Genomic DNA, 110,938 nt, shown 5'->3' with positions numbered 1-110,938 from the left:
CTGGTCGAAGGTGTCCTCGACCTTCTGCCCGTCGCGCTCGGTTCGCCAGTCCTGGCAGAACAGGCAGCCGTTGATCTGCGCGATCCGGAGCCGGGCCGCCTCGAACTCGCGCAGCCCGAGGGTGCTGTGCTCGTACACGCTCATGGCCAGTGCGGACGCCGCGGGCCCGATGCCGGGCACCAGCTCGCCCCACACGTGCATGATCGGGTCCTTGCCGTCGGGTACGTCGATGAACATCAGGCCTCCGTCATGGTGCTGGTGTCGGTGGTGCGCAGGTAGGTGGACGGGACGAGGGGCACGTCGAGCCCGTCGTAGAGGCCGGGGGCGGCGACGCGGAGCCACGGGATGGCGTTGACGAGCCGGTTCGCGGCCGTCGCGTTGCCGCCCGCGGCCCGGTTGCCGCCCTCGTCGGTGGCCTCGACGTTGATCTCGATGCGGGGACGGCCCTCGATGATCACCCGGTGCGCGCCGTCGCCCCCGTCGGGTGGCATCGGCCAGTCGCCGGCGCACGAGGCGCTGATCCGGGTGACGTGCTCGATGACGATCCGTGGCTCGCCGCCGACGATGCCCTGCACCTCGAACCGGAGCGCCCCCTGGGTGCCGGCCGCGAAGTCGCCGAGCGCGGTCGTCACGTCGGCGTCGAGCGCGCGCCGGTCGACGGTCTCGCGCAGCTCGTCGACCTCCACGCCGAGAGCGCGCGCGACGATCCGGACCTGGCCACCCCAGACCATCGACGGGATGCCGGCGGCGACCATCGGCGGCTCGTAGTCCATCGGCTGCCCCATGCCGACGATGTAGCGCACCGAGTCCTCGGCGTCGTACGTCGAGTAGTCGAAGATCTCCTGGCACCGGACCTGGTCGACCTCGCTGGCGAGGCCGCTCACCAGAGCGGGCAGCAGGTCGTTGCCCCAGCCCGGGTCGATGCCGCTGACGAACAGCGCGCTGCCGCCGTCGGCGCACGCCTTCTCGAGCGGCTCCCGCAGCTCGGGCGGCGCGCTCCGGTGGTCGTAGAGCGCGTAGACCGACGGGGTCACCACGACCGCACCGCCGGCGAGCGCGCGCCTGATGTCGGCCACGGCGTCGTCGGGGCGCAGCTCCCCCGACGCCGCGTAGGCCACGGCTCCCCCGCCGTCGAGGGTGGCGAGCGCGGCGTCGACGTCGTCGGTCGCGCTCACGCCGAGGTCGCGACCCAGGCCCGCCAGGTCGCCCGCGTCGCGACCGACCTTGCCCGGGTCGTTGACCACCACGGCCGCCAGCCGCAGCCCGGGGTGCGCGGCGACCGCGCGGATCGACGCCCGGCCCATGTTGCCGGTGCCCCACACCACGACCGGGACCGCGGAGTAGAACGTGTTCTCGTTCGCCATGGCGCGAGCGTAGGCGGTGGCGCGTCTCCGCGGTAGTGGGCGGTAGTGGCACGACCGGCGGTGAAATCTGGCGGGCCCGGCCGGAGGCACGCGCTGGCCTTAACCTTTGCGCATGAGCGAGAGCGTGATCGACGCGATCCTGCGCGCCGTGGCGGCGGCGCCCGGCGATGCGGCGCTGAGGATCCACCTGGCCGACCTGTTGATCAGGGCCGGTCGCGCCGACGAGGCCGTGCCCCACCTCGCGGCAGCGCTGGCGTCCGCTCCGGACTCCGCCGAAGCGCGTGCGCTGATGGCACGCGCTCTGGACCCAGGAGGATCAGCCGCGCCGATGTCGGGCGCAGGCGGGGACGCCTCGTCGCGGTCGGCCGAGACCCCGCCGGTCGATCGCGGTTTCGACTGGACGCTGGCCGAGGAGGAGGTCGGCGACATCGCCCCGCCGATGTTCGCCGACTCCGACGGTGCCAGCTCGGAGGTCAGCGCCTACGACGTCGAGGAGGGCGGTGTCACGCTCGCCGATGTGGGAGGCATGCAGGAGGTCAAGAAGCGGCTCCATGCCGCCTTCCTCGCCCCCATGCGCAACGAAGCGCTCCGCAAGATGTACAGCAAGTCGCTGCGCGGCGGACTGCTGCTCTACGGGCCGCCCGGTTGTGGCAAGACCTTTCTCGCCCGCGCGCTCGCGGGCGAGATGGGCGTGCGGTTCATGACCGTCTCGATCGCCGACGTGCTGGACATGTACGTCGGCAACAGCGAGAAGAACGTGCACGAGATCTTCCAGACCGCGCGAGCGTCGGCTCCGTGCGTTCTCTTCCTCGACGAGGTCGACGCGATCGGTCACAAGCGCAGCCGGCTGAGCTCCGATGCGATGCGCGGCGCCGTCAATCAGCTCCTGCTGGAGCTCGACGGCGTTGAAGGAGACAACGAGGGGGTCTTCGTCCTCGCTGCGACGAACGCGCCGTGGGACGTCGACGCCGCGCTGCGGCGTCCGGGCCGCTTCGATCGCACGCTTCTCGTGCTGCCCCCGGACCAGGAGGCGCGCGAGGCGATCTGGCGGCTGCAGCTGTCGGATCGTCCGGTCGCCAAGATCGACGTGAAGCGACTCGCCAAGATGACCGACGGATACACGGGGGCGGACATCGCCCATGCCTGTGAGGCCGCCGCCGAGGTGGCGTTGTTGGCCGCGGCGGAGTCGGGCGAGCTGCGGCTCATCGGACAGACGGACGTCGAAGCCGCGCTGAGCGAGGTCCGGCCCTCGGTCGGGCCGTGGTTCGACACGGCCCGCAATGTCGTCCAGTTCGCCAACGGGGACGGTAGCTACGACGAGCTCGCGAAGTACATGCGCAAGGCCCGCAAGCTGTGAGCCAGGACCACCGCGCGCGTCAGCAGCTTCCGCACCTGATCGACATCGGTCGCTGGCACGACGCCAGGGCCCGCGCGAGCCAGATCCTGGCCACGTCGCCCGATGACGCCGACACCCACGGCTACCTCGCCCAGGCCTGCCTCGGTCAGGGCGACTTCCGGGCCGCGTTCGACGCTGCCAACCGCCTGGTGGCACTGCGGCCCGAAAGCGATTGGGGGCACCGGCTGGTCGCGATCGCGCTGGACCGCCTCGGCGACCACCGTGCTGCCCTCCGCGCCATCCAGGAGGCGGTTCGTCTCGCTCCGCACAACCCGAACGCGCACATCCAGTGCGCCCTGATCGCAGCGGACGTGCCGGGCGAGCTGATCCTCGCTCACGAAGCCGCGCGGACCGGCGTCCGGCTCGCGCCGAACGAGCCGGACGCTCACTTCGCGCTGGGCGTCGTCGAGCATCGGCGCAACGCCGTCGCCGAGGCGGAGGCGGCGTACGAGCGGGTGCTCGAGCTCGAGCCCGATCACGCGGCGGCGCTGAACAACCTCACCACGCTCCGCGGGCAGTGGAACGTCTCCAAGGCGATCCGCGGCTACGCCGGTGCACTCAATGCGGATCCGCAGATCGGTGTGGCGCAGGAGAACCTCGACAGCATCGCCACTTCGTTCCCCTTGCGGTTGTGGCTCGCGTCCGTCGTCGCACTCATCGCGGCGGCCGGTTTCAACTTCGCCGACGACGGCGTCTCGGCTACGACCCGCAGCATCGGGGCGATGCTCATCGTCGGGGTCTGCGCGTACACGCTCCGTGTCGTGCGGCAGGTTCCCCGCAGCGTCCGCCGCTATGTCGTGCGCAGGTCCTTCCGCGGGTTGGCGCTGTGGAACTGGTTCGTGTTCGGGGTCGTCTTCGCCGCGACGATGGCCGTCGCGTTCACTTCGTTCGGCGAGGACGTCGGCTTGAAGATCCTCCGACCCGTGCTCACGGGTGTCGTCATCTCAGGTGTCGTCGCAGTCGTGCAGCGGAGCCAGTCCCAGTGATCAGGCACGCCGCGCGGTGACGTAGCAGGCGACGGCCGTCGCGGCCGCCACGTTGAGGGAGTCGATGCCGTGCTCCCTCCCCCGCGCCATCGGGATGATCGCGCGCCGGTCGGCGGTCTCCTCCCAGCGTGCGGAGAGCCCGTGGCCCTCGCCGCCGAGGACCAGGGCGACCTTGTCCACGCCCGCCACCGCCTCCTCGACCGGTACGGCGTCCACGGCCAGCGTGAGCGCGACCGTGGTGAACCCGCGCTCGCTGAGGGACGGCAGCGCGCCGTGCCAGTCGTCGAGGCGGGTCCAGGGCACGCCGAACACGGCACCCATCGCGACCTTCACCGACCGGCGGTAGAGCGGGTCGGCGCAGCGCGGGGCGAGCAGCACGGCGTCGAACCCGAGCGCGGCGCCGGAGCGGAAGATCGCGCCGACGTTGGTGTGGTCGACGACGTCCTCGAGCACCAGCACCGAGCGCGCATCCGCCAGCACTGAGTCGACGGTCGGCAGTGGGCGCCGTACGAGCGAGGCCAGGGCGCCGCGGTGCACGTGGAAGCCGGTGACCTGCTCGGCGAGCGCCTCCGACAGCACGTAGCAGGGCGCGTCCGAGCGCTCCAGCACGTCGCCCAGCCCGTCGAGCCAGCGCGGGGCCATGAGGAACGACCGGGGCGCGTAGCCGGCCTCGACCGCACGGCGCACCACCTTCTCGCCCTCGGCGAGGAACAGCCCGTGCTCGGCCTCGAGGCTGCGGCGCAGCTGGACGTCGCGCAGGTCGCGGTAGTCGGCGAGCCGGGGGTCGTCGGCCGTGGTGATCTGGACCAGCTCGGCCATCAGCCGTCGAACGCCTCGGGATGGGCGATGCGGACGACCTCGCCGACCACGATGATGGCGGGGGGCCTGACCCGCTCCTCGGCGAGCCGCTCGGCCAGGGTGCCGAGCCGCGCGAGCACGGTCCGCTGGGTCGGCATCGTGCCGTCGCACACGACGGCCACCGGGGTGTCGGCGGGACGCCCGCCGTCGACGAGCGCGGCGGCGATCGCCGGGGCGTTCTCGACGCCCATCATCAGCACGATCGTCCCGCGCATCCGGGCGAGCGCGCCGTAGTCGACCAGCGACTCCGGGTGCCCGGGCGGAAGGTGGCCGGAGACCACGGCGAACTCGTGGGTGACGCCGCGATGGGTCACCGGGATGCCAGCGATCGCAGGGACGGCGACCGGCGAGGTGAGGCCGGGCACCACGGTGACCGGCACGCCCGCGTCGCGACAGGCGAGCACCTCCTCGTAGCCGCGACCGAAGACGAAGTTGTCGCCGCCCTTGAACCGCACCACACGCTTGCCGGCGAGGGCGCGGTCGACGATGACCCGGTTGATCTCCTCCTGCTGCGCCGAACGGCCGCGTGGCAGCTTCGCCACGTCCACCAGCTCCACGTCCGCGGGCAGCTCGCCGAGCAGCTCGCGGGGGGCGAGTCGGTCGGCGACGACGACGTCGGCCTCCATCAGCGCCTTGCGGCCGGCCACGGTCATCAGCTCGGGGTCGCCCGGGCCGCCGCCGACCAGGGTGACGCCGGGCGTGCGGTCGCGGTGGTGCGGCGCGGCGATCACGCCCTCGCGCAGCCCCTCGAGGATCTCGTCGCGGACCTGGACGGAGCGGCGCGGGTCGCGGTCGCCGAGCACGGCCACGGTGACCCCGGCGTGCCGGCCGACGGCCGGCGTCCAGGCACTCCCCTGCGTCGCGTCGTCGGAGCGCACGCAGAAGATGCGGAGGTCCTCGCAGAGCGTGCTCACGCGGTCGTTGACGGCACGCTCATCGGTCGCCGCGACGACGTACCAGGCGCCGTCGAGGTCGGCGTCCTCGAACCCGCGGGCGTGCCAGGTGATCTCCCCCGAGCCGACGAGCCCCTCGATCGCCGGCGTCACCCCGGGCGACACCACGTGGACGTCGGCGCCGGACGCGATCAGCTGCGGGACGCGGCGCTGAGCGACGCTCCCGCCGCCCACGACGACCACGCGGCGTCCGGCCAGCTGGAGACCGGAGGGGTACGGCGGGAAGTCCATGCCCTCATCTTCCTGGGTGCGCGTTTCCCCCTACCCCGCGACTCACGGGTCGGACTACGTTTGCAGGCATGTCGATCGAACGCCCCGTCGCTCCTGACCCCTACGAGCTGATGCCCGCGCTCCCGGCCATCTCGGTGACCAGCGCCGACGTGACGGACGGGCAGCCCCTGAAGTCCGACCAGGTCTACGCCGAGGGCAACACCTCGCCGCAGCTTTCCTGGGAGCCCGGACCGGAGGGCACCAAGAGCTACGTCGTCACCTGCTTCGACCCCGACGCCCCCATCCCGAGCGGCTTCTGGCACTGGGTCGCCGTCGACATCCCGGCCGACGTGACCAGCCTCGACACCGGCGCGGGCGCGAGCGACGACGCCCTCCCCGGCGGTGCGTTCCACGTCCGCAGCGACTTCGGCGAGCACGCGTTCGGCGGTGCGGCGCCGCCGGAGGGCGACCACGTGCACCGCTACTACTTCGTGGTCCACGCGGTGAAGGAGGAGCAGCTGGGCGTCGACGGCAGCGCGTCCCCCGCCGTCGTCGGCTTCAACCTGGCGTTCAAGGCGATCGCCCGCGGCCAGATCGTCGGCACCTACCAGCACTGAGGCGGACCGATCCGCACTGAGCCCTTGTGATCCCGGCCCGACGGGAGTTTCGTAGGCCCATGGCGGACAAGCTCAGCAGGAAGGGCGCCGACTCCGACCTGGCGGCGCCCGGGCCCGACCGGATCCGCAACGTGGTCCTGGTCGGGCCCTCACAAGCCGGCAAGACCTCGCTCGTCGAGGCCCTCCTCGCCCATGGCACCGGTGTCCGTGCGGCGACGGTGCCCGACGGGCGGTCCGTGGCCCTGACCGTGCAGCCGCTGCTGCACCAGGGCATCAAGATCAACCTGCTCGACACCCCGGGCTACGCCGACTTCGTCGGCGAGGTGCGCGCCGGGCTGCGGGCGGCCGACTGCGCCCTCTTCGTCGTCGGCGCCAACGAGGGCGTCGACGAGTCGACGCGCCAGCTGTGGCGGGAGTGCGCCGCCGTCGGCATGCCCCGCGCGGTCGTGGTCACCAAGCTCGACCACGCCCGCGCCGACGTCGCCGCGGTGCTCGCGGCCGCGCGTGCCTCGTTCGGCGAGAAGGTGCTGCCGGTCTACGTCACCGACGGCTCCGGCGTGGTGAGCCTGCTCGAGGCGGCCACCGACGACCCCCGCCGTGGCGAGCTCATCGAGGCGGTGATCGAGGAGTCCGAGGACGAGACCCTGATGGACCGCTACATCGGCGGGGAGCAGATCGACGAGAAGCTCCTGATCGACGACCTCGAGCAGGCGATCGCCCGCGCCACGCTGTTCCCGCTGATCCCCGTCTGCGCCACGACCGGCACCGGCCTCGGCGAGCTGCTGGACCTGTGCGTGCGCGCGTTCCCGCCGCCCAGCGAGCACCCGTCGCCGGAGGTCTTCACCCCGGTCGGCAAGGCTGCGGCGCCGGTGGCCTGCGACCCCGACGGGCCCTTGGTCGCCGAGGTGGTGCGCACGACCAGCGACCCCTACCTCGGCCGCGTCAGCGTGGTCCGGGTCTTCTCCGGCACCCTGCTGCCCGACGTGCCCGTGCACGTCTCCGGCCACTTCGACAGCTTCGGCGCGGCCGGGCACGAGAGCCACGACGAGGACGAGCGCATCGGCGCGCTCGCCTTCCCGAGCGCGGGCCAGCAGGTGCCGGCGCCGTACGTCGTGGCCGGCGACATCGCGATCGTCGGCCGGCTGTCGCGCGCCGAGACCGGCGACACGCTGTCCTCCCCGGAGGAGCCGCGGCTGCTCAAGCCGTGGGAGCTGCCCGACCCGCTGCTGCCGGTCGCGATCGAGGCGGCGAGCCGCTCCGACGAGGACAAGCTCTCGCCTGCACTGGCGCGACTGGCCGCCGAGGACCCGAGCCTGCGCGTCGAGCACAACTCCGAGACCGGGCAGCTGGTCGTGTGGGTGATGGGCGAGGCCCACGCCGAGGTCGCGCTCGACCGCCTCCAGCACCGCTACGGCGTCGCGGTCGAGCAGGTCGACCTGGTGATCCCGCTGCGCGAGTGCCTCACCGGCAAGGCCGAGGGCCTCGGGCGCAACGTCAAGCAGTCGGGCGGCCACGGCCAGTACGCCGTCTGCCGGCTCACGTTCGAGCCGCTGCCCGAGGGCAGCGGCTTCGAGTTCGTCGACAAGGTGGTCGGTGGCGCGGTCCCCCGCTCGTTCATCCCGAGCGTCGAGAAGGGCGTGCGCACCCAGATGGCGCGCGGCGTGCGGGCCGGCTACCCGGTGGTCGACCTCCGGGCGACGCTCACCGACGGCAAGGCCCACAGCGTGGACTCCTCCGACATGGCGTTCCAGACCGCCGGCGCGCTGGCACTGCGCGACGCCGCCGAGCAGACGTCGGTGTCGTTCCTCGAGCCCTACGACGAGGTGTCGGTGCTCGTGAGCGACGACCTCGTCGGCAACGTCATGAGCGACCTCGCCGCCCGCCGCGGCCGGCCGCTCGGCACCGAGCAGGTCGCCGACCGCACGCTCGTGCGAGCCCACGTGCCTCAGCGGGAGCTGGTGCGCTACGCGATCGACCTGCGCGCGATGAGCCACGGCGCGGGCACGTTCTCACGCACGTTCGCGCACTACGAGCCGATGCCCGAGGAGCTCGCGCGCGAGGTGCCGCCGCGGGGGTGAGCAGGTCTGGTCAGCGGACGGAGTCGCCCCCGGCCTCGCGCAGCAGCTGCTCGAACGGGGTGACGTCGGCGAACTCGTCCTCCACGAGACGGCGTCGGGCGGGCCGGGACGCGGTCTGCCCGCTGCAACCGAGGAGCGCCGCCAGCTCGATGGCCGCGCGCTCGGCACGCTTCCGCAAGCCCCCCTCGAGCGCCGTGCCGCCGAAGTCCTCGCTGGCGGCGAAGACGCCGGTCGGGACGACCAGCGCGCGCAGGTAGGCGAACAGGGGCCGCAGCGCGTGGTCGAGGACCAGGCTGTGCCGGGCGGTGCCGGCGGTGGCGCCGATCAGGACCGGCTTGCCCTCCAGGGCGCCGATCTCGAGCACGTCGAAGAACGTCTTGAACAAGCCGGAGTAGGAGCCGGCGAAGACCGGGGTGACCACGACGAGCGCGTCGGCGCGGGTCACCTTGTCGATGGCGTCGGCCAGGTCGCCCGTCGGGAACCCGGTCAGCATGTGGTCGGCGAGGGCGTGGGCCAGCGGCCGGAGCTCGACGTACTCGACCTCCACCTCCTCGCCCCGTGCCGCCACCGCGCCCTCGACGGCACCGCCGAGGGTGTCGGCCAGCAGCCGCGTCGACGACGGGACCGAGAGCCCCGCGGCGACGACGACGATCTTCCTGGTCATCAGAGCTCCCCTTCCAGCACCTTGGCGACCTCCGGGTCGCCCAGGTCGCGGTCGCTGCTGCCGGTGGCGGAGTCGCCCTCGGCGTAGACGGTCGAGTCCTTCGGTCCGCCGGCCGCGGCCACCAGCGACGCATGCGTGGGCGCCTCCGGGATGTGCGCCGGGCGTCCTTCCGCGAAGCCCTTCCGCATCTCCGGGAGGATCTCGCCCAGCAGGTCGAGCTGCTCGAGCACCGTCTTGAGCGGCAGTCCGGCGTGGTCCATCAGGAACAGCTGGCGCTGGTAGTGGCCGACGTTGTCGCGGAAGCTCAGCGTGCGCTCCAGCACCTGCTGCGGCGACCCGACGGTCAGCGGCGTGCCCGCCATGAAGTCCTCCAGCGACGGGCCGTGACCGTAAACGGGGGCGTTGTCGAAGTAGGGACGGAACTCGTTGATCGCGTCCTGGCTGTTCTTCCGCATGAAGATCTGGCCGCCGAGGCCGACGATGGCGGTGTCAGCGGGGCCGTGGCCGTAGTGCTCCCACCGACGGCGGTAGAGGTCGATCATCTGCGCCGCGTGGGACGGCGGCCAGAAGATGTGGTTGTGGAAGTAGCCGTCGCCGTAGTAGGCGGCCTGCTCCGCGATCTCGGGGCTGCGGATCGACCCGTGCCACACGAACGGCGGCGCTCCGTCGAGCGGCCGCGGGGTCGAGGTGTAGCCCTGGAGCGGCGTGCGGAAGCGACCCTCCCAGTCGACGACGTCCTCGCGCCAGAGGCGGTGGAGCAGGGCGTAGTTCTCGACGGCGAGGTTGATGCCCTGGCGGATGTCCTTGCCGAACCACGGGTAGACCGGGCCGGTGTTGCCGCGGCCCATCATCAGGTCGACCCGGCCGTCGGTGAGGTGCTGGAGCTTCGCGTAGTTCTCGGCGATCAGCACCGGGTCGGTGGTCGTGATCAGCGTGGTCGCGGTGGACAGGATGATGTTCTCGGTCTGGGCGCCGATGTAGGCGAGCGTCGTGGTCGGCGCGGACGCGATGAACGGCGGGTTGTGGTGCTCGCCGGTCGCGAAGACGTCGAGGCCTATCTCCTCGGCCTTCTTGGCGATCTCGACGGTCGCCTTGATGCGCTCGTGCTCGGTGGGGGTCCGACCGGTCGTAGGGTCCGTCGTCACGTCGCCGACGGTGAAGATGCCGATCTGCATGACTGCATTCTCCCTGAGCTAGATAGTTGAATCTCGAACTACCCTGCCAACGCGGCGCCCGGCGACGCTATTCCGCGCCGCCCGAGGATGAGCACGGCGCGGTCGTCGTCGCCCTGCTCCACCTGCTCGAGGATCGCGGCGGGCGCCCGGTCGAGCCCTTCGAGGGTGGCGGCCTTCGCCGTACGGCACAGCCAGGAGATGCCCACCTCGATGTCCTGGGAGCGCGACTCCACGACACCGTCGGTGTAGAACAGCAGGCCCTCGCCCGGCAGCAGCGTGCCCTCGCTGATGTCGAACTCCGGCTCCGCGACCGCGCCGAGGGCCGTGCCGCGGGCGTTGTCGACGAGGCAGTCGCCGACCGTCGTGTCGTAGCGCAGGACGGGTGGATGGCCCGCGCTGCGGATCAGGTAGCGCCCCGAGCCGAAGTCGAGCACCACCTGGACGGCCGTCGCCATGGCCTCGGGGTCGGGCTGGCGCAGCAGGTAGTCGTTGGCCGCCTGGAGCATGTCGTCGGCCGGGATCACGCCCAGGAGGGCCTGGAGCGCGCCGGCGAACTGCACGGCGTCGGGCAGCGCGGTGTCCCCCTTGCCACAGACGTCGACCAGCACCATCTGCAGACCGGGGCCGGTCGGCAGGTCGAGGAGCCCGGCGACGAAGAAGTCGCCGCCGTAGCGGAAGCCGTGCGCCGCGAGCATGGCGGAGGCGCACGTCCAGTCGTCGGGTAGCGGCGGGACCCGGCACAGCTCCTGGAGCCGGTCACGCAGACCGCTCAGCAGCTCGTCCACCTGGCAAGCGTACTCAGCGCAGGGGCGCTCGGAGGGAAAGTCGCACAGCCGCGTCGCCGCCTCCGACGTCGACCGAGAAGCCACCCGCGTCGAGCAGCGCCGCGTCGACCTGGCCGCGCACCCAGGCGAGCCCGACCGCGGCGCCGACGGTCGCTCCCCAGGCCGCGCTGGTGACCTGGCCGACCGGCTCGCCCCGGCGGAGCAACAGCTCCCCGCCCCAGAGCATGGCCTCCGGATCCGCGCAGACCAGCGACACCAGCCGGCGCGCCGGACCGGGCGCGGCCACGAGCGCCGCCCGCCCCAGGAAGTCCTTGTCGCCGCGCAGCGCGGTCGCGAAGACCAGGCCGGCCTCGCGGGGCGTGACGTCGGGCAGGAGCTCCCTCCCGAACGCGCGGTAGCCCTTCTCCAGCCGCAACGACTCGATGGCCGAGTAGCCCGCGTCGACGGCGCTGTCCCCGGTCAGCGCCGCGTGCACCGCCACCGCCCCGTCGACCGGCACGTAGAGCTCCCAGCCCAGCTCGCCGACGTAGGTCATCCGGGTGGCCCGCAGCCGCACTCCCGCCACCTCGATCTCCTGTGACGTCCCGAACGGGAACGCCTCGTCGGCGAGGTCGGCCGTCGTGTGCCGGGACAGCAGGTCGCGTGCGCCCGGCCCCATCGTCCCGAGCACGGCGAGGTCGCCGGTGACGTCGGCGAACCGGACGTCCTGCCCGGGCGATCGGTGGCGCGCCAGCCAGTCCAGGTCGCGGTAGGTCGTCGCCGCCGACGACACGACGAGGAACGCATCGTCAGCGGTGCGGGTCACCGTCACGTCGGCCTCGTAGCCGCCACGCTCGTTGAGCCAGGGCGTGTAGACGCAGCCTCCGACCTGGACGTCGACGTCGGCAGCGCACAGCCACTGGAGCAGCGCCAGGGCGTCCGGACCGCTCACGGCGTACTTGCTGAACGAGGTCTGGTCGAAGACGGCGACGCCCGTCCGGCAGGCGCGGTGCTCGGCCGCCGACGCCGCCAGCCAGGCCGGCTTGCCCCAGGTGTAGTCGAGCTCGGCCGGCCCGTAGACGAGCGGGCGCTCCCAGCCGTTGCGGGTGCCGAAGAGCGCGCCGCGGCCCCTGAGCACGTCGTGGAGCGGCGAGGTCCGCTGCGGACGGCCGGAGACCGGCTCCCGGTTGGGCCACGGGATCGCGTAGTGCAGCCCCAGGGTCTCGACCACCCGCTCCCGCAGGAAGCCGACGTCGTTCTGCGGTGGCCCGAACCGGCGTACGTCGACACCGGTCAGGTCGTCCTGCGGCCCGTCGCCGACGATCCACTCCGCGAGCGCGCGCCCGGCGCCTCCGGCGGACGCGATGCCGACGGAGTTGAAGCCGCAGCCGACGTAGAGCCCGCGGACTTCGGGGGTCTCGCCGAGCAGGAACTGGTTGTCGGGCGTGAAGGACTCGGGCCCGTTGTAGAACTTGCGGATGCCGGTGGTCGCCAGCGACGGGATCCGGTGGACCGCCTCGTCCATCAGCAGCGAGAAGTGCTCCCAGTCCTCCTCCAGCAGCGCGAACTCGAACGGGTACGGGATCTGGTCCGGCGCGACCCAGGCCTTCGCGTTCGGCTCGAACCCGCCGACGACGAGGCCGCCGACCTCCTCCTTGAAGTAGGTCCACCCGTCCTGGTCGCGCATGATCGGCAGGTCCGGGCGCGTGCCCTCGACGGCCTCGGTGACGACGTAGAAGTGCTCGGCGCTGTGCAGCGGCACGACCACACCCGCGGCGTCGCCGAGCGCCTTGGACCACTGGCCGGCGCAGAGGACGACCCGGTCGGCCTCGACATCCCCGGCGTCCGTTCGGACGCCGGTCACCGCGCGGCCGGCGGCCGTCTCGGAGACCAGCAGCTCGAGCACCCGGGTCCGCTCGCGGATGGTCGCGCCCCCCTGACGCGCGCCACGGGCGAGGGACTGGGTGAGGTCGGCCGGGTTGACCTTCCCGTCCCCCGGCAGCCACAGGGCACCGAGGAGGTCGTCCACCTGCATCGGCGGCCACATCTCGCGTGCCCGCTCGGCGGAGACCACCTCCGCCTCCAGGCCGTACGCCGCGCCGTACGCCGCCGTCCGGCGCAGCTGCGTCATCCGGTCGGGCGTCCGGGCGAGGACCAGGCCGCCGGTGTTGAGGTAGCCGGTGGCCAGCCCGGTCTCCTCCTCGAGGCGCGCATACAGCTCGGCCGAGTAGCGGACCAGCCGGGTGCCGGACTCCGACGCGCGGAGCGGGCCGACCAGTCCGGCCGCGTGCCAGGTGGTGCCGCCCGAGAGGTGCCCCTGCTCCAGCAGCAGGACGTCGCTGCGGCCCAGCCGCGCCAGGTGGTAGGCCACCGAGCAGCCGACGACGCCGCCTCCGACGACGACGATCTCCGCCCGGGCAGGCAGGTCTCCGGGTTTCGAGGCTCGCTGCGCTCGCACATCAACCACCGGACGCGGCCTCCTCGAGCAGTCGCTCGAAGTCACCCGAGCCGAAGGTCGCCCGGGCCTTGTCGTAGCGCTCCATCCCCCACTCCCAGAAGTCGAAGTCGATCGGCGATGCCGCCGCCTGGATGAAGCCCCAGAGCGACCAGCCGTAGCAGCTGCACAGCGCCTGGAGCCGCACCCGCGCCAGGTCGGCCGCCGTCGGCGCGCCGAAGTAGGCCTCGACCCACGCCTCGGTCTGCTCGGGCGAGAAGCCGCACTCGGTGACGGTGTTGCCGAGCTCGAAGCAGGCGTCGTTGTTGCCGGAATACTCGTAGTCGATGAGCCAGGTCCGCTCGCCGTCGTCGAGGTAGTTGGCGGCCAGCAGGTCGTTGTTGCACGGGACGGTCGGTCGCGGGTCCGCCGCCAGTGCCCGGCGGACCCTCGACCACGCGTCGCCGTACGACTCGTAGCCGTCCGGCAGGGCGAACCCGCGCTCCCGGATGGTCGAGAGGTACGACGCCTGCCGCGCGAACATGTCGAAGTCCCCGGTGAAGCGTGGCCCCGCGTGCAGCCGCCGTACGGCGTGCGCGGCGCGGGTGAGCACGCCAGCGTCGGCGAACGAGTCGTCGGTCAGCGGGGACGCATCGAGGTACTCGATCACCAGCATCCCGAGGTCCGGGCGGTACTCGACGACGGCGGCTCCCACGCCGGCCTCCGCGGCGGCCGCCGTGTTGGCGCACTCGGCGTCGCGGTCGATCCCCAGCAGCTCGGCGCCGGCCTGGGAGCAGCGGACCACCAGGTCGAGCCGCGGCGGGACCTCGTCGTCGGAGGTGACCCGGAGGTTGGTGTTGGTCAGCCCGCCGGGCAGGGGCGTGACCCGCCAGGAGCGCCCGGCCAGGACGGCCAGGCGCTCCAGGTCGGGAGCGGCTCCGGTCACTCGGTGGCGGCGACCGGCTCGTCAGGCTCGTCGATCGTGTGGACCGGTCCCTTGAACCACTTCTTGACCGAGACCTCCCACCAGATGGTCAGGAGGATCAGGGCGCCCAGGGTGACGATCGGCGCGTAGTTGACGAACTTCCAGGCGAACCCGTCGTTCCACGGCACCGCGAAGGTGTTGGCGGGCAGCATCAGGTAGAGCGACACCAGCACGATCTCGATGACGGCGACCAGGTTCATCCACTTGTACTTCGACCCGTTGTTCCACGCGCCGACCTCGAACGAGTCGCCGGCCTTCCACCGCAGGTAGATCGGGATCGCGAACGACAGGTAGAGGCCCTGCACGGCGATCGACGTGACCGCGAAGAACGCGACCGGGACGATGAGCGGCGCCTCCTCGGTGCCGAGGTTCACCTCGATCAGCGCCGGCAGCGTGAGCAGCGCCGCGAGCACGGCCACGGTGATCACCGCGTTGGCCGGGACCTTCGCCGCCGTCAGCTTCCGCAGGAAGTCGGAGCCCGGGAGCGCGCGGTCGCGGCTGAACGCGAACGTCATCCGCGAGGCCGAGGTCAGGCACGCGGTGGCGCAGAAGAACTGCGCGCTCGCCGAGATGAACAGCACGACGCCGGCCCAGTTGCTGCCCAGTGCCTCGTTGAACAGGTAGCCCACGCCACCGCCGCCGACACCGGCGTAGTCGGGGTTGCCGAGCGCGTCCTCCGGGATCGCGAAGGTGACGGCGAGCAGCAGGATGTAGCCGCCGACCGCGGAGTAGAAGATCGACTGCCAGATCCCCTTCGCCGCGCCCATCGCCGCGCCCGACGTCTCCTCGGAGAGGTGGGCGGAGGCGTCGAAGCCGGTGATCGTGTACTGCGTGAGCAGGAACGCCAGCGGCAGCACCAGGAACCAGAAGGTGCCGCCGTTGGTGGCGCCCTCGGCGAAGCCCGAGTTGTTGAACCGATCGCCGAACACCTGGCCGAAGCTGAGGTGGTTGTCGGGGACGACGACGAGCACGATGACGATCGCGGCGGCGCCGACGACGTGCCACCACACCGAGATGTTGTTCATGATCGCCATCAGGTGGCCGCTGAAGATGTTCAGCACGGCGGCCAGGGCGAGCACGATCACGAACGTGATGAAGACGCGCGTGAGCGAGTAGTTGCCGGCGTAGTCCTCGGAGAAGGTGCTGATGGTGAGGTCGATGAACGTCGCGCACCCGTATGCGACGCCGGCGGTCACGGCGACCAGGCCGATCCAGTTCAGCCAGCCGGTGTAGAAGCCGGCCTTGGGGCCGCCCATCTTGGCGGCCCACCAGTAGATGCCACCCGAGGTCGGCATCGCGGACACGAGCTCGGACATCGTGAAGCCGATGATGAGGATGAAGACGCTCAGGATCGGCCAGGTCCAGGCGACGGCCATCGGGCCGCCGTTGTTGATGGCGACGGCGTAGTTGGTGAGGCAGCCGGCCAGGATCGAGATGATCGAGAACGAGATCGCGAAGTTCGAGAACCCGGACCAGGTCCGGGCGAGCTCCTGCTTGTAGCCGAGCTTGGCGAGATGCGCTTCGTCGCCCAGTGACGAGGACGCGACCGGCTCATGTGCGTCGGACATGGGAAACCTCCGATTCGGGATTGTCCGGGACGCTAGACCCGCCGCGAGACGGTTGTAAACAGATCCTGTGAAATTGGTATGAACCCAGACCTTTACCCAGTGGGAAGCCGTGGCAGGATGACCCCCATGCCAGCCCTCCCCGCCCGGAGCGACGCGGTTCTCGGCGCGTCCGTGCTGCGGCCGGTGCGCACCCACCATGCGTTCGAGGGATGCGTCGAGCAGCTCGCGACGGCCATCCGGCTGGGCGTCTACCCGCTGGGCAGCACCCTGCCGGGCGAGCGCGAGCTCGCCGAGCGGCTGGGGGTCTCGCGGGCCACGCTGCGCGAGGCGATCGCAGCGCTCCGGCAGGCCGGCCTCGTCGAGACCCGGCGCGGGCGCGGCGGAGGCACGATCGTGACGCTGAAGCCGAAGACCCCGTCGGCGCGCAAGGCAGCCCGGGTGAGCGCCGAGGTGCGGGCCGACTGGCTCGACGTGCTGGAGTACCGCCGGATCACCGAGCCCGGTGCCGCCTACCTCGCCGCGGTCCGCCGCAAGGAGGGCGGCCTCGACGACGCGCAGCGCGACCAGCTGCACGCGGCGCTCGACGAGGTCGCGGCGGCCGACCGGCCCGCGCCGCACCGGCAGGCCGACTCCCGGTTCCACCTGACCGTCGCCGCGCTCTCGGGGTCCACCCGACTGGTCGCCGCGGTGACCGACGTGCAGAAGGTGCTGCACGAGATGCTGCTCGCGATCCCGGTGCTCGACGCCAACATCGCGCACTCCGACCGCCAGCACGCGGCCGTCGTACGCGCGATCCTCGACGGCCGGCCCGACAAGGCGCGCCGCGCCATGGAACAACACTGCGACGACACGGCGGCGCTGCTGCGCGGCCTGGTCGGCTAGCCCGATGGAAAGGACTCCGGCCATGCGCAACGATCGCCACCTCAGCGTCGCCGGCCTCACGGCCGCGATCGACAACGGGGAGATCGACACCGTCGTCGTCGCCTTCACCGACATGCAGGGGCGGCTCCAGGGCAAGCGGCTGCACGGCGCCTACTTCCGCGACTTCGTGCTCGACCACGGCACCGAGGGCTGCAACTACCTGCTCGGCGTCGACGTCGACATGAACACCGTCGACGGCTACGCGATCACGTCGTGGGAGCGCGGCTACGGCGACATGGAGTTCGTGCTCGACCTCGACACGATCCGGCTGCTCCCCCACCACCCGGCCACCGCGATGATCCAGTGCGACCTGGTCTGGCCGGGCCCGGCGCTCGAGCCGGTCGTGCAGTCGCCACGGGCGATCCTCACCGCGCAGCGCGAGCGCGCCGCCGGCCTCGGCTACACCGCCGTCGCGGGCACCGAGCTGGAGTTCATCGTGTTCGAGGACAGCTACGAGGCCGCCCACGACCTCGGCTACCGCGACCTCACTCCCGCCAACCAGTACAACGTCGACTACTCCATCGTCGGCACCTCGCGGATCGAGCCGCTGCTGCGCGAGATCCGCAACGCGACCTACGCCGCGGGGCTCGACACCGAGGGCGCGAAGGGCGAGTGCAACCTCGGCCAGCACGAGATCGGCTTCCTCTACAACGACGTGCTGGTCACGGCCGACAACCACAGCGTCTACAAGACGATGGCCAAGGAGATCGCCGCCCAGCGCGGGCAGTCGATCACGTTCATGGCCAAGTACGACGCCCGCGAGGGCAACTCGTGCCACATCCACCTGTCGCTGCGGGGTCCGTCGGGCGAGACCGTGTTCTGGGACGACGACACGCACGGCCGGACGGCGGTCTACGACCACTTCATCGCGGGCGTGCTGGCGACGATGGCCGACCTCACGCTCCTCTACGCGCCCAACATCAACTCCTACAAGCGCTTCGCCGCGGGCTCCTTCGCGCCGACCACGATCGCGTGGGGCGAGGACAACCGCACCTGTGCCGTGCGCCTGGTCGGTCACGGCGCGGGCGCGCGCCTCGAGAACCGGGTGCCCGGCGGCGACGTGAATCCCTACCTCGCGCTCGCCGCGATGCTCGCGGGCGGCCTGCACGGCGTCGAGCAGGAGCTGCCCCTCGAGCCGGCGTTCGAGGGCAACGCCTACACCTCGACCGACCGGCCCGAGGTGCCGAAGACGCTTCGCGACGCCCGCGACCGGTTCGCCCGGTCCGCGATCGCGCGGTCGTGCTTCGGCGACGAGGTCGTCGACCACTACGTCAACATGGCCGACGTCGAGCTCGCTGCGTACGACGCCGCGGTCACCGACTGGGAGCTGAAGCGGGGGTTCGAGCGCCTGTGACCACCTACACCGTCGTCAACCCGGCCACCGAGCAGGCGGTGACCGACGTCCAGCTCGCCGACCTGGCGCAGGCGGACGCGGCGATCGAGGCCGCCCACGAGGCGTTCCTGACCTGGCGCCACCTGCCGCCCGGCGAGCGGGCCGCGCTGCTGCGGCGCTTCGCCGCCGTGGTCGACGCGCACGTCGACGAGCTCGCCGAGCTCGAGGTGCGCAACGCCGGCCACACCTGGGGCAACGCCCGCTGGGAGGCCGGCAACGTCCGCGACGTCCTGAACTACTACTCCGCCGCCCCGGAGCGCCTGTTCGGCAAGCAGATCCCGGTCGCCGGCGGGGTGAACGTGACGTTCCACGAGCCGCTCGGGGTCGTCGGCGTGATCGTGCCGTGGAACTTCCCGATGCCGATCGCCGGCTGGGGCTTCGCCCCCGCGCTCGCGGCGGGCAACACCGTGGTGCTCAAGCCGGCCGAGCTCACGCCGCTCACGGCGATCCGGATCGGCGAGCTCGCGCTCGACGCGGGACTGCCCGAGCACGTCCTGACCGTGATCCCCGGCAAGGGGTCCGTCGTCGGCGAGCGCTTCGTGACCCACCCGCTGGTGCGCAAGGTCTGCTTCACGGGCTCCACCGAGGTCGGCAAGCGCATCATGGCGGGCTGCGCCGAGCAGGTGAAGCGGGTGACGCTCGAGCTCGGCGGCAAGAGCAGCAACATCGTGTTCGCCGACGCCGACATCGCCGCCGCAGCGGCGGCGGCGCCGTACGGCGTCTTCGACAACGCCGGCCAGGACTGCTGTGCCCGGTCGCGGATCCTCGTCGAGCGCAGCGCCTACGACGAGTTCGTCGAGCGGATGGCGCCGGTGGTCACCGGCCTGCGGGTGCTCGACCCGTCCGACGAGAGCAGCGAGATGGGGCCGCTGATCTCCGCGGGCCAGCGCGACTCGGTGCTCGGCTACCTCGACGGCGTCGAGACCCTGGTGACCGGCTCCGCCCCGGAGGGCGCCGGGTTCTGGGTGCCGCCGACCGTCGTCGCGAGCAGCGACCCGGGCGAGCGGATCTGGCGCGAGGAGGTCTTCGGGCCGGTCGTCGCGGTGATGCCGTTCGACGACGAGGCGCACGCCGTGGAGCTCGCCAACGACACCGAGTACGGCCTGTCCGGCTCGATCTTCACCAGCGACCTCGGCAAGGGCCTGCGGGTCTCCCGGGCCGTCGAGTCGGGCAACCTCAGCGTGAACTCGCACTCGTCGGTCCGCTACTGGACGCCGTTCGGCGGCTACAAGCAGTCCGGCCTCGGCCGGGAGCTCGGACCGGATGCGCCGTACGCGTTCACCGAGGAGAAGAACGTGTTCATCAACCAGGTCTCGTGACGGTCGCGGGGCGACCTCCTCGACCACCGAAGGGAGCAGCATGGGCAGGATCCAGGACCGCGTGGCCGTCGTGACCGGCGGGTGCTCGGGCATCGGGCTGGCGACCGTGCAGCGGTTCGTCGCCGAGGGCGCGCGGGTCGTGATCGGCGACATCGACGACGAGGGCGGCGCCAAGCTGGTCGCCGAGCTCGGAGGGTCGGACGTCGCGACCTACGTCCACGTCGACGTCACCGACAAGGAGCAGGTCGACGCGCTCTTCAGGACCGCGAAGGACACCTACGGCTCGGTCGACATCGCGTTCAACAACGCCGGCATCTCCCCGCCCGACGACGACTCGATCCTCGACACCGAGCTCGACGCGTGGCGACGGGTCCAGGAGGTCAACCTGACCTCGGTCTACCTGTGCTGCAAGGCCGCGCTCCCCTACATGATCGAGCAGGGCAAGGGGTCGATCATCAACACCGCGTCGTTCGTCGCGGTGATGGGCGCGGCGACCTCGCAGATCTCCTACTCCGCCTCCAAGGGCGGCGTGCTCTCGATGAGCCGCGAGCTCGGCGTGCAGTTCGCCCGGCAGGGGGTGCGGGTCAACGCGCTCTGCCCCGGCCCGGTCAACACGCCGCTGCTGCAGGAGCTCTTCGCCAAGGATCCCGAGCGGGCCGCACGCCGGCTGGTGCACGTGCCCCTCGGCCGGTTCGCCGAGCCCGAGGAGATCGCCTCCGCCGTGCTCTTCCTCGCCAGCGACGACTCGTCGTTCATGACCGCCAACACCTTCCTGGTCGACGGCGGCATCAGCGGCGCCTACGTGACTCCCCTGTGAGCGCGCCGATGAGCGACCTGCCGGTCATCGGCCTCTCCACCTACCGCGAGGTGTCGCGGCACGGCGTGTGGACCGAGCTCTCGGACCTGCTGCCGAGCGAGTACGCCGACGCGGTCCGCATCGCCGGCGGCGTGCCCCTGCTGCTGCCGGTGCCTCCCGACTCCGCCGACGCGGCCGCTGTGGGGTCGGCCGCGTCGGCGCTGGTGGCGCGGCTCGACGGTCTGGTCATCAGCGGCGGGGGCGACGTCTCGCCGAGCGCGTACGGCGCGGAGCCACACCCCCGCACCGGCGGCGTGCTCGCGGCGCGCGACGCGTGGGAGCTCGCCCTGCTCGACGCCGCGGCCGAGCGGTCGCTGCCGACGCTCGGCATCTGCCGCGGGATGCAGGTGATGGCCGTGCACGCGGGCGGCAGCCTGCACCAGCACGTGCCCGACCTGGTCGGCAACGAGGCCCACAACCCCGGCGCCGACGCCTACGGGTCGATCGACGTCGCGACCACGCCCGGCAGCCGGCTCGCGTCGCTGGTCGGCGACAAGGTGACGGTCAACTGCCACCACCACCAGGCCGTGCGCGACCACCCAGGCTTCGATGCCGTCGCGGTCTCCCCGGCCGACGGCTCGCTCGAGGCGATGGAGGCACCGGGCGACCGCTTCTGCCTCGCGGTCCAGTGGCACCCGGAGACGCTCGCCGACCTCGGGCTGTTCGCGGGGTTCGTCGAGGCCGCGCGCGGGCGCTAGGCCGACTCCTCGCCCTCCGGCGCCACGAGCAACGGACGGGTGAGCGCGTCGATCGACGCCATCATCGCGCCGAGCAGCTCGCGCATCGTCCGCTCCGCCGCCAGCGTCCCGGGATAGCGCGCCGCGACGTTGAGGCCGTCGGCCGTGCGGCCGAACCGCAGGCGCACCTCGCCGTCGCCGTACGCCGGGCTCCGGAGTGCGCGCGCCCGCCACCCGTCCCACTGGTCGACGCCCGGGATCAGCCGGCCGTCGACGTACGAGACGACCAGCCGGGGACGGTCCTCGATCTCCAGCAGCTCGGCCACCCGCGCGAACGGCACGAGCGAGAGGTCGCGCGACTCCGCGATGGCGGCGTGCACCCGGCCGGCGACCTCCGGGAGCCCGGTCGCGCCCGCGACGTCGACATCGACCGGCGCCAGGCCGGCGAAGCGCCCGACGGCGCAGGCGTGCCGCAGCGACTGCCGCGTGGGGATCGGCATCACGAACCGGACCCGCTCCTCGCCGGACAGCTGCCGGATGCCGAGCGCCATCGCCCCCAGCACGCACGACTGGAGCGAGAGCCCGGCCGCCTTGCCGAGACCGTTGAGGACGTGGGTCTGCTGCCGGTCGGCGACCCAGGTGTTCAGGCTCGTCTGGCGCAGCCGGGCGCCCTCGCCGGGACCGAACGCCGGCGCGACCGGGAAGCGCGGGCGGCCGTCGGGGTCATCGCGGTCCAGGAACGACCGCCACCGCCGCACGGCCTCCGCGTCGACGTCGATCGTCGCGGCCAGCCGGGTCTCCTCCTCTGCGTGGTCGACCAGGCTGCCGACCCCCGTCGGGGCGGCGAGCTCGTCGTCCCCCTCCCCCGCCAGCGCCCGGCGGTAGAGGTCGACGATCTCGTCGAACCAGAGCAGCTGGGAGTAGGCGTCCAGCACGGAGTGGTCGGCGCCGAGGGCCAGCGTGAAGCCGTCTGCGGTCGGGTCCACGGAGGTCCAGAACAGGCAGTGCGGCCAGCTGTAGGGCCCGACCGTCGCGAGGAACTCGGCCAGGTGGCGCTCGGCGCCGTCCGCGTCGAGGCGGCCGACCTCGTCGGCCACGATCGAGACCTCGTCCGCGGCGATGGTACGGCGCCGCCAGTCGGGTCCAGGTCCGCTCACCGTCGCGACCGCAGTGGTGCGCAGCCCCTCGTGGCGGGCGATCCACGCGACCAGGGCGCGGCGGAGCGCGAGGGCGTCGAAGCGCTCCGGCACCCTCAGCACGGCGCCGATCCACGAGCCCGTCTCGTGGGTCTCCAGGTGCGCCTCGTGGTCGGGCGACAGCGGTCGCGGGTCGTCGGCCCACGCGGACGGTCGGGTCATCGGCGTCCAGGTCGTCACGACGCCGGCCGGCACGTCGTAGGCGGACAGCTCGGTGTACTCCATGGGGGTGGGGCCTCTCGGGCTGAGAGAAGGGTCGACCCCGGGGCCGCGTCAGCCCCGAGACAAGCCTTCGCGCGGTGTTCCCCCCAGCCCGCCATTCCTACCGGGTCCGGCGCGGCCGGTGCGAGAGGCCTGCGGAGTGGCGTGGGTCACATTTCGGCGGCGCCCGGCCGTCGGTGGCACACTGCCGTCGTGACCGAGGAACTGATGCGCAAGGCGGTCGTCGACGTGCTCGGGGAGCCGTGGGTCGCCGAGACCATCGAGCTCACGCCGGACGACGAGGGCGAGGTCGTCGCCACGCTGGTGCACCACGAGGCCGCCGAGCCCACCACCCGCGCGATGCTGCACGTCCACGGGTTCTCCGATTACTTCTTCCACACCGAGTACGCCGCCTGGTGGATCACGCGGGGGCACACGCCGTACGGGCTGGACCTCCGCAAGTACGGCCGGTCGATCCGGCCGCACCAGACGCCGACCTGGGTTACCGATCTCGAGCACTACTTCGAGGACCTCGACGCCGCTTGGGAGCGGATCACCGAGCGCGACGGCCACAGCGAGGTGGTGCTCTCCGCGCACTCGACCGGCGGCCTCATCACGTCGTTGTGGGCCGACGCGCGCAAGCCCGCCGAGCTGGCCGGGCTGGTGCTGAACTCGCCGTGGCTCGACCTCCAGGGCCGGGCCGCGCTGCGCACCCCGCTCGCCAACGCCGCGATCGACCGGATCGGCCGGCTCCAGCCGCGGCGCGAGATCGGCCGCGACGTCAACGGCTTCTACCCGCGCAGCCTGCACCGCGACCACGAGGGCGAGTGGGAGTTCTCGCTGGACTGGAAGCCGCTCGGCTCGTACCCGGTGCGGTTCGGCTGGCTGCGCGCGATCCGCGCCGGCCACGCACGGGTGCACAAGGGGCTCGACGTGCAGGCGCCGGTGCTCGTGCTGTCGTCGGACAAGTCCGGCTTCGCGCGGGAGATGGACGAGCGGGTCCACACCCGCGACATCGTGCTCGACGTCCGGCAGATCAAGCAGTGGGCGTCGTCGATCGGCCGCCACGTGACCTACGTGCAGATCCCCGGCGCGATCCACGACGTCGTGCTGTCGCGCAAGCCCGCGCGCGACACGGCCTACGACGAGATCGAGCGGTGGTTCAACACCTACGTCGAGGTCGCCCACTAGTCTCACGGCCATGGACCCCGTGACTGGCCTCTCCCTCGGCCGCATCGCCATCGGCATCGGCTCCCTCTTCGCTCCCGCGCAGTCCGCACGGCTGCACGGGCTGAAGAGCACCGACGAGCAGCTGACCTACTTCCAGCGGATGTTCGCGGCGCGCGAGATCGCGCTGGGCGCCGTGACCCTCGCGGCCTCCGGCACGACCCGCCGCAACCTGGTGCTGGCCGGCATCGCCGTCGACGGCGCCGACGCGCTCACCGGCGCGGCCGGGCTGAGGTCGAGGTCGTTCCCGGTCCTGGCCGGCGCCCTGCTCGTCGGCGGAGCGCTCGGCGCGGTCGGCTCGGGCGTCGCGGCGCTCGTCGGCAGCCGCGCAGGCTAGAGAGTCAGGGCGTCGAGCAGAACGGGTAATCCGGGTCGCTGCTCGGGCAGCTGGTGTCCCACTCGTTGGCGATGATGATGCCGAGCGCGATCCAGCCGATGATCGCGAGCGCGAACACGATCCAGCCGACGATGACGCCGGTCAGCGCCATCCCCCGGCCGCCCGCGCTGGTGCGCTTGATCTGCCGCAGCGACACGTGGCCGAGGATCGCGCCGACGAGCCCGATGATGCCGCCGAGCCCGTAGCAGAAGCACCCGACGAGCCCGACCAGGCTGGTCACCATCGCGCCGATGGCCATGCCGTTGGTGGGGTTGGGCGCCTGGTAGGGCACGCCCACACCGACGCCGTACGCGTTGGGCTGGCCGGCGGAGGCGCCGTACGGCTGGTAGACCGGGTACTGCTCGGTCGGCGGCGGTGACGGCTGCTGCGGCGCGGGACCGGGCGGCGGGGGCACGTCTGCCGGCGGACCGGGCGGCTGCAGGTCGTCGCCCGTGGGCCGATAGGGCTGCGTGTCGTCGGGGTCGGAGCCCCACGGTGGCGGCGGGTTGGTCATGACACGTGCCTCCTCCGGCGTCGGGCCGCCCAGCGACCGTCGTCGTGCTCGAGCTGGAGCGGCATGCCGAACGTCGCCGACAGCGACTCCGGGGTGAGCGTCTCCATGATCGGTCCGGCGTCGACGACGGCGCCGTCGCGCAGCATCAGCACGTGGGTGAACCCCGGTGGGATCTCCTCGACGTGATGGGTCACCAGCACGGTCGCCGGCGAGTCGGGGTCGTAGGCGAGCACCGAGAGCGTCGACACCAGGTCCTCGCGCCCGCCGAGGTCCAGGCCGGCGGCCGGCTCGTCGAGGAGCAGCAGCTCAGGGTCGGTCATCAGGGAGCGGGCGATCTGCACGCGCTTGCGCTCGCCCTCGCTGAGCGTGCCGAACACACGGTCGGCCAGGTGGGTGACGCCGAGCTCACGCAGGAGCGACTCGGCACGCTGGTGGTCGACGTCGTCGTACTCCTCCCGCCAGCGGCCGAGCACGGCGTACGACGCCGAGACCACGAGGTCGCGCACCTTCTCGTCGCGCGGGATCCGCTCCGCGACCGCCGCGCTGCTGACGCCGATGCGCGGCCGCAGCTCGAACACGTCGACGGTGCCGAGCAGCTCGCCGAGGATGCCGACGGCGCCGGAGGTCGGGTACAGCTGGGCGGCGGCGACCTGGAGCAGGGTGGTCTTGCCCGCGCCGTTGGCGCCGAGGACGACCCAGCGCTCGCCGTCCTTGACGACCCAGGTGATGCGGTCGATCAGGGTGGCCTGTCCTCGTCGCACGGTGGCTTCGGCGAGCTCCAGGACGGCTGACATGGAGGTAACCCTATCCAGCGTTAGGGTCGGCACACATGACGACCTCGGCCTCCCTGCTGCCCGTGTCCGGGCGCCTCGCCTGGTGGGCGACTGCCTGGCTGCGCGGGCTGGTCGGGCCGGACGACCTGCTGGACGCCGTCCTGGCCGGCGACGTGACCCACGTGGTCGCCGGGGCAGAGGGTCCGACCGGGCTGGTGCCCGCCCTGGCCGCGGCCCGGGCGGGCGGCGCGGACGCGGTCGGCGCGGCGTTCCCCGTCTCCGGGGACCCGGTGGCGCTGCGCGGGCCCCGGGAGTTCACGGGCGCCGCGATCGACGCGGGCGAGGCCGTCGTGCTGCTCGGCGCCGGCGCGGGGTGGGTGCCGCGCGCCGTCGGCCGAGCCGTCGAGTGGGACACCTACACCGTCGACCGCCGGCCGCCTCCCGATCTCGGCGAGGCCGACCGCGGGCTGCGCGCCGCCGTGCTCGCGACAGCCAACGACCTCGCGCGCCTCGACGTCGCGCGGTGGCGACCCGAGGTCGCCGACGCGCTCCACGACCTCCGTGCCGGCGAGCCGGTCTCGGCGCCGCCGGGTGTGCCGACACGGTGCCTCGACCTCGCCGGGCGTGCGCTGCACCTCGGCTGGGTCGTCGACCTGGCGCTCGACGACGAGGGCGCGGCCGTCAGCGCGTCGGAGATGTCCGCCCGGCGCGACGCGCTGCTCCCCCTCGAGCGGGCGGTGCGACACGCGCTGACCGCGGCGTGCTCGCCCGACGGCTGGCCACCGGCCTGACCGGGTCGCTCAGGACCGATAGCCTCACCCGCGATGAACCAGGCGACCGACGACGACACCCTCCTCATCACGCTCACCGGCAAGGACCGGCCCGGCGTGACCTCGGCCGTCTTCGGCGCGCTGGCGCACGCGGGTGTCGCCGTCGTCGACATCGAGCAGATCGTGGTCCGCCGGCGGCTGGTGCTCGGCGTGCTCATCACCCCGCCCCGCGACGTGAAGAGGCTGCGCCGCGCGGTGGAGCAGGTCGCCGAGGACCTGGGCATGTCGGTCGACTTCGACAAGGGCAGCGGTGACAACCGGTCGCGCCGTGCGGGCCGCGCGCACGTCACGGTGATCGGCGCGCCGTTGAAGGCGTCGGCGATGGCGGCGGTCGCGGGGCGCATCGCCGACTGCGGCGGCAACATCGACCGGATCGAGCGGATGGCGCGCTACCCCGTCACCGCGATCGAGCTCCACGTCTCCGGCGCGCCCTCCGACCGGATGCGCGCACTGCTCGCCACCGAGGCGGCGCACCACGGCATCGACGTCGCGGTGCAGGCGGGCAACATGCTGCGCCACGGCATCCGGCTGATCGTGATGGACGTCGACTCCACGCTGATCCAGGGCGAGGTCATCGAGATGCTCGCGGCCCACGCCGGCTTCGAAGCCGAGGTCGCGACCGTGACCGAGGCGGCGATGCGCGGGGAGCTCGACTTCGAGGAGTCGCTGCGCGCCCGGGTCAAGCTGCTTGCCGGGCTCGACGCGAGCGTCCTCGACCAGGTCTACGACGCGATCGTCGTCAACCCGGGAGCGCGGACCCTGGTCCGCACCCTTCGACGGCTGGGCTACCGGTTCGCCATCGTCTCCGGCGGCTTCAGCCACATCACCGACCGGCTGGCCGCCGACCTGGGCATCCACTACTCACGCGCCAACGAGCTCGAGATCGTCGACGGCAAGCTCACGGGCGAGGTCGTCGGCGAGGTCGTCGACCGCGAGGGCAAGGCGCGCGCCCTGCGCGAGATCGCGGCCGAGATGGGCATCTCGGAGGCGCAGACCGTCGCGATCGGCGACGGCGCCAACGACCTCGACATGCTCGAGGCCGCGGGGCTGGGCGTCGCCTACAACGCGAAGGCCGTGGTCCGCGACGCGGCCGACACCGCGGTGAACGTGCCCTACCTCGACACGATCCTCTACCTGCTGGGGATCACCCGCGAGGAGATCGAGGCGGCCGACGCCGAGGCCGGCATCGTCACGCCCGCTCCCCCGGTCTGACGCGGCACGGCTCAGTCGGCGCGGGCGACCTCGAACGCCCGGAGGGTGGCGCTTCCCGGGCCGACGCGCGCCCACGGCACGGCGATGTCGAAGACGGTCACCGCCGAGGTGGGATAGCCCAGCACCAGGCTGTCGACCGCCTCGGCAGGCCCGTCACCGTCGTCGAGCAGCTGGGCCAGCATCCCCACGGTCGGGTTGTGGCCGATGACGAGCAGGGTGGCCACCGACTCGTCGGTCGCGGCGATCAGGTCGAGGATCGTGTCCTCGTCGGCGCCGTACAACGCCTCGTCGAACTCCGGAGTCGTGCTCCACCCCGCCGCCTCGGCGATCAGCTGCCAGGTCTCGCGGGTGCGCGCGGCCGTTGACACCAGGGCGACGTCGGGCGTGATGCCGAGCTCGGCGAGCCGCGTGCCGGCCACCTTCGCGTCCTCCCTGCCGCGGGGCGCAAGCACCCGCTCGGCGTCGCTGGCCGCGTAACCCTCGGCCTTGGCGTGCCGGATGATCACCAGGCGATGGAGGCTGTCCACGCGTCGATCGTAGGGGGAAGGGGTGGCCCCGCGTCACACTGACCTCGTGGAGCACTACGGGGTGACGCACTGGGTGCCGCTCGCGATCTTCGTCGCCGGGCTGTGGCCGGTCGTGCGGCTGGGCCGGGCGCACCGGGCGACGGAAGGGCCCACCCGGTTCTCCCGAGCCTGGGCGCTGCTGATCCCGGCCGTCACCGTGCCGTTCCAGCTGGTCGACCTGACGACGAACTTCGACCTCGGCGTCTCGCTGCCGCTGCACCTGTGCGACCTGACCTGGGTGGTCGCCGCCTGGGCGCTGTGGACCCACCACCGGTTCCCGGTCGCGCTCACCTGCTTCTGGGGACTGACCCTGACCACCCAGGCCATCGTGACGCCCTCGCTCGGGGAGGACTTCCCGGAGCCGCGCTACGTCGCGTTCTGGTGCCTGCACCTGCTGATCGTGTGGGCCGCCATCTACCTGGTCGTCGGCCTCGGGCTCGTGCCGTCGTGGCGCGACTACGCGGCCGCGGTGGGCGCCACCGTCGCTTGGGCCGCGGCGACGTACGTCTTCAACGTGGTCGCCGACACCAACTACGGCTACCTCGTCGAGAAGCCGTCGACGGGCTCGATCCTCGACCTGCTCGGGCCGTGGCCGTGGTACGTCGCCGCCGAGATCGCGCTGGTGGCGGGCGTGTGGGCGCTGCTGACCCTCGCGCTGGGCCGGCTCAGGCGCCCATCGCGTGGAAGCCGCCGTCCACGTGCAGGATCTCTCCCGTCGTAGCCGGGAAGAGGTCCGACAGCAGCGCGCACACCGCGCGGGCCGTCGGCTCCTGGTCGGCGTTGTCCCAGCCCAGCGGAGCGCGCGTCTTCCACATCGTCTCGAGGTCCTCGAAGCCCGGGATCGCCTTCGCCGCGAGCGTGCGCAGCGGGCCCGCGGACACCAGGTTGACGCGGATGCCCTCCGGGCCGAGGTCGCGCGCGAGGTAGCGGGAGCACGACTCCAGGCCCGCCTTGGCGACGCCCATCCAGTCGTAGACCGGCCACGCGACGCTGGCGTCGAAGGTGAGGCCGACGACCGAGCTGCCGTCGCCGAGGAGCGGCCGGCACGCCATGGTGAGCGACTTCAGGGAGTACGCCGACACCTGCACGGCCTGCGCCACGTCGTCCCAGGGACCGTCGAGGAACTTGCCGCCGAGGAGGGTCTCGGGGTTGCCGTAGGCGATGGAGTGGACGACGCCGTCGAGGCGGGCGTCCTCCCCCAGGTGCTCGCGGACCTGCGCCGGCAGACCGGCGAGGTGCTCGGGGTCGGTGACGTCGAGCTCGAGCACCGGCGCCTCCGCCGGCAGCCGCTTGGCGATCCGCCGGGTGATGCGCAGCGCCTGGCCGAAGTTGCTGATCAGCACGGTCGCGCCCTGCTCCTGGGCGAACTTCGCGACCGCGAATCCGATCGAGGTGTCGAGCGTGACACCGGCGACGAGGACGAACTTTCCGTCGAGGATGCCCATCTCAGTGCCCCATCCCGAGGCCGCCGTCGACCGGGATGACGGCCCCGGTCACGTACGCCGCTGCGTCGCTGGCGAGCCAGGTGACGGTGCCCGCGACCTCGTCGGGGTGTGCGTAACGCCCCAGCGGCACCTGGTCGCGGATGCCTGCCTTCTGCTCGTCGGTCAGGACCGCCGTCATGTCGGTGTCGACGTAGCCGGGCGCCACCACGTTGGTCGTGATTCCGCGCGGTCCGAGCTCGCGGGCGAGCGATCGTGCCATCCCGACCAGGCCGGCCTTGGACGCGGCGTAGTTGACCTGGCCGGGCGAGCCGAGCAGCCCGACCACGCTCGAGATCAGGATGATCCGGCCGCGCTTGAGGCGCAGCATGCCCTTCGCCGCGCGGCGGGTGACGTTGTAGGTGCCGGTGAGGTTGGTGGCGAGGACGTCGTCCCAGTCGTCGTCGCCCATCCGCAGCAGCAGGGTGTCGCGGGTGATGCCCGCGTTGGCGACGAGCACCTCGACGGGGCCGTGCGCCTCCTCCGCGGCGGTGAACGCCGCGTCGATCGCCGCCCGGTCGGTGACGTCGGCCTTGAGCTCCAGCGCCCCGTCCGGCGCGCCGCCCGCCCGGGTCGTGACGGCGACCCTGTCGCCCTGGGCGATGAAGGCCTCCGCGATCGCGCGGCCGATGCCGCGGTTGCCGCCGGTGATGAGGACACTCCGGCCGGAGGCCGGTCGTTCAGGGCTGCGAGGTTCGGTCACGTCTCCCGACGCTAATGGCGTCGCGGGTCGGTTCTCGCTCCCGGCACCCCGCAACTTCGGCGGCCGGGTTTGTAGGGGTCCTACAAAGCGCGGGTCAGTCGTCTTCCAGGCGGAAGCCGACCTTGAGGCCGACCTGGAAGTGCTCCACCTGGCCGTCCTTGATCTGGCCCCGGACCTGGGTCATCTCGAACCAGTCGATGTGGCGCAGGGTCTTGCCGGCCCGTTCGACGGCGTTGCGGATCGCCTGGTCGATGCCGTCGGGCGAGGTGCCGACGATCTCGGTCACACGGTAGGTGCGGTTCGTCATACCCGCAGCGTAGTCCTGCCCGGGTGCTCGGCCGCCGTGGCGTCGGCACGGGAGCGTAGGCTGGCCGCATGGCCGACGTACCGATCCGCATCACCACGGCGGGGTCCAACCCGCAGGCGGACCTGGCGCGTCGCCAGAAGCGCTACATCATCTCGATGGCGGTCCGCGCCCTGTGCTTCGTCGGCGCCGTGATCGCGGGCATGGCCGGCGTCAACTGGCTGTGGCCGATCCTCATCGCGGGGGCGCTGATCCTCCCCTACGTCGCCGTCGTGATGGCCAACGCCAACGACAGCCGCGCCTCCTCGCTCCCGCTCATGGACGCCGGCGACGCGCAGCGCCAGCTGGGGCAGCGGCGTGACTGAGGCCACCGCGACCGAGCCGGACATCTGCTCGTCGAAGGGCTGCCGCGCGCCCGCGGCCTGGCAGCTGTTGTGGAACAACCCGAAGCTCCACACCCCCGACCGGCGCAAGGTGTGGCTCGCCTGCGACGACCACCGGGAGTCGCTCGAGAAGTTCCTCGGGGCACGGGGGTTCCTCAAGGACACGGTCGCGCACGAGGGCTGACCCCGTGGGAGAGATCGACGGCGTCTGGTGGTCGTCGGAGGGCGCCGGGCGAGCGGTCGTCGTCCCGCTGCTCAACGTGGACTGGCGGGAGATCGACCTGTCGGCCCTGACCGGGCGGTTCCGCGTGGTGATCGTCGCGCCGCCGGGCTTCGGCCCCAGCCCTCGACCTGGGTCGTACGACGGGTCGCAGCTCGTCTCGGACGTCGCTCGGGTGCTGGATCGGCTCGAGGTCACGTCGTACGCGACCTTCGGGTACTCGATGAGCGGCGTCATGGCCGCTCGGCTCGCCTACGGCGACCCGCGGGTCGCCGCGGTCGCCTGTGGCGGCTTTCCGCTCACGGCCGACCTGTCGGGTATGGGGCAGCGGGCGCGCCGCCGCAACGCCGAGGCGCGACAGTCCGCGCCGGACTGGGCAGAGCTGGTCGAGGCCTACGACCCCGAGGCCGCGGTCGCCTTCTGGGACGACGTCGCGGCGTTGCCGCCCGCGGCGCTGGCCGACATCGCCTGCCCGATGCGGGCCTGGTGGGGCGAGGAGGACGGCCTCCTGGCCTCGATGCTGGCGCCCGACCGGCTTGCCGCCGACCTGGAGCGCCGCGGCATCCCGTACGACGTGGTGCCCGGGCTCGACCACGACGGCATGCTCGACCGGCTCGATCTCGTCCTGCCCTCGATCGCGGACTGGCTCGACGACCAGTTGTCGTAGGCCCGCCGGTGCCGGCGCCGCTCAGCCGGCGAGCATGTAGTCGTCGATGGTGACGCGCAGTGTGCGTTCGATCTCGGAGATCCAGTCGGGCCGGGCGGGTTCGGGCAGGGGTGGCGCGTGGGACCGATAGCGGTGTCCGGTGGGTGTAATGGTCTCGACGCCGCCGGGGCCGGTGTCGATGGGTGTCTGATGCCAGCCGGGTGCTTGCTTGGCGTGGTTGCAGGCCTCGCAGGTGCCCTGCCCGTTGTCGGCGGTGGTCGCACCGCCCTGTTCGACCGGGGTGATGTGGTCGATGTGCCTCACGGGTGCGTCGCACCGGGGGTTGGCGCAGGTGCTGTGGGTCTTGAGCTTGAGGAGCTCGGCCAGGCCCTGGGGGAAGGTGCGCTGCTTGCTGGTCATGGCGACCAGGCGGCCGGTGGTGTCGGCGTAGAGGCGCCGGATCCAGTTGTCGAGATCCGAGCTCTGCGCGAGGGCATGGGCGGCGAGGAGTCGGGCGATCTCGGCCGGGATGGTCTCGGTCTCCAGGAGTGCGGGTTCGTTGCCGCCGACCAGGGTGGTGTCGGCCATGACCAGATTGATCCCGACCGGCACCGCCGGCGGGGTCTCGCCGTCGTTCATCGGGACGCCGGTGATCCGGGACACGAGCAGGTCGGACATCAGCTGGCCCTTGGACCGCGGGTCACCGGCCGCTTGCAGGCTGGCTGCGTCACGGGTCAGGGCGGCGTAGACGGAGACGCCCTGGGCGACTGGCAGCAGGGTGGTCAGGTAGGTCATCGTGTCCGGTGCCGGCCGCAGCGACACGTGCCGGTCGGAAACCGCGTTGGCTCGGCGCCGCACGACGGCGGCGGGATCGAGCTCGCAGACCAGACGCCGGACCTTGCCGACCAGCTTGCGAGTTCCCAGACCCTCCAACGCCTCGGGGCCGGCGAACAGCGCCTCGTCTGCGACTGCCCTGTCGTCACGATCGAGACAGGCCAGCTCGCGGGCGGCGAGCATCGCGCGGAACTCGTTGAGCGTGCCGTCCTTGAGCCGGGCCAGCAGGTGCGGGGTGTCCGCGCGCATCGACTTGGCAAACCCCAACAGTGCCTGGCCGCGGTGCGGGGATTCCTTGCGCGCCAGCGCTATCTCGGCGGCGACACCCCGCCCCTGGCGGCGGGCCGGCACGCCTTGTGCTGCCTCCGCGGACCGGCGCGCGGCGTCGTACGAAACGGTGGCCTCGGCCTGGATCGCGCAGATCGAGGACTTCAGCTCCTCCAGCTCGGCGATCAGCGAGACCTTCTCGGCCGGGTCGCCCGGGAGCCCGCCAGCGACCAGTGCGGCCCGCAGATCGGAGATCTGCTGCGCTGAGAGCGTGGTCCTGGAAGCCATGCTCCATTCTATCGAACATTTGTTCGATCTGGCACGAGCGGCCTGCCGCCTTGTGGAACCGAACCCCGCCAGGTCGACCGATCGGCAGACGTACCTACGCCGGGCCTTTACCTTTCGCACATGCGTCTCGTCACCCTCGCCCTCGCGGTCCTGCCCGCAGTCATGTCCGCATCCCTGCTTGCGCCCGCCAGTGCCGAGACCGTCTCCGACAGCGATCCGCGGCACGACGTCGTTCGCTACGACGCGGACACCCTGGACGACGAGGGCACCCCGGTGTCCGGAAAGGCCAGGGTCGACATGGTCCGCCACCGGTTCTCGTACGGCGGGAAGCGGATCCGCGTGGTACTCCGGCTGAACGACCTCCGGCGCACCAAGCGGGTCACCTGGCTCGGCGTACCGCTCCAGTGGAACACGAACGGCGAGTTCGGCTACGCCGAGATGGGCGTCGTCTTCCGACGCAACGGACCGGCGAAGGGGCGAGGATGGTTCGAGAGCGGGGACGCCGACGACTGCACCGTCGACCATGACGTCGACTTCCGGGCCGACCGCGTCAGAGTCGCTATCCCGGCGACCTGCCTGGGCTCCCCGCCCGCGATCCGCGCCTACGCCATCGCCTACACGGTGACGAACGACTCGATCTTCGTCGACACGTCGCCGGACAACCCGCTCGGCGGTACCGGGGTGCGCATCAAGCAGGGGTAGGAACGGCTATCCCACGTCGAGCAGGTCCCCGGGCGCGCACTCCAGGACGTCGCAGATCGCGGTCAACGTGGAGAACCTGATGGCTCGCGCTCGGTTGTTCTTGAGCACGCTGAGGTTGACCACGGTGACCCCGATCGCCTCGGCCAGCGCGGTCAGGGTCATGCCCCGCTCCTCGAGCAGCTCGTCCAGCCGACAGACGATCCGGTGCTCTTCCTCGACGGGCACTACACCAGCCCCTCGGTGTCGTGCGCAAGGCGTCGGCCCTCGCCGAACGCCTGGCCGAACGCGGCGAGCAGTGCCGCGACGAGGAACCACGGGATGTTCTCGAACCACGCCCCGACGAGGAGGATGCGCGGATGGCCGCTCTCGCCGACGGCCGCGGCGTGGAACACGCCCAGGTCGGCAACGGTCGACAACACGGGGTGCAGCACCGCTGCCGATGCCACGGCGACGGCAGCGACACGAAGATTGCGGACCGACGTTGAACGAAAGGGCAGCCTGAGCTCGACGTCGATCACCACGAGGAATACTGCCCATGCGGCCGTCAGCAGCGCGCCCCCGAGCAGCAGATTCGGCAGCTCGTTGATCAGCACCAATCCGACACTCGGATCGTCCAGCCCCGCGTTGCCGTCGTAGCGCCAGCGAACCCAGGCGCCCTCCGCCACGCTCACGGCGTCGCCGCCGTACTCGCGTTTGGGTCCAATCTCGACGTCGCGGCCGACGGTGCCTCGCGTCACGATGTTGTAGACCGCAAGCACGAGACCCACCGCACCGCTGAGGACCACTACGCCGAGGAGCCCTCGGGCGAAGAAGGTCGAGGGGTTGAAGCGGCGTGCCATGTGGCCTCCCTGGTCCGGGTGGCCGCGCCACCGACTTATCGACAAACGATAATATCGCTTATCGATATGTCGCGCAGCGGATCGCCGCTACCCCCCGATGGCCGACATCGGCCGGTCCGGCTGCAGGAAGCTGGGGTCGTCGATCCCGTGTCCGGGCAGCTTGCCGCGCATGGCGACCAGCCACCGCTGGGCGAGGTCCTCGTCGGTGGCGCCCGCGCGCATCGCGCCGCGCAGGTCCGACTCCTCCCGCGCGAACAGGCAGTTGCGCACCTGGCCGTCGGCGGTGAGCCGCACCCGGTCGCAGTCGCCGCAGAACGGCCGCGTCACCGACGCGATGACGCCGACGGTGGCCGACCCGCCGTCGACGAGGAACAGCTCGGCGGGTGCGCTCCCCCGCGGCTCCTTTGCGGGCGTGAGCTCCACGTCGCGCTCGAGCGCGGCGATGATCTCCTCGGCCGTCACCATCTCCTCGCGCGACCACCCGTGCTGGGCGTCGAGCGGCATCTGCTCGATGAACCGCAGCTGGTAGCCGCGGTCGAGGCACCAGCGCAGCAGCTCGCCGGCCTGGTCGTCGTTGACGCCGCGCAGCAGCACCGCGTTGACCTTGATCGGCCCGAGCCCGGCGGCCTCCGCGGCCGCGAGCCCGGCGACGACGTCGTCGAGCCGGTCACGGCGGGTGATCTCCTGGAACGTCTCGTCGCGCACGGAGTCGAGCGAGACGTTGACGCGGTGGAGGCCCGCCTCGGCGAGCGAGCCGGCCACCCGGGCGAGCCCGATGCCGTTGGTCGTGACCGACAGCTCCACCGATGGATCGATCGCATGGACCCGCCCGACGATGTCGACGAGGCCCCGCCGTACCAGCGGCTCACCGCCGGTGAAGCGGACCTCCCGCACACCCAGGCGCTGCACCGCGACGCCGATCAGCCGCACGACCTCGTCGTCGGTGAGCTGGTCGTCGCTCGGCATCCACTCCAGCCCCTCGGGAGGCATGCAGTAGGAGCAGCGCAGGTTGCAGCGGTCGGTCAGCGAGACCCGGAGGTCGGTCGCGACCCGTCCGTAGCGGTCGGCCAGCGGCAACATCTGCACCCGCCCAGCATAGGCACGCGAGGTTTCCCTAGGGTTGGTCCTCGTGGGTGAGTGGCTGGCGTCGTGGCGGTTCCTGCTGAGCCGACGCTGGATCCTCTTCTTCGTCGCGATCATCGTCGTGGGCGCCGCGACGTGGTGGCTCGGCGAGTGGCAGTTCGGCCGGCTCGACGACCGGCGCGACCGCAACGCGGTGATCGAGGCCAACGAGAACGAGCCGCCGGCCCCGGTCGCCGAGGTGCTCGCACCGGGCGAGGACGTCGAGGCCACCGAGGAGTACCGGATGGTCACGGCCACCGGGGAGTACGACGTCGAGGACACGATCGTGGTGCGCTACCGCACCCGCGACGGCGTCGGCGGGGTCGACGCGGTGGTGCCCCTCGTGACCGAGGGCGGTACGGCGCTGCTCGTCGACCGTGGCTGGATGGCCACCGACAATCGCGCGATCTCCCCGGACGAGCTGCCCGCTCCCCCGCCCGGCGAGGTGACCATCACGGGATGGGTGCGCGCCGACGGCACCGGCGACAGCACCGAGGTCACCGACAGCTCGGTGCGCGCGATCTCGAGCGAGGCGATCGGCGAGGCCCTCGACCGAGAGGTGTACGGCGGGTTCGTCGAGCTGCGGTCGGAGGACCCCGAGCCGGAGGAGCCGCTCGAGCCCGCCCCCGAGCCGGAGCTCGACGAGGGTCCGCACTTCTTCTACGGGCTCCAGTGGTGGTTCTTCGGGATCCTCGCGCTCGGCGGCTTCGGCTACCTCGCGTGGGACGAGCGGAAGCACGGGCCGCGGGGCGAGCGGCGGAGGGCGGCCCGGACCGCGGACGACGAGCCCGCCACCCGACGCGGCCCGTTCAGCCGGAGCCGCTGACCGACGGCAACCCCGTCACCCGGCGTCGCGGGCCGACCGCGACGCCATCGCCAGCGGCACCGCCGCCAGCGCCGCCAGCGCCGCGGCCCACAGCGGCACCGCGACCACGTCCGCGACGGCCGTGACCGCGCTGCCCAGTGCGGCGCCGAGCGCCAGGCCGAGGTTCAGGACCGTCATCACGATCGCTCCGGCCTGGTCGCGGAAGCCGGGCGACGCCTGCGCCATGACCCTGCTCTGGAGAGCGACCGGGAACAGGCCCACGAGGACGCCCCAGACCGCGGCGACCACCCAGTACGTCGGACCGAGCGCGAGGCCGGCGAGGCTCGCGACGAAGAGCGCCGCGGACACGGGGTACGCCGCCCCGGGCCACCGGTCGACGACCTGACCCGACACGAGCGTGCCCACGAGCCCGCCGACGCCGAGGACCAGCAGCATCGTCGGCACCGCGCCGTCGCCGACGTGAGCCGCCGTCAACGGCGCGACGAAGGTGAAGACGGCGAAGTGCCCGACGAGCACCAGCCCGCCCGCGATGGCTGTCAGGAGCACCGGCTTCGCCGAACGGTCCCAGCCACCCGTGGCGGCTGCCGGCGCGGCCGACCGGGGCGCATCGGGCACGACGGTCCACACGACGGCCGCGACCACGACCACCACCACGGCGAGCGACGCGAAGAGCGGGCGCCACCCGACCGCGTCGGCGACCGCCGCCCCGGCAGGCAGACCGACCAGGCCCGCGAAGGTGGGCCCCGCCAGCACCACCGCGAGGGCACGGCCCACCTTCGAGGGATCCACCAGCGAAGCGGCGTAGGCGACGACGACCGCCCAGAACAGGCCGTGCGCCCCGGCGGCCGCGATCCTGGCCCCGATGGCGAGGGCGAACGTCGGCGCGAGCGCGGTGCCGACGTTGGCGGCGGCCACGACCACCATCGCGCCCACGACGAGCGTGCGGCGCCGTACGGCCGACGTGCTCCTGACCAGCAGCAGGCTGGTCAGCACGATCGTGAGCGCCCACGCGGTCACCAGGAGGCCGCCGGCCGCGGTGGAGACCCCGAGGTCGCGGCTCATCGTCGGCAGCACGCCGGACGGCATCAGCTCGGTCGTGACGGTGGCGAAGGTGGCGAGCCCGAGGGCCCCCAGGGCCAGCCACGGCGTGGCCGTGACGGGGGTCGGAGCAGCAGTCTGGATGGTCATGAAAATGACGGTAGACTTTGACATCGGTGTGAAGGTCAAGCCCTGATCGTCACCCGATTTCCCGGCCCCGGAGGAACCCATGCGCATCGGCGAGCTCGCCAAGCGGACCAACATCTCGACCCGGATGCTGCGCTACTACGAGGAGCAGGGCCTGCTCGCCTCCGAGCGGGCCGCGAACGGCTATCGCGAGTACGTCGAGGCCGACGTGGAGCGGGCGACGACCGTGGCCAGCCTCATCAGCTCGGGCCTGACGACCGACCTGGTGCGGATCGTGCTCTCGATGGACGACCACGCCGACGAGTGGACCCCCACCTGCTCCCGGACCTTCGCGGAGCGGCTGAGCCGTGAGCTCACCTCGATCGAGGACAAGATCGCGTGCCTGACCAAGAGCCGCGCGGCCGTCCGCGGCTACCTCGAGCAGGTCACGGTGACCGCCTGACCCTCGGGCTCCGCCGGTCGGTCAGAGCGACCGCGTCATCCCTCCGTCGACCGGGACCATCGCTCCGGTGACGAACGAGGCCGCGGGCGAGAGCAGGAACGCCGCGACCCGGCCGAACTCGGCCGGCGCACCGTAGCGCCGCAGCGGGATCCGCCCCTCCCAGCGCTCGCGGGTCGCGGCCGGGTCGGGCGTGCTGGCGTCGAGCTCGGCGACCCGGTCGGTGGCGATCCGTCCCGGCAGCAGGCCGTTGACCCGCACGCCGCGCGGCCCGAGCTCGTCGGCGAGCGACTTCGCGACCATCGCGAGGCCCGGGCGCAGGCCGTTGGAGATGCCGAGGTTCTCGACGGGCTCGCGGACGCTCGTCGACAGCACCAGCGCCAGCGCGCCGTCCTCGCCCAGCACGGCTCCGACCTCGCGCGCCAGCCGGACGGCGCCGAGGAACACCGACCCGAACGCCGCGGTCCAGTCGTCGTCGCTCATGGCCGTCACCGGGCCGGCCGGCGGTCCGCCAACCGAGATCAGCGCGCCGTCGAGGCGCCCCCACTTGTCCTGGGCGGCGCCGATCAACGCGGCGGGCGTACCTGCGTCGGCATTGTCGGCCGGCACGCCGATGGCGGCGTCGCGGCCGCTCGTCTCGACCAGCGACATCACGGTGCCGGCGATGCTCTCGGGATCGCGGCCGCTGACCACCACGCGGGCACCGGCCGCCACGAGCTCCTCGACCGTGGCGCGACCGAGCCCGCGGGTGCCGCCGGTGACGATGAAGACGCGGTCCTGGAGGTGGAGGTCCATGACGCCGACGCTAGCGCCTCACCCCGCGGAGATGTCCTCGGCGACGTGCGAGACCGGCACCACGTCGGGCGCCCCCTTCCGCGCGGCGTCCGCGGTGTGGTCGTCGGGCTGGCGCTGGCTCTCCCGCTCGGCCTCGACGCGCTTGAGGTAGTGCTCCAGCTCGCGCTGCGTCTGCTCGCCGGTCCAGCCGAGGTGACCGCGCACCAGGTCGGCGACGTACGGCGCCGCCGCCACCCCGCGGTCGAACGTCTCGAAGGAGACCCGCAACCGCCGGGTCAGGATGTCGTCGAGGTGGCGCGCTCCCTCGTGGGTGACGGCGTAGACCGCCTCGACCTGGAGGTAGTCCTCCGCGCCCGGCAACGGCTGGCCGAGGTCGGGCTCCGCGGCGACCAGGTTGAGCACCTCGAGCACGAGCGAGCCGTAACGCTCCAGCAGGTGCTCGATGCGGTTGAGCGGCAGCCCGGACTGGTTCGCCAGCGTCCGCCGCTGGTTCCAGAGGGCCTGGTAGCCGTCGGCGCCGACGAGCGGCACCTTCTCGGTCACACAGGGGCCGACGGTCCGGCCGAGCACCGACTCCAGGCCGTGCACGGCCTCGTCGACGGCGTCCTTAGCCATCACCCGGTAGGTCGTGTACTTGCCGCCGGCGACCACGACCAGGCCGGGCACCGAGTGTGCGACGGCGTGCTCGCGGGACAGCTTCGACGTCGCCGCGTCCTCGCCGGCCAGCAGCGGACGCAGGCCGGCGAACACGCCCTCGACGTCGTCGCGGGTCAGCGGCACCTCGAGCACCTTGTTGACCCGCTCGAGCAGGTAGTCGATGTCGCGCGAGCTCGCGGCCGGGTGGTCCTTCGAGAGCTCCCAGTCGGTGTCGGTGGTGCCGATCATCCAGTGCCGCTTCCACGGGATGACGAACAGCACCGACGTCTCCGTGCGCAGGATGAGGCCGGTCTCGCCGCGGATGCGGTCGCGCGGCACGACGACGTGGATGCCCTTCGACGCCCGCACCCGGAACTGGCCGCGCTCACGGGCCATCGCCTGGGTCTCGTCGGTCCACACGCCGGTCGCGTTGATGACCTGCGAGGCGCGGATCTCGAAACGCTCCCCGGTCTCGAGGTCGACCACCTCGGCGCCGACGACCCGCTCGCTCTCCTTCAGCAGACCGAGCACGCGGGTGCGCGACGCGACGGCGGCGCCGTACGTCGCGGCGGTGCGGGCGAGGAACATCGTGTGCCGCGCGTCGTCGACCTGCGCGTCGTAGTAGCGGATCGCGCCGACGAGGGCGTCCTTGCGCAGCGAGGGGAAGACCTTGCGGGCGCCGTGCCGGGTCAGGTGCTTGTGCAGCGGCGTGCGGGTGCCGTAGCCGCTGGCCTTGGACATCGCGTCGTACAGGGCGACGCCGCTGCCGGCGTACCAGCGCTCCCAGCCGCGGCCCTGGAGCGGGTAGAGGAACGGGACCGGTCGCACCAGGTGCGGCGCGAGGTGCTCCATCAGGAGGCCGCGTTCCTTCAACGCCTCGGCGACGAGGCGGAAGTCGAGCATCTCCAGGTAGCGCAGCCCGCCGTGGACGAGCTTGGAGCTACGGCTCGACGTGCCCGACGCGAAGTCGCGCGCCTCGACCAGCCCGACCGCCAGGCCGCGGGTCGCGGCGTCGAGCGCGGCACCGCCGCCGACGACGCCACCGCCGATCACCAGCAGGTCGAGGTGCTGGGTGCGGAGCCGCTTCAGCGCAGCCGTGCGGGCACGGGGCGACAGCGCGGTGGGGTTCATGCGGAGCCTCCTGGAGCGGATGGGGTCAGTCTTCCCGATCGAGCGCGCGGATCCACGCGCCCATGCCGGGAGTGATGAAGTGGAGCGCCCCGCCGGCCTCGCGGTAGATCGTGCCCTTGCGCAGCAACCGGGCGCGCAGGTAGGACACGCTCGTCACCGCCGCGCCGAGCTCGGCCGCGACGGCCGGGCCCTTCGGCACCTCGCCCCTGCCGGCGACCGCGGCCATCGCCCGCAGGTAGTCCTGCTCCTTGGGGCTGGCGTCGTCCCACCGCGCCTTGAACAGCTGCCCGAGGTCGGCCTCGATCTTCGGTACGGCGCTGCGCGCGTGGGCGCGGGTGATCTCGTCGCTCCCGTGCGATGCCCGCCAGGCGAAGTGGCCGGCGACCTGGATCGCATAGGGATAGCCGCCGCACTGGTCGAGCAGCACGCCGGTCGCCTCGGGCGTCATCGGCCGGCCGGCCTGCTCGGCGGGACCGACGAGGGCGGCGCGCGCCTCGTCGGGCGGCAGCGTGTCGAGGTCGTGCCACTCGGCGCGCTCGAGGTAGGTCGGCAACCGCCGGCCGCGGGTCTCGCGCAACGTCGGGAGGCCGGCCATGGCGAGCACGAGGGGCCAACCGGCCGGCACGCTCTCCTGGACGGTGCCGAACAGCTCGGCGAGCTCGGCCGCGTCGGCGCTGTGCAGCTCGTCGATGGTCACCACCAGCCCGGCGCCGGCGTCGACGGCGGCCCGCATCGCCGCGGCGAGCGCGTCGGCGACCGAGTCCGCACCCTGCTGGTCGACCGCCTCGATCTCGATCTCGCCGCCGACGCCGAACACCCTCGCCTCGAGCGTGCCGCCCTTCACCCGGGTACGACGCCGCCGGGACTCGGCCTGCTCGCCGGCGAGGAGCCGGCTCGCCGCGCGCAGCCGTGCGGTCAGCTCGGGCAGCAACCGTCCGCCGCTCTTTGCCTCCACGTGCACGGTCGGCCACTGGTGCTGCTCGGCCGCGAGCTCCGCGATCTCGCCCAGGGTCGCGGTCTTGCCGACCCCGCGCGGGCCGACCAGGATCAGCGGCCGCGGCGTGCGCCCGTCGAAGGCCGCGATCGCGAGCGCCTCGGTGGCTCCGTCGAGCACGTCGGAGCGACCCGCGAAGACGACCGGCGGCTGGTTGAAGCCGGGGCGGTAGGGGTTCTCGCGGCGATCGGTCGCCCCGGTCGACGGTGCCGATGCAGCCAACGCAGCCTCCTCGGGTCCGGGACGATGAGCCTCCACGATGAGCATCGTCGTGCGCTTATAGCGCCGTGTGCCGTTTATAGCACTTTATAGCAGCGCCGCTACTCGACCTCGACCCAGTCGAGCGTGCGCTCGACGGCCTTCTGCCACTTCCGGTACGCCGCGTCGCGGCGGGCGTCGTCCCAGGTCGGCTCCCAGCGCTCGTCCTCGGCCCAGTTCTGCCGCAGCTCGTCGGTGTCCTTCCAGAAGCCGACGGACAGACCCGCCGCGTAGGCAGCGCCCAGGGCGGTCGTCTCCGGCACCTTCGGCCGGCTCACGGGCACGCCCAGCACGTCGGCCTGGATCTGCATGCACAGGTCGTTGGCGGTGACTCCCCCGTCGACCTTGAGCACCTCGAGCCGCACGCCCGAGTCGACGCACATCGCCTCGACGACGTCGCGGGACTGGAAGCAGATGGCCTCCAGCGTCGCGCGCGCGATGTGCGAGCGCGTGTTGAACCGCGACAGGCCGACGATCGCGCCGCGGGCGTCGGAGCGCCAGTGCGGCGCGAACAGGCCGGAGAACGCCGGCACGAAGTAGACGTCGCCGTTGTCGTCGACCTGCCGTGCCAGCGTCTCGACGTCGGCGGCGTTGCGGATGATGGCCATCTGGTCGCGCAGCCACTGCACGGCCGACCCGGTGACCGCGATCGACCCCTCCAACGCGTAGACGCACGGCTGGTCGCCCAGCTGGTAGGCGGGCGTCGTGAGCAGGCCGGCCTCGGAGCGCACGATCTCCGTGCCGGTGTTGAGCAGCATGAAGTTGCCGGTGCCGTAGGTGTTCTTGGCCTCGCCCGGCGCGAAGCAGACCTGACCGACGGTGGCCGCCTGCTGGTCGCCGAGGATGCCGCTCAGCGGGATCTCGCCGGCGAACGGCCCGGTGGCGCGGGTCGTGCCGTACGGCGTGACCGCCGACGACTCGCGGATCTCCGGCAGCATCTCGCGCGGCACCCCGAAGAACCCGAGCAGCTCCTCGTCCCAGTCGAGGGTCTCGAGGTCCATGAGCATGGTGCGGCTGGCGTTGGTCACGTCGGTGACGTGCACGCCGCCGTCGGGGCCGCCGGTGAGGTGCCACAGCAGCCACGTGTCCGCCGTACCGAACAGCGCGTCGCCGCGCTCGGCCGCGGCGCGCACGCCGTCGACGTTGTCGAGCAGCCACTTCAGCTTGCCGCCCGAGAAGTACGGCGCCGGCGGCAGCCCGGCGCGGTGCCGGACGACGTCGCCCCGGCCGTCGCGGTCGAGGGCCGCGGTGATCGAGTCGGTGCGCGTGTCCTGCCAGACGATCGCGTTGTGCAGCGGACGGCCGGTGCGGCGGTCCCACACGATCGTGGTCTCGCGCTGGTTGGTGATGCCGACCGCGGCGAGGTCGCCGGCCGTGAGTCCCGCCTTGCCGAGCGCGGTCTGCACGACCGCGGAGGTGCGCTCCCAGATCTCCACCGGGTTGTGCTCGACCCAGCCCGCGCGCGGCAGGATCTGCTCGTGCTCGAGCTGGTGGCGCGCCACCTCGGCGCCCGCATGGTCGAAGACCATGAACCGGGTGCTGGTCGTGCCCTGGTCGATGGCGCCCACGAAGCCGGACTCTGCAGCCATGGCGCCACCCTGCCAGAAGCGTCAGCCGCCGGACAGCAGCGCACGAAGCGGGCGCGCGCGTGCGGCGCGCAACGGGCCTACGAACCTGGCAAAAGTTGCGCGCACGCGTAGTGCGCCATTCAGTTCAGCAATGCGTAGTGGAGGACTGCGGGCGCGTTGTAGTTGATCCCGATCTCGTTCATCACCCAGTCGTCGGCGCGGTCCTGGTAGGTCTGCGCGGCGGTGTCGTAGGTCCCGAGGACCAGCGGGTCGCAGGTGTCGCACCGGTTGTCGTTGATGGTCTCCAGGTCCGTGGGCCCGCCCGGCAGCGCGCCGTTCGGCGGCTCGAGCCCGAGGCCGACCGTCCAGTGGTAGGGGTGCTGCACCCAGTCCTCGGGGTCGACGTCACCGGCGCCGTTGTCGTAGACCACATGGAAGCGCTTGCCCCACGGGTTGACGCCGAGGAACCAGCCTTGCGCCCGGAGCGCCTGGTCCTCGACGTCGTGGCCCGCCCTCAGGCCCATCTCGAGGACCAGGCCGCCGCTCTCGTGCTGCCGCGCCGACCCCCACTGGTTCCAGCCCGCGCGGCCGAACGCCGTCTCGGTCTCGACGACGTAGGCCCAGTTGCCGGCTCCGTCCCGGAGCAGCCGGCACGCGGGATCCCGGTACTTCTTCGGCGCGGCCTTCGCCCCGAGAACGCCGCAGAGCTCGCCCGCTGCGACCGCCGACATCTCGTAGCCGTCGGCGGCCACCAGCCACGGTGCGGGCTCGCCGTCCCGGGTCGTCGCCCTCCGGAGCGCGCGCAGGGCGCCCGCGGCGTACGTCTCACGGCCCGTGGCACGCCACAACGCCGCCCGCGCCACGGCGAGGTCGTCCTGGAAGCTGTCCTGCTGGTAGCAGCAGTTGTCCCAGACCTTGCCGACGTCCTCGGCGAACGCCAGCCAGGCGCGCGCGTGCCGGAGGAGCCGGGCCTTGGCGTCCTTGTCGCCGGTCGTGCTCGCTCGGGTGGCCAGCGCTGCCGCGGCGATGGCAGCGACGTCGGAGCCACCGGTCGCCCGGGTCAGCACGTAGGTCGGCCGGTTCCTCAGCAGCGCGACGTCGCTCTCGTCGTCGGTGGCGGGGTCACGGAAGCCGGTGTCGTGGTCGGTCGCGACGTGACCGACCAGGCTCGCGAACACGCCGGCGCGCGGGTGCGCCTTGAGCAGCCACCGGATCCCGATGCTCGCCTTGCCCCGCAGGGCCGAGCGCTGCCGCGCCGCGTTGCGGGCGGCGAGGTCGAGCATCAGCGTGCTGTAGGCGGTCGTGGTGGTGAACTTGATCTGGTCGCCGGCGTCCATCCAGCCGCCCATGACATCGATGCGCTCGCCCTTGTGCGGGCCGTTGGCGATCTTCGACCTCCGGTCGTTCATGTGGCTCCTCGCGTGGTACGACGAGGGCTCGTCGCCGTCGGCGTTGGAGTCGTAGATCCCGAGCAGCGAGGTGATCACGTCGTCGTAGAAGTCGTCGCCCACCTCGAACGGCACGGGCTCCTGGCCCGCGATCGTCAGCGTGTAGCGCCCGGCGGGCAGGCTGTTCAGCGGCGCCTGGGCGACGTGGCTCCACGGGTCGGGCGGACCCGGGACGGCCTCGAGGGGGGCTCCGTCGATGAGGGTCGAGTCCTCGTCGGAGACCCAGTACGGGTCCCCGACCATGTCCTCGGAGGACCCGATGATCGCCGGCGGCACGTGACCGGACTGCGCGAAGGGCGCCACCCGGATCGTGAGCGGCGGCTCGGCGTACGACGGCGCCGGCGGGAGCAGCGCGACGACGAGCCCGACGACGAGACAACCGATCCAGCGCATGGCAGCGCTCCTTCCGTCCCCTGCAGGATGCTCCGATCCTGCAGCCGCCGCACGAACTTTCACGAGCCAACCGAGCATTCCCCCTTGACATCAAGTTAACTTTAAGTTCGACCCTGGTTGCATGACACAGAAGACAGCACTCATCACCGGTGGCACCGCCGGCCTCGGACGCGCGCTCGTGACCGCGCTCGACCACGCGGGCTGGCAGGTCGTCACCGACGGCCGGACCGGCGACCGGATCCGGGACCTCCGCCCCGTCCTCTCCCCCTCCGCGATCGTGGTGCGCGGCGACGTGACCGACGCCGACCACCGCGCCGAGCTGCGCTCGGTGGTCGACGACCTCGGGCGCCTCGACCTGCTCGTCCACAACGCGAGCGTGCTCGGGCCGGCGTCCGGCGAGCAGCGCTACCGCCGGCTCGACGACACCACGCCCGAGGACCTCCAGCACGTGTGGCGCCACAACGTGGGCGCACCCCTCGTGCTCACGTCGCTGCTGCTCCCCCACCTCCGCGCGACGGGCGGCACCCTCCTGTCGATCTCGTCCGACGCCGCCGTCGAGCACTACGAGGGCTGGGGCCTCTACAGCGCGTCCAAGGCCGGGCTCGACCACATCACGCTGACCTTCGCCGCCGAGAACCCCGAGATCACGGCGTACGCCGTCGACCCCGGCGACATGCGGACCGCCATGCACCAGGAGTGGTTCCCGGGCGAGGACATCTCCGACCGCCCGCTGCCGGAGACGGTCGTGCCGCACCTGCTCGCGCTGCTCGAGCAGAAGCCACCGTCCGGCCGCTACCGCGCGGCGGACGTCCCCGTGCCCGCCGGGGCGGTGGGCTGACGTGACGCTCCTGCACGAACGTCCCACCACGGTGTTCGACGCACCGCCCAGCCGGTTCGCCCCGGCGCCGCCGGAGCGTCGCGGGCAGGCGCGCGATGCGGTGCGGCTGCTGGTCGCCGACCGCCGCGCGGGCATCACCCACACCCGCTTCCACCACCTCGCCGACCACCTGCGGCCCGGCGACATCGTGGTCGTCAACGACTCGGCGACCGTCGCCGGCCAGCTCGACGCCCTGAGTGACCGCCACGGCGCGGTCGTCGTCCACCTCGCCACGTCGCTCGACGACGGCTCCTGGGTGGTGGAGGTACGACGGGCCCCGGACGCCGACCGCGCCGTGCTCGACGCCGTGGCGGGCGACGTGCTGGAGCTCGCCGCGGGTCGCGCCCACCTTCGCCTCGAGGCGCCGTACCCGCGGGAGGGGTCCTCGCCGACCGGCACGGGCAACCGGCTGTGGCGTGCCACCGCGACGGGTGCCGACCTGACCGACGTGGCACGTCGCTACGGGCGGCCGATCGCGTACGGCTACCTCGCCGACCGCTACCCGCTCGCGGACTACCAGACCGTCTTCGGCATCCGGCCGGGGAGCGCGGAGATGCCGTCGGCCGGACGACCGTTCACCGCGGACCTGATCACCCGGCTCGTCGCTCGCGGCATCGCCGTCGCGCCGATCACGCTGCACACCGGGGTGTCGTCGCAGGAGGCCGGCGAGGCGCCGCAGCCCGAGCGGTTCGCCGTACCGGCATCGACGGCGGCGGCGGTGAACGCCGCCCGCGCCGGCGGCGGCCGCGTGGTCGCCGTCGGCACCACGGTCACCCGGGCCCTCGAGTCCGCGGTCGTCGCCGACGAGGGCGGAGCCGTCCGCGTGGTCGAGGCGAGCGGCTGGACCGAGCGCGTGGTCACGCCCGCCGACCCACCGCGCGTGGTCGACGGCCTCGTCACCGGCTGGCACGACCCCGAGGCGTCGCACCTGCTGCTCGTCGAGGCCGTCGCCGGTCCCGACCTGACGCAGGCGGCCTACCGCGCCGCGACGGACGAGGGCTACCTCTGGCACGAGTTCGGCGACAGCTGCCTCCTGCTCCCCTGAGGGGTCGGGATCAGGGAGATACCCGATGGCAGGCGCAACCGTCCCTGGGGCAGGGTTGGGACCATGACGAGCGCCCCCATCTCGACGTCAGCCACCGACCCCGCGGTCGCCGCCCGCGCGGTCGACCTCCGCAAGACCTACGGCACCGGCGACGCCGGCGTGCACGCGCTCGACGGCGTGAGCGTCGAGCTCAGCCGCGGTCGCTTCACCGCGATCATGGGCCCGTCCGGCTCCGGCAAGTCCACGCTGATGCACTGCCTCGCGGCGCTCGACACACCCACCAGCGGCACGGTCGAGGTCGACGGCACCGACCTCGGCCGTCTCAACGACAAGGCGCTCACCGCGCTGCGCCGGGAGCGGATCGGGTTCGTCTTCCAGGCCTTCAACCTGATCCCGACGCTGACCGCGCGGGAGAACATCCTGCTGCCCCTCAACCTGGCCGGCGCGAAGCCCGACCAGGCGTGGTTCGACACCGTCGTCGACACGGTCGGGCTCCGCGACCGGCTGGGCCACAAGCCGGGCGAGCTGTCGGGAGGCCAGCAGCAGCGCGTCGCATGTGCGCGGGCGCTCGTGAGCAAGCCGTCGATCGTGTTCGCCGACGAGCCGACCGGCAACCTCGACAGCACCTCGGGCGCCGAGGTGCTGTCGTTCCTGCGTCGCAGCGTCGACGAGTTCGGGCAGACGATCGTGATGGTCACCCACGACGCCGTCGCGGCGTCGTACTGCGACCGGGTGCTGTTCCTGGCCGACGGCAAGGTCGTGGACGAGATCACCTCGCCCGACCGCGAGCAGATCCTCGAGCACATGACGTCGCTGCAGGCCGCGGCCGCCGCGCGGGTCGAGCAGGCGCTGCCGTGATCAAGTTGACGCTGCGCAACATCTTCGCGCGCAAGCTCCGCCTGGTGATGAGCGGCATCGCCGTCGTCATCGGCGTCGCGTTCCTCTCGGGCGTCCTGGTCTTCAGCAACGGCCTGTCGACGACGTTCGACGGCATCATCAACGGTTCCGCGCCCGACGGCCTGGTCCGCGTGCAGGACGCCGCGGAGTTCAGCGCGGGCGAGGGCGGCGTGCCCACCCAGACGCTCCCGCCCGCCGCGGTCGAGGAGCTCGAGGCGCTGCCCGAGGTCGCACGCGCCGACGGCGACGTGGAGGGCTTCGGCATGAACCTCCTCGCCGCCGACGGCACCTTGGTGGGCGGCACGGGCGCGCCGACGCTCGCGTTCAACTACCACGACGGCCCCAACATGGCGGGCGAGCAGATCCTCCTCCTCGAGTCCGGCCGGTGGCCCGAGGGCACCGACGAGATCGTGCTCGACGAGGGAGCCGCCGAGAACGGCGACTACAGCCTCGGCGACGAGGTGCAGCTGCTCGCGCCGTACGGCGAGCTCGAGCGCACCGCCACCCTCGTCGGCACCGCCGAGTTCAACGGCGGCGGCACTGCCGGCGCCACGCTGCTGATCTTCTCGACCGAGGGCGCCCAGGAGATCTTCCTCGGGGGCAAGGACGCCTTCACCCGGGTCGCACTGACCGCCGAGGAGGGAGTCTCCCAGGAAGAGCTCGCCGCCGCGGCGGAGAAGGTGATCCCGGCCGGGTTCGAGTCGGTCACCGGCGACGAGTTCGCGGAGGAGCAGCAGGACGTCGTCGGGACGTTCCTCGACGTGATCAAGACGTTCCTGCTGATCTTCGCCGCGATCGCCATCATCGTCGGCGCCTTCATCATCCTCAACACGTTCTCGATCCTGGTCGCCCAGCGCACGCGCGAGCTGGCGCTGCTGCGCGCCCTCGGTGCGTCCCGCCAGCAGGTCACCCGGTCGGTCATGCTCGAGGCGTTCGTCCTCGCCGTGGTCGCGTCGACGATCGGGATCGCGCTGGGGTGGGTGCTCGCTCGCGGGCTCGCCGCGCTGTTCCGGGCGATCGGGCTGGACATCGCAGGCAACGCGCTCGACCTGACGCCGAGCGCCGTGCTCGTGAGCTATGCGGTCGGCGTCCTCGTCACCGTGGCAGCGGCGTACTTCCCCTCCCGCAGGGCCGGGAAGTCCGCCCCGATCGAGGCCATGCGCGCCGACGTCGCCCCGGAGCGGCGCTCGATGCGCCGGCGGGTCGCCATCGGCGGCGTGCTCCTGGCCGCGGGCGCGGCGATCGCGGTCTACGGCCTGGTCGCCGAGAAGAACGGCGCACTGTGGGTCGGCATCGGCGGTGCCGTCTGGATCCTCACGCTCGCCGTCATCAGCCCGATCGTGGGCTACCCGCTTCTGGTCGCCACCCGCTGGCTGTTCACGCGCCTCTTCGGCACCCCCGGGCGCCTGGCCGGCGAGAACGCGCTGCGCGACCCCCGCCGCACCGGCGCCACCGCCTCTGCGCTGATGATCGGCCTCGCGCTCGTGTCGACGATCGGCGTGATCGCCGCGTCGTTCAACGCGACCATCGACGACGCGGTCGACGAGGACTTCGCCGCCGACTTCCTCGTGCAGAGCAACACCTTCCTGCCCTTCTCCCCCGCCATCGGCGACTCGTTCGAGGAGATCGAGGGGGTGGAGGTCGTCAGCCGGCAGCAGTGGGCGGCGGCCAAGCTGGACGGCGACACGGAGTACGTCGCCGGCAACGACGAGGCGTTCGACAGCATCTACGAGCTCGACATGGTCGAGGGCACCCAGCAGGTCTCGGGCGCCGAGGCCGTCATCGACGAGGACATGGCCGAGGAGCACGGCCTGGACGTCGGCGACCCTCTCGAGCTGTCGTTCCCTGGCGGCAAGAAGCTCGAGCTCGAGGTCGTCGGCATCCACACCGGGCAGGAGGTCACCGCCGGGATCAGCATCCCGCTCGACCAGCTGGCCGAGGCCGGGATCGCACGCCAGGACAGCGCGATCAGCATCATGCTCGAGCCCGGGGCCGACGCCGCTGCCGTGGGCGAGGCGCTCGACGACGCGGCGAAGCCGGTCCCGATCGTCGGCGTCTACGACAAGGAGGAGTTCGCCGACTCCGTGCGCGGCCAGGTCAACCAGCTGCTCTACATGATCTACGGCCTGCTCGCCCTCGCGATCGTGATCGCCGTCTTCGGCATCGTGAACACCCTGGGCCTCAGCGTCTTCGAGCGCACCCGCGAGATCGGCCTGCTCCGCGCCGTCGGGATGAGCCGCACCAAGCTGCGCCGGATGATCACCCTGGAGTCCGTCACGATCGCCGTGCTCGGCGCCGTGCTCGGGATGGCCCTCGGCACGGTCGTCGGCATCATGCTCCGCGCGACGCTCGACGACCTGACCAGCCTCGGCCTGCCGCTGACCCAGCTCGTGGTGTTCCTCGTGATCGCGGTCGTCGTCGGCGTCCTCGCCGCCATCGCTCCCGCGGTCCGCGCCTCCCGGATGAACGTCCTCGAGGCGATCGCCACGGAGTGAACCGGCCGAACGGGCACGGTTGGCGTGCCGAACCGGCACGGTTGGCGTGCCGAACCGGCACGGTTGGGGTGCCGAGCCGTCAGGCCAGCGCCACCAGGTCGGCGTACTCGGCGTTCCAGAGGTCCTCGACGCCGTCGGGGAGGATCAGCACCCGGTCGGGCTCCAGCGCTTGGACCGCGCCCTCGTCGTGGGTCACCAGCACGATCGCGCCCTCGTAGGCGCGGATCGCGTTGAGCACCTCCTCGCGGGAGGCGGGATCGAGGTTGTTGGTCGGCTCGTCGAGCAGCAGCACGTTGGCGGCGGAGACGACCAGGCTCGCGAGCGCCAGGCGGGTCTTCTCACCGCCGGACAGTACGCCGGCCGGCTTGTGCACGTCGTCGCCCGAGAAGAGGAACGACCCGAGCACCGAGCGGGCGTCGGTGTCGGTCAGCTGGGGCGCCGCCGACTGCATGTTCTCGAGCACGGTGCGGTCGACGTCGAGCGTCTCGTGCTCCTGCGCGTAGTAGCCGCGCTTGAGACCGTGGCCGGGCACGACCATCCCGGTGTCGGGGGCGTCGATGCCCGCGAGGATCCGCAGCAGCGTGGTCTTCCCTGCGCCGTTGAGGCCGAGGATCACCACCCGTGAGCCCTTGTCGATGGCCAGGTCGACCGCGGTGAAGACCTCCAGGGCCCCGTAGGACTTCGAGAGGTCGCGCGCCGTGAGCGGCGTCTTGCCGCAGGGCGCGGGCGTGGGGAACTTGATCGCGGCGACCTTGTCGGCCTGGCGCTCGCCCTCGACGCTCTCGAGGAGGCGCTCGGCCCGGCGCAGCATCTGCTGGGCGGCGCTCGCCTTGGTCGCCTTCGCCCGCATCTTGTTGGCCTGGTCGGTGAGGGTCTTCGCCTTGTTCTGGGCGTTCATCGCCTCGCGCTTGCGGCGGGCCTCGTCGGTCTCGCGCTGCGCGAGGTAGTTCTCCCAGCCCATGTTGTAGATGTCGATGACCGCGCGGTTGGCGTCGAGGTGGAAGACCTTGTTGACGGTTTGCGACATCAGGTCGTTGTCGTGGCTGATCACGATGAAGCCGCCCTTGTAGGACTTCATCCAGTCGCGCAGCCACACGATCGAGTCGGCGTCGAGGTGGTTGGTCGGCTCGTCGAGGATCAGCACCTCGGCGCCCGAGAACAGGATCCGCGCCAGCTCGATCCGGCGGCGCTGGCCGCCGGAGAGCGTCCTCAGCGGCTGGCCGAGCAGCCGGTCGGCGATGCCCAGGCTCTGCGCGATCTGCGTCGCCTCGGTCTCGGCGGCGTAGCCGCCGCCCGCGTCGAGCTCGTCCTGTGCCCGCTGGAACTTGCGGAACGCCTTGTCCCGCTCGGCGGGGTCGTCGGAGGCCATCGCCTGCTCGGCGGCGCGCATCCGCCGTACGGCGTCGTCGAGCCCGCGCGCCGAGAGGATCCGGTCGCGCGCCAGCTGGTCGGGGTCGCCGGACCGCGGGTCCTGCGGCAGGTAGCCGATCTCGCCCGTGCGGCTGACCGACCCGGCTGCCGGCAGCGCCTCGCCGGCGATGACCTTCGTCAGGGTGGTCTTGCCGGCGCCGTTGCGGCCGACGAGGCCGACCTTGTCGCCGGCGCCCACGCGGAAGGAGACGCCGTCCATGAGGAGGCGGGCACCGGCCCGGACCTCGAGCTGGTGAACCGTGATCATGACGGCCCCAGTTTCCCACGGGTTGACACGCGGGGCCCAAACGCCGCGTTTGGCTAGGGTGCTGCCGTGGTGCGATTCAATCCGAAGGCTCGGCTCGATCGATCTCGCGTCCGCGACGTAGGCCGTGGGGGCGGCGGAGGCACGGGGGGCGGCCCCGGCATGCGCATCCCGATCCCCGGCGGCGTCGGCACGACGGGTGGCATCGGTGGCGTCATCATCGCCGTCCTCGTGTTCGTGCTGGTCAGCTGCCTGAACAACGGTGGCGGTGGCGGCGGAGGCGGAGCGGGCGGCGGCTTCGGCGACGTGCTCAGCGACGCCCTCGGGGGCCAGCTCCAGAGCAGCCGCGTCAGCGACGCCGAGGACTCCGGACGCTACGACCGGTGCGAGACCGGCGAGGACGCCAACGAGTCGCTGGACTGCGCCCGCGTCGCGATCGAGAACTCGCTCACCGACTTCTGGGAGGGCCAGAACCTGAACGGCTGGGAGCCGATCGCCAGCCTGACCACGTTCACGGGTGCCGTCTCGACGCAGTGCGGCAACGCCGACTCCTCGGTCGGCCCGTTCTACTGCCCGGCGGACACCTCGATCTACTACGACACGACGTTCTTCGACCAGGTGCTCGAGGACCAGCTCGGCGGACCGGACGGCGGCTTCGTGGAGTTCTACGTGCTCGCGCACGAGTACGGCCACCACATCTCCAACGTCATCGGCACGATGAGCAAGGTCCGGTCCCAGGAGACCGGCCCGCAGAGCCCCGGCGTGCGCCTGGAGCTCCAGGCCGACTGCTTCGCAGGCATGTGGACCCGCCACGCCGACGGCACCGACGACGAGTCCGGCGAGCCGCTGCTCGCCGAGCCGGTGCCCGAGTCCGACATCGAGCTCGCGATCGAGGCCGCGGAGGCGGTCGGTGACGACCGCATCCAGAAGAAGACGCAGGGCCAGGTGACACCGGAGACCTGGACCCACGGGTCGGCCGAGCAGCGCCGCACCTGGTTCATGACCGGTTACGAGGAGGGCACCCTCGAGGCCTGCGACACGTTCTCGGCGGACCGGGTCTAGCTCAGAGCCGGAGCAGCGCCTCGATTGCGGGGAACTGGCGCTGGAGCGCACGCAGGTGGGGCGCGACCGCGGGGTGACGGTACTTCGCCGCCAGGGCGCCCTCCCCCGGCGCCACCCGGGCGAGCGCCCACTCCGCGCGAGTGAGGGCGGTGTAGACGGCGACGACCTGGGCGCCCAGCACCACCTCGCCGATCTCGGCCACGCCCTCTGGCAGGCCGAGCAGGTAGGCGTCGAGGAGCGGGTCGAACTCCTCGCGCGCCGACAGGCAGAGGTAGCCGAGGTCGCCTCCGACCGGACCGATGCCGAGCGTGCCCCAGTCGATCGCAACCGCGTCGTCGCCGACTCGCCCGGGCAGGTTGGCCGGGGTCGGGTCGCCGTGCTGCGGGACCTGCGGCAGCTTGTCGAGCCGGTCGAGCATCACGTCGCGCCGCTGCCAGAGGTGGTCGGCGACGTCCGCGACCGTGGTGCGGGCCAGGGTCGGCCACCCGCCACGGCGGGCGACGCGGGCCATCCGGTCGCGCATGAGGTGCGTCGCCAAGAACTTCGGCCGCGGGAGCTCGACACCGGCGAACCGCCCCAGCGCGACGCCGAGGAAGAGCCCGCTCGTCGCGGCGTCCTCGACGTAGTCGCTCGTGATCGTGACGCCTTCGGCGTCCTCCTCGACCGCGGCGGGCGCGGCCCGGAGCCCGGTCGTCGACCCGGTGATGCCGGTCAGCAGCACGTCGGCCTCGCGGCGCCAGTAACCGACGTGCGCCGGGTCGAGGAGCTCCGGGGGCGAGCCGGCCTGGGGTACGGCGAGCCGCTTCACCACGACGGGCCGGCCGCCGATCGCGGTGCGCCAGACACCGAGGGTCGACGTCCCGGTGCCTCCAGGGAGCGCCACCCAGTCGGGCTCGGGCTGCCACATGGCTGGGAAACTAGCCGATGTCGCGCCTCGAAAACGCCATTTGGCCTCCGGCGGAGATCGCGGCGGCGACCATGAGCACCACGACGACCGGCAGCAGTCGGAAGTCCTCCGCAGGCGTCAGCGCGAGGTGCGAGAACGGCGAGACGTCGACGAGCCAGTCCGGGAACCGCATCGCAGTGCCGAACATGAGGACGACCGTCGCGAACGCCAGCGGCGCCCACGCGGCGACGAGGAGCGCCGGCCGGAGGCCGTAGAGCAGCCGGGCGATCGCGCTCAGGACCAGCACCGGCGCGACGTACGACAGCGTCGGCAGTCCCAGGCGGAGCACGGCACCGCCGTCCCCGGTGGTGAGCGCGTAGCCGACGCCGAGGCCGAGGCCGGCGCACGCGAGCACGACGACGGTGCCGACGACCGTCACCAGCACGTGGCCGCCGAGCCAGGTCGCGCGGGAGATGCCGGTCGCCGCCAGCGCCTCGAGGTGGTGGGCGTCCTCCTCCGCCCGGGGCCGCAGCGCCGAGGAGATCGCGAAGCCGCACGACATCAGGGCCAGGAGCACGATCGCGGTGCCGTAGAACCCGTCGACGAGGTCGGCAGCGCCGCCTGCGACGGCGTCCTTCACCGCACCGCTGTCGCCGAGCATGTCCTCGACGCTGTCGCCGATCGAGCCGTAGGCGAGACCCATCAGCGTCAGACCCGCCGCCCATCCGACGACGCTGCCGCGCTGGAGCCGCCACGCCAGACCGACGCCCGACCGCAGCCCCGGCCCGGCCGTCGCCGGTCCCGGGCGCGCGGCAAGGATCCCGGACCCGACGTCGCGGCGGGAGAAGAGCACCGCGGTCGCGACCACGTTGACCGCAGCGGCGGCGAGCATCAGCAGAAACGGCCACCACCTCAATCCGGAGTACGGGTGCATCGCCTGGTACCACCCGATCGGCGACACCCAGCTCAACAGCTCGCTGCCGACGTCGCCCACGGCACGCAGCCCGTAGGCGACCCCGAGCACCGCACCCGCGATGCCGTACATCGCCCGGGTGCTCTGGGTGAGCTGGGCAGCGGCGAGCGCCGTACCGGCGAACACCCAGCCGCACGCGGCGACGCCGAGTCCGACGGCGAGGCTGTCCTCAGCGGCGAGCGGCATCCCCGCGAGCGGCGACTCCTGGCGGACGGTCATCAGGCTCAGGGCGGTGACCAGGCCGAGCAGTAGGTTGGCGAGGACCGCGACGAGGTACGCCGCCACCAGTGGCGCGTGCCGGCCGACGGCGGCGCTGCGCACCAGCTCGTCACGGCCTGACTCCTCCTCGGCGCGGGTGTGGCGGCCGACGAGGAACATGCTCATCAGCCCCGCGACGACCGCGCCGAACGCGCTGACCTGCCAGAAGACCTGGCCCCCGACGGTGTCCAGCGCGCGGGCGGGCCCGAGCATCGCGACGAACGCCGCGTTGTCCTCCATGCTGGCGGCCGCCCGCGCGAGCTCCTCCTGGGTGGCGTAGAGCCCGGGGACGCTCACGGCCTGCGACCAGTAGAGGAGCACGCCGCCCAGCACCCACCACAGGATCATCCAGCGATCGCGCCGCAGGTCGTGCCGGAGCAGCAGCCCGACGCCGGTCATGCGCTCACCGCTCCCTCCGCCTCGCGGTCCTCGATCACGTCGCCGTAGTGCCGCAGGAAGAGCTCCTCGAGCGTCGGCGGCTGGCTCACCAGGGTGCGGATGCCGGCTCGGTGCAGGGCGCCGATCGCGCCGTCGATCCGGTCGGTCTCGACCTGGAACCGCACGCGGTCGCCCTCGACGGCGAGGTCGTGGACGCCGGGCAGGTCCGCCAGCCCGGCCGGCACCGCGGAGAGCACCGCGTCCACCGAGGTCCGGGTCAGGTGGCGCAGCTCGGCGAGGGTGCCGGACTCCACCACGGCGCCAGCCCGGATGATGCTGACCCGGTCGCACAGCTTCTCCACCTCCGCCAGGATGTGGCTCGACAGCAGCACCGTGCCGCCACGATCGCGGAACGCGTCGACGTACTCCTGGAACACCTCCTCCATCAGCGGGTCGAGCCCGCTCGTCGGCTCGTCGAGGAGCAGCAGCTCCACGTCGGAGGCCAGCGCCGCGACGAGTGCGACCTTCTGCCGGTTGCCCTTGGAGTAGGTGCGGCCGCGCTTGGTCGGGTCGAGCTCGAACCGGTCCAGGAGCTCCGCGCGCCGGGTCGTGTCGAGCCCGCCGCGGAGGCGGCCCAGGAGGTCGATCGCCTCGCCTCCGGTGAGGTTGGGCCAGAGGCTGACGTCGCCGGGCACGTAGGCCAGTCGTCGGTGCAGCGCCGCCGCGTCCCGCCAGGGGTCCCCGCCGAGCAGTCGTACGTCGCCGGCGTCCTTGCGGAGCAGCCCGAGCAGGACCCGGATCGTCGTTGACTTGCCGGCTCCGTTGGGGCCGAGGAAGCCGTGCACCTCACCGGGGGCGACCGAGAGGTCGAGGGCGTCGAGCGCACGGAACGACCCGAACGTCTTCACCAGTCCGTTGATCTCGATGGCGTTGTCGCTCATGCCGCCGACGATACACAGATTTCAGACTTTTCTGAATCTTGATAATGTTAGCGCCATGTCTACTCCGCCACACTCCGCGCTGCCCGTCGACGTGCAGTCGGCCGAGCGGCTCGCCGGCGCGTTCATCGAGACCGGCATGGCGCGGATGCCCGCCCGCGTCCTGGCGGCCGCGATGGTCGACGACGACGGCCGGATGACGGCGGCCGAGCTCGCCGAGTTCCTCGACGTGAGCGCGGCCAGCGTCTCCGGCGCAGTTCGGATGCTCGCCCAGATCGGCTTCCTGCGGCGCGAGCGCGAGCGGGGCACGCGGCGGGACGTCTACGTCGTCGACGACGACGCCTGGCACGACGCGATGCTGCGCTACGACCAGGTCTACGCCCCGATCAAGGCGGCGATGGACGCTGCCCGCCAGCAGCTGGGCGCCGACCATCCCGCGACCCGGCGACTGACCCTGTCGCTGGAGTTCCTCACCTTCATCGAGCACGAGATGAAGGCCGTCGTCGACCGGTGGGACGCACGCAAGCGGGAGCTCGGGCTCGATCGATAGGGTCACCGCATGCCGACGCAGCCGACGTACGAACAGCTCGTGTCCATGCCGGCCCTCGCCGAGCAGCCGGTGCCGATCGCCTTCGAGGACAGCAACGGGTTCCTCAACGTCCGCCACTACCTGGGGATCGGGAGCGAGGGCCTCGACGAGCTGCTCGTCGACTGCGGCATCCCGCTGAACTGGCCGCTCGCCACCGGGCTCGCGTGCCTGTCCGCGGAGCAGCACCTCACCTACCTCCACGAGCTCAAGACCGGCGACCGGATGTCCGTGCGGGCCCGGCTGCTCGGCCGCTCGGAGCGGGCCGCCCACGCGCTCGTCCACATCCTCGACGACACCCACCAGCGGGTGGCCTGCGTCTTCGAGGAGATCCTGCTCTGCGTGCGGCTCGACGACCGTCGCACCGAGCCGTGGCCCACCGACGTCGCCAAGCTCATCGACGAGAAGGTCGCCGAGCACGCTGCACTCCCCTGGGCCGCCGAGACCTCCGGCTGCCTCGCGCTCCGATGACCAGCGCGACCGCGATGGAGATCTCCGTCGACGACCCGCTCCGCCTCGACGTGCGGGGCCTGCTCCAGGAGCACCTCGCCGACATGTACGCCACCTCGCCGCCCGAGTCGGTGCACGCGCTCGACGCCCACGCGCTCGCCGTCCCCGGCGTGACGTTCTGGACCCTTCGCGAGGAGGGCGCCCTGCTCGGCTGCGGCGCCCTGAAGGAGATCGACCCGGCGCACGCGGAGATCAAGTCGATGCGTACGGCGACCGCGGCGCGGCGTCGTGGCGTCGCCGCCCGGCTGCTCGACCACCTGCTCGCGGAGGCTCGCTCACGCGGCTACGAGCGGATCAGCCTCGAGACCGGGTCGGAGGACTTCTTCGCCCCGGCGCGGGCGCTCTACGCGTCGCGAGGGTTCAGCGTGTGCGGTCCGTTCGAGGGCTACGCCGAGGACCCCAACAGCGTCTTCATGACCCTCGAGCTCCAGCCCCAGCGGCGCGCGTGAAGCGGGCGGCGAGGGCTCGCAGAGCCTGCGACAGCTCGGGCGAGTCGCCGCCCTCGAACTCGGCGTCGAGCATCCCCAGGTAGAGCGCGAGCATCGTCGGGTTGTCCGACCCGGGCGTGAAGGCACAGCGGTCGTCGGCGAGCTCCTCGATGTCGACGGGGATCGGCATGCGTGACCGGACGTACGACGCCGGCGCGTGCACGACGACCCGGGCACGGAAGCGCCAGGGCGCCTCCCCGACGTGACGCTGCACCCGCGCGGCGATCTCGCGATCCGGTGGCAGCTCGCGCGGGACGAAGTGCGGGCCGTTCGGCGTGCGCATCCTCATCCGGTCGACCCGGAAGATGCGCCAGTCGTCGCGATCGACGTCCCACGCCAGGAGGTACCAGCGCCGCCGCTCGTGCACGAGCCGGTACGGCTCCGCCTCCCGCCGGGACTCGGCACCGTCGTACGAGCGGTAGGAGAACCGCAGCCGCTCGTGGTCGCGGGACGCGGCGGCGATGACGGTCAGCGCGTCGGCGTCGACCGTCGGTCCTGACTGCGTGATCGGCACCGTGGCCGATTGCAGGGCCGAGACCCGGCGACGCAGCCGGGAGGGGAGGACCTGCTGCAGCTTCATCAGTGCCTGCACCGCGGTCTCCTCGATGCCGGTGATCGAGCTCCCGGCGACCGTACGCAACGCTACCGCCACGGCCACCGCCTCGTCGTCGTCCAGCAGCAACGGCGGAAGCGTGCCGCCGGCCCCGAGCCGATAGCCGCCCGCGACGCCCGGCCGCGCCTCGATCGGATAGCCGAGCTCGCGCAAGCGATCCACGTCGTTGCGCACCGTCCGGGCACTCACACCCAGGCGCCTGCCGAGCTCGGCGCCGGTCCAGTCGCGCCGGGTCTGCAGCAGCGTGAGGAGGCGCAGGAGTCTGGTCGAGGTTTCCCACATGGTTCGAGATTCTCCGGCAATCGCGGAACGGATCTTGCCGCGATTGTTCCTAACGTCGTGCGCACAGGGAAGACCCGGAGACACCGAGCAAGGAGCAGACCGATGAACGACGAGATCCAGCCCTTCCGCATCGAGATCCCGCAGGCCGACATCGACGACCTGCACGCCCGGCTGGACCGGGTCCGCTGGCCCGCCCAGCTCGCCGGCACGGGCTCCGAGCGGGGTGTCCCGCTCGACCGGATGAAGGAGCTGGTCGGCCACTGGCGCAGCGGGTTCGACTGGCGCGGGTGGGAGGCACGGCTCAACCGGCTGCCGCAGTTCGTCACCGGCATCGACGGGCAGCGGATCCACTTCCTCCACGTCCGCTCCGAGCGGCCCGACGCCACGCCGCTGCTGCTCCTCCACGGCTACCCGAGCTCGATCGTGGAGTTCGTCGAGCTGATCGAGCCGCTGGTCGCCCCCTCGGAGGGGCCGGCGTTCCACGTGGTCGCCCCGTCGCTGCCCGGCTTCGGGTTCTCCAACCCCCTCGGCGGGTCGGGGTGGTCGATGGGGCGCACCGGTCGAGCGTTGGCGGAGCTCATGCGCCGCCTTGGCTACGAGCGCTACGGCGTGCACGGCGGGGACATCGGAGCCGGCGTTGCGGGCATGGTCGCCGGCGTCGACGGCGAGCGGGTCGTCGGCGTCCACGTGGTCACCGACCCGCTGACGGCCGCGGCGACGGCCACCTTCATCCCCGGCATGGCCGACCGGCTCGACGCGGACGACCCGGTCGACAAGCTCATCCTCGAGCGGATGACGGCCTTCCGGACGGAAGGGTCGGGCTACCTGGCGATCCAGAACAGTCGCCCTCAGACGATCGGCTACGGCCTCGCCGACTCGCCGGTCCTCCAGCTCGCCTGGATCGCCGAGAAGTTCGCCGAGTGGACCGACCGGCCGATCGATCGTGACGTGCTGGTGGCGACCGTCAGCATCTACTGGTTCACGGGCTCGGGCGCCGGCGCCGCGCACGTGCTCTACGAGCAGGCGCACTCCTCGGACTGGGGCGCCCCCGCGGCGGTCCCGCACGGCTTCGCGGTCTTCGGCGCCGACGCCACCGTGCGCACGCTGGTCCCCGCGCCGCCCGGTGCGCACTGGACCGAGTTCGAGCACGGTCAGCACTTCCCCGCCATGGAGGCGCCCGACGACCTCGTCGCCGACCTCCGGACGTTCTTCGGCCCGCTTCGACGGGCGTCGTCGGCCGCGCCGAGCTAGGTCAGCCCTGCCAGCGGGTACGGCTGCTCGGCACCGGCGCGTCCGGGTCGGGGGCCGTGCCCACGGCGACCTCCTTGCCGTAGGACCAGCCCGGCCGCAGGGGCAGGTAGGCGCCGCTCCAGAACGTGCCGGGGTCGAACCACTGTGCGCGCCGGTCGTCCTCGACGATCCCCATCTCCTGCAGGGTCAGCGCGACGGTCTCGGCACAGAACGCCGCCTCGGGCCGGAACCGCTGCCCACGGCGCTTGCGCGGCTGGTAGGAGTCGCCGCGACCGCGGAGGTACTTCAGCGCCATCCGGCCGGCCGTCGGGAAGCTGACGCCGTCCATGCGTGCGATCGCGCGCAGGGCCGCGTCCTCCTCGGCACGACCGGCCTCGGGCTCGAGCTGCCGCAACCACACGCCCTGCTGGTAGCTGTGTCGCCAGCGACCGACCGCCTCCTCGAAGTCGTGGAGCTGCACGCCGCGGTGGTGGCCGCCGGTCCACAGGTCGACCTGGGTCTGGCTGAGCTCGGCGTGCCACAGCAGCGGCGGGAGGTCGTCGATGACGACGGCCATGCCCACGTGGTTCACCGGCGCGTTGGTGGCCACCCGGACCGCTCGGTCGGCGGCGGTGCGGCCCCGGAAGAGGAGCAGGTCGCCGGTGCGCACGACCTTCGCCGCGTCGTCGATCGAGATCACGGGATGCAGTCTGCCGGTGACGGTCAAGGTCTCATCTAAGGTCGACGGCATGCGCGTGTGGAAGTGGATCGGGCTGGCCGGGGTCGCCGGCGTCGCCGCGGCGGGCGCCGTGATGGCCCGTCAGGAGCGGGTGCGCCGCGCCTACACGCCCGACCAGATCAGGGAGCGCCTGCACCAGCGGCACGCCGAGGCGTCCGCCGGCGACTGATCACGCGTTCTCGACCTCGACGCCGATCGCGAGCGCGTCGCCGATCGCCTGGTCGAGCACCGCGCGGCGCGGGTCCGTGACCGGCAGCCACCGTCCGTCGACGTCGAGCCCGGACAGGCGCGGATCGGCGAGCACCTCGGCGACCGCGGAGCGGTCGCCCCCGGTGACGAGAGGTCCCGCGATGCCCGAGAGTATCCGCGCCGCGTGGTCGGCCGCGGCCTCGTAGGCCTGCCGCGCCTGGTTGTCCCGACGGCGCGCGAACCGCTGCTGCGACTGGCCACCGGCCTTGGTCCGCCCCTGGACGTGCCGCTGGCCGACCTTGGACTCCGCCACCTGGTCCCTCACCAGACGCGCGACGGCGAACCCGCCCTTGCGCACGAGCAGCACGCCCCACTCCTCGGGAGGTACGGCGGCCGCGGCCATCGCGCCAGGGTCGGCCGCGGCGTCGTACGCCTCCCCGAAGGGCAGGCGCGCCACGAACCACGACCCGTCGGCCGCATCACCCCGCAGCGCGCCGTCGATCACCGCGAGCGTCGCTCCTCCGTGCCGGCTGTCGAAGTTGTCGACCCACCGCACCAGGCGCGACGCGGGGACCAGGACCTCGGGCATGGACACGACGCTATCGGACTAGAACTCGTTCTATTCTGGGTGCATGAAGGAACTGCACCCGTGCGACCGGGTCGGCCCCGACTTCGTCGACACCGCCCGGCACCGCTACGCCAACAGCGTCGACCTCAACATCACGCCCGAGGAGCTCTTCGAGGTGTTCGAGGACGCCGCCGCCTGGCCGCGGTGGGCGAAGGTCATCACCCACGTGGAGTGGACCAGCCCGATGCCGCCACGGGTCGGCACCACCCGCACCGTCACGATGCGCGGGGGCCTGGTCGGCACCGAGGAGTTCCTCCTGTGGGAGCCCCCGACCAGGATGGGGTTCCGCTTCAACGAGGCGTCGGAGAAGAGCATCCGCGCGTTCGCGGAGCGCTACGACATCGTCCGGACCGCGACCGGCTGCCGGCTGACGTGGACGCTCGCGCTCGACGTCGCCGGCCCCGGCGCCCTCTCGCTGAAGGTCAATGGGCCGGTCATGAACCTGACGTTCCGGCTGTTCCTGCGCAAGCTCCGCAAGTACACCGACGAGAGGTACGGCGCGGCTCAGGTGGTGTAGAGCACCTTCAGGGCCTGCACCACGTCCGTGCCGTCCACGGTGACGTCGCTCGTGACGACGAGGACCCGGGCGCGCCCCGCGCCGTCGAGCACGATGCTCAGTGACCCGGGCTCCGGGTGCTGCTCCCCCACGGCCTCGTAGTCGGCGACGGCGACCCTCGTCTCGCCGAGCCGGTGGGCCAGCAGGTCGTCGACGAACGCGTCGGCGTCCGCGCCCTCGCCCCACGACCACGCCGGCGGCGGGACGGCCGCCAGCGGCGACGGCCCGGTGTAGACCGAGATCTCCTCGAGGTGGATGCGGCGCTTGGCCTCGTTCCAGAACGCGTTGACGGCCTCGTCGGCAGCGTCCTGATCAGTGGTCAACGCCAGGACCTACACGTTGAAGCCGAGGGCGCGTAGTTGCTCACGGCCGTCGGGGGTGATCTTGTCCGGGCCCCACGGGGGCATCCAGACCCAGTTGATCGCGACGTCGTTGACCATGCCCTCGAGGGCGCTCTCGGTCTGGTCGGTGATGACGTCGGTGAGCGGGCACGCCGCGGACGTGAGCGTCATGTCGAGCACCACGTTGGACGACTCGTCGAGGTGCACGCCGTAGACCAGGCCGAGGTCGACGACGTTGATGCCGAGCTCGGGGTCGACGACGTCCTTCATCGCCTCGGTGACGTCGTCGACGGTGGTGGTGCCGGTCGCGACACCGCCGCTCGCCTCGGGCACCTCGGGCAGGTCGCTGTGGTCGGTCTGCTCGCTCATCGGTCTCCTCCAGCCTGCACGGTTGCGTCCTTCCAGGCCATCCACGACAGTAGCGCGCACTTCACGCGCGCCGGGAACTTGGCGACGCCGGCGAACGCGATGCCGTCCTCCAGCACCTCCTCGTCGGGCTCGACCGATCCCTTGCCCTGCATCAGGGTCAGGAACTCCTCGTGGATCGCCATCGCCTCGTCGACCGGCTTGCCCACGACCAGGTCGTGGAGCACCGACGCGGAGGCCTGCGAGATCGAGCAGCCGAGCGCGTCGTACGACACGTCGCTGACGACCCCGCCGTCGAGGTGGACGCGCAGGGTCACCTCGTCGCCGCAGGTCGGGTTGACGTGGTGGACCTCGGCCTCGAACTCCTCACGCAGGCCCTTGCCGTGAGGGTTCTTGTAGTGGTCGAGGATGATCTCCTGATACAGAGCATCCAGGTCTTGTGCGTTGCTCATCCTCAGCCCAACTTGAAGTACGAGCGGGTGTATTCCAGGCCCTCGACGAGAGCGTCGATCTCGGCCGGCGTCGTGTAGAGGTACGACGACATGCGAGTCGAGCTCTGCACGCCGAACCGCGCGTGGGCCGGCTTCGCGCAGTGGTGACCGGCGCGTACGGCGACGCCGCGGCTGTCGAGCACCTGCGCGATGTCGTGGGGGTGCACGCCCTCGAGCTCGAAGCTGATCGCCCCGCCCCGCAGCGCGGCGTCGGTGGGCCCGAGCACGGTCAGCCCGGGCACGGACTGGAGGCCCTCGAGCGCGTACGCGGTGATGGCGTGCTCGTGGTCGCGCACCGCGTCGAGCCCGACGTGGCCGAGGTACTCCACGGCGGCCCCGAGGCCCACGGCCTCGACGATCGGCGGCGTGCCGGCCTCGAACTTGTGCGGGATCGGGGCGTAGGTCGACCCCTCCATGCGCACCGTCTCGATCATCTCGCCGCCACCGAGGAACGGCGGCAGCGAGTCGAGCACGGCTCGGGAGCCCCAGAGCACGCCGATGCCGGTCGGGCCGACGACCTTGTGGCCGGTGAAGGCGAGCAGGTCGGGTCGCTCCTCCGCGGGCATCGCGGCGAGGTCGATCGGCAGCTGCGGAGCGGCCTGGGACGCGTCGACGACGACGATCGCGCCGACGGCGTGGGCCTTCCGGGTGATCTCGGCGAGCGGGTTGATCGTGCCGAGCATGTTGGACACCCAGGTCAGGGAGACGACCTTGGTGCGCTCGTTGATCAGGTCGTCGATGCCCGACAGGTCGAGCTGGCCGTCGTCGGTCAGGCCGAACCACCGCAGTGTCGCGCCCGTGCGCTCGGTGGCGAGCTGCCACGGAACGATGTTGGAGTGGTGCTCCATCTCGGTGATGACGACCTCGTCACCGGGCTTCAGCTGCCGCTCCCCCGGGAACGTCAGCGTGTTGGCCGCGAGGTTGAGCGCCTCCGAGGCGTTCTTGGTGAAGATCACCTCGTCGCGGTCGGGGGCGCCGAGGAACGCCGCCACCTTGTCGCGCGCCTCCTCGAACGCCGCCGTCGACTCCGCGCCGAGCTGGTGCATGGCGCGCGCGATGTTGGCGTTGTGGCGCTCGAGGTGGTCGACCATCGCGTCGATGACGACCTGCGGCTTCTGCGAGGTGTTGGCGCTGTCGAGGTAGACCAGCGGCACGCCGCCCGCGAGGGTGCGCTCGAGGATCGGGAAGTCCTTGCGGACCACCTCGAGCTCGGGGAGGAGACCGTCCATCACTGTCCTTTCATGCCGTGGTGTCGAGGCTCGGCCGCGGGCGGCCTCGCACTCAACCAGCGGCAACAGCCTGGAAGCGCTCGTAGCCGTTGGCTTCCAGCTCCTCGGCCAGCTCGGGGCCGCCGGACTCGGCGACCTTGCCGGCGACGAACACGTGCACGTGGTCGGGCTGGATGTAGCGCAGGATCCGCGTGTAGTGCGTGATCAGCAGGACGCCCTTGCCGTCGCGCTCGCGGAAGTGGTTGACGCCCTCGGAGACGACCTTCAGCGCGTCGATGTCGAGGCCGGAGTCGGTCTCGTCGAGGATCGCGACCTTCGGGTCGAGCAGGTCGAGCTGGGCGATCTCGTGGCGCTTCTTCTCGCCGCCGGAGAAGCCCTCGTTGACCGAGCGCTGCGAGAACGTGGCGTCGAGGTTCATCCGCTCCATCGCGCCGTTGACGTCCTTGACCCACGTGCGCAGCTTCGGGGCCTCGCCGTCGATCGCGGTCTTGGCGGTACGGAGGAAGTTGGCGACCGAGACGCCCGGGACCTCGACGGGGTACTGCATCGCGAGGAACAGGCCGGCGCGGGCGCGCTCGTCGACCGACATCGCCAGCACGTCCTCGCCGTCGAGGGTCACCGAGCCGGAGGTGATCTCGTAGCGCGGGTGGCCGGCGATCGAGTAGGCCAGCGTCGACTTGCCCGAGCCGTTGGGGCCCATGATCGCGTGCGTCTCGCCGGCCTTGATGGTCAGCGTGACGCCCTTGAGGATCTCCTTCGGGCCGTCCTCGGTGTCGACCTGGACGTGGAGGTCCTTGATCTCCAGGGTGCTCATCAGTTGGTGTCTCTCTCTAGTCAGACGTTCTTGAGGACGTTCTTGGCGAGCTCGGCCTCGACGGTCTCGAGCAGCTTCTCCTCGATCGACGGGATGCCGACCTTGCGGATCAGGTCGTTGAAGAACCCGTGCACGACCAGGCGCTGGGCCTCCTTCTCGGAGACGCCGCGCGAGCGGAGGTAGAACAGCTGCTCGTCGTCGAACCGCGCCGTCGCGGACGCGTGGCCCGCGCCCTCGATCTCGCCGGTCTCGATCTCGAGGTTCGGCACCGAGTCGGCCTGGCAGCCGTCGGTCAGCACCAGGTTGCGGTTCTCCTCGTAGGTCTCGATGCCCTCGGCGACCTTGCGGATCAGCACGTTGCCGATCCACACGGTGTGCGCGCCCTGGCCCTGCAGCGCGCCCTTGTAGACCACGTTGGACTTGGTCTTCGGCGCGGTGTGGTCGGCGAACAGGCGGTGCTCGAGGTGCTGGCCCTCGTCGGCGAAGTAGAGGCCGAGCAGCTCGGCCTCGCCGCCGGGACCGGCGTACTCGACGTTGGCGTGCATGCGCACCAGGTCGCCGCCGAAGGAGATCGACGTGTGCTTGACCGAGGCGTCGCGGCCGACGCGGATCGCGTCGCGGCCGAGGTGGACGGCGTCGTCGTCCCAGTCCTGGAGGCTGAGCACGTTGACCTTCGCGCCGTCGCCCACGAGGAACGACTGGATCGCGGAGTAGCGCGCCGAGCCGCCGTGCAGCAGCACGATGGTGACCTCGGCGTGCGCGCCGATGCGGTAGAGCAGGCGACCCCAGACCAGGTCGTCGACGGACGCGCCGGTGAGCCGGATGACCACCGGCTCCTCGACCCGGGCGTCGGCCGGGACGTCGAGCAGCATCGCGCCGCCGGACAGCTCCGCGGCGAGGGCGGCCGGCCGCTCGTTGGGCGGCAGCTCCAGCTCGCGCGCCTGGTCGGCGTCGATCTCGGTCAGCGTCACGCCCTCGGGCAGGGTGGTCTCCCACTTCAGGTGGGCGTCGGACGCCTCACCGTCGAGGAGACCCCGCAGCCGGCGCAGCGGCGTGAACCGCCAGACCTCCTCGCGCCCGGTGGGCACGGGGTGGTCCGCGAGGTCGTACGACGCTGGCGGGTTGAGGTGGCTCTCGATGCGGCGCTCCTGCTCCAGGGCGTCGCTCACAACAGCAGCCGACATCAGCCGACGGCTCCTTCCATCTGCAGCTCGATGAGGCGGTTCAGCTCGAGGGCGTACTCCATCGGGAGCTCCTTGGCGATCGGCTCGACGAAGCCGCGCACGATCATCGCCATCGCCTCGTCCTCCTCCATGCCGCGCGACATGAGGTAGAAGAGCTGGTCGTCGGAGACCTTCGAGACCGACGCCTCGTGGCCCATGGAGACGTCGTCCTCGCGGATGTCGACGTAGGGGTAGGTGTCGGAGCGGCTGATCTGGTCGACCAGCAGCGCGTCGCACAGCACGTTGGACTTCGAGCCGTGCGCGCCCTCGTTGACCTGGATCAGGCCGCGGTACGACGTACGGCCGCCGCCGCGAGCCACGGACTTGCTGAGGATCGAGCTCGACGTGTGCGGCGCGGCGTGGACCATCTTGGCGCCGGCGTCCTGGTGCTGGCCCTCGCCGGCGAACGCGATGGAGAGCGTCTCGCCCTTGGCGTGCTCGCCCATCAGGTAGACCGCGGGGTACTTCATCGTCACCTTGGAGCCGATGTTGCCGTCGACCCACTCCATGGTCGCGCCGGCCTCGCAGACCGCGCGCTTGGTCACCAGGTTGTAGACGTTGTTGGACCAGTTCTGGATGGTCGTGTAGCGGCAGCGGCCGCCCTTCTTGACGATGATCTCCACGACCGCGGAGTGCAGCGAGTCGGAGGAGTAGATCGGCGCCGTGCATCCCTCGACGTAGTGCACGTAGGCGTCCTCGTCGACGATGATCAGGGTCCGCTCGAACTGGCCCATGTTCTCGGTGTTGATCCGGAAGTAGGCCTGCAGCGGGATGTCGACGTGGACACCCTTCGGCACGTAGATGAACGAGCCACCCGACCACACCGCGGTGTTGAGCGCGGCGAACTTGTTGTCGCCGACCGGGATGACCGTGCCGAAGTACTCCTTGAAGAGCTCCGGGTGCTCCTTGAGAGCGGTGTCGGTGTCGAGGAAGAGCACGCCCTGCGCCTCGAGGTCCTCGCGGATCGAGTGGTAGACGACCTCCGACTCGTACTGCGCCGCGACGCCGGCGACGAGGCGCTGCTTCTCCGCCTCCGGGATGCCGAGCTTGTCGTAGGTGTTCTTGATGTCCTCGGGGAGGTCCTCCCACGAGGCCGCCTGCTTCTCGCTGGAGCGGACGAAGTACTTGATGTTGTCGAAGTCGATGCCCGACAGGTCCGAGCCCCAGGTGGGCATGGGCTTGCGACCGAAGAGCTTCAGGCCCTTGAGCCGGAGATCGAGCATCCAGTCGGGCTCGCTCTTCTTCGACGAGATGTCGCGGACGACGTCCTCGTTGAGGCCACGCTTCGCCGCGGCACCGGCCACGTCGGCGTCGGCCCAGCCGAACTCGTAACGACCGATGCCCTTGAGCTCGGGGTTCAGCTCCTCGATGGAGGTCATGTGGTGACCTGCTCCTTCTTGTCGGGTGTCGCTGCAGGGATGCACGTGGTGCAGACGCCGTCGCCGTGGGCGATGGTCGCCAGCCGCTGGACATGGGTGCCGAGCACGCGGCCGATGGCCTCGGTCTCGGCCTCGCACAGCTGCGGGAACTCGTGGGCGACGTGGGAGACCGGGCAGTGCTGCTGGCACAGCTGCTCCCCCACGACGGGCAGCTCGCGCACGCTGGCGGCGTACCCCTCGTCGCTGAAGACCATGGCCAGCACCTCGGCCGGCGACGCCTCCGGGTGGGCCGCCGCGACCGCGGGGAACCGGGTCTCGATGAACGTCGCGCGCCGCTCGGCGAACGCGCGGACCGCGTCGGGGCCTGCCGTCTCGGACAGGAACCTCAGCGCCTCGGCCGCCAGGTCGTCGTACTGCGCCTCGAAGCCGTCGCGTCCGTGCTCGGTGAGCGCGAAGACCTTCGCCGGCCGGCCCCGCCCGCGCGAACCCGCGGACCGCGGCTCACGGGCCTCGACGGACCCGTCGGCGATCAGCTGGTCGAGGTGCCGGCGTACGGCGGCCGGGGTCAGGTCGAGCCGCTCGGCGAGCGCCGCCGCGGTGGACGGACCGTTGACCAGGATCGACCGGGCCACGCGCTGGCGCGTCGGCAGGTCGGTGTCGGTCACGATTTCCACAACCACAGTGTTGCGTTATTGATTCCGCCCCTTCAAGCAAGGCTCGCCTTACCTCGTGGCGGGCCGCGTGTGCCTCAGCCACGCCAGGCCCGCGAACGGCAGCACCAGCGGCAGGAACGCGTAGCCCTGGCCGAAGTGCGACCACACCGTCTTGTCGGGGAACAGGTCGGTGGCGGCATAGCTGAGCGCGCCCACCGACAGCACGCCGAGCAGCTCGATGCAGACCGCGACCGCGGCGACGCGCCAGCCGGTGCGGCCGCCGAGCAGCAGGCTGCTGGTGGCCACCAGGTAGATGACGGCGGCCACCAGCGACAGCGAGTAGGCCAGCGGCGCCTTGTCGGCGTCGGTGCCCAGCTGCACCAGCGACCGCCCGGTCGCAGCGACCGCGAACACGCCGTACGCGAAGACCAGGGCCCGGCCCCAGCCCGACGAGAGGTCGGTCACCTGCGCGGTCCCTGCGTCGCCACCCGGGTCAGGCACCGGCGCTCCAGAGGTCCCAGATCCGGATCTCGAGGCCGGCGATGGTGGCGACCGCGAGCAGCAGGATCGTCGTGCCGACCCGCGACCGCTCGGTGAGCGACACCAGCGCGCCGACCACGGGCACCAGCACGGTGCTCACGAGGTAGCTGACGAGCACGCCGCTCTGGACGTCGCGCTCGGTCTGCGCCAGCTGGACGCAGCCCCACACCAGCTGCACGAGCAGCACGATCTCGATCACGGCGAGGGCGGCGAAGTGGGAGTCCTGCGCGGCGCGGTCGCGCACCAGGTCGACCACGAGGAGCACGGCGGCGGCCCCGCAGAGCACCAGGACGGCGCCGTACACCCAGGAGTTCACGGGCGCCAGCGTAATGAGACGATTCTGCGGTGCCCGCATCGCCCGCCGAACCCGCTGTCCGGGTCGACGGCTTGGCGATGAGGTACGGCGACAAGGTGGCCGTCGACGGGCTCTCCCTCGAGGTGGAGCGGCACACGATCACCGCCGTGCTCGGCCCGAACGGCGCCGGGAAGACCACCACGCTGGAGACCTGCGAGGGCTACCGCCGGCCGCAGGCCGGCTCGGTGCGCGTGCTCGGCCTCGACCCGGTGCGCGACCGGCAGGCGCTGGTGCCGCGGATCGGCGTGATGCTCCAGTCCGGAGGCGCGTGGAGCGGCTCGAAGCCGCCGGAGATGCTGCGGCACCTCTCCCGCCTGCACGCGCGACCGCTCGACACCGGCCTGCTGATGGAGCGGCTGAGCCTCCACGAGTGCGCGCGGACGCCGTACCGGCGGCTCTCGGGGGGCCAGCAGCAGCGGCTGGGCCTCGCGATGGCGCTCGTCGGGCGGCCGGAGCTGGTGTTCGTCGACGAGCCGACCGCGGGCATGGACCCGCAGATCCGCCGGGACGTGTGGGAGCTGCTCGAGGAGCTGCGCGGCGACGGCGTGACCGTCGTGCTGACGACGCACTACCTCGAGGAGGCCGAGCGCCTGGCGGACAAGGTGCACATCCTCGACCACGGCCGACTGGTGGCGAGCGGCTCGCCTCTCGAGCTCACCCGGGGCGGCACCGTCGCGACGATCCGGATCGTCGTCACCCAGCCGTTCCCGTCCGGTGCACCCGAGGCGCTCGCCGCGGCCCTCGGGGAGACCACCGAGCTGACCGTGCTCGACGCCCTCTCCCTCCAGGTCTCCGGACCGGCCGACGGCTCCACGCTCGCCACCGTCTCGCGCTGGTGCGAGGACCACGACGTGCTGCCCGAGTCGCTGACGCTGGGTCAGCGCAACCTCGAGGACGTGTTCCTCGAGCTGACATCCGAGTCGCGGGAGGACGCGCGGTGAGCGGCACGTTCGCGCCGGCGCCCGGCGCCGCTCCCCTGGCCCGGCAGGTGCTCGCCCAGGCCTCGATGGAGGCGCGGCTCATGCTCCGGAACGGCGAGCAGCTGCTGCTCGCCGTCGTGATCCCGGTCATCGTGCTCGTCGGCGCCGTCCGCGGCGCGGAGCGGGTCGGCCTGGAGCTGGACGGCCCGGCCGTCGACGTGCTGACGCCGGGCGTGCTCGCGCTGGCGGTGATGTCGACCGCGTTCACCTCGTTGGCGATCGCGACCGGGTTCGAGCGCCGCTACGGCCTGCTCAAGCGGCTCGGCGCCTCTCCCCTGTCCCGCACCGGCCTGCTCGCCGGCAAGGTCGGCGCGCTGCTGGTCGTCGAGGTGCTGCAGTTCGCGGTGATCGCCACCGTGGGCCTCGTGCTCGGCTGGTCGCCGTCGATCTCGGTGGTCGGCGTGCTGCTGACGACGGTGGTCGGCACCGCGGCCTTCGCGTCGCTCGGCATGCTGCTCGCCGGCACCCTGCGCGCGGAGGCGACCCTCGCGGCGGCGAACCTCGTCTACCTGCTGCTCATGGCCGGCGGCGCGGTCATCCTCCCGATCAGCGCGTACGGCGGCCTCGGCGACGTGGTGCAGTGGCTGCCGTCGGGGGCGCTCGGCGAGGCCGCGCGCGCGGTCTGCGACGGCTCCGTGCCGTGGCGCGACCTCGGGGTGCTCGCTGTCTGGGCGGTCGCCGGCTCGGCCGCCACCGCACGATGGTTCAAGTGGGAGTGAGCGTGAGGAAGTACCTGGTCCCGTTGGCATGGGCCAACCTCGTCGCCAACGTGGCGATCGTCGTGACCGGCGGCGCCGTACGGCTGACCGGGTCGGGGCTCGGCTGCCCGACGTGGCCGAAGTGCACCGACGAGTCCTACGTGGCGCACGGCGAGCTCGGGCTGCACGGTGCCATCGAGTTCGGCAACCGGATGGTGACCTTCGCGGTCGGTGCGATCGCGGTGCTGGCGTTCGTCGCCGCGTGGCGCAGCGGCGACCGGCGGGCGCGGCTGCTCACGCTGCTGATCGGCCTCTACATCCCCGCTCAGGCCGTGATCGGCGGGATCACCGTCCTGACGGACCTGAACCCGTGGGTCGTCTCGTTCCACTTCCTGTCGTCGATGGTGATCATCGCGCTCTGCGTGGTGCTGCTCGACCACCTGCTCGCGGACCCGCGGGATGGGGCTGGACCGCGCACCCGGGCGCTGACCTGGGCGACGTTCGCCGTCGGCTGGGTCGTGCTCTACCTCGGGACGGTCGTGACCGGCTCCGGCCCGCACTCCGGCGACCTCGAGTCCAAGCGCACCGGGCTCGACCCGCAGGTCATGTCGCACGTCCACGCGTGGGCGGTCTACGTGCTGGTGGCGCTCACCTTGGCGCTGGTCGTGATCGCGCGGCGCGCCGGCAACCGGGCGCTCACGACGACGGGTGCGGCTCTGCTCGGACTCGAGCTGGCGCAGGGCGTGGTCGGCTTCTGGCAGTACTTCACCGACCTGCCCGAGACCCTGGTCGCCGTGCACATGCTCGGCGCGGCACTCACGTCGGCCGCGATCACCTGGGTCGTGCTGAGCGGCCGGGAAAATCGTGTGCCGACCGCAACCGCTCCCTGAACACTGGCCCTGTGCCCGACGACTCCGCCTTCCGCCACCCGCTCTTCGAGCACGACGAGGCACCCCGCGCCTACATCGAGCCCAGCGAGCAGATCCGGCCGCTGGACGTCCCCCAGGCGTGCGTCATCACGTTCTTCGGCGACGCCGTGCAGCGGCTCCTCGACGACGGCCGTGCCCGCGTGATCAACGAGAACCGCTGGGAGGACGGCCCGCACCCGCTCCTGGAGGTCGAGCACGAGGGTGAGCGGCTGGCGATCCTCCAGTCAGGCGTCGGCGCCCCGCTGGCCGGCGCGCTGTTGGAGCAGGTCATCGCGATGGGGTGCCGATCGTTCGTGGCGTGCGGGGGCGCCGGCGCTCTGCGGAGCGACCTGCCGCTCGGGCACCTGGCCGTCGTGACCTCGGCCCTCCGCGACGAGGGCACCTCGTTCCACTACCTGCCCGCCTCGCGGTACGTCGAGGCGCACGCGCCCGCCACGGCGATCCTGGAGGAGACGCTCACCGAGCACGAAGTGCCCTACGCCGCCGGGCCGACCTGGACCACCGACGCGCCGTACCGCGAGACGCACGCCAAGATCGCGGCGCGGCGGGAGGAGGGCTGCCTGACCGTCGAGATGGAGGCCTCCGCCCTGGCGGCGGTAGCGCGCTTCCGCGGACTGGCGCTGGCGCAGGTGCTGTACGGCGGCGACGACCTCTCCGGCGAGCACTGGGACAACCGGTCGTGGCAGACCCAGGCGGACGTGCGCGACAACCTCCTGGCGATCGCGGGCTCCGCGGCGCTGCGCGTGGAGCGCTGGCGCGTCAGCGAAGAAGCGGGTCGATAGCGACCGCGACGAACAGCAGCGAGAGGTAGAGGTTGCTGCTGTGGAACAGGTGCATCGGCCGGATCACCGACAGGTCGTCGGACCGGGCGGCGCGCCGCTCCATCTGGTGGGCCTGCACCAGGAAGACCGCGCCGAGCGCGACGGCCACGATCGGGTAGACCGGGCCGGTGCCGGCGACCGGCCACAGCAGCAGCGACGTCGCGACCATGACCCAGCTGTAGAGGACGATCTGGACCGCCACGTTGTGGGCCGACTTCACCACCGGGAGCATCGGCACGTCGACCTGGGCGTAGTCCTCGCGGTAGCGCAGCGCCAGGGCCCAGGTGTGCGGCGGCGTCCAGAAGAACACCACGGCGAACAGCACGATGGGCACCCACGAGAGCTCGTTGGTGACGGCGGTCCAGCCGATCAGCGCCGGGAAGCAGCCGGCGATGCCGCCCCAGACGATGTTCTGGGTCGTACGGCGTTTCAGCAGCATCGTGTAGACGAACACGTAGAACGCGTTGGCCGAGACGGAGAGCACCGCCGACAGCGGGTTGACCCACGCCCAGAGCACGACCGTCGACACGACGCCGAGCACGGTGCCGAACACCAGCGCCGCGCCGGGCGTGACGATGTGGCGCGGCAGCGCGCGCCGGCGGGTGCGGCGCATCTGCTCGTCGATGTCGCGGTCGTAGACGCAGTTGAAGACCGACGCGGAGCCGGCCGACAGCGTGCCGCCGATGACGGTCGCCACCACCAGCCACAGGTCCGGCACGCCCTTCGCGGCGAAGAACATCACCGGCACGGTGGTGAGGAGCAGGAGCTCGATCACCCGCGGCTTGGTGAGCCCGACGTAGGCCATCACGACGTCGCGGGCCGTCGCCCGGCCGTCCGGCTGCCCCGAAGGCTCCGCCCGGACCCCGTCAGTGACCGGCGTCACCGGCTGCTCAGCAGCGGGCACGGCAGGGTCGACGTAGGTCACGGAGTTCCTCACGGTGCGGAGTGCACAGGGCGGTCGGGCGCCCCTGAGTGTAACGGTCCACCGGTCCGACGCGGGTATCGAGTCCGCTCGGCCACTGAGTAGGCTCGGCCGTGTGACTAACGAGCTTCCCAGCCTGGAGTGGACCGACCTCGACGACAAGGCGGTCGACACCGCTCGGGTCCTCGCGATGGACGCCGTCCAGAAGGTCGGCAACGGGCACCCGGGCACCGCGATGAGCCTCGCGCCCGCGGCGTACCTGCTCTTCCAGAAGGTCATGCGCCACGACCCGGCCGACCCCGACTGGATGGCGCGCGACCGGTTCGTCCTCAGCGCCGGCCACAGCTCGATCACGCTCTACACGCAGCTCTACCTCGGCGGCTTCGGCCTCGAGCTCGACGACCTCAAGTCGCTGCGCACCTGGGGCTCCAAGACCCCCGGCCACCCCGAGCACGGCCACACCGCGGGCGTCGAGGTGACGACGGGCCCGCTCGGCCAGGGCATCTCCAACGCCGTCGGCATGGCGATGGCCGCTCGTCGCGAGCGCGGCATCCTCGACCCCGACGCGGCCGACCGCGACTCGATCTTCGACCACCACGTCTACTGCATCGCGTCCGACGGCGACCTCGAGGAGGGCGTCAGCAGCGAGGCCTCGTCGATCGCCGGCACGCAGCGGCTCGGCAACCTGACCGTCATCTACGACGCCAACCGCATCTCGATCGAGGGCGACACCCTGATCGCGCTCAACGAGGACGTCGCCCAGCGCTACGAGGCCTACGGCTGGCACGTGCAGGAGGTCGACTGGACCGGCACCAACCACAGCGACCTCGCCAACTACGAGGAGGACGTGCCGGCGCTCTACGAGGCGATCAAGGCGGCCGCCGCGGTCACCGACCGGCCGTCGATGATCGTCCTCAAGACCGTCATCGCCTGGCCCGCTCCCAACGCGCAGAACACCGAGGCCGCCCACGGCTCGGCGCTCGGCGAGGAGGAGGTCGCGGCGACCAAGGAGGTGCTCGGCTTCGACCCGGCGCAGACCTTCGCGGTGCCCGACGACGTGATCACCCACACCCGCGGGCTCGTCGAGCGCGGCAAGGCGCTCCGCGCCGAGTGGGACGAGCAGTACGACGCCTGGGCGTCGTCGCACCCGGAGCAGCTCGCGATCCTGCAGCGGATGAAGCAGCGCGCCGTGCCCGAGGGCCTCGAGGCCGCGTTGCCGGTGTTCGAGGCCGACGCCAAGGGCGTCGCCACCCGTGCCGCGTCCGGCAAGGTCATCAACGCGATCGCGCCCGTCATGCCCGAGCTGTGGGGCGGCTCGGCCGACCTCGCCGGCTCCAACAACACGACCATCAAGGACGCCAAGTCCTTCCTGCCGAAGGACCGCTCGGTCGAGGAGTGGGAGGGCGACCCCTACCAGGGCCGGGTCCTCCACTTCGGCATCCGCGAGCACGGCATGGGTGCGATGATGAACGGCATCGCCGTCCACGGCGGCACCCGCGTCTTCGGCGGCACGTTCCTCACGTTCTCCGACTACATGCGCGGCGCCGTACGCGTCGGCGCGCTGATGCAGGCGCCGGTCATCTACGTCTGGACGCACGACTCCATCGGCCTCGGCGAGGACGGCCCGACCCACCAGCCGGTCGAGCACCTCTGGGCGCTGCGCGCGATCCCCGGCCTCGACGTCGTACGACCGGCCGACGCCAACGAGACCGCTGCCGCGTGGCTGCAGGTCCTCAAGAACTCCGACCGCCCGGCCGGCCTGATCCTCAGCCGGCAGAACGTGCCGACGTTCCCGCGCGGCACCGACGGGTTCGCCACCACCGACAACGTCGGCAAGGGCGGCTACGTCCTGCTCGAGGCCGACGGCGGCGAGCCCGACGTCATCCTCATCGGCACCGGCTCCGAGGTGCAGCTGGCGGTCAAGGCCCGTGAGCTGCTCGCGGCCGACGGCATCAACGCCCGGGTCGTCTCGATGCCCTCGATCGAGTGGTTCGAGCAGCAGAGCCAGGCCTACCGCGACGAGGTGCTGCCGCCGACGGTCAAGGCGCGGGTGAGCGTCGAGGCGGGCCTGCGCTTGGGCTGGCGCGAGTACGTCGGCGACGCCGGCCGGATGGTCAGCCTCGAGCACTACGGCGCCTCGGCCGACGGCGCGCGGATCTTCACCGAGTTCGGGTTCACCCCCGAGGCCGTCGCGCAGGCGGCGAAGGACAGCATCGAGGCGGCCGCGAAGTAGCACGTTGGTCGAGGAGGCCGCACCGGCCGTCACGAGACCCAGTCACCAGACCGATCCGAAGGAGAACCCGATGAGTGATCGTTTGAAGGCACTGGCCGACGCCGGTGTGTCCATCTGGCTGGACGACCTGTCCCGCGAGCGGATCGAGACCGGCAACCTCGCCGAGCTCGTCGACCAGAAGTCGGTGGTCGGCGTGACCACCAACCCGACGATCTTCGCCTCCGCCATCAGCAACGGCGAGCGCTACGACGCGCAGGTGCGCAAGCTGGTGGCCGACGGGGCCGACGTCGACAAGGTGATCTTCGAGCTCACCACCGACGACGTGCGCAACGCCTGCGACATCCTCGCTCCGGTCTCGGCGTCCACCAAGGACGACGGCCGGGTCTCGATCGAGGTGGAGCCGACCCTGGCCAACGACACCCCCGGCACCATCGCCTCGGCCAAGGCGCTGTGGACCGCGGTGGACCGCCCGAACGCGCTGATCAAGATCCCGGCGACGCTCGAGGGCCTGCCGGCCATCACCGAGGCCATCGGCTCGGGCATCTCGGTCAACGTGACGCTGATCTTCTCCACCGAGCGCTACCGCGCCGTCATGGACGCCTACCTCGCCGGCCTGGAGCAGGCCGCCGACGCGGGCATCGACCTGTCGACCATCCGCTCGGTGGCGTCGTTCTTCGTGTCCCGCGTCGACACCGAGATCGACGCGCGGCTGGAGAAGATCGGCAGCGACGAGGCGCTCGGCCTGCGCGGCAAGGCCGCGGTCGCCAACGCCCGGCTCGCCTACGCGGCGTTCGAGGAGGTCTTCTCGTCCGACCGGTGGCAGGCGCTCAAGGGCAAGGGCGCCAACGTGCAGCGTCCGCTGTGGGCCTCGACCGGCGTCAAGAACCCCGAGTACCCCGACACCCTCTACGTCACCGACCTCGTCGTCGCCGACACCGTCAACACGATGCCGGAGAAGACGCTGGAGGCCTTCGCCGACCACGGCGAGGTCAACGGCGACATGGTGACCGGCCGTGCCCAGGAGGCGCAGGAGCTGTTCGACCAGCTGGCCGCCGTCGGTGTCGACCTCGACGACGTCTTCCTCGTGCTCGAGTCGGAGGGCGTCGACAAGTTCAAGGCGTCCTGGATCGAGCTGGTCGAGACGGTCAAGGGCCAGATGGCCGCGGCCGCCTCCTGAGGTCGGCGCGCAGAGATGGGCGGGTCGAACCCACCGGTCGACGCCACCACCACCGAGGCCTGGGCGACGCTCCGGGCCCTCGCAGACGGCTTCTCCCCCGACCTCCGGGCGCAGCTCGCCGACCGCGAGTGGGTGGAGCGGTCCTCGCTCACCGCCGGGGACCTGTTCGTCGACCTGTCGAAGAACCTGGTCAGCCCCGAGATCTGGCGGGCGCTCCGCGACCTTGCTGACCAGGTCGGGCTTGCAGGCCGGCGCGACGCGATGTTCGCGGGTGAGCACATCAACGTGACCGAGGACCGCGCGGTGCTGCACACCGCCCTGCGCAAGCCGGCGGGCGCCGTACTGGAGGTCGACGGGGCTGATGTCGTCGCCGGCGTCCACGAGGTGCTGCAGCGGATGTACGGGTTCGCCGACGAGGTGCGGTCCGGCGCGTGGCGGGGCGCCACCGGCGAGCGGATCCGCACGGTGGTCAACATCGGCATCGGCGGCTCCGACCTCGGGCCGGTGATGGCCTACGAGTCGCTCGAGCCGTACGTCCAGGACGGCCTGGAGTGCCGGTTCATCAGCAACATCGACCCGGCCGACACCGCGGTCACCCTGGCCGGGCTCGACCCCGCGACGACGTTGTTCATCGTGGCGAGCAAGACGTTCGGCACGCTCGAGACGCTGACCAACGCGCGGCTGTGCCGCGAGTGGCTGCTGGACGGGCTGCCCGGCGCCGACCGCGCCGACGCGGTCAAGCGGCACTTCGTCGCGGTGTCGACGGCGCTCGACAAGGTCGAGGCGTTCGGCATCGACCCGGCCAACGCGTTCGGGTTCTGGGACTGGGTGGGCGGCCGCTACTCGGTCGACTCCGCGATCGGGCTGTCCCTGGTCATCGCGATCGGTCCGGAGCGGTTCTCCGAGCTGCTGGCCGGCTTCCACGCGATGGACGAGCACTTCCGTACGGCGGACGCCGAGCACAACGTGCCGCTGCTGATGGGTCTGCTCAACGTCTGGTACGTCAACTTCCTCGGAGCGCACACCCACGCCGTCCTCCCCTACGCGCAGGCGCTGCACCGCTTCCCGGCGTACCTCCAGCAGCTCACGATGGAGTCCAACGGCAAGGGCGTGCGGTGGGACGGCACGCCAGTCACCTCCGAGACCGGCGAGGTCTTCTGGGGCGAGCAGGGCACCAACGGGCAGCACGCGTTCTACCAGCTGATCCACCAGGGCACCCGGCTGATCCCCGCCGACTTCATCGCGGTCGCCAACCCGGCCCACCCGCTGGCCGACGGCGACACCGACGTCCACGAGCTCTTCCTGGCCAACTTCTTCGCCCAGACCAAGGCGCTCGCGTTCGGCAAGACGGCCGACGAGGTGCGCGCCGAGGGCACCGCGGAGGAGCTGGTGCCCGCGCGCGTGTTCACCGGCAACCGGCCGACCACGTCGATCATGGCGCCCGCGCTCACGCCGTCGGTGCTCGGGCAGCTGGTCGCGCTCTACGAGCACATCACGTTCGTCCAGGGCGTCGTCTGGGGCATCGACAGCTTCGACCAGTGGGGGGTCGAGCTCGGCAAGCAGCTCGCCCAGCAGGTCACGCCGGCCGTGTCCGGTGACGAGAGCGCCCTCGCCGAGCAGGACGCCTCGACGCAGTCACTCATCCGCTACTACCGGGAGCACCGCCGCCGATGACCGACCCTGCCCCGCTCGTCGAGGTCCACGACTCCCCCGAGCTGCTCGCCACCGCGGTCGCGGGCGAGCTGCTCAACCGGATCGCCGACGCCCAGGCCGCCGGCCACGTCCCGCACATCTCGCTCACCGGCGGCACGATCGCCGTCGCGATCCACGAGGAGGTCGCGCGGCACGCGCCCGCGTCGGGCGTCGACTGGGGCGCGGTGCACGTCTGGTTCGGCGACGAGCGCTTCGTCGCCCCCGACTCGCCCGACCGGAACGCCGGGCAGGCACGCGCCGCGTTCATCGACGCGGTCGGCGTACCCGACGCCAACGTGCACGAGTTCCCCTCGACCGCCGACGCCGCCGACGTCGACGAGGCCGCCGCCCGCTACGCCGAGGAGCTGCGGGCGCACTGGCCCGGCAGGTTCGACGTGATGATGCTCGGCGTGGGACCCGACGGCCACGTCAACTCGCTGTTCCCGGGCTTCCCGCAGCTGACGGCCACCGGCCCCACCGCCGGCGTCACCGGCTCGCCGAAGCCGCCGCCGGAACGGGTCACCCTGACGTTCGAGACGACGTCCGCCGCCGCGTCGGTGTGGTTCCTCGTGTCCGGCGACGGCAAGGCCGACGCCGTCCGCCGCGCCCTCGCCGACGACGGCTCGGTCCAGGAGACCCCCGCCCGCGGCGTCACCGGCCAGGCCGAGACCATCTGGTTCCTCGACACCGCCGCCGCCTCCCTCCTGTAACCCCGACTCGGCAGAAGATCGCAGCCCAGAGGGCGCGAGTCGGCAGAAGTTCGCGCTCGTACGACGCCGAGTCGGCAGAAGCTCGCAGTGGACCGAGCGACCTGCTGACTGCTGTCCACAGGTGTCGCGAGCGGGTGGTTAGGTCGCGGCCCGTCATGGAACCCCCTCTGCATGACCCGACAACCGCATTTCGAGGGCATCGCCTTTCTCGACGACTCGTCGAACCTGCCGCTCGACCGGCCGTTCACTGCAGCGACCGCCCGCATCGAGGCAGGCCTGGGCTATCGACAACTGAAGAGGCTGGTCGACGACGGTCTCCTGCAGCACCCGATCCGCGGGGTCTATCTCGTTGCGCAGATCGGCGACACGATCGAAACGCGTTGCGCGTGCCTCCGGCTCGTCGTACCCGAGGACGCCGTGGTCGTCGACCGCCACGCCGGCTGGCTGCATGGAGCCGAGATGGTCCTTGCGCCCGGTGAGCACCTGGCGCTGCGCCCGACCGCAGTGTTCCGGCCCTCCGGCCACGGGCGGGTGCGCAACCAGCTCAGCGACAGCGGTGAGCGCAACCTGCGCCCGGGCGACGTTGTCGAGATCAACGGGGTTCGAGTGAGTACGGCGATCCGCACCGCATGGGACCTGGGTCGCAGCCGCTGGCCCGACTCTTCCCTCGCCGCCATCGACCAGTTGCTCCGCCTCGGCGCATTCTCCAAGGACGAGTTCCTCGCCGGCATCGAGCGGTTTCGCGGGATGCGGTGGGTCACGACCTTGCGCGCGGTCGCGCCGTACGCCGACGGCCGCGCTGAGTCGCCGCCCGAGTCGATCTTGCGACTCCGCTGGATCGAGGCCCACCTACCCGAGCCGTGCCCCCAGTACGAGGTCTGGGTCGACGGCGAATTCCTCGCGCGCCTCGACATCGGCAACGCCGAGCTGCAATTCGGCGCGGAGTACGACGGCGCCGAGTGGCACGACACCCCGGAGCAGCTCGAGCACGACCGGCGGCGCCGTACTGACGTGTCGGAACGAGGCAACTGGCACGTGGTGGCCCTGCGCAAGGAGAACCTGTTCGGCCAGCGGCAGAACGCGCAGGAGATCCTGGTTGCCAGCGTCGCCGAGGCCCGCCGACGGTTTGGGATCCGGCTCCCCGCCTAGAGCGAACTTCTGCCGACTGGGCGCCGTGCGCGTGCGAACTTCTGCCGACTCGCGCCTCCACGCGTGCGAACTTCTGCCGACTCGCGCCTCTACGCAGGCCAGCTTCTGACGACTCGGTGGATCAGAAGATGATCTCGCCGGACTTGCGGCGGGAGCGGAGGAGCTGGATGGCCTCGTCGAGGATCACCTGGGCCTCCTTGTCGGAGCGGCGCTCCTTCACGTAGGCGAGGTGGGTCTTGTAGGGCTCGATCTTCGGGGCCGGCGGCGGGTTGTCGGAGTCGAGCGAGCCGGGGAGGCCGCACTTGGGGCAGTCCCACGACTCGGGCACGGCCGCCTCGACCGAGAAGGTGATCACGGAGCGGTGTCCGTGGGCGCAGAAGTAGGTGACCGCCTGGCGCGGCGCGGCCTCGCCCCGCTCGGCCTCACCCATCGGTCCGGCGCCGACACGGCTGCCTCGGATCGCGTTGCCTCCACCGGCCAACGGACTCTCCTCACCTCAAGCCGGCCCAGGGCCGGACGGGACTCTTAGTTGTTCAGTAGGCCAGCAGGAGCCCGAGGGCGATGACGCAGGCGAACCAGATGATGCCGATGCCGACCGTGAACCGGTCGAGGTTGCGCTCGGCGACGGAGGAGCCACCCAGGGAGCTGGAGACGCCGCCACCGAACATGTCCGAGAGCCCGCCGCCGCGCCCCTTGTGCAGGAGCACCATGAGGATCATGAGCATGCTCGTGATCACGAGCAGGACAGTGAGAAGCGTCGACAGCACGTCGGGAATCCTACGTCAGCGGGTGAATCAGGACAGCACTGGCATGTCGTAGAACCGGCAGATGCCGCCGAACTCGTCGGCCTGCAGGCTCGCGCCGCCGACCAGGCAGCCGTCGACGTCGGCCTGCGCCATGATGCCGGCGACGTTCGCGGCCTTGACCGAGCCGCCGTACTGGATGCGTACGGCGTCCGCGGCCTCGTCGCCGTACGACTCCCGGACCTGGGCGCGGATCGCCGCGCACACCTCCTGCGCGTCGTCGGGCGTGGCGACCTCACCGGTGCCGATCGCCCAGACCGGCTCGTAGGCGATGACGGACTTCGCGACCTGCTTCTCGGTGAAGCCGGCCAGCGAGCCGACGACCTGCGCCGTGCAGTGCTCGACGTGCGTGCCCTGCTGGCGGATCTCCAGGCCCTCGCCGACGCACACGATCGGCGTGATGCCTGCCTTGAGCGCCGCCTTGCCCTTCTTGGCGACCAGGTCGTCGGTCTCCCCGTGGTACTGACGCCGCTCGGAGTGACCGACGACCACGTAGGAGCAGCCGAGCTTCGCGAGCATGCCGGCCGAGATCTCGCCCGTGTAGGCGCCGCTCTCGTGCACGGACACGTCCTGCGCGCCGTACTTCACCGACAGCCGGTCGCCGTCGACGAGCGTCTGCACGGACCGGATGTCGGTGAACGGCGGCACCACGACGACCTCGACCTTCCCGTAGTCGTGACGCTTGTCGGACAGCGTCCAGGCGAGCTTCTGGACGAGCACCACCGCTTCCTGGTGGTTGAGGTTCATCTTCCAGTTGCCCGCCATGATCGGCGTGCGCGTGCTGCTGGCCACTCTCAGTCCTCCAGAACGGTGATGCCGGGCAGTTCCTTGCCCTCCAGGTACTCCAGGCTGGCGCCGCCGCCGGTGGAGATGTGGCCGAACGCGGCCTCGTCGAAGCCGAGCGTGCGTACGGCGGCCGCGGAGTCACCGCCGCCGACGACCGTCAGGCCCCCGCCGGCACTGACCTTGGTGAGCGCCTCGGCGACCGCGCGGGTGCCCTCGGCGAACGCCGGGACCTCGAACACGCCCATCGGGCCGTTCCAGAACACCGTCCGCGCGTCGGCCAGCGCCCGGGCAAACGCGTCGGTCGACTCCGGGCCGATGTCGAGCCCGAGCGCGTCGGCCGGGATCTCGGCCGCCAGCACGACCTCCGGGGACGGCGTGCGGTCGCCCGACGGGAACGCCGTGTCGACGACGACGTCGGTGGGCAGCACCAGCTCGACGCCGGCCTCGTGCGCGCGCTTGAGGTACTCGACGCAGGTGTCGACCTGGTCCTCCTCCAGCAGGCTCTTGCCGACCTCGTGGCCCTGGGCCTTCAGGAACGTGAACACCATGCCGCCGCCGATCAGCAGCTTGTCGGCCTTGCCGAGCAGGTTGTCGATGACGCCGAGCTTGTCGGAGACCTTCGAGCCGCCGAGGACGACCACGTAGGGCCGCTCGGGGTCGACGGTCAGGCGGCGCAGCACGTCGACCTCGGCCGCCACCAGCGCGCCCATCGCGTGCGGCAGGCGCTGCGCGACGTCGTAGACGCTGGCCTGCTTGCGGTGGACGACGCCGAAGCCGTCGGACACGAAGGCGTCGGCGAGCGCCGCGAGCTGGTCGGCGAACGCGCCGCGCTCGGCGTCGTCCTTCGACGTCTCCCCGGCGTTGAACCGCACGTTCTCCAGCACCGCGACCTGGCCTTCGGCCAGGCCGGCGACGACCTGCTGCGCCGACTCGCCGACGGTGTCGGTCGCGAACTCGACGGGCGCACCGAGCAGCTCGCCCAGGCGTACGGCGACCGGGGCGAGCGTGTACTGCGGGTCCCGCTCGCCCTTCGGCCGACCGAGGTGCGCGGTGACGATGACCCGCGCGCCGGCGTCGGCGAGTGCCTTGATGGTCGGCACGCTGGCCCGGATCCGGCCGTCGTCGGTGATGACCGGGTCACTGCCCTCGCGCTGCTCGAGGGGCACGTTGAGGTCCGACCGGACGAGGACGCGCTTCCCGGCGACCTCGCCCAGCCCGGCGTACTGCCCCACGGTCAGAGGGAGGCGCCGACGTGGACGATCAGGTCGGCGAGGCGGTTGGAGTAGCCCCACTCGTTGTCGTACCAGCCGGCGACCTTGACCTGGTTGCCGATGACCTTGGTCAGCGGCGCGTCGAAGATGCACGACGCGGAGTCGGTCACGATGTCCGAGGAGACGATCGGGTCGGTCGAGTAGCGCAGGATCTTGCCGTCGGCAGCGGCCTTGACGATCTCGTTGACCTCCTCGACCGAGGTCTCGCGAGAGGCTTCGAAGGAGAGGTCGGTGAGCGACCCGGTCGGGGTGGGCACGCGGAGCGCGTAGCCGTCGAGCTTGCCCTTGAGCTCCGGCAGCACCAGGCCGATGGCCTTCGCGGCGCCGGTCGACGTCGGGACGATGTTCAGGGCGGCGGCGCGGGCGCGACGCGGGTCCTTGTGGATGTTGTCCTGCAGGTTCTGGTCGGCCGTGTAGGCGTGGATGGTCGTCATCAGGCCCTTGTTGATGCCGAGGCCGTCGTTGAGGGCCTTTGCCATCGGCGCGAGGCAGTTGGTCGTGCAGGACGCGTTGGAGATGACGGTGTGCGCGGCCGGGTCGTAGAGGTCGTGGTTGACGCCCATCACGATCGTGATGTCCTCGTTGGAGGCGGGCGCGGAGATGATGACCTTCTTGGCGCCCGCGTCGACGTGGGCCTTGGCCTTGGTCGCGTCGGTGAAGAAGCCGGTGGACTCGACGACGACGTCGACGCCCAGCTCGCCCCACTTCAGGGCGGAGGGGTCGCGCTCGGCGAACGCGCGGATCTCCTTGCCGTCGACGATGATCGCGTCCTCGGTGGACGAGACCTCGCCGTCGAGGCGGCCCAGGATCGAGTCGAACTTGAGCAGGTGCGCGAGCGAGGCGTTGTCGGTCAGGTCGTTGACGCCGACGATCTCGATGTCCAGGCCACTCGCGCGAACCGCGCGGAAGAAGTTGCGGCCGATCCGGCCGAATCCGTTGATGCCTACGCGTACGGTCACAGCGTTGCTCCTTGTCTCGGTGGTGGGCGTTTGGTCACCCGCCTTGACGGAATGTCCGGTGTTCAGTCACCGGGCACGGTTTCCGACCCTACCGCCAGCGTCTGTCCGTACGGCGACGCGTCCCGCCGTACGTGCGAGTAACCCGCGTCACGCCTCCGAGGAGCGCGGCGATCAGCCCTCGGCGAGCATCTCGGGCGTCAGCGACGCCTCGGTGTCGGGGATGCCGAGCTCCTCGGCGCGCTTGTCGGCCATCGCGAGGAGGCGGCGGATCCGGCCCGCGATCGCGTCCTTGGTGAGCACCGGGTCGTGCAGCTGCCCGAGCTCCTCCAGCGAGGCCTGCTTGTGCTGGAGCCGCAGCTCGCCCGCCATCCGCAGGTGGTCGGGCACCTCGTCGGCGAGGATCTCCATCGCCCGCTCGACGCGGGCGCCGGCCGTGACGGCGGCGCGCGCGGAGCGCCGCAGGTTGGCGTCGTCGAAGTTCGCGAGGCGGTTGGCGGTGGCGCGCACCTCGCGCCGCATCCGCCGCTCCTCCCAGGCCATCAGGGTCTCGTGGGCGCCGAGCCGGGTGAGCAGCTGGCCGATCGCGTCGCCGTCGCGGATCACGACCCGGTCGACGCCGCGGACCTCGCGGGCCTTGGACTGGATGCCGAGCCGGCGGGCCACGCCCACCAGGGCGAGCGCGGCCTCGGAGCCGGGGCAGGTGACCTCGAGCGACGAGGACCGGCCGGGCTCGGTCAGCGAGCCGTGGGCGAGGAAGGCGCCGCGCCACGCGGCGACCGCGTCGCACGCCCCGCCCGAGACGACTGCCGGCGGCAGGCCGCGCACCGGGCGGCCGCGCTGGTCGAGGAGGCCGGTCTGGCGTGCGAGCGCCTCTCCGTCCTTCGCGACGCGCACGATGTAGCGACTGCCCTTGCGGATGCCGTTGCCCTGGACCATGACGACGTCGGACGACTGACCGTAGATCTCGGCGATGTCCCTGCGGAGCCGCCGCGCGGCCGCTCCGGTGTCGAGCTCGGCCTCCACCACGATGCGTCCGGCGACGATGTGGAGCCCGCCGGCGAACCGGAGCGTCGAGGCCACTTCGGCCTTGCGGCAGCACGCCTTGGTGACCGACGTGTTCGCGAGCTCCGCCTTCACCTGCGCCGTCATCGCCATGAAGGGAATCCTCCCACGCGGGTCAACAACCCTCAGCCGTCCCCCTCGGCCATCACGCGGGCGTACGCCGCCGCCAGCTTGGCCGGGCTGTGCCGGGGTGTGCCGTCGCCCAGCGCCACGTCGTCGAGCACCAGGCGGGCGCCGAGCGCGGCGACGAGCGCGCGCAGGTCCTCGACGTCGCCGCCGACGCTCTCGCGGTCGGCGATGACGGTGTGGATCGCCAGGTCCGGGGCATGCTCGGCGAGCACCGCCAGGTGGTCGGCCGGCCCGAAGCCGTGGGTCTCCCCCGGCTGCTCGCCGAGGTTGAGGACGACGATCAGGCGGGCGTCGGTCTCCACGAGGGCGTCGCGCACCTGCGGGACCATGAGGTGCGGGATCACCGAGGTGAACCAGGACCCGGGTCCGAGCACGGTCCAGTCGGCCTCGGCGATCGCCTCGAGCACGGCCGGGCTGACCGCCGGGTCGGGCGGGTCGAGCGCGATCGCGGCGATCACCCCCTCGGTCGTCGCCACCTGCACCTGGCCGCGCACGGTCACCAGCTCGTAGGGGTTGTCCTTCAGGCCGCGCACGTCGGCGGTGATGTCCATCGGCGTGAGCGCCATCGGCAGCACCCGGCCCTTCGCGCCCAGCAGCCGGCCGACCCAGTCGAGCGCGTCGACTGGATCGACCTCGTCGCCGAGCAGCTCCCAGAGGCCGACGATGAGCAGGTTGCCCACGACGTGGCCGCGCATGTCACCGTCGCCGGCGAACCGGTGCTGGAGCACGCGCGCCCAGGTGTCGCCCCACTCGTCGTCGCCGCAGAGCGCGGCGAGGGCCATCCTGAGGTCGCCGGGCGGCAGCACCCGGAACTGCTCGCGCAGCCGGCCCGAGGACCCGCCGTTGTCGGCCACGGTCACCACCGCGGTGAGCTCGTCGACCGTGAGGTCGTCGACGAGCATCCGCAGCGCGCTGAGAGAGGCGTGCAGTCCGTGGCCGCCACCGAGGGCGACCACGGACTGGGCCCGGTCGGGGGCCTTGCTCGCCGGCTGCCTCTGGCCGCTGCTCATTCCCGCCCCAGGTCGCGGTGGACGGCGCGGGCGACGTACCCCCGGTCCTGGAGAAGGCGCGCGATCTCCTCGCTCATCGCGACGCTGCGATGCTTGCCGCCCGTGCAGCCGATCGCCACCCGCATGAACCGCTTGCCCTCGCGCAGGTAGCCGTCGGCGACGCTGCCCAGCAGCGGCACGAAGCGCTCGAGGAAGTCGGCGGCGCCGGGCTGGGCGAGGACGAAGTCGGACACGGAGGCGTCGCGACCGGTGTAGGGCCGCAGCTCGGGCACCCAGTGCGGGTTGGGCAGGAACCGCATGTCGGCGACGTAGTCGGCGTCGACCGGAATGCCGTACTTGAAGCCGAAGCTGATCACGCTCACCCGCAGCAGGGTCGTCTCCGGCGTGCCGAACGCCTCGGCGATCCGGTCGCACAGCTGGTGCACGTTGAGGCTGGAGGTGTCGATCACGAGGTCGGCCTCGCTGCGCAGGTCGCCGAGCACCTTCCGCTCCCGCGCCAGCCCGTCGATCAGCCGGTCGCCCTGCTGCAACGGATGCGGGCGGCGGGCCGCCTCCTGCCGGCGGACGAGGACCTCGTCGGTCGCGTCGAGGAACACCAGCGTCGCGTCGCGGCCGGTCGTCCCCTGGGCGAGCGTGCTGCGGAGGCCGGAGAAGAACGACCCCGAGCGGACGTCGACCACCACGGCGATCCGCTGCGCCCGGCCCTGGCTCTCGTCGACGAGCCGCACCACGTCGGGCAGCAGGCTCGGCGGGAGGTTGTCGACGACGTAGAAGCCGAGATCCTCCAGCTCCTTGGCCGCGGTGCTGCGCCCGGCGCCGGTCATGCCGGTGACGACCACCAGCTCGCCGGCAGGCTTCCGGGCGGACGAGGGGTGGTCGCTCATGGTGCCGCAGTCTTCCGTGTCGCGTCGGACGCCGCGACCGCATCCTTGATCGCGGCCGCAGTGCGGGGACCGATCCCTGGCACCTCGGCGATCTCCTCGACGCTCGCCTCGCGCAGCTTCTTCAGCGACCCGAAGTGCCGCAGGAGGGTACGGCGCCGCACCTCGCCGAGCCCCGGGACCGCGTCGAGGGTGCTCTCGACCATCGACTTGGAGCGCCGCGAGCGGTGGTGGCCGATCGCGAACCGGTGGGCCTCGTCGCGCACCCGCTGGAGCAGGTAGAGGCCCTCGGACGTGCGGGGCAGGATCACCGGGTCGGGCTCGCCGGGGACCCAGACCTCCTCGAGCCGCTTCGCCAGGCCGCAGACGGGGATGTCGTCGATGCCGAGCTCGTCGAGCGCCCGCTGGGCCGCCGCGACCTGGGGCGCGCCGCCGTCGACGACCACCAGTCCGGGCGCGTAGGCGAACTTGCGCGGCCGCCCGGTGTCGGGGTCGACCAGCATCGGGCCGGTGCCCGCCTCCGGGTCGCCCGGCCGCAGCTCCGAGCGGGACTGCTCGTCCAGCAGCCGCTTGAACCTGCGGGTGATCACCTCGTGCATGGCCTTGACGTCGTCGGAGCCCTCCTGGTCGCGGATCACGAACCGGCGGTACTCCCCCTTGCGCGCCAGGCCGTCCTCGAACACCACCATCGACGCCACGATCTCGGTGCCCTGGATGTGAGACACGTCGTAGCACTCGATCCGCAACGGCGCCTCGGACAGCCCGAGCGCCTCGGCGATCTCCGACAGCGCCCGGTTGCGGGTGGTGAGGTCGCTCGCGCGGCGGGTCTTGTGGAGGGCCAGCGATTCCTTTGCGTTGCGGGCGACGGTCTCCTGGAGCGTGCGCTTGTCGCCGCGCTGCGGCACCCGGATGGCGACCTTGGCGCCGCGCAGCTCGGTCAGCAGCTGCTCGAACGTCTCCGCCTCGGGCGGCACCTCCGGCACGAGGATCTCGCGGGGCACCGCGTCCCGCGCCTCGTCGCGGTCGAGGCCGCCGTAGAGCTGGAGCAGGAAGTCGGCGACCAGGTCGGCGGTGCCCCCCTCGTCGGTGCGGTCGGCGACCCAACCGCGCTGGCCGCGGATCCGGCCGCCGCGGACGTAGAAGATCTGGACCGCCACCTCGAGCGGGTCCTCGGCGAGGGCGATCACGTCGGCGTCGGCGCCGTCGCCGAGCACCACCGCCTGCTTCTCGAGCGCCTTCTGCATCGCGGCCAGGTCGTCGCGCAGTCGCGCCGCCCGCTCGAAGTCGAGCGCCTCGCTCGCGGCGAACATCTCCTGCTCGATCCGGCGCGTGAACGGCCGCGTGCGGCCGGCCATGAACTCACAGAAGTCGTCGACGATCGCGCGGTGCTCCTGCTCGGTCACGTTGCCGACGCACGGGGCCACGCACTTGTCGATGTAGCCCAGCAGGCAGGGCCGTCCGATCTGCTGCGACCGCTTGAAGACGCCGTTGCTGCACGAGCGCATGGGAAACACCCGGAGCAGGATGTCGACGGTCTCGCGGATCGCCCACGCGTGGCTGTAGGGCCCGAAGTAGCGGGTGCCGCGCCGCTTGGCGCCGCGGCCGACCATCACCCGCGGGAACTCCTCGCCGTAGGTGACGGCGAGCCACGGGTAGGACTTGTCGTCGCGGTACTTCACGTTGAACCGCGGGTCGTACTCCTTGATCCAGGAGTACTCCAGCTGGAGCGCCTCGACCTCGGTGTTGACGACGGTCCACTCGACGCTGCCCGCAGTCGTCACCATCGTCGCGGTGCGCGGGTGCAGCCCGGCGATGTCCTGGAAGTACGACGACAGCCTCGCCCGCAGGTTCTTCGCCTTGCCGACGTAGATCACCCGCCCGCGCGGGTCCTTGAACCGGTAGACACCCGGCTGGGTCGGGATCGACCCGGGCTTGGGGCGATAGCTCAGCGGGTCGGGCACGCCACCAGCCTACGGACCGCCACGGACATGAAGTGAGAGGAGGGAGGCCGGGTCGACGGCGTCGAGGTAGCTGCCCCCGGCGGGCCGCACCTCGAAGTGGAGGTGGCAGCCGTCCGGCGCGCCCGAGTCGCCGGCCAGCGCGAACCTCTCGCCGCGCGCCACGGTCTCTCCCGGCTCGACGTACACCTCGGTCGTGTGGCCGATGACGACGTCCTGGCCGTCGACCCGCAGCAGCACCGGGTTGCTGCCGTACGCCGACCCGAGGCTCGCGTTGTCGAGCACCTGGGCGGGGCGCGCGGCGAGGAGCGGCGTGCCGCACGGCATCGCGACGTCGATCCCGTGGTGGAACCCCTGGCCGTCGGTGCAGGCGGGGTCCGGGTCGTAGTACGGCGCCGGGGTGCAGCCGAACGGGATCATCACGGGGTGCGCGCCGGCGTACCACGGCGAGCGTTGCGGGGTGCGGTCGTCGGTGTAGAAGGCCCAGCGCGGGTCCGGCTCGGGAGAACGGCGGGGCGGGCGGGGGCTTCGTGTGCGCGTCGCCGTCTCGGTGGGCCCGGTCGTCGGAGTCGTCGCAGTCGTCGGCGACGACGTGGTCGGCCGGGCCGACGGCGCGGCCGACGACGAGTCGGGCGAGCGCGCACCCGGCGCCGGCGACTCGTCGTCACCGGTGCCGCACGCCGAGAGCGCGACGAGCGCGGTCGCCACGACCGCGGCGGAACCGCTCCGTCCCACGCCCGTCAGGCGGCGAGGAGGATGCGGTCGCCCTCGACCGTGATCTGCACCTCCGCGAGCGGCGCGGCCGCAGGCGGGTTCTCGACGTCACCGGTCTCGGCGGAGAAGGCGCTGCCGTGGTTGGCGCAGTGGATGGTGCCGTCCTCGACGGACGTGACGGTGAGTCCCTGGTGGGTGCACACCGCCGTGAACGCCTTGAAGTCGCCCTCGGTCGGCTGGGTGATGACGATCTTCTCGTCGCCGAGGATCAGGCCGCCGCCGACGGGGACCTCGTCGGTGGTCGCCAGCTCGGTGCCGCCACCGGCGCCGCCGGTCCCCGACCCGCCGCCGCTCGTGGGCTCGTCGGTCGTGCCGCCGCTGGACTGCGGGTCGGCGCCGCCGGTGCCCGCGTCGGTGTCCGGGTCGTCCGACCCGCCGCAGCCTGCCAGCGCGGCAGCCACGCCGAGCGCGCCGAGACCCTGGAAGACGATCCGCCTGCTGACCGGAGCTGTCATGCGACAGAGAGTAGACGGAGCAGTTGAAAATGCAATGAGAGCTGGATGAGAGCTCGTCAGCGCGAGGCGGCGCGCTTGCGGGCCGCGGTCTTCTTGGCCGGGGCGGTCTTCCTCGCTGCGGCCTTCTTGGCCGCCGGCTTCGCCGGATCGGCGGGCGCCGCGCGCCTGCGCTTCGGCTGCGCGGCCTCGCGGCCGTCGAGCATCGGCTTGAGGAACTGGCCCGTGTAGCTGCCGGGCACGGCCGCGACGTCCTCCGGCGTGCCCTCGGCGACGACCGTGCCGCCGCGCGAGCCGCCCTCGGGGCCCATGTCGACGATCCAGTCGGCGGTCTTGATGACGTCGAGGTTGTGCTCGATCACCAGCACGGTGTTGCCCTTGTCGACGAGCGACGACAGCACGCCGAGGAGCTTGCGGATGTCCTCGAAGTGCAGGCCGGTCGTCGGCTCGTCGAGCACGTAGAGGGTGCGGCCGGTCGACCGCTTCTGGAGTTCGGTCGACAGCTTCACCCGCTGCGCCTCGCCGCCCGACAGCGTGGTGGCCGGCTGGCCGAGCCGCACGTAGCCGAGGCCCACCTCCACCAGGGTCTTCATGTGCCGCGCGATCGCCGGCACGGCGGCGAAGAAGTCGAGCGCCTCCTCGATCGGCATGTCGAGGACCTCGGCGATGGTCTTGCCCTTGTAGTGGACCTCGAGCGTCTCGCGGTTGTAGCGCGCGCCGTGGCACACCTCGCACGGGACGTAGACGTCGGGCAGGAAGTTCATCTCGATCTTGATCGTGCCGTCGCCGGCGCACGCCTCGCAGCGACCGCCCTTGACGTTGAACGAGAACCTGCCCTGCTGGTAGCCGCGCATCTTCGCCTCGGGCGTCTGCGCGAACAGCTTGCGGATGTGGTCGAAGACCCCCGTGTAGGTCGCCGGGTTGGACCGCGGGGTGCGGCCGATCGGCCCCTGGTCGACGTGGATCACCTTGTCGACGTGCTCGAGCCCGGTGATCTTCTGGTGGCGCCCCGGGATGGTGCGGGCGTTGTAGATCTGCTTCGCGAGCGAGGTGTAGAGGATGTCGTTGACCAGGGTCGACTTGCCGGACCCGGAGACACCCGTGACGGCCACGAACATCCCCAGCGGGAACGTGACGTCGATACCGCGGAGGTTGTGCTCCTTCGCGCCGACCACCTTGAGCTCCCGGCCGACCGTGCGCGGCCGCCGGACGGCGGGTACGGCGATCTCGCGCCTGCCCGAGAGGTACTGGCCCGTCATCGAGTCGGGGTGGGTCAGCAGGTCGGCGACCGGGCCGGAGTGGACGACCTGGCCGCCGTGCTCGCCGGCGCCGGGGCCGATGTCGACGATCCAGTCGGCCACCTTGATCGTGTCCTCGTCGTGCTCGACGACGATCAGTGTGTTGCCGAGGTCCTTGAGGCGCACCAGGGTCTCGATCAGCCGGTGGTTGTCACGCTGGTGGAGGCCGATCGACGGCTCGTCGAGGACGTAGAGGACGCCGACGAGGCCGGCGCCGATCTGGGTGGCGAGCCGGATCCGCTGCGCCTCGCCACCGGACAGCGACCCCGACGGCCGGTCGAGGCTGAGGTAGTCGAGACCGACGTCGAGCAGGAACTGCAGGCGCTCCTGGATCTCCTTGAGCACCCGCTCGCCGATCTGGCGCTCGCGCGCCGACAGGTCGAGGTTGCGCAGGTAGTCGGAGGCCTCGTTGATCGGGAGGCGGCAGACCTCGGCGATGTTGAGCCCGCCGGCGTCCTTCGCGCCGAGCGTGACCGCCATGGACACCGGCTTGAGCCGCGACCCGGCGCACGTCGGGCACGGGACCTCGCGCATGAAGCCCTCGAACCGCTCGCGGCTCGTGTCGCTCTCGGCCTCGCGGTGGCGGCGCTCGACGTACTTCCGGACGCCCTCGAACTCGGCGTAGTAGGACCGCTGGCGGCCGTAGCGGTTGCGGGTGACGACGTGGACCTTGGTCGGGTGACCGTCGAGCACGGCGCGCTGCGCCTTGGCGGGCAGCTGCTCCCAGGGGGTGTCGACGTCGAAGCCGAGCTCCTCGCCGAGCGCGACGAGCAGCTTGCCGAAGTAGTCGGCGACGTGCGCGTGGCTCCAGGGCTGCAGCGCTCCCTCGGCGAGGGTCGCGGTCGGGTCGGGCACGACGAGCTCGGGGTCGACCTCCATCCGGGTGCCGAGGCCGGTGCAGGCCGGGCACGCGCCGAACGGGCTGTTGAACGAGAACGAGCGGGGCTCGAGCTCGTCGGTGTCGATGGGGTGCTCGTTGGGGCACGCCATCTTCTCGCTGAACCGGTGCTCGCGGTGGGGGTCGGCGGGGTCGAGGTCGACGAAGTCGAGCAGCACCAGGCCGCCGGACAGCCCGAGGGCGGTCTCGACCGAGTCGGTGAGCCGTCGCTTGGACGACTCGGCGACCTTGAGGCGGTCGACGACCACCTCGATCGTGTGCTTGATCTTCTTGTCGAGCTTGGGCGGGGAGTCCAGGGTGTGGATCTCGCCGTCGACACGAGCCCGGGAGAAGCCCTGCGCCTGGAGCTGCTTGAACAGGTCGACGTACTCGCCCTTGCGGCCGCGGATCACCGGCGCGAGGACCTGGAACCGCTGCCCCTCCTCGAGCGCGAGCACCCGGTCGACGATCTGCTGCGGCGTCTGCCGCTCGATCGGGGCACCACACGTCGGGCAGTGCGGGCGTCCGGCGCGGGCGTAGAGCAGCCGGAGGTAGTCGTAGACCTCGGTGATCGTGCCGACCGTGGACCGCGGGTTCTTGCTGGTCGACTTCTGGTCGATCGACACCGCCGGGGACAGGCCCTCGATGAAGTCGACGTCGGGCTTGTCCATCTGCCCCAGGAACTGGCGGGCGTACGCCGACAGCGACTCGACGTAGCGGCGCTGGCCCTCCGCGAAGATCGTGTCGAACGCAAGGCTCGACTTGCCGCTCCCCGACAGGCCGGTGAAGACGATGAGGGAGTCGCGCGGGAGGTCGATCGAGACGTCCTTGAGGTTGTGCTCGCGGGCGCCCCGGACGATCAGCTGGTCTTGCACGCCCCCAACCCTACGGACGGGCGCCGACAACACCCGTTTCGCGGCGAGGAGGACCTGCGTCACACTCCCCCGGGCCGGGGAGGATGATGGCCCGGTGAACCCGATCGAGGCCCTGCTCGAGGCGACCACCCGCTACCTGGAGACCGTCGGAGCGCTCACCGACGACGAGCTCCGTGCCCCCAGCGCACTCCCCGGGTGGACCCGCGGGCACGTCGCGGCGCACGTGGCGCTCAACGCACACGGCATGGCCCGCGCGCTACGCGGGGCGCGCACCGGAGAGCCGGTCCCGATGTACGACTCCCAGGAGGTCCGCGACGCCGACATCGAGGAGCGCGCCACCGGCTCCGCGGGAGACCTGGCCGCGTTCAACCAGATGGCCGCCCTCCGGCTCGCCGGCGAGATCCGGCTGATGAAGGCGCTCGCCACCATCGAGCGCACCCCCGGCGGGCCCGAGATCGCCGCCCCCGACCTGGTCGAGATGCGGTGGCGGGAGGTCGAGATCCACCACGCCGACCTGCTGGTGGGCTACCGGCCGTCCGACTGGCCCGCGCCGTTCGCGACGTACCTCCTCGAGCAGGTGGCGCGCGACCGCTCCCCCGAGGTCGACCTCACGCTCCACGCCCGCGACCTCGACCGCACGTTCCTGCTCGGCCGCGGCGGCCAAGGCGTCGCCGGGGGCGCCGGCGACCTCGCGTGGTGGCTGGTCGGCCGCGGCGGGGGCGAGGGACTGACATCCACCCGGCCGCTCCCTACGCTGGGCCCATGGAGATGAGGTGGCGATGACCTACACCGGCGAGGTGAAGCCCGGCGGACCCGCAGACGTCCGCGAGCTCCCGCACCTGACGATCACCAAGGTCGCGGTCGACGAGAAGATGGCCAACAACGCCTACCTGCTCGCGTGCCGCGCGACCGGTGAGCAGCTGCTCGTCGACGCCGCCGACGAGCCCGACGTGCTCGAGGCGCTGATCGGCGACCACGGCCTGGCGACGATCGTCACCACCCACCAGCACTGGGACCACCACCGCGCGCTCTCCGAGGTGGCGCGCGCCACCGGCGCGGAGGTCGTCGCCGGCGCGCCGGACGCCGACGCCATCACCGACCAGACCGGTGTCGAGGTCACCCGCCGCGTCGAGGACGGCGACACCGTCACCGTGGGCAACGCGACGCTCGAGGTCATCCGCGTCACCGGCCACACCCCCGGCTCGATCTGCCTGCTCTACCGCGACCCCGAGGGCTCGCCGCACCTGTTCACCGGCGACTCGCTCTTCCCCGGCGGCGTCGGCAACACGTTCGGCGACGCCGACGCGTTCGCGAGCCTCATCGACGACGTCGAGGCCAAGCTCTTCGGAGCCTTGCCCGACGACACCTGGTTCTACCCCGGCCACGGGGACGACTCGACGCTCGGCTCGGAGCGCCCGCACCTCGCGGAGTGGCGCGAGCGGGGCTGGTAAATCGCAGGAACCCGCCAGTCACACGAGGTGACTGACGGGCCCCGTAGGACGAGCGGACGCTCAGACCGCGCGGACGTTCTCCGCCTGCAGGCCCTTCGGGCCGCGGGTGACGTCGAACTCGACCTTCTGGTCCTCGGCGAGCGACTTGAAGCCGGTGCCGGAGATGCCGGTGTGGTGGACGAAGACGTCGCCCTCGCCGCTGTCCTGGGCGATGAAGCCGAAGCCCTTGGTGTCGTTGAACCACTTGACGATGCCAGTAGCCATCTTGATGTTCTTCCTTCTTCTCCTACGAGGTCCGCGCAGACACCGCGCCGGCGCGGGCTGAAACCACCTGCACCGCGCCTCGAGGACTGACCAGCGTGTGGTCACCACAGGAAGTACAACTACAGCGAACCGAGCCTCACGACCCGGGAGTACCCGACCGGTGGCCGGGCCTCTTCAACACCGACCACGCTACCAGCGAACCGGTCAGGCGGCACCATCCCTGGCCGATCGCACGGATGACGTAACGACCTGTCGCGGCCATGACAGGTACCTAGTGAACGGATCGGTCCTCCGGCCGCTCTGGGGGTGGCCGGAGGACCAGCCGGCAGCGGTCAGCTGTAGGTGACCTTCACGGTGTCGGTCGCCGGCAGCGACTGGCAGCCGAGCCGGATCCCGTCCGCGAGGTCCTCGTCGTCGAGCACGTCGTTGTGGAGCATGTGGACCTCGCCCTCCAGGAGCCGGATCGCGCACGCCGAGCACTCCCCCTCGCGGCAGGAGTACGGCGCCTGGACGCCCTTGCTCTCGAGGAAGTCGAGCAGCTTGGTCTTCGGGTCCCAGTCGTCGAACGTGTAGTCCTGGCCGTCGAGCTCGACCTCGACCTTGACCGGCGCGGTCGGTCCGCCGGGCGCGAACACCTCCGCGGCCGATCCGTCCTCGTCGGCCTCGGCGAGGGCGATCTCCTGCTCGGCCTCCTGCAGCTGCGCGAGGTCGCCGAACGGGTTGCCGCCGAGCGAGACGAACTTCTCCTGGTGGCGTCGGTCGCGCGGGAAGTCCAGCTCCCGCAGCGCGGTCGTCACCATCTTCATGTACGGCGCGGGCCCGCACACGAAGGCGTCGTAGGACAGGTACTGCGACGCGAACGCCTTGATCTGCTCGGGCGTGGGCAGCCCCTGCACCGACTCCAGCCAGTGGATGACCTGGAGCCGGTCCGGGTACGCCGCGGCAAGCCGCGTGAGCTCCTTGGCGAAGATCACCGACCTCTCGTCGCGGTTGGCGTAGAACACGACGACCTTGCCCTTGCCCTCGGCCAGCGCGGTGCGCGTGATCGACATGATCGGTGTCACGCCGGATCCTCCGGCGAAGAGCAGGAAGTCCGCGTCCAGCGAGGCCGGGGTGAAGATGCCCGAGGGCGGGAGCACCCGGATCGTCTCGCCGACGGTCAGGTGGTCACACACCCAGTTGGACGCGTAGCCCCCGTCGGTGCGCTTGACCGTCACCGTGAGCGGGCCGCCGTCGTGCGGGCTCGACGACAGGGAGTAGCAGCGCGCGGCGATCACGGTCTGGTCGCTCGGCACCGCCAGGGTGAGGAACTGGCCGGGTCGGTAGACGAACTTCTCCTCCGCGCCCTCGGGCACGGCGAAGCTGATCGATCGGGCGTCCGCTGTCTCGTCGACGACATCGACGACCGTCAGCAGGAAGGACTCGATGTCCACGCGTCTCCCAAATCCTAGTAACCGTCTTCGGCGCCCACGGGCACCTCGCCCGTGCGCACCGCGGCGTCGATGCTAGCCGCGAGCCGGGGGCATCCCCGGTGCTTGTCCCGGTCATCGGATGGCGACGTTCGACACAGTTGCGGGCAGGCAGCCATGGCCTCCGCGGTCCACTGGATCGACGTGTGGTGCTCGCTGTTCTTCTTGACGCGCACCTGCGCCAGGCAGTCGAGGCACCGGACGTCCACCAGCCGCGCCTGGGTGTAGCGCTCGGCGTCGGCGAGCGTCTCCTGGCTGGTCGGGACGAAGGAAGGCATGGTCAGGCGTCCGCGGTCGCGGTCGCTTGCTCCTCGGCACGCCGCGCCAGGTTGGCCTCCACCTCGGCGTGCCAGTACTCGTTGGCCTTCGTGGTGTCGACCTCGAACTCGAACCGGTCCGTCATCTCTGGCTTGATGTCGGCGACGTCGGTGTAGAACTGCTCGTACCAGCGGCGCAGCTGGTAGACCGGGCCGTCCTCCTCGCACAGCAGCGGGTTCTGGACGGCGACCTTGTTCTCCCAGATGTGCACGTCCTGGAGGAAGCCGTCACCGAACGACTCGGTGTAGCGCTCCGCGATGTAGTCGACGGTCTTGTCGTCGAGTCCCTCGGGCTTCTTCACGCTGATGCCGTACTGGAGCGTGAACGAGTCGGGGCCGGTCGGGATGTGGCAGTTGATGAGGATCACCTCGGTGACGAATCCCTTGTAGTCGACCGTGAGCCAGTTGATCATGTACGACGGTCCGTAGTAGGTCGCCACGGAGCTCAGCGTGGAGTCCTCGCCGCTGTAGCCGCCCTCGGACTTGTCGGGCCGGCCCTTCGACTCCATGAACTGGGTCGCGGTGTGCCCCTCGAAGATGTTGCGGAAGCTCGTGGGGAACGCGAAGTGCACGTAGTAGAAGTGCGCCATGTCGGCGACGTTGTCGATGAGCTCGCGGCAGTGGGAGCCGTTGATCTCCTTGATGTGCCACGACCACGGCGTGTACTTGTCCGTCAGCACGTCGGGCAGCTCCGGCGGCAGCAGGTCGTGGTCGGCGGCCGAGCCCTCGGGGTCGTTCCAGATCATCAGCTGGCCGTTGCGGATCGCGGTCTCGTAGCGCTTGGTGCGCGCCCGCAGCGGCACCCGCCGGGCGTAGGGGATCTGCTTGCACTTGCCGTCGCCGCCCCAGCGCCAGTCGTGGAAGGGGCACGCCACCTCGTCACCCTTCACCTCGCCCTGGGTCAGGTCGCCGCCCATGTGACGGCAGTAGCCGTCGAGCACGTTGAGCTCGCCCTTGCTGTCCTGCCACACGACGAGCTTGGTGCCGAAGCCGTGGATCGCATGCGGCTTCCCGTCCGCGAAGGTGGACGCCAGGCCGAGGCAGTGCCAGCCCCTGGCGTAGCGCAAGGGGGTGGTCCCCTGGTCGAGGCTCCGCACATTCGAGGCATGGGTGTCACTCATGTAGAACACGTTATAGTTTTCTCTTGTGCACATCAATCTCAACTCGCAGCAGGTCGCCCTGCGCGAGGAGCTCAAGGAGTACTTCGCCGACCTCGTGACGCCCGAGATCCGCGCCGGGCTCGCGTCGGCCACCGGCGAGTTCGGCGAGGCGGGCGTCTACAAGGACGTGATCCGCCAGATCGGCAAGGACGGCTGGCTCGGCATCGGCTGGCCGAAGGAGTACGGCGGTCAGGCCCGCTCCATGGTCGAGCAGCTGATCTTCACCGACGTCGCGGCCATCGCCGGCGTGCCGATCCCCTACCTGACCCTCAACACGGTCGGGCCCACGATCATGCGCTTCGGCAGCGACGAGCAGAAGGAGTACTTCCTCCCGAAGATCCTCGCCGGCGAGCTCCACTTCTCGATCGGCTACTCCGAGCCCGGCTCGGGCACCGACCTCGCCTCGCTCCAGACGCGGGCGACGCTGGAGGGCGACGAGTGGGTGATCAACGGCCAGAAGATGTGGACATCGCTGATCCAGTACGCCGACTGGATCTGGCTGGCGTGCCGCACGGAGCCCGACGCCCCGCGTCACAAGGGCCTGTCGATGATCCTGGTGCCGGCCGACGCGAAGGGCGTCTCCTACACCCCGGTGCACACGGTCGCCGGCGTCGGGACCTCGGCGACGTACTACGAGGACGTGCGCGTGCCCGCCTCCAACCTGATCAGCGAGCGCGGCGGCGGCTGGGCGCTGATGACCAACCAGCTCAACCACGAGCGGGTGGCGCTCACCTCGGCCGCTCCCCTGGTGCACTCGCTCCAGCTGGTGCGCGACTGGGCCGCCGAGACCCGCAACCCCGACGGGTCACGCGTGATCGACACCGAGTGGGTGCGGATCGCGCTCGGCCGCGCGCACGCGCGCATCGAGGCGCTCTCGCTGATCAACTGGAAGCTCGCCGCCGACGCCGACCACGGCGTCGCGCTCTCCCCCGCCGAGGCGTCGGCGACGAAGATCTACGGCTCCGAGCTGGCGACCGAGGTCTACCGCAGCCTGATGGAGGTCGTCGGCCCGCACGCCGGCGTCACCGGCGACTCCCCCGGCGCGGCGCTCGCCGGGCGCCTCGAGCGCTTCCACCGGTCCTCACTGGTGATGACGTTCGGCGGCGGCACCAACGAGATCCAGCGCGACATCATCGGCTACGTGGGCCTCGGGCTGCCCGCGGCGAAGCGGTAAGGGGCACCCCATGGACTTTCTCTTCACACCCGAGCAGGACGAGGCCGCGGCACTGGCGGCGCGGATCGTCGGCGACAAGGCCACGCCCGCGCGGATGAAGCAGGTCGAGGCCGCCGGCGACCGGTTCGACCGGGAGCTGTGGGCCACGCTCGGCGAGGCGTTCGACTGGGCGGACCTCGACCTCGTCACCCTCGCACGTGTGCTCGTCGAGGTCGGCCGCAAGGTCGCCCCGGTGCCGCTCGCCGTCCACGGTGCCTGCGTCCGGTTCCTCGCCGACGCCGGCGAGGCTGCCGACGCGGGCCTGTACGCCGCGGCGGTCGCCGAGGAGCGCTCCCACCTGCCCGCCACCCCGACCGTCACCGCCGACGGGTCCGGCGCCCTCACCGGCACCAAGACGCTCGTCCGTGCCGGCATGGCGGCCGACGTGCTGCTGGTGACCGCGACCGGTCCCGAGGGGGTCGGCGTCCACCTGGTCGACGCGGGCGCCACCGACCGCCAGGCCCAGCACACGAGCGACGGCGACGCGACCGCCCTCGTCACGTTCGCCGGCACGCCGTCGACGAAGGTCGGCGACGCCGCAGCGGCCGAGCGCCTCGGACAGCTGCTGACGGTCCTCGCCGCCGCCGAGCAGCTCGGCGTCACCGAGGGCGCGCTCACGCTGACGTCGTCGTACGCGAAGTCACGTGAGCAGTTCGGCCGGCCGATCGCGACGTTCCAGGCGGTCTCGCAGCGGCTCGCCGACGGCTTCATCGACGTGCTCGGCCAGCGGCTCACGCTCTGGCAGGCGGTCTGGCGGCTCGCCGAGGGCCTGCAGGCCGCGACGGAGGTCGCGGTCGCGAAGCTCTGGGCCGCGGACGCGGGCCACCGGCTCGCGCACACGACGGTCCACGTGCACGGGGGCGTCGGCATCGACCTCGACGGCGAGGCCCACCGCTACTTCACGAGCGCGAAGCGGTTCGAGTTCCTCTTCGGCGGCGCCACCGAGCAGGCCCTGGCGATCGGCAGGTCCCTCGCCGACGCCTGACGCCGTACGCTCGGCTCCGTGAACCGCACGTCATTCGTCGTCGCCGCCAAGACCGCCTTCGACCTCGCGTCCGCGAGCGAGGTCGCCGACCGCTGGGGCGAGGAGAGCGCCTGTGCCGGCATGACCGTGGGCGGGCTGGCCCACCACCTGCTCCAGCAGGCGTCCAACACGGTGCGGCTCGTCCAGATGGAGCCCGTCGCGGAGCCCCCGATCGGGCTGCTCGACCACTACGCCCGAGCGGCCTGGGTCGAGGCGGGGCAGGACGACGAGGCCAACGTGACGATCCGCGAGTCGGCCGACGCCGGTGCCGAGGGAGGTCCCGAGCGGGTGCTCGAGCAGGCCGCGCACGCCCTCGACCTGCTGCCCTCGGCGCTCGAGACGCATCGCGTGCCCGACCAGGTGCACATCCCCTGGCAGGGCTGGTCGCTCACCACCGAGGACTTCCTCACCACCCGGGCGATGGAGATCGTCGTCCACTCCGACGACCTCGCGGCGAGCGTCGGGCTGCCGACGCCGGAGTTCCCCGACGACCTGGTCGCCGAGGTGCTGCGGCTGCTCGCCGGCGTCGCCGTACGACGACACGGGCAGGCCGCCGTGGTGCGTGCGCTCAGCCGTCCGCAGCGCGCGCCGGAGTCGGTCTCGGCGTTCTGACGGCGACGACCGGCCCCGTCAGGGACCGAGCAGCTCGCGGGCACGCCCGCGCAGGCCCACGACGTACAGGCCGTCGTCGGCGTCGGTGTACCAGACCTGTCCTCGCTCGAGGTCCCAGGCGGGCTGCGACAGGGCGTTGCCGCCGTCGGTGCCGGGCTGGTTGAAGTAGCCCACCTCGCGCGGGTTCTCGAGGTCGGAGATGTCGAACAGCCGCAGGCCCGAGGCGATCATCGAGCAGCCCGCGATCTGCGGCTCGTCGCGCGTCGGCACCGAGCAGTAGTGCGCGGAGTAGCTCTTGATGACCTGGTTGGCGCCGGGGTCGGACAGCACGTCGTCGTCGCGCAGCGCCGGGTCGTGCACCTCGAGGCGGACGTTGGAGACGACGTACGGCGCCCGGGGGTCGGTGACGTCGATGATGCGTGCGGCACCGACGCCGCTGCGCAGGAAGTCGACCTTCCAGTTGTGCCCGAACCAGTCGGTGAACTCGTCGACCTCGAGGACGTACTGCCGGCCGTCGCGGGTGAACGGCTCGGCGACCTGCGGGATCGACGCCTCCGGCCAGCCGAGCTCGGACAGGGTCCGCACCTGGGGGCTCGGCTTGCGGTCCTGGACCTCGGACACGTCGAGGATGTGCAGGCCCGGGTCGTCGAGGATGCTGTTCTGGTTGGGCGTGCCCATGTTGGCGACGTACATCGTGCGGCCGTCGTCGGAGAGCCGGAGCCCGTGGTAGACGACGCCGGTCTTCGTGAAGATCCGCTTCGGGGCGCGCGGGTTGGTGAGGTCGACGGCGGTGAGGGTGAAGCCCGCGGCGCCCGCCGACCAGAACGTCCTGCCGTCGGGGGCGAACCCGCTCTCGTGACCGAAGACGGCCGAGATGGTGGACGACATCAGCCGCGGCCGCCGGCAGTCCTGGCTGATGTCGTAGACGTCGAGGATCCCGGGTGCCGTCGCGGCCGTGCCCATCACGCCCGCGAGCAGCCCGCGCTCCTGGTTGACGAGCAGCGACTCGTGGGGGCTGAGCATGGCGGGCGTGATCAGGTTGGCCGTCTTGCGCGGGTGCGCGGGATCGGTCATGTCGAGCACCACGACGCCGAGCCCGGTCTCGTTGAGCAGGTTGTCGAGGTTGGTGCCCAGCATCCGGGTCGAGTCGTAGTAGGCGCAGGTGCGGCCGGCGGCGTCGGTGTAGCGCTGGACCTTGAACCCGCCGGACCTGCCGTGGCGGCCGACGGCCACCGTGTTGCACGTGTACCCCTGCGCGGCGCGGCCCGAGTCGTAGTCGGCGGTGGGCACCCGACCCTGGATGCCGGTCTCCACGAGGTCGCCGGGCGCGCAGTCGGCCCGCGGCACGCCGTGCAGCGGCAGCTCCGCGGACGAGGAGCCCATCCCCGCCACGGCGCCGGCGACGAGGGCCGCGGCCGCCGCACCGGCGACGGCGAGCCGGCGGAGCGGGCCGGCGGTCATGCGCGTCACCGTGTCAGATCCCCGCCAGGCCGTCCAGCTTCTTGACCGTCGCCTCGAACTCGGCGACCAGGTCGGCCATGACCTGGGCGACGGGTCGGACCTCGTTCATCCGCCCGACGATCTGGCCGACGGGCATCGAGATGACGTCGGGGTCGCCGGAGGCGTTGATGCGGTTGTGCGCGTCGGCGACGAGCAGGTTCTGCAGCGGCATGGGCAGCGGCTCGGGAGCGTCGTCCTCGGCCCAGGCCTCGGTCCACTTCGTCTTGAGCAGTCGCGCCGGCTTGCCGGTGTAGATGCGGGTGCGGGTGGTGTCGGAGGAGGTGGCGCGCAGGAACGCGGTCTCCCAGCCCTGGTTGCTCGTGAGGTTGCGGTACTCCTCGGTGCCGAGCCAGATCGAGCCGGTCCACACGCCCTGCGAGCCGAGTGCGAGCGAAGCGGCGATCTGGCGGCCGGAGCCGATGCCGCCGGCACCGAGCACCGGCACGTCGGGACCGACGGCGTCGACGATGTCGGGTGTGAGCACCATGCTGGCGATCTCGCCGGTGTGGCCGCCGGCCTCGTAGCCCTGGGCGACGATGATGTCGACGCCGTTGTTGACGTGGCTGAGCGCGTGCTTGGGCGCCCCGGCCAGGGCCGCGACCTTCAGGCCGGCGGCGTGGCACTGCTCGATGACGTCCACCGGCGGCGAGCCGAGCGCGTTGGCGATCAGCACCGGGCGGTGCTGGAGCGCGACGTCGACGTGGGACCGCGCGACCGAGTGCAGCCAGCCCAGCACGCCCTCGCGGCCCTCGCCCTCCGGCAGCGGCGGCACGCCGAGCTTGCGCAGCGTGTCGTCGACGAACTTCTTGTGGTCCTCGGGGATCATCGAGGAGACGTCGAGTCCCTTGACCTCCTCGGGCACCTTCATCGGCATCACGACGTCGACGCCGTACGGCTTGCCGTCGGTGTTCTCGTCCATCCACGTCAGCGTGCGGTCGAGCTCCTCGGCGTCGTTGAACCGGACGCAGCCGAGGACGCCCAGGCCGCCGGCACGCGAGACCGCCGCGGCGACGTGCTCGGACGGGGTGAACGCGAAGATCGGGTAGTCGATGCCGAAGGCATCGCACAGCGGGGTGCGCATCAGACGTTGGCTCCGTTCGGGACGGCGGTGCTGTCGGAGGTCTGGGCGGTGCCGGCGGTCTGGGCGGCGATCGCGAGGTCCTTGGCCTTCGGGTACTGCGCCTTGCCGGTCGCGTTGCGCGGGATCTGGTCGACGAGGGTCAGGAACCGGGGCAGCTTGTAGCCGGAGATGTGGCTGCGCAGGAACGTCCGCAGCTCCTCGAGCTCGACGGTCTCGCCCTCCCGCGGCTGGACGACAGCCGCGACGGTCTGGCCGTACTTGTCGTCGGGCAGGCCGACGACGAGCGTGTCGTAGACGGACGGGTGCGCCTTGATCGCCTGCTCGACCTCCTCCGGGTAGACCTTCTCCCCGCCGGTGTTGATGCAGTTGGAACCGCGGCCCAGCAGGGTGATCCGGTTGCCCTCCTCGATCCGGGCGTAGTCGCCGGGGATCGAGTAGCGGACGCCGTCGATCTCGACGAACGTGCGCGCGGACTTCTCGGGGTCCTTGTAGTAGCCGACCGGGACGTTGCCCGCGCGCGCCGTACGGCCGATCTTGCCGATGTCGGTCGCCGGGTCGAGGATCGTGCCGTCGTCGGCGATGATCGCGGTCGTCTTCGGGATGGACACGACCGGGCCGTCGGTCGACAGTGCGCTCGCGTCCTGGAGGCCGGTGCCCTGGAACCCGGTCTCGGAGGAGCCGATCGAGTCGGTGAAGACGGCGTTCGGGAACCGCGCCATCCAGCGCTCCTTGACGGACTTGGAGAAGATCGCGGCGCTCGACGCGATCGCGAACAGCGTCTGGCCGCTGTAGTCGCCCGCCTCGTAGGCCTCGATCAGCGGGCGCGCCATGGCGTCTCCGGTCATGAAGAGCATCTGCACCTGGTGCTTGTCGACGAGCTCCCACGTGCGCACCGGGTCGAACTTCGGCTCGAGGATGGTCACCTGGCCGGCGAAGAGGTGCATCAGCAGCGAGGCCTGCGCCCCGCCGTGCATGAGCGGGCTCAGCGGCAGCGTCACCAGGCTGTTGCCCTCCGCCGCCTTCTTGGACTGGTCGTACTCCTCGAGCGGCTCGCCGGTCATGAAGTCGATGCCCCCGCCGAGCACGCGCCAGAAGTCCTCGTGGCGCCACATGACGCCCTTCGGGTAGCCCGTCGTGCCGCCGGTGTAGATGATGTGGATGTCGTCGGGGCTGCGCTCGCCGAAGTCGCGCTCGGCGCTCTGCCCCTCGAGCGCATCGGACAGCAGCACGCCGCCGAACGGGGAGACGTCGGAGGCGTCGTCGACCTCGATCGGGTCGGGCAGCACCACGAAGGTCTGGAGCTTCTCGTGCTTCGGAGACACCTCGGCGACCAGGTCGCTGTAGACCCGGTCGAGCACCAGGCCCTTGAGGTCGGCGTTGTCGAAGATGTAGTCGAGCTCGCCCGCGACGTAGCGGTAGTTCACGTTGATCGCCACTGCGCGGACCTTGAGGATCGCGAGCAGCGCGATGACGTGCTCGATGCTGTTCTTGGCGTAGAGCCCGACGTGGTCACCGGCGCCGATCCCGCGGCTCGCGAGGAAGTGGGCGAGCCGGTTGGAGTCGGCCTCCAGCCCGGCGAAGGTGACGGTGCGCTCCCCCACCTGCACGGCAGGGGCATCGGGTACGGCGTCGACGGCGTGCTCGAAGAGGTCAGCGATGTTCAAGGCCACGTCGCGAGAGTAGAACACGTTTCACTTTTTCGCTAGCGTGGTTCGTATGAGCACCGATGCCGCACCCGTCCGCACGTCGCCCGACTGCCTCGTCGAGCAGGACGGCCACAAGCTGATCGTCACCATGAACCGGCCCGAGCGGCGCAACGCGCTGTCGACGGAGATGCTGCGGATCATGGAGGAAGCCTGGGACCGGGTGAACGAGGACCAGGAGATCCGGGTCTGCATCCTGACCGGCGCCGGCGGCTACTTCTGCGCGGGGATGGACCTGAAGACCGCGAACGAGAAGCCGCCGTCGGAGAGCTTCGAGTCCGGCGAGTACGACCCGACGGTCATCAAGGGGCTGCTCAAGGGCTTCCGTCTCACCAAGCCGCTGATCGCGGCGGTCGAGGGCCCCGCGATTGCCGGCGGGACCGAGATCCTCCAGGGCACCGACATCCGGGTCGCGGGCGAGTCGGCGAAGTTCGGTGTGGCCGAGGCGCGGTGGAGCCTCTACCCGATGGGCGGCAGCGCCGTACGGCTGCCTCGCCAGATCCCCTACACCGTCGCCGCCGAGCTGCTGCTCACCGGCCGCACGCTGCTCGCACCGGAGGCGAAGGAGCTGGGACTGATCGGCCACGTGGTGCCGGACGGCGAGGCGCTGGCGAAGGCGCACGAGATCGCCGACATGATCGCCGCCAACGGGCCGCTCGCCGTGCAGGCGATCTTGCGGACGATGCGGGAGTCCGAGGGCAAGCACGAGGACGAGTGCTGGGCGGCCGACGCGAAGATCGGTGCGGCGGTGTTCTCCTCCGACGACGCCAAGGAGGGCCCGCGGGCGTTCCTGGAGAAGCGGAAGCCGGAGTTCAAGGGGCGTTGAGTTAGGTACGCCGCCCGCGCGGGTAGCGTCCGGCCATGGAAGCCGGGATCCTTCTGTTCCTCCTGTTCGGCCTGGTCGTGGTCGGCCTGTTCGCCCTGGTCATCGGGCTCGCGATCGTCGGGCAGCGCCGGGCGCGGGAGCGGCAGCAGGGGATGGCGGGCTTCGCGCACCACAAGGAGTGGGAGTACCGGCCCGCCGACCCGTCCCTGGTCGGGCGGTTCCACGGCGCTCCGTTCGGTCGCGGGCACAGCATGGCCGCGACCAACGTGCTCCTCGGACGGCACGACGGCCGACCGTTCGTGGCGTTCGACTACCGCTACACCACGACGTCGGGCAGCGGCGACGACCGCTCGAGCAGCACCCACACGCACTCGGTCGTCGCGCTCAACCTCGGCGTGCAGACACCGGGGCTGTCCGTGGCGCCGACCGGCACCTTCGGCCGCCTCGTCAACGCGGTCACCGGCCGCGACATACCCATCGGGGACCCGGCGTTCGACCAGGCGTTCACGGTCACGTCGCACTCCCCCGAGTTCGCGCGCGACGTGCTGCACCCCGGGATCCTCGACGTGGTCCGCCACCACCCGCACCTGGCCTGGCGGTTCGAGCAGGACTCGATGCTCGTCATCCGCAACGGCGAGCACAGCCCGCAGGAGGTCGAGGCCAAGCTCCACTTCATGGACGCGATCCTCGACCGGATCCCTCCGCACGTCATGGACAAGCTGCGGGGCGAGCAGCCGCGCTAGGCGACGGGGCGGCTCCCCGGGAGCATCCGCGGCAGCAGCCGCCGCCCGAGCACCATCGTCAGGTGTGCGCCGAGCGCCACGAAGAAGCAGACGTGCGCCACCACGTGCAGGGCCACGAGGTCGCGGTCGGCGACGAGGAGCAGGCCGGTCGCGGGCACGACGAACATCAGGGAGAGCAGGACCGCCTCGGTCGCGTGGACCACGCGCTGGTCGGTGGTCGAGAGCCGCGGGTCCCACGGCGGCAGCGGTGTCAGCCGGCGCCAGGCGACCCGCACCAGGCCGACCGCGAGGATCGCGATGCCGAGAACCACGTGCAGGGTCGGGATCTGCTCCTCCGCCGCCTGCTCCCGAGCGTCCTCGCGCGCCTCGCAGCGCTCCTCGACCCGGTCGAGCCGCTCGTCCTCCGCGTCGGAGGTGTCGCCGCCGCTGCGTCCCTCGCCCACCGGGTCGCACTCCACCTGCGGCAGGTCCGGGTCGGTGTCCATCGTGTAGCCCACGACGAACTGCGTGGCGAACAGCGCCACGGTCAGCCAGTGCAGCGCCTTGGTGACGGCGCCGTAGCCGTGCTGTCCGTTGCGCAGCCGCATGGGGCCATCTCACCCCATCCGGCAAGGACCGTCAGCCGACGCTCCGGTCCCCCGTCCAGAACTGCGCGCGGAGCGCCTTCTTGTCCGGCTTGCCGAGGCCGGTGAGCGGCAGGGCGTCGACGGCGATCACCTGCTTCGGCGCCTGCACGGAGCCCTTGCGCTCCTTGACCATGGACTGGATCTCGGCGACGACGTCGTCGGTGAGCTCGTGCCCCTCCCTGAGCACGACGACCGCGGTGACCGCCTCGCCGAACTTCTCGTGGGGCACGCCGATGACACCGACCTGCGCGACCGCCGGGTGCTGCGCGACGACGTCCTCGACCTCGCGCGGGAAGACGTTGAACCCGCCGGTCACGATCATGTCCTTGGTGCGGTCGACGATGTGCCAGAAGCCGTCCTCGTCCTCGCGGGCGACGTCGCCCGTGTGCATCCAGCCGTCGCGGAAGGTCTGCGCCGTCTCGTCGGGCAGCTGCCAGTAGCCGCCGGCGAGCAGGGGGCCGGCGACGCAGATCTCCCCCGGCTCACCGGGCGCGACCGGCGTACCGTCCTCGCCGAGCAGGGCGGTGCGGACGTAGGCCGACGGCCGGCCGCACGAGGTGAGCCGGGACTCGATCGGCTTCCCGTCGGCGTCGACGTGGTCGCGCTTGGCGAAGTAGCTGATGACCATCGGCGCCTCGGACTGGCCGTAGTACTGGGCGAAGACCGGCCCGAACCGCTCGATCGCCTCCTTCAGGCGCACCGGATTGATCGCCGACGCGCCGTAGTAGACGGTCTCCAGGGAGGAGAGGTCCCGGGTGCGGCTGTCGGGGTGGTCCATCAGTGCGTAGAGCATCGTCGGCACCAGCATCAGCGAGTTGATGCGCTTCTCCTCGATGGTCGCGAGCACCTCGGCGGGGTCGAAGCGGGAGGAGACGAAGAGCGTGCCGCCCTTGAGCACGACCGGCACGAAGAAGGCCGCGCCGGCGTGCGAGAGCGGGGTGCACATGAGAAAGCGCGGCTCCTCGGGCCACTCCCACTCGGCCATCTGCACCTGGGTCATCGTCGAGAACGCGCGCACCTGCCCGATCACGCCCTTCGGCTTGCCGGTGGTGCCGCCGGTGTAGGTGATCGACGTCGTGTGGTCGGGCTCGAGCAGCGCCGCCTCGAACGGCCGCGGCTCGAACGACGCCGCAACGGCGGTCAGGTCGGTGCCCACCTCGGCGAGGGCGTCCGGGACGGGGCCGATGGTCAGCACCTGCTTGAGGCCCGGGCACTTGTCGAGCAGCTCGACGGCACGGTCGGCGAAGTAGGGGTCGATCGTGATCGTCGTGATGCCGGCGTCGTTGATGACGTAGGCGTGGTCGTCGGCGGACCCGAGCGGGTGCAGGGACGTGCGCTGGTAGCCCTGGGTCTGCCCGGCGCCCATGATGAACAGCACCTCGGGGCGGTTGAGCGCGAGGAGCGCCCCGGGGGTGCCGCGGCCGGCGCCGAGGGACTCGTAGGCCTGGATGTATTGCGAGATCCGGTCGGCCGTCTCCTTGCCCGTGAGCGTCACGTCACCGAGGTGGACGATCGGGCGCTGGGCGTGTCGCTTGAGCGCCGCCACCATCAGGTGACCGTTGTGACCGGGCATCCGCATCGTGTCCATGGCGAGCAGACTAGAACGTGTTCTATTCGGGGACAAGCGCGCTCCGCGACGGGGCTGTCCATGGGCGCGATTCGGGCCTAACCTGAGCCATCCCCGTCTCGGAAAGGCACTGTCATGGTCGTCAGGTCCCGCGTCGTCACCCGTCTCGCAGCCGCCAGCCTCGCCGTCGGCTTCCTCACCTCGGCACCCGGCGTCTCGGTCGCGGCGCCCTCCGCCGGCGGGGAGGACTGCACCGACTACGGCGAGGTCGCCGAGGCCCCGAAGGGCTTCATCCCCCGCGACGACCACCAGATCGTGCGCCAGGACCCGCTCGCAGAGGTGCTCGCGGAGCGGCGTACGACGAGGTCCGCAGCCGCGGCGGCCGCGGAGCCGGGCACCATCCCGGTGCATTTCCACGTGGTCGCCAAGGACCGCGGCAACGCCGGCGGCAACCTGTCGCAGGAGCGGATCGAGGCGCAGATCGACGTCCTCAACGACGCGTACGCCGGCTCCGGGTTCTCCTTCGACCTGGTCGAGGTCACCCGGACCTACGAGCCGCAGTGGTTCAACCTGATCTCCGCCAACGGCTCCGACCCGCGCTACTTCCGGGGCAGCGGCAAGGAGATCAAGATGAAGCAGCGCCTGCACGAGGGCGACTCCGAGAC

At 71.7% G+C, this 110,938-nt stretch carries 114 protein-coding genes (2 of these 114 only partly in view); 48 read left to right on the top strand and 66 right to left on the bottom strand.

What is annotated here, in order from left to right; translation table 11 throughout:
- Together HNR19_RS10300 and HNR19_RS10295 are read right to left on the bottom strand one after the other, a co-directional pair.
- A protein-coding gene (locus HNR19_RS10300) for a carboxymuconolactone decarboxylase family protein (RefSeq protein WP_179667838.1) crosses the window boundary here: on the bottom strand, positions 1-237 show its beginning. It extends 255 nt beyond the left edge of the window; 237 of the gene's 492 nt are visible here — the first part of the coding sequence; the start codon lies at positions 235-237; the stop codon falls past the left edge of the window.
- On the bottom strand, positions 237-1,364 hold the full coding sequence (locus HNR19_RS10295; protein ID WP_179667837.1) for an NAD(P)H-dependent amine dehydrogenase family protein: 1,128 nt from the start codon (positions 1,362-1,364) through the stop codon (positions 237-239). The genes HNR19_RS10300 and HNR19_RS10295 overlap by 1 nt, the downstream gene beginning before the upstream one ends.
- A gap of 112 nt (positions 1,365-1,476) precedes the next feature.
- Here HNR19_RS10295 and HNR19_RS10290 point away from each other — a divergent pair, with 112 nt between their 5' ends.
- Positions 1,477-2,721, top strand: a complete 1,245-nt coding sequence (locus HNR19_RS10290; RefSeq protein ID WP_179667836.1) for an AAA family ATPase — start codon at positions 1,477-1,479, stop codon at positions 2,719-2,721.
- Positions 2,718-3,746, top strand: a complete 1,029-nt coding sequence (locus HNR19_RS10285) for a tetratricopeptide repeat protein (RefSeq protein ID WP_179667835.1) — start codon at positions 2,718-2,720, stop codon at positions 3,744-3,746. The genes HNR19_RS10290 and HNR19_RS10285 overlap by 4 nt, the downstream gene beginning before the upstream one ends.
- Here the strand turns inward: HNR19_RS10285 and HNR19_RS10280 are convergent, their stop codons facing one another.
- Together HNR19_RS10280 and cobA are read right to left on the bottom strand one after the other, a co-directional pair.
- The gene (locus tag HNR19_RS10280; protein ID WP_179667834.1) at positions 3,747-4,565 is read right to left on the bottom strand and encodes a TrmH family RNA methyltransferase; all 819 of its coding nucleotides are present in this window, start codon (positions 4,563-4,565) and stop codon (positions 3,747-3,749) included.
- On the bottom strand, positions 4,565-5,788 hold the full coding sequence (gene cobA, locus HNR19_RS10275; protein ID WP_179667833.1) for a uroporphyrinogen-III C-methyltransferase: 1,224 nt from the start codon (positions 5,786-5,788) through the stop codon (positions 4,565-4,567). Before cobA ends, HNR19_RS10280 begins: the two co-directional genes overlap by 1 nt.
- Positions 5,789-5,856: 68 nt before the next feature.
- On the opposite strand from cobA, the gene HNR19_RS10270 reads away from it, so the two are divergent.
- Both HNR19_RS10270 and HNR19_RS10265 read left to right on the top strand, forming a co-directional pair.
- Positions 5,857-6,384, top strand: a complete 528-nt coding sequence (locus tag HNR19_RS10270; RefSeq protein ID WP_179667832.1) for a YbhB/YbcL family Raf kinase inhibitor-like protein — start codon at positions 5,857-5,859, stop codon at positions 6,382-6,384.
- A 59-nt stretch (positions 6,385-6,443) separates the two neighbouring features.
- On the top strand, positions 6,444-8,462 hold the full coding sequence (locus tag HNR19_RS10265) for an elongation factor G (RefSeq protein WP_179667831.1): 2,019 nt from the start codon (positions 6,444-6,446) through the stop codon (positions 8,460-8,462).
- A 10-nt stretch (positions 8,463-8,472) separates the two neighbouring features.
- Here HNR19_RS10265 and HNR19_RS10260 read toward each other — a convergent pair whose 3' ends face one another.
- The 6 genes from HNR19_RS10260 to HNR19_RS10235 are packed head-to-tail and all read right to left on the bottom strand — an operon-like array spanning position 8,473 to position 16,052.
- On the bottom strand, positions 8,473-9,126 hold the full coding sequence (locus HNR19_RS10260; protein WP_179667830.1) for an FMN reductase: 654 nt from the start codon (positions 9,124-9,126) through the stop codon (positions 8,473-8,475).
- Positions 9,126-10,301 carry an LLM class flavin-dependent oxidoreductase gene (locus HNR19_RS10255; protein ID WP_179667829.1) on the bottom strand — a complete coding sequence of 392 codons (1,176 nt, stop codon included), beginning with the start codon at positions 10,299-10,301 and terminating at the stop codon, positions 9,126-9,128. Before HNR19_RS10255 ends, HNR19_RS10260 begins: the two co-directional genes overlap by 1 nt.
- A gap of 38 nt (positions 10,302-10,339) precedes the next feature.
- Complete coding sequence (locus HNR19_RS10250) at positions 10,340-11,086, bottom strand: SpoIIE family protein phosphatase (RefSeq protein ID WP_179667828.1); 747 nt, start codon at positions 11,084-11,086, stop codon at positions 10,340-10,342.
- Between the two features lie 13 nt (positions 11,087-11,099).
- Positions 11,100-13,523, bottom strand: a complete 2,424-nt coding sequence (locus tag HNR19_RS10245; protein ID WP_179667827.1) for an FAD-dependent oxidoreductase — start codon at positions 13,521-13,523, stop codon at positions 11,100-11,102.
- 1 nt (position 13,524) lies between these two features.
- A complete protein-coding gene (locus HNR19_RS10240; protein WP_179667826.1) occupies positions 13,525-14,445 on the bottom strand; it encodes a phosphotransferase in 921 nt (306 codons plus the stop codon).
- The gene (locus HNR19_RS10235; protein WP_179667825.1) at positions 14,442-16,052 is read right to left on the bottom strand and encodes an amino acid permease; all 1,611 of its coding nucleotides are present in this window, start codon (positions 16,050-16,052) and stop codon (positions 14,442-14,444) included. The genes HNR19_RS10240 and HNR19_RS10235 overlap by 4 nt, the downstream gene beginning before the upstream one ends.
- Positions 16,053-16,178: 126 nt before the next feature.
- On the opposite strand from HNR19_RS10235, the gene HNR19_RS10230 reads away from it, so the two are divergent.
- The 5 genes from HNR19_RS10230 to HNR19_RS10210 are packed head-to-tail and all read left to right on the top strand — an operon-like array spanning position 16,179 to position 21,239.
- Entirely contained in the window at positions 16,179-16,934 is a 756-nt protein-coding gene (locus HNR19_RS10230; protein ID WP_179667824.1) for a FadR/GntR family transcriptional regulator, read from the top strand.
- Positions 16,935-16,956: 22 nt separating this feature from the next.
- A complete protein-coding gene (locus HNR19_RS10225) occupies positions 16,957-18,327 on the top strand; it encodes a glutamine synthetase family protein (RefSeq protein ID WP_218910204.1) in 1,371 nt (456 codons plus the stop codon).
- Positions 18,324-19,685 carry an aldehyde dehydrogenase family protein gene (locus HNR19_RS10220; protein ID WP_179667822.1) on the top strand — a complete coding sequence of 454 codons (1,362 nt, stop codon included), beginning with the start codon at positions 18,324-18,326 and terminating at the stop codon, positions 19,683-19,685. Before HNR19_RS10225 ends, HNR19_RS10220 begins: the two co-directional genes overlap by 4 nt.
- A gap of 40 nt (positions 19,686-19,725) precedes the next feature.
- Positions 19,726-20,502, top strand: coding sequence for a 3-oxoacyl-ACP reductase (locus tag HNR19_RS10215; protein WP_179667821.1), 777 nt, complete (start codon positions 19,726-19,728; stop codon positions 20,500-20,502).
- 8 nt (positions 20,503-20,510) lie between these two features.
- Positions 20,511-21,239, top strand: a complete 729-nt coding sequence (locus HNR19_RS10210; protein ID WP_179667820.1) for a gamma-glutamyl-gamma-aminobutyrate hydrolase family protein — start codon at positions 20,511-20,513, stop codon at positions 21,237-21,239.
- Here HNR19_RS10210 and HNR19_RS10205 read toward each other — a convergent pair.
- Entirely contained in the window at positions 21,236-22,639 is a 1,404-nt protein-coding gene (locus tag HNR19_RS10205) for a condensation domain-containing protein (protein WP_179667819.1), read from the bottom strand. The two genes, HNR19_RS10210 and HNR19_RS10205, sit on opposite strands and share 4 nt — an antisense overlap.
- Positions 22,640-22,828: 189 nt before the next feature.
- On the opposite strand from HNR19_RS10205, the gene HNR19_RS10200 reads away from it, so the two are divergent.
- A complete protein-coding gene (locus tag HNR19_RS10200; RefSeq protein ID WP_343047140.1) occupies positions 22,829-23,806 on the top strand; it encodes an alpha/beta hydrolase in 978 nt (325 codons plus the stop codon).
- A gap of 10 nt (positions 23,807-23,816) precedes the next feature.
- Positions 23,817-24,179: a hypothetical protein gene (locus tag HNR19_RS10195; protein WP_179667818.1), complete on the top strand. Its 363-nt coding sequence runs from the start codon at positions 23,817-23,819 to the stop codon at positions 24,177-24,179.
- 4 nt (positions 24,180-24,183) lie between these two features.
- Here the strand turns inward: HNR19_RS10195 and HNR19_RS23150 are convergent, their stop codons facing one another.
- On the bottom strand, positions 24,184-24,732 hold the full coding sequence (locus tag HNR19_RS23150) for a DUF4190 domain-containing protein (RefSeq protein ID WP_179667817.1): 549 nt from the start codon (positions 24,730-24,732) through the stop codon (positions 24,184-24,186).
- Positions 24,729-25,526 carry an ABC transporter ATP-binding protein gene (locus HNR19_RS10185; protein WP_179667816.1) on the bottom strand — a complete coding sequence of 266 codons (798 nt, stop codon included), beginning with the start codon at positions 25,524-25,526 and terminating at the stop codon, positions 24,729-24,731. The genes HNR19_RS23150 and HNR19_RS10185 overlap by 4 nt, the downstream gene beginning before the upstream one ends.
- Before the next feature lie 35 nt (positions 25,527-25,561).
- On the opposite strand from HNR19_RS10185, the gene HNR19_RS10180 reads away from it, so the two are divergent.
- Positions 25,562-26,296, top strand: a complete 735-nt coding sequence (locus tag HNR19_RS10180; RefSeq protein WP_179667815.1) for a hypothetical protein — start codon at positions 25,562-25,564, stop codon at positions 26,294-26,296.
- A gap of 33 nt (positions 26,297-26,329) precedes the next feature.
- Entirely contained in the window at positions 26,330-27,547 is a 1,218-nt protein-coding gene (gene serB, locus HNR19_RS10175; RefSeq protein ID WP_179667814.1) for a phosphoserine phosphatase SerB, read from the top strand.
- Positions 27,548-27,558: 11 nt separating this feature from the next.
- Here serB and HNR19_RS10170 read toward each other — a convergent pair whose 3' ends face one another.
- On the bottom strand, positions 27,559-28,074 hold the full coding sequence (locus HNR19_RS10170) for a histidine phosphatase family protein (protein ID WP_179667813.1): 516 nt from the start codon (positions 28,072-28,074) through the stop codon (positions 27,559-27,561).
- A 46-nt stretch (positions 28,075-28,120) separates the two neighbouring features.
- Between HNR19_RS10170 and HNR19_RS10165 the strand changes: the two genes are divergently transcribed.
- A complete protein-coding gene (locus HNR19_RS10165) occupies positions 28,121-28,834 on the top strand; it encodes a TMEM164-related integral membrane acyltransferase (protein WP_218910203.1) in 714 nt (237 codons plus the stop codon).
- On the opposite strand, the gene fabI is transcribed toward HNR19_RS10165, so the two are convergent.
- The 3 genes from fabI to HNR19_RS10150 all read right to left on the bottom strand — a co-directional run bounded on the left by fabI (position 28,779) and on the right by HNR19_RS10150 (position 30,604).
- Positions 28,779-29,558 carry an enoyl-ACP reductase FabI gene (fabI, locus tag HNR19_RS10160; RefSeq protein WP_179667811.1) on the bottom strand — a complete coding sequence of 260 codons (780 nt, stop codon included), beginning with the start codon at positions 29,556-29,558 and terminating at the stop codon, positions 28,779-28,781. The two genes, HNR19_RS10165 and fabI, sit on opposite strands and share 56 nt — an antisense overlap.
- A 1-nt stretch (position 29,559) precedes the next feature.
- A complete protein-coding gene (locus tag HNR19_RS10155) occupies positions 29,560-30,297 on the bottom strand; it encodes a 3-oxoacyl-ACP reductase FabG (protein WP_179667810.1) in 738 nt (245 codons plus the stop codon).
- A 94-nt stretch (positions 30,298-30,391) separates the two neighbouring features.
- Positions 30,392-30,604 carry a dodecin gene (locus tag HNR19_RS10150; protein WP_179667809.1) on the bottom strand — a complete coding sequence of 71 codons (213 nt, stop codon included), beginning with the start codon at positions 30,602-30,604 and terminating at the stop codon, positions 30,392-30,394.
- A gap of 68 nt (positions 30,605-30,672) precedes the next feature.
- Between HNR19_RS10150 and HNR19_RS10145 the strand changes: the two genes are divergently transcribed.
- From HNR19_RS10145 to HNR19_RS10135, 3 genes are read left to right on the top strand one after another with little or no spacing between them, the layout of a single operon-like run.
- On the top strand, positions 30,673-30,966 hold the full coding sequence (locus HNR19_RS10145) for a DUF3099 domain-containing protein (protein WP_179667808.1): 294 nt from the start codon (positions 30,673-30,675) through the stop codon (positions 30,964-30,966).
- Positions 30,959-31,168, top strand: a complete 210-nt coding sequence (locus tag HNR19_RS10140; RefSeq protein WP_179667807.1) for an acetone carboxylase — start codon at positions 30,959-30,961, stop codon at positions 31,166-31,168. Before HNR19_RS10145 ends, HNR19_RS10140 begins: the two co-directional genes overlap by 8 nt.
- Before the next feature lie 4 nt (positions 31,169-31,172).
- The gene (locus HNR19_RS10135; RefSeq protein ID WP_179667806.1) at positions 31,173-31,871 is read left to right on the top strand and encodes an alpha/beta fold hydrolase; all 699 of its coding nucleotides are present in this window, start codon (positions 31,173-31,175) and stop codon (positions 31,869-31,871) included.
- 21 nt (positions 31,872-31,892) lie between these two features.
- On the opposite strand, the gene HNR19_RS23495 is transcribed toward HNR19_RS10135, so the two are convergent.
- Positions 31,893-33,359 carry an HNH endonuclease gene (locus tag HNR19_RS23495; protein WP_179667805.1) on the bottom strand — a complete coding sequence of 489 codons (1,467 nt, stop codon included), beginning with the start codon at positions 33,357-33,359 and terminating at the stop codon, positions 31,893-31,895.
- Between HNR19_RS23495 and HNR19_RS10125 the strand changes: the two genes are divergently transcribed.
- Entirely contained in the window at positions 33,360-33,941 is a 582-nt protein-coding gene (locus tag HNR19_RS10125; RefSeq protein WP_179667804.1) for a hypothetical protein, read from the top strand.
- A gap of 6 nt (positions 33,942-33,947) precedes the next feature.
- Here the strand turns inward: HNR19_RS10125 and HNR19_RS22700 are convergent, their stop codons facing one another.
- The 3 genes from HNR19_RS22700 to moaA all read right to left on the bottom strand — a co-directional run bounded on the left by HNR19_RS22700 (position 33,948) and on the right by moaA (position 35,860).
- Positions 33,948-34,166, bottom strand: a complete 219-nt coding sequence (locus HNR19_RS22700; protein WP_179667803.1) for a helix-turn-helix domain-containing protein — start codon at positions 34,164-34,166, stop codon at positions 33,948-33,950.
- Entirely contained in the window at positions 34,166-34,780 is a 615-nt protein-coding gene (locus tag HNR19_RS22695) for a hypothetical protein (protein ID WP_179667802.1), read from the bottom strand. The genes HNR19_RS22700 and HNR19_RS22695 overlap by 1 nt, the downstream gene beginning before the upstream one ends.
- A gap of 87 nt (positions 34,781-34,867) precedes the next feature.
- On the bottom strand, positions 34,868-35,860 hold the full coding sequence (moaA, locus tag HNR19_RS10110) for a GTP 3',8-cyclase MoaA (RefSeq protein ID WP_218910606.1): 993 nt from the start codon (positions 35,858-35,860) through the stop codon (positions 34,868-34,870).
- A gap of 49 nt (positions 35,861-35,909) precedes the next feature.
- On the opposite strand from moaA, the gene HNR19_RS10105 reads away from it, so the two are divergent.
- Complete coding sequence (locus tag HNR19_RS10105) at positions 35,910-36,728, top strand: SURF1 family cytochrome oxidase biogenesis protein (RefSeq protein ID WP_343047139.1); 819 nt, start codon at positions 35,910-35,912, stop codon at positions 36,726-36,728.
- Positions 36,729-36,743: 15 nt separating this feature from the next.
- Here HNR19_RS10105 and HNR19_RS10100 read toward each other — a convergent pair whose 3' ends face one another.
- The gene (locus tag HNR19_RS10100; RefSeq protein WP_179667800.1) at positions 36,744-37,916 is read right to left on the bottom strand and encodes an MFS transporter; all 1,173 of its coding nucleotides are present in this window, start codon (positions 37,914-37,916) and stop codon (positions 36,744-36,746) included.
- 79 nt (positions 37,917-37,995) lie between these two features.
- On the opposite strand from HNR19_RS10100, the gene HNR19_RS10095 reads away from it, so the two are divergent.
- On the top strand, positions 37,996-38,355 hold the full coding sequence (locus HNR19_RS10095; protein WP_179667799.1) for a MerR family transcriptional regulator: 360 nt from the start codon (positions 37,996-37,998) through the stop codon (positions 38,353-38,355).
- Between the two features lie 21 nt (positions 38,356-38,376).
- Here HNR19_RS10095 and HNR19_RS10090 read toward each other — a convergent pair whose 3' ends face one another.
- The 5 genes from HNR19_RS10090 to HNR19_RS10070 form a co-directional block, all read right to left on the bottom strand.
- Positions 38,377-39,147, bottom strand: a complete 771-nt coding sequence (locus HNR19_RS10090) for an SDR family oxidoreductase (protein ID WP_179667798.1) — start codon at positions 39,145-39,147, stop codon at positions 38,377-38,379.
- A gap of 18 nt (positions 39,148-39,165) precedes the next feature.
- Positions 39,166-40,914: a glycerol-3-phosphate dehydrogenase/oxidase gene (locus HNR19_RS10085; RefSeq protein ID WP_179667797.1), complete on the bottom strand. Its 1,749-nt coding sequence runs from the start codon at positions 40,912-40,914 to the stop codon at positions 39,166-39,168.
- A gap of 25 nt (positions 40,915-40,939) precedes the next feature.
- Positions 40,940-42,130 (bottom strand): ATP-binding protein, encoded by a 1,191-nt coding sequence (locus HNR19_RS10080; protein ID WP_179667796.1) that lies wholly within the window; start codon positions 42,128-42,130, stop codon positions 40,940-40,942.
- 98 nt (positions 42,131-42,228) lie between these two features.
- Complete coding sequence (gene glpK, locus HNR19_RS10075; RefSeq protein ID WP_179667795.1) at positions 42,229-43,755, bottom strand: glycerol kinase GlpK; 1,527 nt, start codon at positions 43,753-43,755, stop codon at positions 42,229-42,231.
- A 119-nt stretch (positions 43,756-43,874) separates the two neighbouring features.
- A complete protein-coding gene (locus HNR19_RS10070; protein WP_179667794.1) occupies positions 43,875-45,575 on the bottom strand; it encodes a glycoside hydrolase family 9 protein in 1,701 nt (566 codons plus the stop codon).
- 121 nt (positions 45,576-45,696) lie between these two features.
- Here HNR19_RS10070 and HNR19_RS10065 point away from each other — a divergent pair, with 121 nt between their 5' ends.
- The 4 genes from HNR19_RS10065 to HNR19_RS10050 all read left to right on the top strand — a co-directional run bounded on the left by HNR19_RS10065 (position 45,697) and on the right by HNR19_RS10050 (position 50,889).
- Positions 45,697-46,413 (top strand): SDR family oxidoreductase, encoded by a 717-nt coding sequence (locus tag HNR19_RS10065; RefSeq protein ID WP_179667793.1) that lies wholly within the window; start codon positions 45,697-45,699, stop codon positions 46,411-46,413.
- A gap of 1 nt (position 46,414) precedes the next feature.
- Positions 46,415-47,497: an S-adenosylmethionine:tRNA ribosyltransferase-isomerase gene (locus HNR19_RS10060; protein ID WP_179667792.1), complete on the top strand. Its 1,083-nt coding sequence runs from the start codon at positions 46,415-46,417 to the stop codon at positions 47,495-47,497.
- A gap of 63 nt (positions 47,498-47,560) precedes the next feature.
- Entirely contained in the window at positions 47,561-48,355 is a 795-nt protein-coding gene (locus HNR19_RS10055; protein ID WP_179667791.1) for an ABC transporter ATP-binding protein, read from the top strand.
- On the top strand, positions 48,352-50,889 hold the full coding sequence (locus HNR19_RS10050) for an FtsX-like permease family protein (protein ID WP_179667790.1): 2,538 nt from the start codon (positions 48,352-48,354) through the stop codon (positions 50,887-50,889). Before HNR19_RS10055 ends, HNR19_RS10050 begins: the two co-directional genes overlap by 4 nt.
- A gap of 79 nt (positions 50,890-50,968) precedes the next feature.
- Here the strand turns inward: HNR19_RS10050 and HNR19_RS10045 are convergent, their stop codons facing one another.
- Complete coding sequence (locus HNR19_RS10045; RefSeq protein WP_179667789.1) at positions 50,969-52,567, bottom strand: ABC-F family ATP-binding cassette domain-containing protein; 1,599 nt, start codon at positions 52,565-52,567, stop codon at positions 50,969-50,971.
- A gap of 159 nt (positions 52,568-52,726) precedes the next feature.
- Here HNR19_RS10045 and ypfJ point away from each other — a divergent pair, with 159 nt between their 5' ends.
- Complete coding sequence (ypfJ, locus tag HNR19_RS10040; protein ID WP_218910200.1) at positions 52,727-53,626, top strand: KPN_02809 family neutral zinc metallopeptidase; 900 nt, start codon at positions 52,727-52,729, stop codon at positions 53,624-53,626.
- A 1-nt stretch (position 53,627) separates the two neighbouring features.
- Here ypfJ and HNR19_RS10035 read toward each other — a convergent pair whose 3' ends face one another.
- The 3 genes from HNR19_RS10035 to HNR19_RS10025 are packed head-to-tail and all read right to left on the bottom strand — an operon-like array spanning position 53,628 to position 57,062.
- Entirely contained in the window at positions 53,628-54,533 is a 906-nt protein-coding gene (locus HNR19_RS10035) for a phosphotransferase family protein (protein WP_179667788.1), read from the bottom strand.
- Between the two features lie 10 nt (positions 54,534-54,543).
- A complete protein-coding gene (locus tag HNR19_RS10030) occupies positions 54,544-56,142 on the bottom strand; it encodes an ABC transporter permease (protein ID WP_179667787.1) in 1,599 nt (532 codons plus the stop codon).
- On the bottom strand, positions 56,139-57,062 hold the full coding sequence (locus tag HNR19_RS10025; RefSeq protein ID WP_179667786.1) for an ABC transporter ATP-binding protein: 924 nt from the start codon (positions 57,060-57,062) through the stop codon (positions 56,139-56,141). Before HNR19_RS10025 ends, HNR19_RS10030 begins: the two co-directional genes overlap by 4 nt.
- Before the next feature lie 55 nt (positions 57,063-57,117).
- Between HNR19_RS10025 and HNR19_RS10020 the strand changes: the two genes are divergently transcribed.
- The 3 genes from HNR19_RS10020 to HNR19_RS10010 are packed head-to-tail and all read left to right on the top strand — an operon-like array spanning position 57,118 to position 58,604.
- Complete coding sequence (locus HNR19_RS10020; protein WP_179667785.1) at positions 57,118-57,609, top strand: GbsR/MarR family transcriptional regulator; 492 nt, start codon at positions 57,118-57,120, stop codon at positions 57,607-57,609.
- A 9-nt stretch (positions 57,610-57,618) separates the two neighbouring features.
- Positions 57,619-58,116, top strand: a complete 498-nt coding sequence (locus HNR19_RS10015; protein ID WP_179667784.1) for a thioesterase family protein — start codon at positions 57,619-57,621, stop codon at positions 58,114-58,116.
- Complete coding sequence (locus HNR19_RS10010) at positions 58,113-58,604, top strand: GNAT family N-acetyltransferase (protein ID WP_246303502.1); 492 nt, start codon at positions 58,113-58,115, stop codon at positions 58,602-58,604. Before HNR19_RS10015 ends, HNR19_RS10010 begins: the two co-directional genes overlap by 4 nt.
- Here the strand turns inward: HNR19_RS10010 and HNR19_RS10005 are convergent.
- Entirely contained in the window at positions 58,567-59,538 is a 972-nt protein-coding gene (locus HNR19_RS10005; protein ID WP_179667783.1) for a helix-turn-helix transcriptional regulator, read from the bottom strand. The two genes, HNR19_RS10010 and HNR19_RS10005, sit on opposite strands and share 38 nt — an antisense overlap.
- Before the next feature lie 102 nt (positions 59,539-59,640).
- On the opposite strand from HNR19_RS10005, the gene HNR19_RS10000 reads away from it, so the two are divergent.
- Positions 59,641-60,789: an epoxide hydrolase family protein gene (locus HNR19_RS10000; RefSeq protein ID WP_179667782.1), complete on the top strand. Its 1,149-nt coding sequence runs from the start codon at positions 59,641-59,643 to the stop codon at positions 60,787-60,789.
- Position 60,790: 1 nt separating this feature from the next.
- On the opposite strand, the gene HNR19_RS09995 is transcribed toward HNR19_RS10000, so the two are convergent.
- On the bottom strand, positions 60,791-61,468 hold the full coding sequence (locus tag HNR19_RS09995; RefSeq protein ID WP_343047137.1) for a hypothetical protein: 678 nt from the start codon (positions 61,466-61,468) through the stop codon (positions 60,791-60,793).
- A gap of 49 nt (positions 61,469-61,517) precedes the next feature.
- On the opposite strand from HNR19_RS09995, the gene HNR19_RS09990 reads away from it, so the two are divergent.
- On the top strand, positions 61,518-61,676 hold the full coding sequence (locus tag HNR19_RS09990) for a hypothetical protein (protein WP_179667780.1): 159 nt from the start codon (positions 61,518-61,520) through the stop codon (positions 61,674-61,676).
- On the opposite strand, the gene HNR19_RS09985 is transcribed toward HNR19_RS09990, so the two are convergent.
- On the bottom strand, positions 61,677-62,285 hold the full coding sequence (locus HNR19_RS09985; RefSeq protein ID WP_179667779.1) for an acVLRF1 family peptidyl-tRNA hydrolase: 609 nt from the start codon (positions 62,283-62,285) through the stop codon (positions 61,677-61,679).
- A 43-nt stretch (positions 62,286-62,328) separates the two neighbouring features.
- Here HNR19_RS09985 and HNR19_RS09980 point away from each other — a divergent pair, with 43 nt between their 5' ends.
- Positions 62,329-62,841 carry an SRPBCC family protein gene (locus tag HNR19_RS09980; protein WP_218910199.1) on the top strand — a complete coding sequence of 171 codons (513 nt, stop codon included), beginning with the start codon at positions 62,329-62,331 and terminating at the stop codon, positions 62,839-62,841.
- Here the strand turns inward: HNR19_RS09980 and HNR19_RS09975 are convergent.
- Genes HNR19_RS09975 through HNR19_RS09930 form a run of 10 tightly spaced genes read right to left on the bottom strand, consistent with a single transcriptional unit; the run spans position 62,829 to position 70,232 of the window.
- Positions 62,829-63,203, bottom strand: coding sequence for an ASCH domain-containing protein (locus HNR19_RS09975; RefSeq protein ID WP_179667778.1), 375 nt, complete (start codon positions 63,201-63,203; stop codon positions 62,829-62,831). The genes HNR19_RS09980 and HNR19_RS09975 overlap by 13 nt on opposite strands.
- 9 nt (positions 63,204-63,212) lie before the next feature.
- Complete coding sequence (locus HNR19_RS09970) at positions 63,213-63,590, bottom strand: metal-sulfur cluster assembly factor (protein ID WP_179667777.1); 378 nt, start codon at positions 63,588-63,590, stop codon at positions 63,213-63,215.
- Positions 63,587-64,039: a Fe-S cluster assembly sulfur transfer protein SufU gene (gene sufU / locus HNR19_RS09965; RefSeq protein WP_179667776.1), complete on the bottom strand. Its 453-nt coding sequence runs from the start codon at positions 64,037-64,039 to the stop codon at positions 63,587-63,589. The genes HNR19_RS09970 and sufU overlap by 4 nt, the downstream gene beginning before the upstream one ends.
- Before the next feature lie 2 nt (positions 64,040-64,041).
- The gene (locus HNR19_RS09960) at positions 64,042-65,307 is read right to left on the bottom strand and encodes a cysteine desulfurase (protein WP_179667775.1); all 1,266 of its coding nucleotides are present in this window, start codon (positions 65,305-65,307) and stop codon (positions 64,042-64,044) included.
- Between the two features lie 52 nt (positions 65,308-65,359).
- Positions 65,360-66,121 carry a Fe-S cluster assembly ATPase SufC gene (gene sufC / locus HNR19_RS09955; protein ID WP_179667774.1) on the bottom strand — a complete coding sequence of 254 codons (762 nt, stop codon included), beginning with the start codon at positions 66,119-66,121 and terminating at the stop codon, positions 65,360-65,362.
- A gap of 20 nt (positions 66,122-66,141) precedes the next feature.
- The gene (gene sufD, locus HNR19_RS09950) at positions 66,142-67,305 is read right to left on the bottom strand and encodes a Fe-S cluster assembly protein SufD (RefSeq protein ID WP_179667773.1); all 1,164 of its coding nucleotides are present in this window, start codon (positions 67,303-67,305) and stop codon (positions 66,142-66,144) included.
- Positions 67,305-68,723, bottom strand: coding sequence for a Fe-S cluster assembly protein SufB (gene sufB / locus HNR19_RS09945; protein ID WP_179667772.1), 1,419 nt, complete (start codon positions 68,721-68,723; stop codon positions 67,305-67,307). Before sufB ends, sufD begins: the two co-directional genes overlap by 1 nt.
- Positions 68,720-69,397, bottom strand: coding sequence for a helix-turn-helix transcriptional regulator (locus HNR19_RS09940; RefSeq protein ID WP_343047135.1), 678 nt, complete (start codon positions 69,395-69,397; stop codon positions 68,720-68,722). The genes sufB and HNR19_RS09940 overlap by 4 nt, the downstream gene beginning before the upstream one ends.
- 48 nt (positions 69,398-69,445) lie before the next feature.
- A complete protein-coding gene (locus HNR19_RS09935; protein ID WP_343047134.1) occupies positions 69,446-69,877 on the bottom strand; it encodes a hypothetical protein in 432 nt (143 codons plus the stop codon).
- A complete protein-coding gene (locus tag HNR19_RS09930) occupies positions 69,870-70,232 on the bottom strand; it encodes a hypothetical protein (RefSeq protein ID WP_179667770.1) in 363 nt (120 codons plus the stop codon). Before HNR19_RS09930 ends, HNR19_RS09935 begins: the two co-directional genes overlap by 8 nt.
- A 29-nt stretch (positions 70,233-70,261) precedes the next feature.
- Here HNR19_RS09930 and HNR19_RS09925 point away from each other — a divergent pair, with 29 nt between their 5' ends.
- The 4 genes from HNR19_RS09925 to HNR19_RS09910 are packed head-to-tail and all read left to right on the top strand — an operon-like array spanning position 70,262 to position 73,660.
- Complete coding sequence (locus HNR19_RS09925; RefSeq protein ID WP_343047132.1) at positions 70,262-71,212, top strand: ABC transporter ATP-binding protein; 951 nt, start codon at positions 70,262-70,264, stop codon at positions 71,210-71,212.
- Positions 71,209-71,970, top strand: a complete 762-nt coding sequence (locus HNR19_RS09920) for an ABC transporter permease (protein WP_343047131.1) — start codon at positions 71,209-71,211, stop codon at positions 71,968-71,970. The genes HNR19_RS09925 and HNR19_RS09920 overlap by 4 nt, the downstream gene beginning before the upstream one ends.
- Before the next feature lie 2 nt (positions 71,971-71,972).
- Positions 71,973-72,839: a COX15/CtaA family protein gene (locus tag HNR19_RS09915; RefSeq protein ID WP_343047130.1), complete on the top strand. Its 867-nt coding sequence runs from the start codon at positions 71,973-71,975 to the stop codon at positions 72,837-72,839.
- A gap of 11 nt (positions 72,840-72,850) precedes the next feature.
- Positions 72,851-73,660, top strand: coding sequence for a phosphorylase family protein (locus tag HNR19_RS09910; protein ID WP_179667768.1), 810 nt, complete (start codon positions 72,851-72,853; stop codon positions 73,658-73,660).
- Here HNR19_RS09910 and HNR19_RS09905 read toward each other — a convergent pair.
- Positions 73,638-74,636 (bottom strand): heme o synthase, encoded by a 999-nt coding sequence (locus tag HNR19_RS09905; RefSeq protein ID WP_179667767.1) that lies wholly within the window; start codon positions 74,634-74,636, stop codon positions 73,638-73,640. The genes HNR19_RS09910 and HNR19_RS09905 overlap by 23 nt on opposite strands.
- Before the next feature lie 175 nt (positions 74,637-74,811).
- Here HNR19_RS09905 and tkt point away from each other — a divergent pair, with 175 nt between their 5' ends.
- The 5 genes from tkt (at position 74,812) to HNR19_RS09880 (ending at position 81,582) form a co-directional block, all read left to right on the top strand.
- The gene (gene tkt / locus HNR19_RS09900; RefSeq protein WP_246304470.1) at positions 74,812-76,854 is read left to right on the top strand and encodes a transketolase; all 2,043 of its coding nucleotides are present in this window, start codon (positions 74,812-74,814) and stop codon (positions 76,852-76,854) included.
- A gap of 70 nt (positions 76,855-76,924) precedes the next feature.
- Entirely contained in the window at positions 76,925-78,031 is a 1,107-nt protein-coding gene (gene tal / locus HNR19_RS09895; RefSeq protein WP_179667765.1) for a transaldolase, read from the top strand.
- Between the two features lie 15 nt (positions 78,032-78,046).
- A complete protein-coding gene (gene pgi / locus HNR19_RS09890) occupies positions 78,047-79,705 on the top strand; it encodes a glucose-6-phosphate isomerase (protein WP_179667764.1) in 1,659 nt (552 codons plus the stop codon).
- Positions 79,702-80,433, top strand: a complete 732-nt coding sequence (gene pgl / locus HNR19_RS09885; RefSeq protein WP_179667763.1) for a 6-phosphogluconolactonase — start codon at positions 79,702-79,704, stop codon at positions 80,431-80,433. Before pgi ends, pgl begins: the two co-directional genes overlap by 4 nt.
- Before the next feature lie 171 nt (positions 80,434-80,604).
- Positions 80,605-81,582: a hypothetical protein gene (locus HNR19_RS09880; protein ID WP_179667762.1), complete on the top strand. Its 978-nt coding sequence runs from the start codon at positions 80,605-80,607 to the stop codon at positions 81,580-81,582.
- A gap of 121 nt (positions 81,583-81,703) precedes the next feature.
- Here HNR19_RS09880 and HNR19_RS09875 read toward each other — a convergent pair whose 3' ends face one another.
- The 12 genes from HNR19_RS09875 to uvrA all read right to left on the bottom strand — a co-directional run bounded on the left by HNR19_RS09875 (position 81,704) and on the right by uvrA (position 94,717).
- Complete coding sequence (locus HNR19_RS09875; protein ID WP_179667761.1) at positions 81,704-82,063, bottom strand: RNA polymerase-binding protein RbpA; 360 nt, start codon at positions 82,061-82,063, stop codon at positions 81,704-81,706.
- Positions 82,064-82,115: 52 nt separating this feature from the next.
- Positions 82,116-82,346, bottom strand: coding sequence for a preprotein translocase subunit SecG (gene secG / locus HNR19_RS09870; protein WP_179670185.1), 231 nt, complete (start codon positions 82,344-82,346; stop codon positions 82,116-82,118).
- 30 nt (positions 82,347-82,376) lie between these two features.
- Positions 82,377-83,150 (bottom strand): triose-phosphate isomerase, encoded by a 774-nt coding sequence (gene tpiA / locus HNR19_RS09865; protein ID WP_179670184.1) that lies wholly within the window; start codon positions 83,148-83,150, stop codon positions 82,377-82,379.
- A 29-nt stretch (positions 83,151-83,179) separates the two neighbouring features.
- On the bottom strand, positions 83,180-84,403 hold the full coding sequence (locus HNR19_RS09860; RefSeq protein ID WP_179667760.1) for a phosphoglycerate kinase: 1,224 nt from the start codon (positions 84,401-84,403) through the stop codon (positions 83,180-83,182).
- A gap of 2 nt (positions 84,404-84,405) precedes the next feature.
- Positions 84,406-85,401: a type I glyceraldehyde-3-phosphate dehydrogenase gene (gene gap / locus HNR19_RS09855; protein ID WP_179667759.1), complete on the bottom strand. Its 996-nt coding sequence runs from the start codon at positions 85,399-85,401 to the stop codon at positions 84,406-84,408.
- 171 nt (positions 85,402-85,572) lie between these two features.
- Positions 85,573-86,556 carry a DNA-binding protein WhiA gene (whiA, locus tag HNR19_RS09850; RefSeq protein WP_179667758.1) on the bottom strand — a complete coding sequence of 328 codons (984 nt, stop codon included), beginning with the start codon at positions 86,554-86,556 and terminating at the stop codon, positions 85,573-85,575.
- A gap of 32 nt (positions 86,557-86,588) precedes the next feature.
- Positions 86,589-87,602 (bottom strand): gluconeogenesis factor YvcK family protein, encoded by a 1,014-nt coding sequence (locus HNR19_RS09845; RefSeq protein ID WP_179667757.1) that lies wholly within the window; start codon positions 87,600-87,602, stop codon positions 86,589-86,591.
- Positions 87,599-88,486, bottom strand: a complete 888-nt coding sequence (gene rapZ, locus HNR19_RS09840) for an RNase adapter RapZ (protein ID WP_179667756.1) — start codon at positions 88,484-88,486, stop codon at positions 87,599-87,601. Before rapZ ends, HNR19_RS09845 begins: the two co-directional genes overlap by 4 nt.
- Complete coding sequence (gene uvrC / locus HNR19_RS09835; protein ID WP_179667755.1) at positions 88,483-90,444, bottom strand: excinuclease ABC subunit UvrC; 1,962 nt, start codon at positions 90,442-90,444, stop codon at positions 88,483-88,485. The genes rapZ and uvrC overlap by 4 nt, the downstream gene beginning before the upstream one ends.
- A 9-nt stretch (positions 90,445-90,453) precedes the next feature.
- Positions 90,454-91,176, bottom strand: a complete 723-nt coding sequence (locus HNR19_RS23490; RefSeq protein ID WP_179667754.1) for a peptidoglycan DD-metalloendopeptidase family protein — start codon at positions 91,174-91,176, stop codon at positions 90,454-90,456.
- A 5-nt stretch (positions 91,177-91,181) separates the two neighbouring features.
- A complete protein-coding gene (locus tag HNR19_RS09825; protein ID WP_179667753.1) occupies positions 91,182-91,670 on the bottom strand; it encodes a Rieske (2Fe-2S) protein in 489 nt (162 codons plus the stop codon).
- A 56-nt stretch (positions 91,671-91,726) separates the two neighbouring features.
- Complete coding sequence (gene uvrA, locus HNR19_RS09820; protein WP_179667752.1) at positions 91,727-94,717, bottom strand: excinuclease ABC subunit UvrA; 2,991 nt, start codon at positions 94,715-94,717, stop codon at positions 91,727-91,729.
- Positions 94,718-94,811: 94 nt separating this feature from the next.
- Between uvrA and HNR19_RS09815 the strand changes: the two genes are divergently transcribed.
- Positions 94,812-95,489 (top strand): maleylpyruvate isomerase family mycothiol-dependent enzyme, encoded by a 678-nt coding sequence (locus HNR19_RS09815; protein ID WP_179667751.1) that lies wholly within the window; start codon positions 94,812-94,814, stop codon positions 95,487-95,489.
- A 7-nt stretch (positions 95,490-95,496) separates the two neighbouring features.
- Positions 95,497-96,168, top strand: a complete 672-nt coding sequence (locus HNR19_RS09810) for an MBL fold metallo-hydrolase (protein ID WP_179667750.1) — start codon at positions 95,497-95,499, stop codon at positions 96,166-96,168.
- 60 nt (positions 96,169-96,228) lie between these two features.
- Here HNR19_RS09810 and HNR19_RS09805 read toward each other — a convergent pair whose 3' ends face one another.
- From HNR19_RS09805 to HNR19_RS09790, 4 genes are all read right to left on the bottom strand, one after another.
- Positions 96,229-96,432 (bottom strand): cold-shock protein, encoded by a 204-nt coding sequence (locus HNR19_RS09805; RefSeq protein ID WP_179667749.1) that lies wholly within the window; start codon positions 96,430-96,432, stop codon positions 96,229-96,231.
- Positions 96,433-96,764: 332 nt separating this feature from the next.
- The gene (locus HNR19_RS09800) at positions 96,765-97,865 is read right to left on the bottom strand and encodes a 2Fe-2S iron-sulfur cluster-binding protein (protein WP_179667748.1); all 1,101 of its coding nucleotides are present in this window, start codon (positions 97,863-97,865) and stop codon (positions 96,765-96,767) included.
- Positions 97,866-97,879: 14 nt separating this feature from the next.
- Complete coding sequence (locus HNR19_RS09795; RefSeq protein WP_179667747.1) at positions 97,880-98,179, bottom strand: hypothetical protein; 300 nt, start codon at positions 98,177-98,179, stop codon at positions 97,880-97,882.
- Positions 98,180-98,181: 2 nt separating this feature from the next.
- Positions 98,182-99,339 carry a 3-ketosteroid-9-alpha-monooxygenase, oxygenase component gene (locus HNR19_RS09790; protein WP_179667746.1) on the bottom strand — a complete coding sequence of 386 codons (1,158 nt, stop codon included), beginning with the start codon at positions 99,337-99,339 and terminating at the stop codon, positions 98,182-98,184.
- 25 nt (positions 99,340-99,364) lie between these two features.
- On the opposite strand from HNR19_RS09790, the gene HNR19_RS23485 reads away from it, so the two are divergent.
- From HNR19_RS23485 to HNR19_RS09775, 3 genes are read left to right on the top strand one after another with little or no spacing between them, the layout of a single operon-like run.
- Positions 99,365-100,552 carry an acyl-CoA dehydrogenase family protein gene (locus HNR19_RS23485; protein WP_179667745.1) on the top strand — a complete coding sequence of 396 codons (1,188 nt, stop codon included), beginning with the start codon at positions 99,365-99,367 and terminating at the stop codon, positions 100,550-100,552.
- Between the two features lie 10 nt (positions 100,553-100,562).
- Positions 100,563-101,576, top strand: a complete 1,014-nt coding sequence (locus HNR19_RS09780) for an acyl-CoA dehydrogenase family protein (protein ID WP_179667744.1) — start codon at positions 100,563-100,565, stop codon at positions 101,574-101,576.
- Positions 101,577-101,594: 18 nt separating this feature from the next.
- Entirely contained in the window at positions 101,595-102,227 is a 633-nt protein-coding gene (locus tag HNR19_RS09775; RefSeq protein WP_179667743.1) for a maleylpyruvate isomerase N-terminal domain-containing protein, read from the top strand.
- An 18-nt stretch (positions 102,228-102,245) separates the two neighbouring features.
- Here HNR19_RS09775 and HNR19_RS09770 read toward each other — a convergent pair whose 3' ends face one another.
- The 3 genes from HNR19_RS09770 to HNR19_RS09760 are packed head-to-tail and all read right to left on the bottom strand — an operon-like array spanning position 102,246 to position 106,478.
- A complete protein-coding gene (locus tag HNR19_RS09770) occupies positions 102,246-103,688 on the bottom strand; it encodes an LVIVD repeat-containing protein (protein ID WP_179667742.1) in 1,443 nt (480 codons plus the stop codon).
- A gap of 13 nt (positions 103,689-103,701) precedes the next feature.
- Entirely contained in the window at positions 103,702-104,808 is a 1,107-nt protein-coding gene (locus HNR19_RS09765) for an NAD(P)H-dependent flavin oxidoreductase (RefSeq protein ID WP_179667741.1), read from the bottom strand.
- Positions 104,808-106,478 carry an AMP-binding protein gene (locus HNR19_RS09760; protein WP_179667740.1) on the bottom strand — a complete coding sequence of 557 codons (1,671 nt, stop codon included), beginning with the start codon at positions 106,476-106,478 and terminating at the stop codon, positions 104,808-104,810. Before HNR19_RS09760 ends, HNR19_RS09765 begins: the two co-directional genes overlap by 1 nt.
- A gap of 46 nt (positions 106,479-106,524) precedes the next feature.
- Between HNR19_RS09760 and HNR19_RS09755 the strand changes: the two genes are divergently transcribed.
- Both HNR19_RS09755 and HNR19_RS09750 read left to right on the top strand, forming a co-directional pair.
- Positions 106,525-107,337, top strand: a complete 813-nt coding sequence (locus tag HNR19_RS09755; protein ID WP_179667739.1) for a crotonase/enoyl-CoA hydratase family protein — start codon at positions 106,525-106,527, stop codon at positions 107,335-107,337.
- A gap of 35 nt (positions 107,338-107,372) precedes the next feature.
- Entirely contained in the window at positions 107,373-108,080 is a 708-nt protein-coding gene (locus tag HNR19_RS09750; protein WP_179667738.1) for a type III secretion system chaperone family protein, read from the top strand.
- Here HNR19_RS09750 and HNR19_RS09745 read toward each other — a convergent pair.
- Both HNR19_RS09745 and fadD8 read right to left on the bottom strand, forming a co-directional pair.
- A complete protein-coding gene (locus HNR19_RS09745; RefSeq protein ID WP_179667737.1) occupies positions 108,077-108,667 on the bottom strand; it encodes a cytochrome b in 591 nt (196 codons plus the stop codon). The two genes, HNR19_RS09750 and HNR19_RS09745, sit on opposite strands and share 4 nt — an antisense overlap.
- Positions 108,668-108,698: 31 nt before the next feature.
- A complete protein-coding gene (gene fadD8, locus HNR19_RS09740; protein ID WP_179667736.1) occupies positions 108,699-110,294 on the bottom strand; it encodes a fatty-acid--CoA ligase FadD8 in 1,596 nt (531 codons plus the stop codon).
- A 114-nt stretch (positions 110,295-110,408) separates the two neighbouring features.
- On the opposite strand from fadD8, the gene HNR19_RS09735 reads away from it, so the two are divergent.
- A protein-coding gene (locus tag HNR19_RS09735) for a zinc metalloprotease (protein ID WP_179667735.1) crosses the window boundary here: on the top strand, positions 110,409-110,938 show its 5' portion. It continues 463 nt past the right edge of the window; the window shows 530 of its 993 coding nt (coding positions 1-530); it begins with the start codon at positions 110,409-110,411; its stop codon lies off the right edge, out of view.

Origin of the sequence: Nocardioides thalensis (genome assembly GCF_013410655.1) — a bacterium.
GTDB classification, from domain to species: domain Bacteria; phylum Actinomycetota; class Actinomycetes; order Propionibacteriales; family Nocardioidaceae; genus Nocardioides; species Nocardioides thalensis.
This window is presented reverse-complemented; position numbering and strand designations above follow the sequence as displayed.

Coding starts and splice junctions, on each gene's coding strand:
- HNR19_RS10070 (WP_179667794.1), bottom strand. CDS start 45,575: ATGCGCTGGATCGGTTGTCTCGTCGTCGGGCTCGTCGTCGCGCTGCTC.
- sufC (WP_179667774.1), bottom strand. CDS start 66,121: ATGAGCACCCTGGAGATCAAGGACCTCCACGTCCAGGTCGACACCGAG.
- HNR19_RS10090 (WP_179667798.1), bottom strand. CDS start 39,147: ATGGACCTCCACCTCCAGGACCGCGTCTTCATCGTCACCGGCGGCACC.
- HNR19_RS10100 (WP_179667800.1), bottom strand. CDS start 37,916: ATGACCATCCAGACTGCTGCTCCGACCCCCGTCACGGCCACGCCGTGG.
- HNR19_RS10180 (WP_179667815.1), top strand. CDS start 25,562: ATGACGACCTCGGCCTCCCTGCTGCCCGTGTCCGGGCGCCTCGCCTGG.
- HNR19_RS10095 (WP_179667799.1), top strand. CDS start 37,996: ATGCGCATCGGCGAGCTCGCCAAGCGGACCAACATCTCGACCCGGATG.
- HNR19_RS09960 (WP_179667775.1), bottom strand. CDS start 65,307: ATGGACGGTCTCCTCCCCGAGCTCGAGGTGGTCCGCAAGGACTTCCCG.
- HNR19_RS10210 (WP_179667820.1), top strand. CDS start 20,511: ATGAGCGACCTGCCGGTCATCGGCCTCTCCACCTACCGCGAGGTGTCG.
- HNR19_RS09755 (WP_179667739.1), top strand. CDS start 106,525: ATGAGCACCGATGCCGCACCCGTCCGCACGTCGCCCGACTGCCTCGTC.
- HNR19_RS10030 (WP_179667787.1), bottom strand. CDS start 56,142: ATGACCGGCGTCGGGCTGCTGCTCCGGCACGACCTGCGGCGCGATCGC.
- HNR19_RS10260 (WP_179667830.1), bottom strand. CDS start 9,126: ATGACCAGGAAGATCGTCGTCGTCGCCGCGGGGCTCTCGGTCCCGTCG.
- HNR19_RS09750 (WP_179667738.1), top strand. CDS start 107,373: ATGGAAGCCGGGATCCTTCTGTTCCTCCTGTTCGGCCTGGTCGTGGTC.
- HNR19_RS09795 (WP_179667747.1), bottom strand. CDS start 98,179: ATGCCTTCCTTCGTCCCGACCAGCCAGGAGACGCTCGCCGACGCCGAG.
- HNR19_RS10055 (WP_179667791.1), top strand. CDS start 47,561: ATGACGAGCGCCCCCATCTCGACGTCAGCCACCGACCCCGCGGTCGCC.
- sufB (WP_179667772.1), bottom strand. CDS start 68,723: ATGACCTCCATCGAGGAGCTGAACCCCGAGCTCAAGGGCATCGGTCGT.
- HNR19_RS10280 (WP_179667834.1), bottom strand. CDS start 4,565: ATGGCCGAGCTGGTCCAGATCACCACGGCCGACGACCCCCGGCTCGCC.
- HNR19_RS10025 (WP_179667786.1), bottom strand. CDS start 57,062: ATGAGCGACAACGCCATCGAGATCAACGGACTGGTGAAGACGTTCGGG.
- HNR19_RS09805 (WP_179667749.1), bottom strand. CDS start 96,432: ATGGCTACTGGCATCGTCAAGTGGTTCAACGACACCAAGGGCTTCGGC.
- moaA (WP_218910606.1), bottom strand. CDS start 35,860: ATGTTGCCGCTGGCCGACCGCTACGGACGGGTCGCGACCGACCTCCGG.
- HNR19_RS22695 (WP_179667802.1), bottom strand. CDS start 34,780: ATGGCACGCCGCTTCAACCCCTCGACCTTCTTCGCCCGAGGGCTCCTC.
- tpiA (WP_179670184.1), bottom strand. CDS start 83,150: ATGGCGGGCAACTGGAAGATGAACCTCAACCACCAGGAAGCGGTGGTG.
- HNR19_RS10085 (WP_179667797.1), bottom strand. CDS start 40,914: ATGAACCCCACCGCGCTGTCGCCCCGTGCCCGCACGGCTGCGCTGAAG.
- HNR19_RS09810 (WP_179667750.1), top strand. CDS start 95,497: ATGACCTACACCGGCGAGGTGAAGCCCGGCGGACCCGCAGACGTCCGC.
- HNR19_RS10205 (WP_179667819.1), bottom strand. CDS start 22,639: ATGGAGTACACCGAGCTGTCCGCCTACGACGTGCCGGCCGGCGTCGTG.
- HNR19_RS10045 (WP_179667789.1), bottom strand. CDS start 52,567: ATGATCACGGTTCACCAGCTCGAGGTCCGGGCCGGTGCCCGCCTCCTC.
- HNR19_RS10035 (WP_179667788.1), bottom strand. CDS start 54,533: ATGTGGCAGCCCGAGCCCGACTGGGTGGCGCTCCCTGGAGGCACCGGG.
- HNR19_RS09845 (WP_179667757.1), bottom strand. CDS start 87,602: ATGAGCAGCGGCCAGAGGCAGCCGGCGAGCAAGGCCCCCGACCGGGCC.
- HNR19_RS10235 (WP_179667825.1), bottom strand. CDS start 16,052: ATGTCCGACGCACATGAGCCGGTCGCGTCCTCGTCACTGGGCGACGAA.
- HNR19_RS10290 (WP_179667836.1), top strand. CDS start 1,477: ATGAGCGAGAGCGTGATCGACGCGATCCTGCGCGCCGTGGCGGCGGCG.
- whiA (WP_179667758.1), bottom strand. CDS start 86,556: ATGGCGATGACGGCGCAGGTGAAGGCGGAGCTCGCGAACACGTCGGTC.
- HNR19_RS10265 (WP_179667831.1), top strand. CDS start 6,444: ATGGCGGACAAGCTCAGCAGGAAGGGCGCCGACTCCGACCTGGCGGCG.
- fabI (WP_179667811.1), bottom strand. CDS start 29,558: ATGGGCATCCTCGACGGAAAGTTCGTCCTCGTCGCCGGTGTCACGCTC.
- HNR19_RS10295 (WP_179667837.1), bottom strand. CDS start 1,364: ATGGCGAACGAGAACACGTTCTACTCCGCGGTCCCGGTCGTGGTGTGG.
- HNR19_RS10065 (WP_179667793.1), top strand. CDS start 45,697: ATGACACAGAAGACAGCACTCATCACCGGTGGCACCGCCGGCCTCGGA.
- sufD (WP_179667773.1), bottom strand. CDS start 67,305: ATGTCGGCTGCTGTTGTGAGCGACGCCCTGGAGCAGGAGCGCCGCATC.
- HNR19_RS10230 (WP_179667824.1), top strand. CDS start 16,179: ATGCCAGCCCTCCCCGCCCGGAGCGACGCGGTTCTCGGCGCGTCCGTG.
- glpK (WP_179667795.1), bottom strand. CDS start 43,755: ATGGCTGCAGAGTCCGGCTTCGTGGGCGCCATCGACCAGGGCACGACC.
- HNR19_RS09770 (WP_179667742.1), bottom strand. CDS start 103,688: ATGACCGCCGGCCCGCTCCGCCGGCTCGCCGTCGCCGGTGCGGCGGCC.
- HNR19_RS10185 (WP_179667816.1), bottom strand. CDS start 25,526: ATGTCAGCCGTCCTGGAGCTCGCCGAAGCCACCGTGCGACGAGGACAG.
- pgi (WP_179667764.1), top strand. CDS start 78,047: ATGGGCGGGTCGAACCCACCGGTCGACGCCACCACCACCGAGGCCTGG.
- HNR19_RS09970 (WP_179667777.1), bottom strand. CDS start 63,590: ATGAGCGAGCAGACCGACCACAGCGACCTGCCCGAGGTGCCCGAGGCG.
- cobA (WP_179667833.1), bottom strand. CDS start 5,788: ATGGACTTCCCGCCGTACCCCTCCGGTCTCCAGCTGGCCGGACGCCGC.
- HNR19_RS09790 (WP_179667746.1), bottom strand. CDS start 99,339: ATGAGTGACACCCATGCCTCGAATGTGCGGAGCCTCGACCAGGGGACC.
- sufU (WP_179667776.1), bottom strand. CDS start 64,039: ATGAGCAACGCACAAGACCTGGATGCTCTGTATCAGGAGATCATCCTC.
- HNR19_RS10020 (WP_179667785.1), top strand. CDS start 57,118: ATGTCTACTCCGCCACACTCCGCGCTGCCCGTCGACGTGCAGTCGGCC.
- ypfJ (WP_218910200.1), top strand. CDS start 52,727: ATGCGCATCCCGATCCCCGGCGGCGTCGGCACGACGGGTGGCATCGGT.
- HNR19_RS10145 (WP_179667808.1), top strand. CDS start 30,673: ATGGCCGACGTACCGATCCGCATCACCACGGCGGGGTCCAACCCGCAG.
- HNR19_RS09765 (WP_179667741.1), bottom strand. CDS start 104,808: ATGCGCACCCCGCTGTGCGATGCCTTCGGCATCGACTACCCGATCTTC.
- HNR19_RS09990 (WP_179667780.1), top strand. CDS start 61,518: ATGCGCGTGTGGAAGTGGATCGGGCTGGCCGGGGTCGCCGGCGTCGCC.
- HNR19_RS10000 (WP_179667782.1), top strand. CDS start 59,641: ATGAACGACGAGATCCAGCCCTTCCGCATCGAGATCCCGCAGGCCGAC.
- HNR19_RS09985 (WP_179667779.1), bottom strand. CDS start 62,285: ATGCCCGAGGTCCTGGTCCCCGCGTCGCGCCTGGTGCGGTGGGTCGAC.
- HNR19_RS09780 (WP_179667744.1), top strand. CDS start 100,563: ATGGACTTTCTCTTCACACCCGAGCAGGACGAGGCCGCGGCACTGGCG.
- HNR19_RS09980 (WP_218910199.1), top strand. CDS start 62,329: ATGAAGGAACTGCACCCGTGCGACCGGGTCGGCCCCGACTTCGTCGAC.
- HNR19_RS09745 (WP_179667737.1), bottom strand. CDS start 108,667: ATGCGGCTGCGCAACGGACAGCACGGCTACGGCGCCGTCACCAAGGCG.
- HNR19_RS10015 (WP_179667784.1), top strand. CDS start 57,619: ATGCCGACGCAGCCGACGTACGAACAGCTCGTGTCCATGCCGGCCCTC.
- HNR19_RS10255 (WP_179667829.1), bottom strand. CDS start 10,301: ATGCAGATCGGCATCTTCACCGTCGGCGACGTGACGACGGACCCTACG.
- fadD8 (WP_179667736.1), bottom strand. CDS start 110,294: ATGGACACGATGCGGATGCCCGGTCACAACGGTCACCTGATGGTGGCG.
- rapZ (WP_179667756.1), bottom strand. CDS start 88,486: ATGAGCGACCACCCCTCGTCCGCCCGGAAGCCTGCCGGCGAGCTGGTG.
- HNR19_RS09880 (WP_179667762.1), top strand. CDS start 80,605: ATGACCCGACAACCGCATTTCGAGGGCATCGCCTTTCTCGACGACTCG.
- HNR19_RS10215 (WP_179667821.1), top strand. CDS start 19,726: ATGGGCAGGATCCAGGACCGCGTGGCCGTCGTGACCGGCGGGTGCTCG.
- HNR19_RS10005 (WP_179667783.1), bottom strand. CDS start 59,538: ATGTGGGAAACCTCGACCAGACTCCTGCGCCTCCTCACGCTGCTGCAG.
- HNR19_RS09825 (WP_179667753.1), bottom strand. CDS start 91,670: ATGACAGCTCCGGTCAGCAGGCGGATCGTCTTCCAGGGTCTCGGCGCG.
- HNR19_RS10125 (WP_179667804.1), top strand. CDS start 33,360: ATGCGTCTCGTCACCCTCGCCCTCGCGGTCCTGCCCGCAGTCATGTCC.
- tal (WP_179667765.1), top strand. CDS start 76,925: ATGAGTGATCGTTTGAAGGCACTGGCCGACGCCGGTGTGTCCATCTGG.
- HNR19_RS10150 (WP_179667809.1), bottom strand. CDS start 30,604: ATGACGAACCGCACCTACCGTGTGACCGAGATCGTCGGCACCTCGCCC.
- HNR19_RS10270 (WP_179667832.1), top strand. CDS start 5,857: ATGTCGATCGAACGCCCCGTCGCTCCTGACCCCTACGAGCTGATGCCC.
- HNR19_RS10010 (WP_246303502.1), top strand. CDS start 58,113: ATGACCAGCGCGACCGCGATGGAGATCTCCGTCGACGACCCGCTCCGC.
- HNR19_RS10225 (WP_218910204.1), top strand. CDS start 16,957: ATGCGCAACGATCGCCACCTCAGCGTCGCCGGCCTCACGGCCGCGATC.
- serB (WP_179667814.1), top strand. CDS start 26,330: ATGAACCAGGCGACCGACGACGACACCCTCCTCATCACGCTCACCGGC.
- pgl (WP_179667763.1), top strand. CDS start 79,702: ATGACCGACCCTGCCCCGCTCGTCGAGGTCCACGACTCCCCCGAGCTG.
- HNR19_RS23150 (WP_179667817.1), bottom strand. CDS start 24,732: ATGACCAACCCGCCGCCACCGTGGGGCTCCGACCCCGACGACACGCAG.
- tkt (WP_246304470.1), top strand. CDS start 74,812: ATGGACGCCGTCCAGAAGGTCGGCAACGGGCACCCGGGCACCGCGATG.
- HNR19_RS10195 (WP_179667818.1), top strand. CDS start 23,817: ATGGACCCCGTGACTGGCCTCTCCCTCGGCCGCATCGCCATCGGCATC.